This is a genomic window from Leucobacter sp. USCH14 (assembly GCF_037619215.1).
In the GTDB taxonomy this organism is placed as follows: Bacteria; Actinomycetota; Actinomycetes; order Actinomycetales; family Microbacteriaceae; genus Leucobacter.
In genome coordinates, this window is sequence record NZ_JAQPZP010000004.1 from 114833 (window position 1) to 229875 (window position 115043).

Sequence of the window (115043 nt, forward strand, 5' to 3'; positions counted from 1 at the left end):
GCGCCGCGGGCGGGTACCCTGCAAGAGGAGGCACGGCGCCCCGGCAACGTGGGCGTCACACACGAGGGGGTTCCCACATGGCCGATCGAACACTCCGCGGAACGCGCATCGGCGCGACCAGTCTGCAGGGCGAAGAGGGGGTCGAGCTCTCTCCGCGCCGCTCGGTCGAATACCTCACCGATCGCGGCGTCCGCTTCACGATCATGTTCGACGCCGACGCGGAGCCGCCCGCCGAGTGGGTGGATCAGAAGAGCGGTGAAGTCGGGTTTCTGGACGACGCGGCGGGACGAGCCGCACGAGCGGAGTTCGAGGAGAAGGAGTCGTCCCAGCGGACGCCGTGGGACATGCTCATCGAGCGCCGCAGCCGGGAGGAGCTCGAGGAGCTGCTCGAGGAGCGGCTGAAGATGCTGCGTGCACGGCGAGGGTCCGCTCAGTAGCGCGCCCCGAATCACCCGATCGGATCGTCCCGACGTCGTGCGCGCAACAGCCCGACGAATGCCAGCGCGAGACCTGCCACTCCCACTGCCGTTCCCGCCATGGCGATCGCCGCTCCGAAGCGAAGAGCCGGAGTGAGCCCCGTGACGAGCGGCACCTCCGCAACCATCGCGTCGCGCGTGAAGGGCGCCAACGATGCCAGATCTCGCCCATCCGGTGCCACGATCGCACTCGTGCCGACCGTCGAGTCGTTGATGAGGGCGCGGCCCATCTCGACGGCGCGCGTCCGCGCGATCGCGAGCTGCTGCGCGCTCTCATCGGTGCGCCCGAAATCGGCGTTGTTCGTCTGCGCGAAGATCACCTCGGCGCCCTCCGCCGCCATCTGCGCCGCCTGCGGATCGAAGATGATGTCGAAGCAGATCGCGATGCCGGCGCGCACCGCCTGATCGGCCGTATCGATCTCGAGCACCGACGAGCGGGTGCCGGGGGCGTACTCGAGCTGCACGAGATCGACCAGATCGGGCACGATCGCGTGGAAGAACGGTCGATTCGGCATGTACTCGGCGAATGGCACGGGGTAGCGCTTGTCGTAGCGCGCGCCGGTGGGGCCGTCCGCATCCCAGACGAGCGAGCTGTTGCTGTAGGTGCCGTCGTCGTTCGCGAGGATCGTTCCCACGACGATCGGAGCGCCGGCCCGCTCGGCGAGCTTCGCGAGCCGCTGGTTCCGCAGCAGGTTCTCCGCAGCGCTGAACTCGGCGCTGTTCTCCGGCCAGACGATGACAGCGACCGTCTCACCATCCTCCTCCAGGCGGTCGAGCAGCGCGTCCGTCGCCGCGAAGTGATCGCGGATCACGCCTCCGGCTTCGCGGTCGTCGAAGATCCCCGATTTCGAGTTGCCCTGCACCGCGGCGACGCGCAGCGTCCCCGACGATTCGAGCGGCATCGCGGGCAGGATCGAGAGCGCGACGAGTATCGCGAGCGAAGCCGACACTCCGGCGAGCAGCGGTCGCACGACGGCGACGCGGCGGCGCTCGGCCAGTGCGCAGGCGACCGGAAGCACGCTCGCGAACGCGATCACAGCCGAGAGGCCGGCGAACCCGAGCCACGCGACCGATTGCAGGATCGGGCTGTCGGCCTGCGTGGTGGCGAGCCTCCCCCACGCGAAGCCGCCGTAGGGAACCGCGCTCTGCAGTTGCTCGCGCAGCATCCAGAGCGCCGCGACCGTCGAGGCCTGCGCGAGGGCCACCCGCGCGAGACGGCCTCGAAACCACGGCGCCTGCCGCAGTCCTCGGGTCGCGATGGCGGCGGCCAGCCCGAAGAGTCCGAACCACACGACCATGACCGCGCAGAGCGCCGCCCAGGGAATCGGGCCGAGGTACAAGGTGAGCCAGCTGATGTGCGGCATCCAGAACGCCGCCCCCGCCAGGGCCCCGAAGCCGAAACCCCTCCACGCGCGCTGCTGCCACACGGCGGCGCTCACAAGTGCGACGCCCGGGAAGGCGAGCGGCCACCAGCTCAGCGACGGAGTCGCGGCATCGAGCATGAGCCCGCCCGCGATCGCCGAGAAGACCGCTGCGAACCACCGCAACCTCGGAGCACCGCGGGGTTCCGCCCGTACGAGCATCGAGCTTCGGGGCTGCTCGTACGCGGGCGACGCCGCGCTCACGAGGTGCTCGAGGCCTCGACGATGCCCCGCTTCACAGTGCGCTTCGCATCGCGGGCGAGCCTCGCCAGCGCGCCGAGACGCGCGGCTTCGACGCTATCGAGCACCGCGCCCTCGCACGCCTGGGCGACCTGGTCGAGCAGGTCGATCGTCTGCTTCGCCCAACGCACGAAGTCACCCGCGCCGATCCCGGCCACCTCGAGCACCTGCTCGATGGGTCGACCGTTCGCCCACGCATGCATCGTCATCGCGAGACCGGCGTGCGGCATCTCGCTTCGCGGCAGACGCGACCGCTCCGCGAGATCGTCGAGACGGACCCAGGTGTCGAGCACGCGATCATACGCGGCCGCGAACGCGGCACCCCCCGGAAGACGCCCTTCGCCCTCGTCGTCTCGGCGCGGCTCGTAGCTGAGCACGCAGCACATCACGGCCAGCCCGACGGCATCGAGCCCGCGCCACACGTCTTCGCGAATGCACTCGGCGACCAGCAGATCGCGCTCGCCGTAGATGCGGCGGAGCAGATTGCCCCAGGGGGTGACGTTCGGCTCGTTCGAGCCGTCCCTCTCCAGGTATCCGAGTTCGAGAAGCTGATCGACCACCCGATCGAAGGTCCGCGCGATCGTGCCCGTGCGCGATGCGATCTGACGCCTCCCGCGCTCAACGCGACGTCGGAGCTTGCGAGCGCGATCCTCCCACCGTTTGCGATCGGATCCCTGAGCTCGTCGCGCGGCCGCATCGTATCCCGCGAGGGACTCCTGCTCGGCGCGCAGCTCCCGGGCCTGGTCGACGACGGCGCGATCCGCCTGGAACTGCGCGAACGAGAGTTCGAGCATCTCCCGGACGTGACCGCGATCCATCCGCTGCAGCAGGTTGACGGTCATGTTCGCCGTCGGCCGGAAGCTCGAGCGCACCGGGAAGGAGCGCGCACCCGCCAGGTGCGCGAGGGCCTCGAGGTCGACCTCATCGCCCCATACGACGACCGCGTGACCCTCGTCGTCGATGCCCCGCCGCCCTGCGCGCCCGGTGAGCTGCGTGAACTCGCCCGAGGTCAGCGGTACGCGCTGCTCGCCGTTGAACTTGTCCAGACGCTCGATGACGACGGCGCGCGCCGGCATGTTGATGCCGAGCGCGAGCGTCTCCGTCGCGAACACGAGCTTCACGAGACGCCGCTGGAAGAGTCGCTCCACCACGGCTTTGAAGGCGGGGAGCAATCCGGCGTGGTGCGCGGCGACGCCTCGCTCGAGTCCGGCGAGCCACTCCCGCACGCCGAGCACCCGACGCTCCTCCTCGCTCATCCCGGAGACCTCCGCCCGCGCCACGCGACGGATCTCGTCGCGCTCCTCGCGCGTCGTGAGCGTGATGCCCTCCATCAGGCACTGGCGCACTGCCTGATCGCACCCGTTCCGGCTGAAGATGAAGACGATCGCCGGCACGAGGCCGGTCTCGTCGAGCGCGCGGGCGATATCGGAGCGCGAGATGCGCCGCGTGCGCCGAACGGGCGGTCTCCCGCGCGAGCGCTCGCCCCGCCCGCGACCGCGATCCCGGTTCTGGCCCCGTCCTCGATCGTCATCGCGCTCCCGCCAGCCGCCCCGCCGGTCGAGCGCGTACAGTTCGGGGTTCACACGGCCTCCCGTCGCGAGCTCGCCCGCGCGGTCGACGTAGAGCGGAAGCAGCGCTCGCGAGGTGAGCACGTGCTGATACAGCGGAACCGGTCGATGCTCGGAGAGGATGACATCGGTGTCTCCCCGTACCGCGTGCATCCAGTCGCCGAATTCCTCGGCGTTGGAGACGGTCGCGGAGAGCGACACGAGTCGCACCGCGGGCGGAAGGTGGAGAATGATCTCCTCCCACACGGCGCCGCGGAACCGGTCGCCGAGGTAGTGCACCTCATCGAGCACGACGAACTCGAGATCGTCGAGCGCCTCGGAGCCCGCGTAGATCATGTTGCGGAGCACCTCTGTCGTCATGACGACGATCGGAGCATCGGAGCGCAGGTTCACATCGCCGGTGAGCAGCCCGACCTCATCCTCCCCGTACTCGTCGCAGAGCTCCCGGAACTTCTGATTCGAGAGCGCCTTGATCGGAGCCGTGTAGAAGATCCGCGCATCCCGCTCCCGTCTCGCGAGATACACCGCGAACTCGGCGACCGTCGTCTTCCCCGACCCCGTGGGAGCGGCGACCAGCACGCTGCGTCCCTCCTCGAGCCGCTCGCACGCCGTGCGCTGAAACCCGTCGAGCGGATACTCGAGGCGAGCGGAGAATGCCTCCAGCGCGCTCTCGTCGCGCTGCTCGACCACCTCTGACGTGCTCATCGGCGCCCTCCCGCGCGGCCGGAATCGCCGCTCTCCGCTTCGCTGCCGGCCGATCCCTCGAGATCGTACTCCGCGAGCTCGGTCGCGCGCCGTTTGTCGACGCGTCGATCGTGCAGCAGTGCGACGCCGGCGGCGGCGAAGTACAGCACGATGATGGGGGCCGCGAGCAGGAACATGCTCATGAGGTCCGCCGCCGGGGTCGCAATGGCGGCGAACAGGATGATGACGAGGATCGCGACGCGCCAGCTCCGGAGAATCGAGGCGCCGCGGAGCACGCCGATGAAATTGAGCATGACGAGGAGTACCGGGAGAACGAATCCGACACCGACGGCGAGCAGCAGCTTGATCGCGAAGTCGAGATAGTTGCGCGCCGTGAGATAGAAGGCGTCCTCCTCCGGCTGGAAACTCGCCATCAAGCGCACGATGTTCGGCAGCACGAGCCAACCGGCGTAGGCGCCGCCGAGGAACAGCGGAACAGCGGCCCCGATGAACCCGACGCCCGTGAGCTTCTCGCGCCGGGTCAGTCCGGGAGCGAGGAAGGCCCAGACCTGGTACAGCCACACCGGGGATGCGATGAGCACCGCGATGAACAGCGCGATCTGGACCTTCGTGTCGAAGCCGCTCGAGATGTCGCCGTAGGAGATGATCGCGTCGCGACCCTGCATCTCGAGGTCGTTGATCGGCTTGCGGAGCATCTCCCAGACCCACGTCGACAAGAACCAGCCCGCGACGAGCGCGACGACGATCGCGGCGACGGAGATGAGAAGCCGCTTCCGGAACTCGACGAGGTGCGCCCCGAGACTCATGCGCCCTTCGGAATTGCGCCGCTTGCGAGCCCGATCTGCCATTCGTTCAGTGTATCCCAGCGACGTCGGCGGCTTCCTCGAATCAGCTAGGCGCCATACGCCGCGAGAGCGCGCTCCGCCCACTCGCGCACGGCCGCCCGCGCGGTGTCGGGCGACACGATCTCCACTTCCCCGGGGAGCACCTGCACGACCTGCACCGCGGTCCCCCGATGCCAGGCCTCGATCCGCACTCGGAGCCGCCCATCGTCCGCCTGTTCGATCACCTCCGGGGAGAATCCGGCGAGCCGTGCCAGCGCCGCCTCCGACACTCGAGCGACGATCTCCGTCGGGCTCGCTGCCGCTGCCGGCACTGCGTCGATTGCGGTCGGGGCCGACATCCGAGCTGCGCCGTCACTCGCGGATCCGCCCGACCCGTCGTCGTGAACCGCCTCGCCCGAGAGATCTCGCATCTGATCGACGCGGAATGTGCGCTCCGCTGCTCGATCGAAGCAGTACCCGCGCAGGTACCATGTGCCCGACCCCTGCGTGAGCGAGAGCGGGCGCACTGATCGACGCGTGTCCGAGCCGGAGGCATCCCGATAGACGAACGAGACCGGACGATCCGCCTCGATCGCCGCGAGGAGCTGCGGCACATTGGCGTTCTCGGGTGCATCGGTGACGGACATCGGCGCCTGGGACTCCGCACCGAGTGCGGTGCCGAGCTTCGCGGCCGTCGCACGTGCGAGCTGCGCATCCTCCGGTCCGAGCATGCCCGTGAGGGCCTGCAGCCCGGCGATGAGGGCCGCGGTCTCCATCGGGGCGAAGCGCGGCGCGTCATCGACGGCGACCGTCCGCGTGAGACTCACGAGATCCCGCTGCTCGAGCGCGTCCCAATCGATGTCGAAGAGATCTTCGTGCTGATAGTTCAGCGTCTCACCGGGAACACCGGCGGTGCCGAGGAATCGGACGAGACCGCGTACCAGATTCGGCGGCATCGAGAAGCGCTCCGAGAGCTCCGTCACCGTCGCCGCACCGACATCGCGCAAGTACGCGACGAGCGACAGCAGGAACGTCACGCGCTCCGGGGCGAGCACCTGCTTACGCATCGGCGGCGTCTCCCTTCTCACCGGCGTTCGGGTGCGCGCAGTCGGCGCGCGGGGCGCGCACCGATGCGTGCACCTCCGCGATGCGGCGCAACCCCGCGACCACCAGGTCGCGGAGCTGCGTCGGCTCGCAGACCGACACGTCGGCTCCGTAGCCGATCAGTTCGTTCGCGAAGATGTGCAGATCGAGTACGCCGACCTCGATCCCGCGATGATCTTCGGCTCCGCAGCTCGTCGGTTCGGGCGCGCCGTCCGATCGCGTCGACAGCCGCGCCTCCGCGATGCTCCCGCGGCGCACGCAGAGGACAGCCCGACGATGCGCGCGAAGCTGCTCGAGATCGGCGACAGCGGCGTCGGCGCGGGCACGGAGTTCGGGGGCGAACGCCTCGGGCAGCTGCTGCACCCGACCTTCGATGCGGGCGAGGAGGAACGTGCGCGCGGCGTCGCGCTCGAGATCCCACGACACGAGATGCCAGCGCCCTTCGGCACGATGCAGACGCAGGGGAGCCACTCTGCGGGGCAGCGCTGCGGTTCGGTCCGGCAATCGATAGTCGAAGCTCACCGCTCTTCCGGCGTCGATCGCCCGCTGCAGGGGCGCCGCGGCCGGCTCAGCGCTTCCCAGCTTCGGCGCGATGCCCAGGTGCTGCACATCGAGCCCTGCGCCGAGCGCTTCCAACTTCATCGCGGCTCGTCGTGATTCGGCGCTGAGACTTCCCTCGCTCCACGCGAGCGCCGCGAGACGCAGCAGCATAAGCTCGCGCTCGGAGAATCGCAGATCCGCTGGAAACTGCAGCAGCTCTTTCGAGATGCGATAGCGCGTGTGCTGGTTGTTGCCGACGTCTCCCGGATCCTCGAACGCATCGACATGAATTCCGAGGGAGCGCAGCTGCTCCTTATCCCGTTCGAACTGCTTCTCGAGCGCCGGGGTGATCTCGCCGTGCCGGTACCGATCGGCGTAGCCGTAGACCGACGAGAGCAGCTCCCGCTTCGTCGCCCCGAACGGGCTGACGACGAGTGCGAGCACCAGACTGAAGAGCCGCTGCTCGCTCGGCACCGCGGAGCGCGCCTTGGAGCCTGAGCGGTCGGAGGACGCCGAGCTGCTCGGCACCGTCGGCCTCAGCTGACCCCGAGGATGTCGACGACCACGACTCGGGCGTTCGCGCCGTCCTCGTTCTCGACGATGACCACCTGCGAGCCGATCGACTGACCGGTCAGCTCAGCGCGGTACGTGACCCCCGACTGCGCCATGTCGGCCTCGGTGTACAGCAGCTTCAGGCCGGTGTTCCAGGTGTTCTCCTGCTCCGTGCCATCCCAGCCGACGGCCAGGACCTGTGCGATCACGTTGTCCGTCGCCGTCACCTCCGCGCCGTCGCCCTCGATGCGCACCGCCGCGGTCGTACCCGCCGGCGCATCGGTCGGCGGCAGGACGACTCCCGCCCGGCCCTCCTCGTTCGTGACGACCGCCGGGAACCCGTTCGGCAGACCGCGCGCGGGCCCTTCCGCAACGATCGGAGCAGTGGACACCACATCGACCACACCGACGATCGCATCAGCTCCGGGCGCCCCGAGCTGGCCCGCGAGCTGCGTGCTCTCCTCCGGCGAGAGCGCGAGCACCACGCGGTCGCCGGGCACCGTGCACCGCACGGCCTCGCTCAGCGGGTTGGCCGTCTCCTCGGCGACGAGCAGCGGCTGCGGCGGTCGGGAGGAATCGGCGAAGCCCTCGCTCTGGAACAGCGTCTCTCCGCTGGCGGCGTCGAAGAACGCCATGTTGACGCCCACGAGCGACTGTTCCCCGGCGACGTACCCGTCGGAGTCGCCCGACTCGACCACGGTGCGCTGGGTGGAGAGGATCTCGATGTCCTCCGGTGCCGAGATCTCCGGCACCTCGCCGAAGCTGCCGAGCACGGTGGTGCTATCGCTCAGAGCTCCCGGCTGCAGCGTCGCCGTGCAGTCGGAGGCCTGCGCCTGCTGCGCGCTGCATCCGGTTGCTCCGGCGAGGAGCAGCGCAGCAGCAGCGGTGGCGGGAATGATGCGACGGAGCATGAGCACCTTTCGAGGAAGCCGATGTGAACCCGGCTATCCTATCGAACCGGGGAGCTCGCCGCCCCGCTCGCGCGCGAACTGCTGCGTCTCGCGCGCCTTCTTGCGAAGCACCTTGTCGCTCTTGGTGCGCTCGCCCACCGCCTCCGGGGTCCAGACCTCCGCGCTCTCGGGAGCGTTCGACTCCGGGCCGAGATCCGGCAGCCAGCTGCCGAGATCGGCTTCGCTGAAATCGCTCTTCGACGCGCGGCGCTTGAGCTCGGGCATCACGGTTCCCGGCGCGAGCCGGCGGGCGGTGACGAGGAATCCGGTGTGCGCGACCATGCGGTGGTCGGGGCGCACTGCCAGCCCTTCGACGTGCCAGCCGCGCACGAGCGTCTCCGAGGCCTGGGCGTGCGCGAACCCTCCGCTGCGGCGGATCTGCTCCACGGTGCGGGAGAGCTGCGTCACGGTCGCGACGTAGCAGATGAGCACGCCGCCCGGCGCGAGCGCCTCCGCCGCGACCTCGACGCACTCCCACGGCGCGAGCATGTCCAGCACCACTCGGTCGATGCTGCCGGCTTCGCACGTCGCGGGGAGCGTCTCCTGCAGGTCTCCGACGGTGAGCGCCCAGTTCTCGGGGACGCTCCCCGAGAAGGCCACGACGTTGCCGGTGGCGATCTCTGCGAACTCTTCGCGCCGCTCGAACGAGTAGAGGGCGCCCTCCGAGCCGACGCCGCGGAGCAGATGCAGCGAGAGCGCTCCCGATCCGACGCCCGCCTCGACGACGCGAGCACCGGGGAACACGTCCGCGAGCGACAGGATCTGCGCAGCGTCCTTCGGGTACACGATCGCGGCCCCCCGCGGCATCGACATGACGAAGTCGGAGAGCAGCGGTCGCAGCGCGAGATACTCCTCGCCGCTGCTGTTGGCGACGACTGAGGCGTCGGGCCGCCCGACGATCTCGGCGTGCGGGATCACGCCACGGTGGCTGTGGAACTCGCCTCCCTGCACGAGGGTGATCGTGTTGAGACGCCCCTTCGGCCCGGTGAGCTGCACGCGATCGCCGTACTGGAACGGACCGCGCACCGCGGGAGCGCCGGACACGACGACACCTTCGCCCGCCTGCTCGGCCTCCTCGCGAGACCCCGCAGCGACGGCCGCGGACGGGTGCTCGGCTCGCACCGACGCGTAGCGCTCGCTCAGCACGGCTGCATCGACGCCGTCGAGCGACGGCCAGACCTGATGAGCCGGCGCCTGCGACAGATCGAGCAGATTCGGAATGCCGAAGGCGACCGCTCCCGAGGCGTGGGCCGAGCTCAGACCCGTGACCGAGTCCTCCAGCGCGACGCATTCGGAGATATCGACTCCCAGCAGTGCGGCTCCCCTGAGGTACGGATCCGGATGCGGCTTCTCGTGGGCGACCTCATCCCCGCCGATCACGTGACTGAAGAGCTGCTCGGGCAGCAGCGCCACGACCGCGTCCGCGATCTCGCGAACGGCCATCGTGACCAGCGCGCACGGGATGCCCGATTCGCGCAGCGAGTGCAGCAGCTCGACCGCGCCGGGCCGCCACATGGGCTCGGACGCCGAGAGCCCGGCGATGACGCCCGCCGTCCACTCCGCGATGATGTCGTCGACCTCCATCGGCACGCCGAGCTCCTGGAACCGCTGCGCGGCGGCGCGCAGACCCGAGCCGATCAGCGAGTTGCGGATCTCGGGGGTCAGCTCGATGCCGTAGCGTCCGAGCATCGCGAGCTCGGACTCGAGCCAGAGCGGCTCCGAATCGATCAGGGTGCCGTCCATGTCCCAGAGGACGGCGGCGGGGCGAAGGTCGGCTGTCCGCTCAGAGAGGAATGCATTCATCCGGACCAGTGTACTGTTCGGCAGCCGATACCCTGGAGCGTATGTCCACTCCCGCCGCGCCGAATTCGCGCGTCCTCATCGTCGCGTTCCAGGGATGGAGCGACGCCGGGGATGCGACCACGGAGGTGCTGCAGCACCTCGCCGGATTGCTCGACGCGGAGGTGCTGCACGAGATCAGCGCCGAGGGCTACGTCGACTTCCAGGTGCATCGCCCGAAGGTCCTGTTCGACGAGACCGGCAAGCGGATGCTCGAGTGGCCGGATACGCGGCTGTTCGGACCGGTGCAGCGCCCGGGCGCGTCGAGCGATTCCTCGGCGGCGCACCGCGTCGCCGACGGAGAGACGGTGCGGAGGATCGACGGCAGCCCGGTGCGGGATCTCTTCCTCCTCGCCGGGGTGGAACCCGCCCGAGACTGGCAGAACTTCGCCGATGAGATCGTGGAACTCGCGGATGTCTGGGCGATCGACCTCGTCATCATCCTCGGCTCCATGTTCTCCGATGCTCCGCACACCCGGCCCATCGTGACGACCGTCACGTCCGAGTACGAAGCGCGACGCGACGCGTCGGGCGCCGTGCGCAGCACCTACGAGGGTCCTGCGGGGATCTCGACCGTGATCGACCTGGCACTCGCCGAGGCGGGCATCGAGACCATCTCGCTGTGGGCGCAGGTACCGCACTACGTGCACAGCACGCCGTCGCCGAAGGCCTCGCTCGCTCTGCTCGACAAGCTCGAGGAACTGCTCGACATCGTGATACCCCGAGGGGACCTGCTCGTGCAGGCGAACGAGTGGGAGGCGAACATCAACCGCATCGCCGACGCCGACGAGGACATGTCCCGGTACATTCGGCGCCTGGAGGAGTCGCGCGACGAGGAGCTCGCCGCCGAGACCACGGGCGACGCGATCGCACTCGAGTTCGAGAAGTTCCTCAAGGGCGGGCCGCGCTTCGCACGCGACATCGAAGTGCCGCAGTCGGGCTCGGAGCGCGCCGCCGCGCACGAACCGCAGGCGGAGCACGAGCCTCAGGCGGATCCCGACCCGAGAGCCGATGCCGAACCTCGGCTCGACAGCCCCGACTCGGACTCGTCGAAAGACGGCGACGGCAACGGCGCACCGGACGCTCCGCGCTCCTAGCCCGCAGACGGCGCCGCGCGGCCGATCGCGCAACCGGCCGCGGCGGCCGCATGCGACCGGGCTACCGTTCGAGCCGGACTCCGAGCAGCGCGAGCACGGCGTCGGCGACGAGGCCGGGAGCATCGACACCCCGGTCCAGCGCCGAGTCGAGGGTCGCGAGCATGACCGGTGTATCGAGATCATTCGCGATGGCCGACCGCAGCTGACGCACCACCGCTGCGGCGGGCATCGGATCGGGGCTCGTGCGCTCCAACCCGGCGCGCCAGGCGTCGAGCCTGCGGTGCGCCATCTCCAGATCGCTGTCGTGCCACTCCCATTCCGAGCGGTAGTGATGCGCGAGCAGCCCCAGACGAATCGCCGACGGGTCGGCTCCCCCGTCCAGCAGCTTCGACACGAAGACCAGGTTGCCGCGAGACTTCGACATCTTGTGCCCCTGGTACGAGACGAGACCCGCGTGGCAGTAGGCGTGCGCGAGCGGTGTGCCCGAGAGCGCCGTCGCGTGCGCGGCCGTGAACTCGTGGTGCGGGAAGACGAGATCGGATCCGCCGCCCTGCACGGTGAAGGCGCCCCCGAGTGCGCCGCGCGCGATCACCGAGCACTCGATGTGCCAGCCCGGTCGGCCGGCGCCGACGGAGGTCTCCCAACTGGGCTCATCCGAGCGCGCCGCGCGCCAGAGCAGCGGGTCGAGGGGCCCGCGCTTCCCGGGCCGATCCGGGTCTCCCCCGCGCTCCGCGCTCAGGCGGAGCATCAGATCGGTGTCGTACGGCGCCACGTCGCCGAGCCGCCACTGCGAGTCGCGCTCAGCGGCGTTCGTGTCGAAGTAGATGTCGTCGCCATCGGCGTCTTCGGTGGGCACCGGATATGCGAACCCGCGCTCCATCAGTTCGCGCACGGCATCGGCGATCTCGTCGATCTGCTCGGTGACCGCGACGTAGTGCTCGGGCGGCAGCATTCCCATCCGATGCATATCCGAGCGGAAGAGCCCGATCTGCTCGTCGGCGAGCGAGCGCCAGTCGACGCCCGTGTCGTTCGCCCGCTCGAGCAGGGGATCGTCGATGTCGGTGATGTTCTGCGCGTAGACGGTCTCGATGCCGGCGTCGCGCCAGGCGCGCTGCATGATGTCGAACGCGAGATACGTGAATGCGTGCCCGAGGTGGGTCGCGTCGTACGGGGTGATGCCGCAGACGTAGAGATGCGCGCGGCCCTCGGGGATGGCCGGATGCTCGAGCCGCTCGGTGGCGGTGTTGAAGAGCTTCGGAGCGAGGCCCGTTCCCGGCAGCTCCGGCACTTCGGGCGGAGTCCACGTCCTCATCGCGCACCTCCCGCGCTCAGCGCATGCGCCGCGCCCGCGGCTCCCTCGGCGACCGATGCTCCGCCGTCGGCGGACAGCACGCCGGTGGCGAGCAGCACGATGATGACGACGCCGAGCACGACGCGATAGACCACGAACGGCATGAAGCTGCGCTTCGAGATGTACTTCATGAAGAGCCCGATGACGAAGAGCGCGATGATGAAGGCCACGACGGTCGCGACGATCGTCAGACCCATCGGCGTCTCCTGCGACGGCGCGCGCATCGCCTTGAACACCTGGTAGAAGCCCGATCCCAGCACAGCGGGGATCGCGAGCAGGAACGAGTAGCGCGCGGCGGCCTCTCGCGTATACCCCATGAGGAGACCCGCAGTGATGGTGCCGCCCGAGCGGGAGACGCCCGGGATGAGCGCGAGCGCCTGGGCGAAGCCGTAGATCAGTCCGTGCTTCCAGGTGAGCTTCTCGATCGGGCGCACCTTCGACCCGACCCGATCGGCGACGCCGAGCAGCAGACCGAACACGATGAGGCTGATCGCGACGAACCAGAGCGAGCGGAGCGTGGTCTCGATCTGATCCTGGAACAGCAGCCCGAGCACGACGATCGGAAGGGTGCCGATGATGATCCACCACCCCATGAGGGCGTCGGGATCATTGCGCGGAACCCGCTTCCCTCCGAGCGATTGCCACCAGCGACCGATGATGCGCACGATGTCGCGCCAGAAGAACACGATCACCGCGGCTTCCGTGCCGATCTGGGTGATGGCGGTGAACGCGGCGCCCGCGTCGCCGATGCCGAGCATCTCACTCGCGATGCGCAGGTGCGCGCTCGACGAGATGGGCAGGAACTCGGTGAGTCCCTGGATGATTCCCAGGAGGATCGCCTCGAAGATTCCCATGATTCCTTTCCTGGCTTCGCGACGCCTGCACATCGACCGCGCCGCGTTTGGGCCGTCGTCCAGACTAGCCCACGGAGCACCGAAAGCTCGTGAGCGCGGAACGCGTCCCGGAGGGCGACCGGCGCCTCAGTACGTGCGCAGCAGGTCCACGAGCACGCCGTGCCCGAAATCGAGCGCTTCGAGCGGAACCCGCTCGTCGACGCCGTGGAACATTCCGGGGAAGTCGAGGTCGGCGGGGAGCCGGAGCGGTGCGAACCCGTACCCCGTGATCCCGAGACGCGCCAGCGACTTGTTGTCGGTGCCTCCCGAGAGCAGGTACGGCAGTACTCGAGCGTCGGGGTCGGCGCGCTGCAGGCACGCCGTCATCGCGTCGACCAGCTCGCCGGCGAACGGCACTTCGAGGCCGATGTCGGAGTGCACCTGCTCGAGCTCGATGTCGTCGCCGACGATCGCGCGGATCTGGTCGAGGATCGTCGCCTGATCGGCGGGCAGCGCGCGGACGTCGACGAGCGCCTCCGCCGTGTCGGGAATTACGTTGTGCTTGTAGCCCGCCTGCAGCACGGTCGGGTTGCTGGTGCTGCGCAGGCTCGCCTGGATGAAGCCGCCGCCCTTGCCGAGGCGCAGCACGAGGTCCTCCGGCGATACTTCGCGCGGGTCTTCGCCCAGAATGGCCGCGATGGCGTCGACGAGATCGCGCGTCGTGTCGGTGAGCGTCACCGGCCATTCATGGCGCCCCAGGGCCGCGATCGCCTCCGCGAGTCTCGTCACGGCGTTGTCCTGCCACACGCGCGAACCGTGAGCCGCGGTGCCGCGCGCGCGCAGCCGAATCCACTCGAGGGACTTCTCCCCGGTCTGCACGAGATAGGCTCGCGTGCCGTCGATGTCGATCGAGTACCCGCCCACTTCGCTGATCGCCGTCTCCGCGCCCGCGAAGAGGTCGGGGCGGTGCCGCACCAGGTGCTGCGCGCCGTACACCCCGCCGTTCTCCTCGTCCGCGAAGAAGGCGAGCACGACGTCGCGGCGCGGGCGCTCCCCGCCTCGGAGCAGCTCGGCGACCGACGTGAGGATCATCGCGTCCATGTCCTTCATATCGACGGCGCCGCGCCCCCACAGCATGCCGTCTTTCACCACGCCCCCGAAGGGATCGACCGACCAGTTCGCCGGATCCGCAGGCACCACGTCCAGGTGGCCGTGCAGCACGAGCGCCGGGAGCGCCGGCTCCGTTCCGCTCACTCTCGCGACGACGCTCGCTCGGCCCGGGGCGCTCTCGATGATCTCGGGCTCGAGACCCAGCTCGCGCAGATACGCCGCGACGTACTCGGCCGCGGGCCGTTCCGGTTCGGCGTCGCCGCCGCCGCGGTTGGAGGTGTCAATGCGGATCAGGTCACGTGCGACGCGGGCCGTTTCCGACAGCGTCAGCTCGGAGGTCTCGAGGCTCATGCCCCCCAGCGTAGCCGGGCGGTGGCTCAGGTGCGTTCGATCACGAGGCAGAGCAGCAGTCCGAGCACTCCGACCACGGCCGAACCGATCATCGCTGCGGCCATGATCCGCAGTCGACGCGGGCCGCGCGGCGCCGCGAACCGGGCGATGAACACGATGCAGGTGAACGCGATCATGAGCGCCGCGGTGATGATGGCAACAGGGCGCACCGGGCCCGGTCGCAGCGCGATGATCGCGATGAGCGGGACGGAGGTCACGATGAGGAGCAGTGCGCTCATGACCACCCAGACGGTTCCCGACGCGGAAGTGAGGGCGCGCTGATGCCTCACCTTCGTCGGATCCGAGCCCGGCGCGCTGCGAATGTGCTCATCACGCGAATCGTTCATGTCTCACCCCTTCGGGTCCGTCGTCCCATTCGCCTCGGCCGACGAGAGAAGCGCCGGCGTCATCGATGGTGACGAGTGCTTCCGGATCGCGCCAGGGGGTGGACAATCCGTGCGCCAGCAACGCAAAAGAGGCCCTCCTTCGGGAGAGCCTCTTTCGTTCACGTGCGCGGAGGGGGACTTGAACCCCCACGCCCTAATACGGGCACTAGCACCTCAAGCTAGCGCGTCTGCCATTCCGCCACCCGCGCGAACGATTCGCACCTTCATCGGCCGAACAGAAGATAACTTAGCACGGATTTCGGAGTCGGATCGAATCGGCCCGGGATCTCGCGCGCGTCGCGTTGGACTAGGGGCGGAGACGCCGTCGCAGCAGCTCGATCCGCTTCTGCAGCTGCGTGACGGAGGCTTGAGCGACGGCCGGGCCGCCGCAGACTCGGCGCAATTCGGTGTGGATGTCCTTGTGCGCTTCGCCCGAGACCTTCGCATACATGCCGACGAGCGAGCTGAGCAGCTTGCGCTGCTCGCCGAGCGTGCGGTGCAGCGCCTCGGGCGCCTCGGCCTTTTCGGGCGCGTGCTCGAGGATCCCCTGCCGCCCAGCGCTGCGGCGCGCCTGCCTCGCCTGCCGCTGCTGCAGCAGCGCCCGCACCTCCTGCGGTTCGAGCAGGCCGGGGAAGCCGAGGAAGTCGAGCTCCTCCTCGGTCTCGACCTCGGCGTATCCGCCGAACTCCGCGCCGTCGAAGACCGCGCGGTCGAAGTGCGCGTCGGAGGCGAGCGCCTGGTAGGCGAACGTCTCCCCCTCGACCAGCTCCGGCGATGCCTGATCGCCGCGCTCGGCCTCGGCCATGAGCGCCGCCTCGGCGTCCCACATCTCCTCGGCGCTCTTCGGCCCCTCGAGCACGTGATTGCGCTCCTTCTCAAGCTCGGAGGCGAGCTGCATGAGCGCCGGTACGTTCGGGATGAACACCGAGGCGACCTCCCCGCGGCGGCGCGAGCGCACGAAGCGCCCGATCGCCTGCGCGAAGAACAGCGGCGTCGACGAGCTCGTCGCATACACGCCGACCGAGAGCCGCGGCACGTCGACGCCCTCCGACACCATGCGCACGGCGACCATCCACCGCTGCTCGCCGCGCGAGAACTCGTCGATCTTCTCCGACGCCCCCGCGTCGTCCGACAGGATGAGCGAGACCTCCTCGCCGGTGATCTCCGTGAGCTGGGCGGCGTACGACCTGGCCGAGGCGTGATCCGTCGCGATGACGAGCCCTCCAGCGTCGTGCACCTGCTGGCGCACCTCCGTCAGGCGGCGATCAGCAGCGCGGAGCACCTTGCCGATCCAGTCGCCGGCAGGATCGAGCGCGGTGCGCCACGCCTGCGACGTCACGTCCTTCGTGTTGCCCTCGCCGAGCGCCGCCTCCATCTCCTCGCCGGCCGACGTCTGCCACCGCATCTTCCCCGCGTACACCATGAAGATGACCGGGCGCACGATGCCATCGGCGAGGGCCCGCCCGTAGCCGTAGTCGTAGTCGGTGAGCGAGAGGCGCGAGCCGTCGCCCTGCGGCGCGTACTGCACGAAGGGGATGGGAGCCTCATCCGAGCGGAACGGGGTTCCGGTCAGCGAGAGTCGGCGCCGCGCATTGCCGTACGCCTCACGGATCGCATCGCCCCAGCTGAGGGCGTCGCCGCCGTGGTGCACCTCGTCCATGATCACGAGGGTGTCCTCGTGCTCGGTCAGGAGTCGGTGCTGCACCGGCTTCATGGCGACCTGGGCGTACGTCACGGCGACTCCGTGGAAGTGGCGCCCGTATGCGAGCCCGTCGCTGTTCGAGTAGTGCGGGTTCAAGCGGATTCCGGCGCGCGCCGCCGCATCCGCCCACTGCGTCTTGAGGTGCTCGGTCGGCGCGACGACGATGATCTGCCGCACCGTGTGGTTGGAGCGCAGGATCGCGGCGAGCCGGAGCGCGAATGTCGTCTTGCCTGCGCCGGGCGTCGCCGAGGCGAGGAAATCGCGGGGAGCAGTCTCGAGGTAGCGTCTGATGGCCTCCTCCTGCCAGGCGCGCAGTGTGCCGGCGGTGCCGTGCGCGGCGCGTTCGGGGTACGCGGGCGGCAGGTGCTCGGCTGCACTCGTCCCAGGAAGGTGGAGGCCCGGGTCCGAATCTGTCACGACGTTCTAGACTATCGCTGTATGCCGACCGCTGCGTCTTCGATGAGGTCCGCGACCGGCTCCCCGCATCTCGAGACACTCAGAGGTAGGCAATGGCACAGGACGGCAGCGCTCAGCAGGCCCCGGTCGAACTTCCGTGGTCGCGTTTCGTCGCCCTCGGTGATTCCTTCACCGAGGGCGTGGGAGATCCGGATCCGGAGAGCCCGGGCGGGCTCCGAGGGTGGGCCGACCGTTTCGCCGAAGTGCTGAGCCTCTTCGACGAGGATTTCGCGTACGCGAACCTCGCGGTGCGCGGCAAGCTCATCCAGCAGATCGCGGACACCCAGGTGGACGCCGCCCTCGATCTGCGGCCGGATCTGATCAGCGTGTGCGCGGGCGGCAACGACGTCATCCGCCCCGGCACCGACCCGGACGAGGTCGCCGCGAAGCTCGAGCGCGTCGTCGAGCGGCTGAGCGCCGGGGGCGCCACCATCATGCTGTTCACCGGAGTCGATACCGCCTTCCAGCCGGTCTTCCGCTCGATCCGCGGGAAGGTCGCCATCTACAACGAGAACGTCCGCAAGGTCGCGCAGCGGCACGACTGCATCGTCGTGGATCAGTGGGCGCTCGACGAGCTGCACGACAGCCGCTACTGGGCGGGTGATCGACTGCATCTGAACGCGCTCGGGCATCACACCATCGCGCGGGCGGCGCTCGCCGCCCTCGGCGTTCCCCACGACCTCGCCCCGCTCGATGTGCCCGATCTTCCGGAGCGGAGCTGGCGCGAGGCGCGACGGGAAGACGTCGTATGGGCTCGCGAGCACTTCGTGCCATGGGTCATCCGGCGGATCAAGCATGTCTCCTCGGGCGACCACATCGAACCGAAACGACCCGTCGCAGCAGCACTGCGCACGTCTCGACATGGGGCTGCCGAAGAGTAGGGCGAACGAGTAGTCTGGGCGCATGACTCACCTGACGAAGCAGATCGCAGATACCCTGGTCGAGGTCGGCGTGCACTCCGCGTACGGCGATCCCGTCGAGATCGACGGAACGACGCTCATCCCCGTTGCGTACACGGCGTACGGCTTCGGCGCGGGCGAAGGCGCCGGCGGTGGCGAGGGCGTCGCCCAGGGCGAGGGCTCGGGCGGTGGAGGCGGCGGGTTCGCCGTGCCCGTCGGCTCCTACATCACTCGCGAGGGCACCACCCGATTCGAGCCCAACATCATCGCGCTGCTCGCCGTCGGCACGCCGTTCGTCTGGATCGCCGGGCGCGCACTTGCACGGATCATCAAGGCGCTCAAGAAGTAACGAGCTTCTCCGGGCCCGGCCAGGTCCACGGCGTCCTCGGCACCGCATCCGGGTCGAAGCGCTCCACGAGCGCGTCTGCGGTGACCCGCTCCCCCGGGGCTGCGAGGTGCAGCGACTGAGCGAGGGCGGAGCGCACGTCCGCGGCGGTGATGCCGTCCGCACGCAGATCCGAGAGCGTCACCGCTCCGTCGCGCTTCGCGAGTCGTGCGCCGGTCGGGCCGAGGACGAGGGGCGCATGCGCATACTCGACCGCCGGAGGCGAGGGAAGCTCGAGCAGGCGCTGCAGCACGATCTGCCGCGGCGTCGACGACGCGAGGTCGTCACCGCGCACGATCTGATCGACGCCCATCGAGGCGTCGTCGACGACGACGGCGAGGTTGTACGCGACCGTGCCGTCGCCCCGACGCAGCACGAAGTCGTCGATGTCGCCGGCGACCCGGCCCATCATACGGTCCGAGAACTCCGGAGCCCCGGTTTCCCCCGGCACGCGCAACCGGAGCGCCGGCCGACGCGGCGCGATGCGCTCCCGCTCGCGTGCACGGTCGGCATCGCTCCGGTTGCGACAGGTCCCGGGGTACGCTCCGGGAGGCGCGTGCGGTGCGGTCGGAGCCGCGAGGATGTCGGCGCGGGTGCAGGTGCACTCGTAGACGAGCCCGGCGGCCCGCAGGCGCTCGATCGCCGCGTCGTGATCGGCTCCGAGCGTCGATTGCAGCACCGCCTCTCCATCCCAGTCGATGCCAATGCGCGAGAGGTCCTCGAGCTGGCGCGTCGCGGCGCCGGCGTCGCGCGCCCGGTCGAGGTCCTCGATCCGCATGAGGAAGCGCCGGCCGGTCGCTCGGGCGAAGCACCACGCGAGCAGCGCGGTTCGCAGGTTTCCGATGTGCAGGTCCCCCGAGGGGCTCGGAGCGTACCGCCCCGCCCCGCTCGTTCCCATCATGCCGTTCATCCTCTCACGCGGTGCGGCCGCCCGCCGCTACGCTGGATTCCGAACGCAAGGAGGCGCACGTGACCGACACCCGCACCGCACCGCACCCGGATCTCTCCGCGCTGGAGTCCGCCCTCGGGCCGCGACTCGTCCGCGACCCCGAGCTCATCGCGCCCTATGCGCGCGACACATCGCGGGCCGTCGATGAGGGGGCACCGCTCGCGGTGGTGCTCGCAGAGTCGAAGGCCGATGTCTCGGCCGCCCTCGCGTGGGCCGACCGCTCCGGAGTGCGGGTGAGCGTGCGCGGCGCCGGCACCGGACTCGCGGGAGGCGCGATGGCGTACCCGGGCGGCCTCGTCGTGTCGGTGGACCGCATGGCGGCGATACTCGACATCGACGTCGCCAACCGGCTCGCAACGGTGCAGCCCGGCGTGATCACCGCAGACCTCGATGCTGCGGCTCGGCGCCACGGCCTCTTCTTCCCCCCGGATCCGGCGAGCGCGCGCATCAGCACGGTCGGCGGCAACATCGCGACGAACGCCGGCGGGCTGCGCTGCGTCGCGCACGGCGTCACCAGCGATGCCGTGTCGGCCCTCGAGGTGGTGCTCGCCGATGGCCGTGTGATGCGCACCGGCGCGCGCACCCGGAAGAACGTCGTGGGGTACGACCTCACGCGCCTCTTCGTCGGGTCGGAGGGCACGCTCGGTGTGATCACCGAGGCCACCGTGCGGCTCAAGCCCGTGCCGCCCGGCTCGCCGCGCACCTTCCGCGCGAGCTTTCCGCAGCTCGAGGATGCGGGTCGAGCGGTCACCGCGATCGTCAACAGCGCCGTGCGCCCGGAGGTGCTCGAGCTCATGGACTCCCTGAGCGTGGAGATCATCGAGTCGTTCCACCCGAGCGGGCTGACGCCGCCGGCCGGGGCCATGCTCGTCGGGCAGACCGTCGGCTGGGACGCGCAGGTGCAGGCCGAGACCATCACGGCGCTCTGCCGCGAACTCGGCGCCGACGACAGCGAGATCTCTGAGACCGACGCGCTCCTCGAAGCGCGCCGCCTCTCGAATCCCGCGCTCAACGCGCGCGGACTGAAAATCTCGTGCGACGTCGGCGTGCCCGTCGCGGCCCTCGCCGAGGTCTTCCGCGGAATCGCGCAGATCTCGGCGCAGCACGGCAAGCGCGTCTCGACCGTCGCGCACGCCGGCGACGGCAATCTCCACAGCACGGTCGAATCCCCCGATACTCCCGAGGGGATCCGCGAGGCCGACGCCGTGATCGACGACATCACCCGCCTCGCGCTCTCGCTCGGGGGCACCATCTCCGGAGAGCACGGCATCGGGTCCGTGAAGCGGCACGAGCTCGCCTGGCAGCTCGACCCGGTGGCGCTCGACGTGCAGCGCGCCATCAAGGCCGCGCTCGATCCGCGCGGCACCCTCACGCCCGGGCGCGCGATCTGAACGGACCCACTGAGCGACGCGCCATTGCGTCGTGTCAACGGGCTTCCGCACCGCCCCGAGCTGCGCGACACTGCGTACGGGACATGCACCCGTGCCCGAGACCAGCGACTGGAGGACGAACATGAGCGAATCGACCGAGTTGACCCCGGAGACCGTGATCGAGGTGATGCGCGAGGAGCGCTTCGTGATGCTGTCGACCGCGACCCCCGACGGGAAGATCGTGTCGCACCCGATGACGCCGCAGGAGGTCACAGACGACGGCGATGTGTGGTTCTTCATCGGAATTCAGGGCGATCAGGCCGACGCGATTCGCGCGAATCCGCAGGTCAACCTGGCGTTCGCCGAGACGGGCAGCTGGCTCTCGGTCTCGGGCGTCGCCGAGTTCGTCGCGGACCGCGCGAAGGCGGAAGAGCTGTGGGACGGCGAGGTCGAGGCCTACTTCGACGGCGGCCTCGAGGATCCGAACCTCGGCCTCCTCCGCGTGAACGGCGAGTCGGCGCAGTACTGGGGCATTCCGGGAGGCAAGGTGGCGGCAGCCGTGAAGATCGCTGCGGCGAAGATCACCGGCAGCGAGGGCCCCGGGCGTTCGGGAACCACCGAGCTCTGATCGTATCGATGAGAGGTGGTCCCCGCGATGAGACCATAACTGGTCTATCCCGGGGACCACTGGCATGATCGACACCATGCGCATCCTCTCGATTCAGTCATCAGTCTCGTTCGGTCATGTGGGCAACTCTGCGGCGGTCTTCCCGCTGCAGCGCATCGGCGTGGAGGTGATGCCGATCTACACGGTGATGTTCTCGAACCACACGGGCTACGGCTCGTGGCGCGGCCCGATGATGTCGGGCGCAGACGTGCGCGAGATCGTCTCCGGCATCGAGGAGCGGGGCGGCCTGGCCGACGTCGACGCGGTGCTGTCGGGGTACCAGGGCGGCGACAGCATCGGCGACGCGATTCTCGACGCCGTCGCGCGGGTGAAGCTGGCGAACCCCGAAGCGATCTACGCCTGCGATCCGGTGCTCGGCAATGCGCGATCCGGATGCCACGTCTCCCCCGAAGTGCAGAACCTCATCCGCGATCGCGTCGTGCCGCGGGCCGACCTCATCACGCCCAACCAGTTCGAGCTCGGGTTCCTCACGGGCACGTCGCCCGACACGCTCGAGTCGACGCTCGCCTCAGTCGACCTCGTGCGCGCCGACGGCCCGTCCACCGTGCTCGTCACGAGCGTGGATCGACCGGAGCGCCCGGAGGACTCCATCGAGATGCTCGCAGTCACCGATGAGGGGGCTTGGCTCATCGAAACGCCGCGCATCCCGTTCAAGGTGAACGGCTCGGGCGACGTGACCGCTGCGCTCTTCACCGCGCACTACCGGAGCACGGGAAGCGGCGCCGAGGCGCTCGAACGCACGACCGCCAGCGTGTTCTCGCTCCTCGAGCGCACCTTCGCGGCGGGATCCCGGGAGCTCGCTCTCGTCGAGGCGCAGGACGCGTACGCGCACCCGGATCTCCGGTTCACGGCGCAGCGCGTGCGCTGAGCGGCACCGGAGCAACGGTGCCGACGACGCTCCGCGGAGGGGCACGGGTTAGACGAGGGATCGTCCGAGCAGGATCCCACCCACCGCGAGCGCCACGGCCGCCACGAGCATTCCCGCTCCATTGGCGAGCGCCGCGCGGTAGCGTCGCTGCCCAAGAAGCTGCACCGTATCGAGGCTCGCCGTGCTGAACGTGGTGTACCCGCCGAGAAAGCCGGTCGTGCCGATCGTCATGAGCGGGTGATCCGCCGCCAGGCCGGTGAGCACCCCGATCACGAAGGCGCCCGTGAGGTTCACGGTGAGAATCCCCCACGGGAAGCGCGTGGAGCGGCGCGACGAAAGCGCGGTGTCCACCAGATGCCGCGCGCCCGCACCGAGACCGCCGGCGAGTGCGATGCCGAGCGCCGTCCACATGTCGCTCACCGGCCCGTTCCTGCCGAGAATGAGCGCGGCCCTCGCGTTCTCGCGATCCGGCGCCCGGCCACTACGCCGATGCAGCTCGCCGCCGCACCGCCCAGGATCGTCGCGCCCGCATACCCGAGCGCCCAGATGATCCGAGCGTCCAGCACCGCTGCGGCGAGCTCGCCGGCCAGCAGGCTGTAGGTGGTGAACCCCCCGAGCACTCCCGTGCCGAGAAGCAGACGCGCTCGCCGCCACCTTGCGCCGCCCCGCCGGGCGACGACCTCGACCAGCGCGCCCAACGCGAACGCCCCCGTCACGTTGACGACCAGCGTCGCCAAGGTGGCGCCGGGTTCGCCGCCCGGTGGCACGATCGCGGCGGCGACGAAGGCGCGTGCCAGGGAACCCGCAGCTCCCCCGAGCACGACCAGACCCAGGTCGAGCAGGCGTCCGCGTGAGTTCACCCGCATCAGTGTACGCGCCCTGCCGCGCTCCCCCGCCCGCTCGACGGGCGATCCACTGCTCGCGTTTCCACCCGCGTTCCGCTAGCATCGCAGAAAAGTTCGGGTTGTCGAACTTTTCGATTCGACTAGGCGGAGGGCAATTTCCAGTGCAGATAAGTGCGGCGAGGCGCGTCGCGTCGGTTCTCGGATCCCTGCTCGGAGCGGCACTGCTCGCGACGGGATGCGCGAGCCCGAGCGCGACCGAGCATGCCGACGAGATGGGCGGAGAACGTCCCGTCGTGCTCACCACCTTCACCGTGCTCGCCGACATGGCCCGGAACGTCGCCGGCGACCACCTCGAGGTGCGCTCCATCACCAAGGTCGGCGCGGAGATCCATGGATACGAGCCGACACCCTTGGATATCGCGAAGGCGTCGGAAGCCGACCTGATCCTCGACAACGGCCTCGGACTGGAGGCGTGGTTCGCCCGGTTCGTGGAACAGGCCGATGTTCCGCACGTCGTCGTCTCAGACGGCATCGATCCCATCGATATCGCGGGCGATGCGTACGCCGGCAAACCGAACCCCCACGCCTGGATGAGCCCGACGAATGCGCAGGTCTACATCGACCACATGGTGGACGCGTTCAGCGAGCTCGACCCCGACCACGCGGACGACTTCGCCGCACAGGGCGCCGCCTATCAGGCCGAGCTCCAGCAGGTGCAGGATCGCCTGACCGACGCCGTCGCCGCGCTCCCCGAGTCGCACCGCGCCATCGTCACCTGCGAGGGGGCCTTCTCGTACCTCGCGCGGGATGCGGGCCTCACCGAGCGCTACATCTGGCCCGTGAACGCCGAGCAACAGGCGACGCCGCGTCAGATCGCCGACACGATCGAGTTCGTGCGGGACCACGATGTGCCTGCGGTGTTCTGCGAGTCGACCGTCTCCGACCGGCCGATGCAGCAGGTCGCGGAGGCCTCGGGAGCCGCCTTCGGCGGTACCCTCTACGTCGATTCGCTCTCCGAGGCAGACGGCCCGGTGCCGACCTACCTCGACCTGCTCGCCCACGACACCGACGTCATCGTCGAGGCCCTGAGTGCTGCGCCCGAGGATCGATCGTGACCGCCGCCATCGACGTCCGGAACGTCACGGTGCGGTACGGCGACGTGCTGGCGCTCGATGACGCGATACTGCAGGTGGATGCGGGCCGCGTGACCGGCCTGATCGGCATGAACGGCTCGGGCAAATCGACGCTCTTCAAGTCGATCATGGGGGCGGTCAGACCCGAGAGCGGCACGGTCCGCATCGGGGGGTTGCCCCCCGCAGCCGCGCGCGCGAGCGGGGGCGTCGCGTACGTTCCGCAGAGCGAGGACGTCGACTGGGCGTTCCCGGTCTCCGTGGGGGATGTCGTGATGATGGGCCGTTACGGCCGACTGGGCATCACGCGGCGCGCGGGCTCCGCGGACCGACGCGCGGTGGAGGACGCGCTCGAGCGCGTCGAGCTCACGGATCTCAGCGACCGCCAGATCGGTTCGCTCTCAGGCGGCCAGAAGAAGCGCGCCTTCGTTGCGCGATGCATCGCGCAAGACGCGGAGACGCTCCTCCTCGACGAACCGTTCGCCGGCGTCGACCAGCGCAGCGAAGCGACCATCGTGCGCCTGCTCCGCGAACTCGCAGGAGCCGGCCGCACCGTGCTCGTCTCCACCCACGACCTGCATGCGCTTCCCGACCTCGCCGACGAAGCGGCGCTCCTGCTTCGCCGCGTGCTCTTCCACGGCACTGTGCGCGAAGCTCTCGCGACTGAACGTCTGGCTCAGGCGTTCGGGCTCGAGAGCCCGATGTCATCGGAAGCGGGAGACGAGAAATGACCGTCCTGGACTTCATCATCGAACCGCTCCAGTACGAGTTCATGGTGCGCGCCATCCTCACGACGACGATCGCCGCCGTCGTGTGCGCAGTGCTCTCCTGCTGGCTCGTGCTCACCGGCTGGTCGCTGATGGGAGACGCCGTATCGCACGCCGTTCTGCCGGGTGTGGTGCTCGCCTACCTGATCGGAGCCCCCTTCGCGCTCGGCGCGCTCGTCTTCGGCTTTCTCGCGGTCGTCCTGATCGGGGCGATCCGCGACACGAGTCGCGTCAAGGAGGACGCCGCCATCGGCATCGTCTTCACCACGCTCTTCGCGCTCGGGCTCGTGCTGATCTCCGTGGTACCCAGTCAGACGGACCTCACCCACATCGTCTTCGGCAACATTCTCGGCGTTTCCGACGCCGACCTCATGCAGATCGGCATCCTCGCGGCTCTCGCATTCGTCGTACTCATCGTCAAGCGCCGAGACCTGACACTGTACGCCTTCGACCCGACGCACGCGCACGCGATCGGACTCAGCCCGAGAAAGCTCGGGGCGCTCCTGCTCGGCCTCCTGGCTCTGACGTCCGTGGTGGCGCTGCAGGTGGTCGGCGTGATCCTCGTCGTCGCCATGCTCATCATCCCCGGCGCCACCGCGTATCTGCTCACGGATCGCTTCGGCCGCATGCTGATCATCGCGCCCGCGCTCTCCGCGGTCTGCTCAGTCACCGGCATCATGGTGAGCTACTGGATGGACGCGTCTTCCGGAGGGCTGGTCATCCTCGTCCAGGGAATCGCGTTCGCGCTCGCCTACCTGTTCAGCCCGCGCCAGGGCCTGCTCGCGCGATCTCTCGTGCGCCGAAGCCGCTCTCGTCGCGCAGCGCGGCGTTCGCTTCGCAGCGGGGGTGCAGCGCCTGAGCCCCTCCCGTTCACGCGGGATTCATGAGGGCGAAGCCTGGCGGGACTGCGCACAGCAGCGCTGCCGCTGCTCGTACAGCGCTTCGTCTGCAAACGAGAACGGCCCCGCCGAAGCGGGGCCGTTCTCGAACTCTGGTGGATCTAAGGGGACTCGAACCCCTGACCCCCTGCATGCCATGCAGGTGCGCTACCAGCTGCGCCATAGACCCAGGGAAGTCGGACGAATGCTCGCCCGACAACTCTTCTACTTTACATCACCTGGACACGCGAGAGCCAAATCGGCGGATCTCGGGCGCGTCACCGTCAGTCGGCCTTGTGCTCCCGCCCGGCATCGGCGAGGAACTCGCTGACTTCGATCGCCGGGCAGTCCTGCCAGAGACGCTCGAGCTGGTAGAAATCCCGTTCCTCCTGGTGGAACACGTGGACGATGAGATCGCCGAAGTCGAGCAGGATCCAGCGACCGCTCTCCCGCCCCTCGCGGCGCACCGTGCGCACACCCGCACCGTTCAGCGCATCCTCGATGCCGTCGGAAATGGCCTGCACATTCCGCTCGACGGCACCGCTCACGATCAGGAACACGTCGGCAAGACCGAATTGCTCCGTCACCTCGAGCGCGACCGGCGCGGTGGCTCCCTTCGCATCGGCAGCGACCACAGCGCGCTTCAGGTCGGCTCGCACATCTCGTGCGTCAGTTGCAGCGTTCAGTTCGTTTCCTTCGTTCGACATGTCATGTGCTTCGGCCGGTCAGCCGAAGAATCCGTTGCTCGCGCCCCAGGCACCGAGGCCGACGACGACGATCAGCAGACCACCACCGGTCAGCGACAGCACGAGCGGGAGCTTGCTCTTCTCCCGAGTAGGCTTCGCCACCACGGGAATGCCGGAGTCGACCCGAGCGCTGACCGCGTGACGCGCCGAAACCGGGGCCGGGCCCTCACCGGAATCATCTCGGTGCTGCACCTGGTCGCCCGTGATCGGGTCCATCTCGATGGAGTCGTGCAGCGCCGAGTGCCCGCCGGTCTCGCCGATCGACTTCGGCAGCTTCAACGACCCCGTCACGTACAGATCACCGGTGGCTCCCAGCGGCCCCGTCAGACCGCCAGTGTCCTCAGGCATCGAGGGGAGGATCAGCGCGGACGTGCCTGTACTGCTCGTCGAGCCCTCCTGCGCGACCGCGCGGGAGATCAGGTCGTCGAAATCTCCGTCACGAGTCGCGCTCTCCCCCTGGTCGGGAACCTGTCGCCCTGACGGGTCGTCGAACACCGACCGCCATTCCTCCGGCGGCGCGATATCGGGGAAGGAGTAGTTCTCCCGCTGGTGGGGACTCGCCGCAGTCTCGGCGCCGGGCGCGGGCGCCGCGGAAGGATCGGCCGGCAGGCTCGCCTCCTGAGCGTCATCGGCTTCGCTCTGCGTGGGAAGCATCGCCGTTTCCGGCGCTGCTGTCGGAAGATCCTCCGGCGCCTCCGCCGGTGCGACCGGGGGCGCCGCATCCAGCACGGTCGTTTCAGCGTCGCTGCCCGCTTGCGCCCGATCCTCGTCCACCAACTCGGCCTCGATGGCTTCTGTCTCGACCCGCGTTTCGGGCTCGCTCGTCGGCGCTGCGTCGACCGGCTCATCGGCGAGCGTCTCAGCGGGGACCTCCGCGGCTTCCGCACCGGAGGCGTCCGTCTGCTTCGACCGCTGCCACGGGAAGCGCCGCTTGCTCTTGCTCGGCGCGTCCGGCTCCGTCTGCTCGAGTGGCGCAGAAGATTCCACCGACTCGGCCCCGGGCGCGGCGGCGGCGGACACCTGATCGTCACGCGGGTCCGGTTCGACGCTCGGCACCTGCTCCGACGACTCCGCTTCGCGCAGTTCCTCGACGGTGAACGGCTCGGTCGGGGGCGACATGAGCGTGTCGAAGTCAGGCTCGTCACTCGCGGGTTCCGCCGTCACGACCTCAGGATCGTCCGTCTCGTTCGCTGCATCGGACTCCTCGAGCGGCTCGGCGACGATCTCCTCCTCGACCGCAGAGGTCGATGCAGTGTGCTCGAGAGGATCCGCCGCTTCGTGAGGCGCCAGCGCAGCGAGCGCCTCCTCGCGGAGCTGACGCATCTCGCGCCGGCTGCGCGGCGTTCCGTCGGGGTGAAACGGCGAGATCTCGATGTCGGCTTCGGTCGCCGGGCGTGCAGCGGGCGCGGTCGGCTGAGGAGCATCTCCGCTCTCGTCGCCGATCTCCGAGAGATCCATGGCGCCGGTCTCGCCCAAGTCGCGCATTCGCCGCTCGCGCCGGGTCAGCGGTCGTTGTTCTTCCTGCTCGCTCATCACTCTGTCGCTTCCTCGGTGTATAGCCCGTGCTTCGCAATGTACTGCACCACACCATCAGGCACGAGGTACCACACCGGATAACCTCGGGCGACTCGTGCCCGACAATCCGTCGAAGAGATCGCCAGCGCGGGAACTTCCAACAAGCTTACGTGGTCCTCAGACAAACCCGAAAGCGAGAGGTCATGACCTGGCCGCGATACTGCGATGAAGTGAGCGTAGTCCCAGAGGTGCTCGACGTCCTTCCAGCTCAGAATCTGTTCGACGGCGTCGGCACCCGATATGAAGAAGAGTTCGGCGTCGGGGTGCTGCTCGTGGAGATCGCGCAGCGTATCGACGGTGTACGTCGGGCCGGCTCGATCGACATCCACTCGGCTGACGGTGAACCGGGGGTTCGACGCCGTCGCAATCACCGTCATCAGATACCGATGCTCGCTGTCCGAGACGTTCTGCTTCTGCCACGGCTGGCCCGTCGGCACGAAGAGCACCTCGTCGAGCCCGAAACTCTGGGCGACCTCACTCGCGGCCACGAGGTGACCGTGATGAATAGGATCGAATGTGCCGCCCATCACCCCGATCCGACGTGTGTGTGGCACGTTCGGCGCGCCCGTCTAGTGGTGCGCAGCCGAGCCGTGATCTCGGGCGTACGCCTCGGCCTTGGCCGCGTGACGATTCGCGACATCGCGGAAGGAGAATGTGACCGCCGCGAAGACGACGAAGAGGGCGAATACGATGATGCCGAATACGACAGCCGGGAACGGCAGCTCATTGACGATGTGGTGCCCCTCTTCGGCGGCAGCTGCGATCGTGGCAAGAAGTGACATTGGTGGTCCCCTGCATTCGTAACGGTGAGTGGTACCGAATCAGTCTAGCGGGTGGCGTCAGCGTATCTGTCCAGCACCGCGAACGAGCCACTTGGTGCTCGTGAGTTCCGGGAGGCCCATGGGCCCGCGCGCGTGCAGCTTCTGCGTGGAGATGCCGACTTCTGCACCGAACCCGAACTCGCCGCCGTCCGTGAAGCGGGTCGACGCGTTCACCATGACCACGGCGGAGTCGACCTCGGACAGGAATCGCTCCGCATTCGCGTAGTCCCGGGTGACGATCGCCTCGGTATGCCGCGTGGAGTACCGCTCGATGTGGGCGAGCGCCTCGTCGAGGGAGTCGACGACTTTGATCCCCATCTCCAGGGCGAGATGCTCCGTCGCCCAGGTCTCCTCCGTCGCCGGCGCGATCCCGGCGACGCGCTCCACCGTCGCGGCGTCTCCGAACATCGACACGTCCGCAGCGCGGAGGGCGTCCGTCAGCCGCGTCAGCAGGCGGTCGGCCGCTCCGCGGTGCACGAGCAGGGTCTCGGCAGCGTTGCAGACGCTCGGGCGATGCGTCTTCGCGTTCAGCGCGATCTCGACCGCCATATCGTCATCGGCGGTCTCGTCCACGAACACGTGCACCACGCCTGATCCGGTCTCGATGACGGGAACGGTCGACTCCGTGACGACGGTCGAGATCAGCGCTGCGCTGCCACGCGGAATGAGCACGTCGACATAGCCTCGCGCGCGCATCAAGCGGCCCGCGCCCTCGCGCCCGAACTGGTCGATCGTCTGCACCGCCTCGCCCGCGAGACCCGCACTGGAGACGGCGTCCTGAACGATGCGCACGAGTGCTGCATTCGTCTGCTCGGCCGCACTGCCCCCGCGCAGCACCACACCGTTGCCGCTCTTGAGCGCGAGCGCGGCGATGTCGATCGTGACGTTGGGCCGGGCCTCGTAGATCGCGCCGATCACGCCGAAGGGCACGCGCACCTGGCTGATCCCGATGCCGTTCGCGAGGGTGCTCCCGCGAACGACTTGGCCCACGGGGTCCGGCAGCGAGATGATCTCCCGAACCGATGCGGCGAGGGCGCGCACTCGGGAGTCGTCGAGTCGCAGGCGGTCGAGCAGCCCGGCTCCGATACCGTTCTGCTCGCCTCTGGCGAGATCCTGAGCATTCGCTGCGACGATCTCGGGAATCGCATTCTCGAGACCGACAGCGAGCGCTTCGAGCGCGGAGTTCTTCGCGTCGGTGGTGGCGACGGCGAGCGTTCGAGCGGCATCGCGCGCGCGCTCGAGCCGCTCCAGAAAGGCATCAGCAGCAGACATGAGCATCAGCCTAGTGCCTGACCCACGACCGCAGACACCGCGGAGGGCACTAGGGACGCGCCGCGAACCGCGTGCCGTGATCGGCGCCTTCGAGCACCGCTGCGAGCAATCGCGTCTCGGTGAGCAGCACGGTGGCACCGGCATCCGCGGCGAGCCGGGCGGCCTGCACCTTGGTCGCGGCGCCGCCGGTGCCCCAGCCCGACTGGCTCTCACCGATCTCGATGCCCTCCAGAGGGTCGCCGTACTCCACGGCGGCGATTCGCTCGGCACCCGCGATCATCGGCGGCGCCGTGTACAGGGCGTCGACATCGGAGAGCAGCACCAGACGGTCGGCATCGACGAGCCTGGCCACGAGCGCGGCGAGACGATCGTTGTCGCCGAAGCGGATCTCGTGCGTGGCGACCGTGTCGTTCTCGTTGATGATCGGCAGGATCCCGAGTTGCAGCAGGCGTTCGATGGCCCGCCGGGCGTTGTCCCGATGCGTGGGGTTTTCGATGTCGTGCGCGGTGAGGAGCACCTGGCCCGCGATGATCTCGTGCGTCGTCAGCGCGCGCTGGTACCGGTTGACGAGAATGTTCTGGCCGACGGCTGCGGCCGCCTGCTGCGTCGCCAGGTCGTCGGGCCGCTCGGCGAGGTGCAGAAACGGCACCCCCGTCGCGATCGCCCCGCTGGAGACGAGGATCACCTGGGCCCCTGCCCGGTGCAACCGCGCGAGCGAGGCGACGAGCTCCGGAATCTGCGCCGCATTCTCGCCGCTCACCGAGGAGGAGCCCACCTTCACCACGACCCTGCGGGCCGCGAGCAGTTCGTCGCCGTGCGTCACTCCTGCTCCTCCCAGAGCCCCGCCTTCCGCTCGCGTTCGAGCTCGGCGCGAGCCTCCGCCTTCGCGTCCATGAGGCCGTGGTATTCGACCCGGCGCTCCTGGTTGGTGCGCCTCCCGTTGGGGTCGACGCGCAGGTCCGTGCCTCGGGCGCCCATCTGCACCTCTGCAGCGCTGGTCATCGTGGGTTCCCAGTCGAAGACGACGCCGGCGCCGGGGCCGATCACCACCGTCGATCCCGCGACGGCACCCGCCTTCACGAGGGCGTCCTCGATGCCGATCTTCTGCAGACGATCGGCGAGATACCCGACGGCTTCGTCGTTCTTGAAGTCCGTCTGCGCCACCCAGCGCTCCGGTTTCGCGCCGAGGATGCGGTACAGCGTGCCGTAGCTCCCACCCTCCGGAACGACCTTGAACCCGCCGTCGTCGACGGCCTTGGGTTGCAGCACGATGCGCTCCTGCACGGGAGCCTCATCGATGCGCCGCTGTCGTTCCGCCTCGACGAGCTCCGCGAGAGCGAATCCGAGTTCGCGCAGCCCCTCGTGCGACACCGTCGAGATCTCGAAGACGCGGTACCCCTGCGCCTCGAGCTCCGGCCGCACGAACTCGGCGAGCTCGCGCCCCTCGGGCACGTCGATCTTGTTCAGCGCGACGAGCTGAGGGCGATCGAGCAGCGCGGTCTGCCCCTCGGGCACGGGATACGCAGCGAGCTCCTTCTTGATGACCTCGAGATCGGAGAGCGGATCGCGACCGGGCTCCAGCGTCGCGCAATCGAGCACATGGAGCAATGCGCTGCACCGTTCCACATGCCGCAGGAAGTCGAGCCCCAGTCCCTTGCCCTCGCTGGCGCCTTCGATGAGACCCGGGACGTCTGCGACCGTGAACCGGTGATCTGCGACCTGCACCACCCCCAGGTTCGGGTGGAGGGTGGTGAAGGGGTAGTCGGCGATCTTCGGCTTCGCAGCGCTCATCGCAGCGATGAGGCTCGATTTGCCGGCGGACGGGTACCCGACGAGCGCGACATCGGCGATCGTCTTGAGCTCGAGGGTGAGCGTGCCGGCCCACCCCTCCGTGCCCAGCAGCGCGAAGCCGGGCGCCTTCCGCTTGCTGCTCGCGAGTGCGAGGTTGCCGAGGCCGCCGACGCCGCCCTTGGCCGCGACGAATCGCGTTCCCGGCTCGGCGAGGTCGACGAGCGTCTCTCCCGCCTCATCCTTCACGACCGTGCCGACCGGCACGGGGAGCACGAGGTCGGCGCCGTTCGTTCCGGCGCGGTAGTCGCCAGCCCCGTACCCGCCGTTCTCCGCGCTTCGATGCGGCCGGCGGTGATAATCGAGCAGCGTGGTCACCTGAGGATCGGCGACGAGTACGACGTCCCCGCCATGCCCGCCGGCGCCCCCGTCGGGGCCGGCGAGCGGCTTGAACTTCTCACGACGAATCGACACGCAGCCGTTTCCGCCGCGGCCTGATTGGACGTGCACTTGCACCCGATCGACAAACGTGACCATTCCTGATTTCCTGCCCCTAGATACGGCAAAAGGCGAGCCGAAGCCCGCCTCGCCGTTGATTGCCTGCAGTTAGGCTGCGGCTACGATGTTGACGACCTTGCGGCCGCCCTTAGCACCGAACTCCACAGCGCCCGCCGCGAGAGCGAACAGCGTGTCGTCTCCGCCGCGGCCGACGTTCGCGCCCGGGTGGAAGTGGGTTCCGCGCTGACGGACGATGATCTCGCCGGCGTTCACCTGCTGGCCGCCGAAGCGCTTGACGCCGAGGCGCTGAGCGTTCGAGTCGCGACCGTTGCGGGTGGAGCTGGCGCCCTTCTTATGTGCCATGAGTCTCTACTCCTTGAATCGATGTCGAAGCGATTACTTGATGCCGGTGACCTTGAGGCGCGTCAGATCCTGACGGTGCCCCTGGCGGCTCTTGTAACCGGTCTTGTTCTTGTATCGCTGAATCACGATCTTCGGTCCGCGGAGGTCGTTGAGCACCTCTGCGGTGACGGTGACCTTGGCCAGCTCGGCCGCGTCGGTGGTCACCTGGTCGCCGTCGACGAGGAGCACCGCGGGAAGCTGAAGCTTGCCCGTGGAGTCGCCCGAAACACGGTTGACGGTGATGATCGAGCCGACCTCGACCTTTTCCTGACGTCCGCTTGTGCGCACTACTGCGTAAACCACTTCATACCCTTTTCTCGAGGATCGCCTTGCGTGTCGAACCGCAGCGCCGCCGCGATCGAAGCTTGTGTTCGCCACCCGAAGAGTGGCACCAACGGTCAATATTATCTCGAAGCACCAATTCTGGTCAAATAGGTGCCTGCGCGTGTCACGATCGCCCGGCGTCCTTGAGCTTTGCCGTGGCGTCCAGCGCTTCGGCGAGAGCGAGCTGGGCCGCCTGCTTCGGGTCGACCGGCGCACCCGACGTCGACTCGGCCCCGCTCCGGCCGACACCGCCTGAACGACCGGCGTCGGAGCCCCCGCGCACCGGGGCGGTGGTCACGCGCCGGTTTCGCGCACGGCCGTTTCCGGCGGCCGGAGCCTCGGGAAGCGCGTCGAGCACGGAATCGAGCAGGCCGGCTGATGCGGGCTCCGCTCGTTCCTGACGCGGCTCGCGCGGCTCGCGCGGCTCGCGCGGCTCATCCGAACGGGCCGCGCGTTCTGCGCCCGCCTGCGCGCTTCCCGTAAGCGGATCATCACGCTCCGGTTCCTTCGCAGCGTGCAGCGTCGATGCGGCCACCTGAGCCAGCATGTTCTTGGCTCCGTCGGTGATCGCGTGCGTCTGCGCCTTCGCCTCCGCCTGCTGATGATGCTGCGACTGCGACTGCGACTGCTGCTGTCCTTTCCCGCGCTTCGACGACCGTGCGGGCGTTTCAGAGCGGTGGTGCTTGCTCACCGGTTCGTGATGCACGATGACGCCGCGACCGGCGCAGACATCGCACGGCTCGCTGAACGACTCCAGCAGCCCGAGCCCGAGCTTCTTCCGGGTCATCTGCACCAGGCCGAGCGAGGTGACCTCGGCGACCTGATGCTTCGTCCGATCACGGCTGAGGCACTCCACCATGCGACGCAGCACGAGATCCCGATTCGACTCGAGCACCATGTCGATGAAGTCGACCACGATGATGCCGCCGATATCGCGAAGGCGGAGCTGCCGCACGATCTCCTCTGCGGCTTCGAGGTTGTTCTTCGTCACCGTCTCCTCGAGGTTGCCGCCCGATCCGACGAACTTGCCGGTGTTCACGTCGACAACAGTCATCGCCTCCGTGCGGTCGATGACCAGGGACCCGCCGGAGGGCAGCCAGACCTTCCGGTCGAGCGCCTTCGCGATCTGCTCGGTCACGCGGTACTCGTCGAAGATGTCGCGCTCCCCTGCGTACTGCTCGACGCGCTCGAGCAGGTCGGGCGCGACCTGGGAGAGGTAGTTCTCGATGGTCCCGTACGTGTCGGCGCCCGAGATCGTCAAGCGGTGGAAATCCTCGTTGAAAACATCCCGAACGATCTTGATGAGCATGTCGGGCTCCGAGTGCAGCAGCACCGGCCCGCCGCCCTTCTCGACGCGCTTCTGGATCGACTCCCACTGCCGGGTGAGTCGCTGCACGTCGTGGGTGAGCTGATCCTCACTGGCGCCTTCCGCAGCCGTGCGCACGATGACCCCCGCGCCGGTGGGCAGCACCTCTTTGAGGATCTTCTTCAGACGCGCTCGCTCGGTGTCCGGGAGTTTGCGCGAGATGCCGTTCATCGCACCGCCCGGTACGTACACGAGGAAGCGCCCCGGGAGCGAGATCTGGCTCGTCAGCCGAGCACCCTTGTGCCCGACCGGATCCTTCGTCACCTGGACGAGCACGTGATCCCCGGGCTTGAGCGCGTTCTCGATGCGACGAGCCGTGTTGCCGCCCTCGAACTCCGACCAGTCGACTTCGCCGGAGTAGAGCACCGCATTCCGCCCACGACCGATGTCGACGAAGGCCGCCTCCATGCTCGGAAGCACATTCTGCACCCGGCCGAGATACACATTGCCGATGAGCGAGTTCTCGCTGGAGCGCGCCACGTAGTGCTCCACGAGCACCTTGTCCTCCAGCACCCCGATCTGCACCCGATCCGCGGTGGTGCGGACGATCATCTCGCGGTCGACGGATTCCCGTCGCGCGAGGAACTCGGATTCGGTGATGACCACGCGACGCCGCCCCGCGTCGCGACCGTCGCGCCGCCGCTGCTTCTTCGCCTCGAGCCTGGTCGAGCCCTTCACCTTCTGCGGCTCCGTGATGACCGGGGCCTGCCGCGGCTGTCGCCGCGGTGCGTCCTCCTCGGTCGTCGAGGATGTCTCATTCGAGGAGCGGCGCCGATTGCGGCGCTGAGAGGACGCCGTGTCGCGTTCCCCCGACGCATCCTCCCGCGAGAAGCGCTCGTCGAGCAGATCGTCCAGCTGTCGGAGCTCGGTCGGCCTGAAGTCGACGCGCCGAGGCCGGGGCGCAATCGGCGGTACATCGGGGGCGAGGAAGATGAGCCGCGTCGTCGCGCGGAAGCGTTCTTCGGGGCTCATCTCGGCGAGCGGAAGGATGAGCTGCGGAGCGTCCGCTCCAGCAGCACCCGAGGCCTCTTCGGGCTTCTCCGAAGAGCCACTCGCCGGTTCACTCGCCTCCTTCGACTCGGCCGACTCAGCCGACTCGACCGCCTCGCCGAGATCCTCCGAGGGCTCGTCCCCCGACTTGTCGTGTTCTTCGATTACCGTGTTCTTCACCATTCCTGGTGTCTCCTCTGCCCCGGGAGAATGCGCATTCCCCTGGGGTTGCTCATCGTGCGGAGTAACCCGCGAATCCTGTTCTCCGCGAGCGGGTTCGCTCGCGCTCGGTCGTTCATCGACCGGTGAAGGTCATCGACCTTCAAAAGACTGTGCGTGAAATGCGCCAGTGCGGCGCCTCTCACCATCACCATTATGTCACGACGGTGTCCGAGAGGGGGGTGGGAGAAGAACTCGCAGGTGGGCGCAGTAGGATCGCGCCATGAGTTCAGAGCTCCGCGCGGCGTCCCGCCCTGTCGCATTCGCAGTATTCACGATCATCGCCGGAGCCATCGGATGGTTCGCATCGTTCGAACTCCTCACGGAGTACGTCAAGACGCTTCAGAACCCCGACTACATCCCCAACTGCTCGGTGAGCATTCTCGTGACGTGCGGCCCGAACATGGCTTCGTGGCAGGGAGCGCTCCTCGGCTTCAGCAACACGATCATCGGCGTCGCCGCCTTCGTCGCACCGATCGCGGTCGGCGTCGCACTGCTCGCGGGAGCACGGTTCGCACCGTGGTTCTGGGTTGCGTATCAGGTCGGCCTGCTCGGCGCGTTCTCACTCGTCATCTGGCTCTTCGCCCAGAGCGTGTTCGCGCTCGGAACGCTGTGCCCGTGGTGCATGGTCGTGTGGACGGCGACCATCCCGCTGTTCTGGGTCACGCTGCTCCGCGCCTACGCGGTCGGCGACATTCCCGTCCCGCCGCGGGCGCAGCGCGTCCTCGCGCGGTGCTACTCCTGGAGCTGGGTGATCATTCTCGTGTGCTTCGCGGCCATCGCCTTCATCGCGCAGCTGCAGCTCGACTGGGTGGCAGAGTTCAGCCGCAGCTGAACGTCGGCGGCGCATTTCAGCCGCGGTTGATGAGGCGCTCCCAGAGGCGATCCGTCTGGGCGAGCGTTTCAGCCTCACTGCCGGATGTGTCGATCACGATGTCGGCGACCGCGCGCCGCTGGGCGTCGCTCCCCTGCCTGGAGATGCGCTGGCGCGCGTCCTCGGGGGTCATTCCGCGGAGCGACGTCATGCGTGAAACACGCGTCTCGGCGTCGGCCTCTGCGACGACGATGAGGTCCCAGGGTTCATCGCGCGCGTCGGTCTCCACGAGCAGCGGCACCTCGTACACGACGACGGCATCGGGATCGTCGGCGCGGGCGAGCTCCACGCGCTCTCGGAAGAGCCGGCGCACTTCGGGGTGCACGATCGCGTTGAGATCTTCCAGCGCTGCGGCGTCGCCGAACACGATGGCGCCGAGCGCCGCGCGATCCAACGCACCGTCCTCGCGCATCAGCCCCGCACCGAACCGTTCCCTCACGCGTGCGAGCCCGGGCGATCCGGGTGCCACCGCCTCTCGAGCGAGTTCGTCGGCGTCGATGCGAATCGCCCCGTGCCCAGCAAGCCGTCTGCCGATCGTCGATTTTCCTGCGGCGATGCCGCCCGTCAACCCGATCAGTCGCATGCTGTCAGCTTATCCGTCGACACCGTAGGCTGAGTGCGGGGAGGCAGTCATGCTCGAGATCATCACCGGGGTCGTGCTTGCAGCATCGGCGGGCCTCAACGCGTACATCCCGCTGCTCGGCCTCGGACTCCTCTCCAGATTCACGGAGTGGGTCGCGCTGCCGAGCGGATGGAGCTGGATCGAGAACGAGTGGTGCCTCGGCATTCTCGGGGTGCTGCTGGTCTTCGAGATGCTGGTCGACAAGGTTCCGGCGCTCGACTCGGTCAACGACGTGCTCCACACGGTGATCCGCCCGGCTTCCGGCGGAATGGTCTTCTCGGCCGGGGCGGGAAGCGACACCGTCGCGGTGGCGGATCCAGCCGCCTTCATCACTTCCGCCGAGGTCTGGCCGGTCGTGCTCGGCGCGTGCATCGCACTGATTCCGCACGCGCTGAAAGCCATCGCGCGCCCGATCCTCAACATTCTGACGGCGGGCGCGGGAGCGGCCGTGGCCAGCGCCTTCGAGGACCTCGGTGCCGTGGTACTCACCGTGCTGGCGGTCGTCGCGCCGCTGGTCGCGCTCGTCGTACTCGGACTCGTCATCGCTCTGCTCGTCCGGAGACTCCAGCGCGCCCTCCGCGACCGGCGCGAGCGCGCCGCGCTGAACGCGCAGCCCGCTGCCTGAACGGGCCAGTTCGGCGATACGTCGGCCGCGGCGCCGCTCCACGCCCATGATGCACGACTGCGTCGACACAACGCCGGAAGGCCCGGCCCCCGAACGGGGACCGGGCCTTCCTGCGCGCTGAACGGGTTAGTTGCCCTCGAGCTGCGCCTTCAGTGCAGCCAGCGCGGCATCGTCTGCGAGAGCGCCGGCCGAAGCGGCGTCGCTCGAGAACGTCGACGACGGGCTGTCGGCAGCGGGTGCAGCAGCAGCCTCTGCGAGCATCGAAGCGACCTGCTTCTTGTGCGCCTCCCAGCGCTCCTGCGCGGCAGCGTACTCCTGCTCCCACTTCTCGCGCTGCGACTCGAAGCCTTCCTTCCACTCCTGCGTCTCAGGATCGAAGCCCTCGGGGTACTTGTACTCGCCGTTCTCGTCGTACTCCGTGGTCATGCCGTAGAGTGCGGGGTCGAACTCGGTGCCCTCGGGATCCACTCCCTCGTTCGCCTGCTTCAGGCTCAGCGAGATGCGACGACGATCGAGATCGATGTCGATGATCTTGACGAAGACCTCCTGGCCTGCCTGAACGACCTGCTCAGCGAGCTCGACGTGCTGGCCGGACAGCTCGGAGATGTGCACGAGGCCCTCGATGCCGTCCGCCACGCGAACGAACGCACCGAAGGGAACGAGCTTCGTGACGACGCCCGGCGCGATCTGGCCGATGGCGTGGGTGCGTGCGAATACCTGCCACGGATCCTCCTGCGTCGCCTTGAGCGACAGCGAGACGCGCTCGCGGTCGAGCTCGACGGAGAGCACCTCGACGGTGACCTCCTGGCCGACCTCGACGACGTCCGATGCGTGCTCGATGTGCTTCCACGACAGCTCGGAGACGTGGACGAGACCGTCGACGCCGCCGAGATCGACGAACGCGCCGAAGTTGACGATCGAGGAGATGACGCCCTTGCGCACCTGGCCGGGCTTGAGCTCGGCGAGGAACGAGGAGCGCGTCGCCGACTGCGTCTCTTCGAGGAGAGCGCGACGCGAGAGCACCACGTTGTTGCGGTTCTTGTCGAGCTCGAGGATCTTCGCCTCGATCTCCTGGCCCAGGTACGGGGTCAGGTCGCGTACGCGACGCAGCTCGATGAGCGATGCCGGGAGGAAGCCGCGGAGTCCGATGTCCACGATGAGGCCGCCCTTGACGACCTCGATGACGGTGCCGGTGACGACGCCCTCGTTCTCCTTGATCTTCTCCACGTCGCCCCAAGCGCGCTCGTACTGAGCACGCTTCTTCGACAGGATGAGGCGGCCTTCCTTGTCCTCCTTCTGGAGCACGAGAGCCTCGACGGAATCGCCGACCTCGACGACCTCACCGGGGTCGACGTCGTGCTTGATGGACAGCTCGCGCGAGGGGATGACGCCCTCGGTCTTGTACCCGACGTCGAGGAGCACCTCGTCGCGGTCGATCTTCACGACGGTACCTTCGATGAGGTCGCCGTCGTTGAAGAACTTCAGGGTCGATTCGACCGCTGCAAGGAAGTCGTCGGCCGAGCCGATGTCGTTAACTGCGACCTGCTTGCGTTCGGTCGTTGCGTTCGTCATGTAATTGGTCTCCAGAATGGACAGGGTATCGAGGCGGAAGCGCGCCGATTTCGGCCGAATCTCAAGGATTCGCAAGCGCCCCCACGCGTGGACATGGTTGAGTCGCCACAGTTGTGACACTTCATACTACCCAGCGACGCGCCCGGGATCAATCGTGCGAACAGGTCGGCGCGTCGGCGCCCGACCGCGTCGACCTTCAAGCTCAGTGCGCTGCGGCGTTCCAGTTCGGCCCGTGCCCGACCTGCACTTCGAGCGGCACCGATAGCTCGGCGGCGCCCGCCATCTCCTCGCGCACGATCGCCTCGAGCGTGTCCCACTCTCCCCTCGCCACTTCGAACATGAGCTCGTCGTGGATCTGCAGGAGCATCCGCGATGACAGATTCGCCTCGGCGATGCGGTGCTCCACGCGGATCATCGCGCGCTTGATGATATCGGCGGCCGAACCCTGGATCGGGGCGTTGAGCGCCGCACGTTCGGCGTTCTCCCGCAAGACGCGGTTGGGACTCGCGAGGTCCGGGAAGGGGCGCCGGCGACCGTAGATGGTCTCCGTGAACATGTCGCGCTTGGCCTGATCGACCACGGAGCGAAGATAGTCGCGCACCCCTCCGAATCGCTCGAAATAGTCGGTCATGAGCTGCTTCGCCTCCGCGGAGCTGATGTTCAACTGCTTCGACAATCCGAAGGCCGAGAGCCCGTACGCGAGGCCGTACGACATCGCCTTCACCTTCGATCGCATCTCATTGGTGACCTCAGCGGGTTCGACCCTGAAGATGCGGGCGCCCACGAAACGGTGGAGATCCTCGCCCTCGTTGAATGCTTGGATGAGGCCGGCATCCCCCGACAGATGAGCCATGATGCGCATCTCGATCTGCGAGTAGTCCGCCGTCATCAGCGTCTCGAAGTCGCTCGCGTGGATGAAGCCCTCACGAATGCGCCGCCCCTCCTCCGAACGCACCGGGATGTTCTGCAGGTTCGGGTCGGTCGAAGCCAGTCGCCCGGTGCTCGATCCCGTCTGCACGAACGTCGTGTGGATGCGCCCATCGGACTGCACCGACTTGATCAGCGTCTCGATCATCTGCCGCAGCTTGTTCGCGTCGCGGTGCCCGAGCAGGGCATCGAGGAAGGGGTGCGGCTGTTTGGCCTGCAGCTCCGAGAGCGCCGCGGCATCGGTGGTGTAGCCGCGCTGCGTCTTGCGCGTCTTCGGCATGTCGAGTTCGTCGAACAGCACCTCTTGCAGCTGCTTCGGGGAGGACAGATTGACCTCGTGCCCGATGGCGTCGAACGCCGCCTGCTGCAGCGTCGCAACGCGTTCGCTGAGCTCCGCGTGATGCGCTTCGAACAGCGGACGATCGACCTGCACACCTCGAGCCTCCAGCCCGTCCAGCACCGACACGAGCGGAAGCTCGATCTCGCGGTAGATCTCCTCCGATCGCGACTCGAACCGCTCTACCGCCGCTGCGTGCGTGCGCACTGCGTACCAGGCGAGCGTCGCGGTGTCTGCGGTGCTTCCCTCTTCCGGAACGAGTTGATTCGGGTCCCCCTCGGGCACCTGCTCGCCGAGATAGCGGAACACGGCATCGGAGAGGCTCTTCTCCGCGGTCGACGGGCGGAGTACCCATGTCGCGAGCAGCACATCGCCCGCGATGCCGCCGATCGATGCACCCGCACGTCGCGCGAGTGCGAGCTGCTGCTTCGAGTCGTAGAAGACCTTCGGCGCATCCGAGGAGAGCCAATGCTCGAACAGCGAATAGTCCCGTCCGCCGGGCTGCCAGTCGAAGCGCACCGATGCGTCCGCCGTCGCGATCCCGACGTCGTAGCCGCCGTCCAGCTCGCGGATAAGCACCGCCGGAGCCTCGTGCTTCGAGAGCCAGTCCGCCAGCTCCTCGTCGATGAGGTTTTTCGGACTCGGCCGTTCCGGGGCGAGAGAAGCCCCCGGAGTGGGTGCGGAGCCGCCCACGGGCACCTCGGCACCCGCGAGCTTCGCCACGCGCTGCAGGAGGGTGCGGAACTCGAGCTTGGAGAAGATCTCCTGCACCGCTGACATGTCGATCTCGCCGCGCTTCAGGTCGTCGAGTTCCAGATCCAACTCGACATCCCGCACGAGACGGTTCAAACGGCGATTGCGCTCCGCGAGGTGCGCGTGCTCGCGCAGGCTCTCCCCCACTTTGCCGCCGACCTCGTCCTGACGTCGAAGAATCTCCTCCAGCGACCCGAACTGGTTGATCCACTTGACGGCGGTCTTCTCACCGACCCGCGGAATGCCGGGCAGGTTGTCGCTCGTCTCTCCGACGAGGGCCGCGATCTCGGGGTACTGCTCCGGGCGGATTCCGTAGCGCTCCATGACCTTGGTCGCGTCGTAGCGGGTGAGCTCGCTCACGCCCTGCTTCGACGGGTAGAGCAGCGTCACGCGATCATCGACGAGCTGGATCGTGTCGCGATCGCCGCTCACCACGAGTACGCGATACCCGTGCTCCGATGCACGGGTCGCGAGGGTCGCGAGGATGTCGTCCGCCTCGTAGTTCTCCTTCTCGATGGTCCGGATGCCCATCGCGTGCAGCGCGTCCTGCAGCAGCGGGATCTGTCCCTTGAACTCCGGCGGCGTCTCGCCGCGGGTGCCCTTGTACTCGGGGTACTCCTCAGTGCGGAACGAGTGCCGCGAGATGTCGAACGCGACGGCCAGAGCATCCGGCCGCTCATTGCCGAGCAGGTTGATCAGCATGGCGATGAAGCCGTGGATCGCATTGGTGTGCTGCCCCGACTGGGTCTGGAAGCTGTCGACCGGCAGAGCGTAGAACGCGCGGAAGGCGAGCGAGTGACCGTCGATGACCATGAGGGTAGGCTGAGTGTTCGACACGTGCCCAGCCTACAATCCGCCGGCGACATTCCCCAGGACGGACGTGGTCGCTCTTGATCCGCGCGTGTCACCGACACGAGGAAGGGCACCGATGAGCGTTGCTTCAGCCGCACCGACTCCGAATCCCGAAGAGGGGCTCGAGTACATCCGTCGCCGGGGTCTCGGGGCGCTCGCCGACCGGATGGGCATCGAGATGACGGAGTTCACGGCCGAGCGCGCTGTGGCGACGATGCCGGTCGCGGGCAACACGCAGCCCGTCATGCTGCTGCACGGCGGAGCGTATGTGGTGCTCGGCGAGACTCTGGGATCCATGCACGCGAACTTCCACGCGCCGCCAGGATGCGTCGCCGTCGGACTCGACATCAACGCCACGCACACGGGCTCCGCCACCGAGGGCATGGTCACGGGGCTCTGCACGCCGATCAAACTGGGCGGCAGCGTCGCCGTGCACGAGATCGTCGTGACCGACGCACGGGGGCGCCGGTGCTCGACGATCAGGATCACCAACTTCTACAAGCGCATCGCACCGGACGCAACGTCGGGGCAATGACGAACGCCCCGGGCCGCGTCAGCGGATCCGGGGCGTTCGTGTCTGGAGCGGAGACTAGTCCTTCTTCGGCCCCAGCTGGTCGATGATGGTCTTGGCGACGTCCTGCATCGTCAATCGGCGGTCCATCGACGCCTTCTGGATCCAGCGGAACGCCTCGGGCTCGCTGAGGCCCATCTTGTCGTTCAGGATGCCCTTCGCGCGGTCCACGAGCTTCCGCGTCTCGAACCGCTCCGCCAGGTCCGCGACCTCGCTCTCGAGCGCGACGATCTGCTGGAAGCGCGAGAGCGCGATCTCGATCGCCGGAATCAGATCGGCAGGCGTGAAGGGCTTCACGACGTATGCGAGAGCTCCCGCCTCGCTCGCGCGCTCGACCAGCTCGCGCTGGCTGAACGCAGTGAGCAGGACGACGGGGGCGAGATGCGTCTTGTTGATGCGCTCCGCCGCCGAGATGCCGTCCAACTGCGGCATCTTCACGTCCATGACCACGAGGTCGGGACGCAGTTCCTCGACGAGCTTCACCGCGGTCTCGCCGTCCCCCGCCTCGCCGACCACTTCGAAGCCGTTGTCGCGCAGGGTCTCGACGATATCGAGACGGATCAGGGATTCATCCTCCGCGACGACGACGCGTCGCGGAGCGCTCGGTGCAGTGCTCTGGTCATTCACTGTTCCAGCTTACGTCATTCCCGCTGTGCGTTCTCGACGCTATTCGAGATTCGCGACCGGCTCTTCGGTGTCGTCCTCGCCGAACTCGGGCGCTTCGGGATGGCCGTGCTGCACGAGCAGGTCGTCCTCGCCGGCCGACTGCGAGATCGGTGCCCGGCCTTCTTCGCCTTCGGGGTTCGCGCTCGTGTTGTTCATCGACATGGTGTCCTCCTCTGATGAATGGAGTACCAGTCTCCGCGGCCGACGTCGGCGTCGCCAGGGGCTAGCCGAGGAGCGCGCGCGGCCCTATTCTGCGGCGCGAAGAAGCCCCCGGCTCAGAGCGAGGTGCAATGAGCCGGGGGCTTCGCGTTCGTGCCGAATGCGGGACTTGAACCCGCACGCCTTTCGGCAACGCATTTTGAGTGCGCCGTGTCTGCCAATTCCACCAATTCGGCGAACTCCGCAAGTCTATCGCACGGGGAGCCGCACCTCGCGACGCTCCGCGGACGCGTCCCGCGTGCTCGGCGACGCCCGCCGCGTTATGCCTGAGGAGCCTCCGCGCCCTGCGTGAACTTGCGCGGGCCCGCCTCGGGCAGCAGCCCCGTGGCTTCGCCGATGCGATGGATTCGCAGCGTATTCGTCGTGCCCACGACGCCGGGAGGCGATCCGGCGATGATGACCACCTTCTCGCCCACCTCGACGCGCGAGTGCTCGAGCAGCACCTTGTCGACCTGCACGAACATCTCGTCCGTGCTGTCGACGCGCGGCACCTCGTAGCTGCGCGCGCCCCAGGTGAGCTCCATCCGTCGACGGGTCTCCGGATCAGGGGTGAAGCCGATGATCGGCATCGGACGACGCAGACGCGACATCCGGCGGACGGTGTCGCCCGACTCCGTGAAGACGCAGATGTACCGCGCTCCGACGAAGTCGGCGACGTCCGATGCCGCGAGCGTCAGCACACCGCCCTGCGTGCGAGGCGCGGCCCCGAGCGGTTCGATGCGGTCGAGTGCGTGATCCTCGGTCGCCTCGATGATCTTCGCCATCGTCGCAACGGCCTCGATGGGATACGCTCCCACGCTGGTCTCACCGGAGAGCATCACGGCATCGGCGCCGTCGAGCACGGCATTCGCGCAGTCGGACGCCTCGGCGCGGGTGGGGCGCGGGTTCTCGATCATGGATTCGAGCACCTGGGTGGCGACGATGACCGGCTTGGCGTTGCGGCGCGCGATCGAGACCGCCTCCGTCTGCACCAGCGGCACCTGCTCGAGCGGCAGCTCGACGCCGAGGTCGCCCCGGGCGACCATGATGCCGTCGAACGCCGCGACGATCTCCTCGAGACGTTCGGCCGCCTGCGGCTTCTCGATCTTGGCGATCACGGGAAGTCGCACGCCGGCCTCATCCATGATCTCGTGCACACGATCGATGTCGGCGGCATCACGCACGAACGAGAGCGCGATGTAGTCGACACCGAGCGCGAGCGCCCATCGCAGATCCTCTTCGTCCTTCTCGGAGAGCGCCGGCACGTTCACAGCGACACCGGGGAGATTGATGCCCTTGTTGTTGGAGATCGAACCGGGCACCTCGACGACGGTGTGCACGGTATCCTCCGTCACACGGACGGCGCGCAGCGTGACCTTTCCGTCGTCGATGAGCAGCGGATCGCCGGGGCTGACATCCCCGGGAAGACCTTTGTGCGTGGTACCGCCGATCGTGCGATCGCCGACGACGTCGCGAGTCGTGATGGCGAACTCGTCTCCCACCGCGAGGGCGTACGGACCGTTCTCGAACACGCCGAGCCTGATCTTCGGTCCCTGCAGATCCGCGAGCACCGCGATCGGCCGGCCGACCTCCGCCTCTGCACGACGAATATTGCGATAGATGCCCTCATGCACGTTGTACGTGCCATGGGACATGTTGAGCCGAGCAACATTCACTCCGGCCTGGATCAGCGCGAGCGTGTGGTCATAGCTGGAAACAGCGGGTCCCCATGTGGCGACGATCTTGGCGTGGCGCATGCAGCGTGCTCCTTCGGTTAGTGGGTCTTGCTGGGCTCGGCGGTACTCGCGGTCTCCGGATTCGCGTCGAGCGGCTCGCCGTCGTCCTCAGAGGACGACGCATGCGCGTCGCCTCGATCGATCACGTGGTAGTACTCGTTCGCATCGGCGGTGTCGATGAGCACGGAATCGCCCGGGTGGCGACGTCCGGGGAGGTACACGCTGTTCTCGAGACCCGCATGACGACGGCGGAACACGAAGAACAGCACGATCCCCACGACCACCGCGAGCACCGCGGCGAGCACATTGGTGCGCACGCCGAAGAAGAGCAAGCTCGGATCGACGCGCAGCGATTCCGTGAACGTCCGACCGATGCCGTACCAGATGAGGTACAGGGCGAAGAAGGTTCCCCAGCGAGGGCGCCACTTGCGCTCGATGGCGAGCAGCACGACGATGCCGAGAATGTTCCACAGCGCCTCGTACAGGAACGTCGGGTGGAAGAGCGTGCCCTCGGGAAGACCTATGGGGAACGCAGCATTGGTCGACTCGATCTCGAGCCCCCACGGCAGGGTGGTGGGCCCGCCGAAGAGTTCATGGTTGAACCAGTTGCCGAGCCTGCCGACGGCCTGTGCGAGCAGAAGGCCGGGCACGAGTGCGTCGGCGAACGACCAGAAGCGGATGCCGGTGATCCGGGAGGCGATGAGTACACCGACCGCGCCGCCGATGAGCGCGCCGAAGATCGCGATTCCGCCATTCCAGAAGGCGAAGATCTCGAGCGGGTTCTTCCCGGGCCCGAAGTAGTCGCCCCAGTGGGTGACGACGTGATACAGACGCGCGCCGAGAATGCCGAGCACCAGCGACCACACGAGGAAGTCGAAGACCGCGCCCCGCTCCCCACCGCGCTGACCCAGACGTCGCGCCGTCCAGATGCCGGCGATGATGATGCCGACGATGATGCAGAGCGCGTAGAAGTAGATCCGGAACGGGCCGAGCTGCAGGTACTGCAGCTCGGGACTCGGGATGCTCAACGGGAGAATCATTCACTCCTCTTTCGCCTGCGGCTTGGCGCCGCGGGACTCGGGTGGATACCGCGCTGGTGCTCCGCGCGGCGGACGGGACAATCTTAGCGCGCGGTGCCCCGTGCGATGCTCGCCACGGTCTCTGCGAGCCGCTGCACGCCGCCGTCTCGCAGCGCGCGCACGAATGCCGTGCCGACGATGGCGCCGTCGGCGTACTCGAGCGCAGCCGCCACCTGCTCGGCGGTCGAGATGCCGATGCCGACGCAGGCCAGCTCCGCGCCCTGCTCGCGGAGACGGGCGGTGAGACCGCGGGCGGCTGCGTCCAGTTCGGCGCGTTCACCCGTGATGCCCATCGTCGACACCGTGTACACGAAGCCGGTGCTCGTCCGGCTCACGAGCGCGAGCCGCTCGTCGGTCGAGCTCGGCGCCGCGAGGAACACGCGGTCGAGGCCGTGAGCGTCGCTGGCGGCGATCCAGTCGTCTGCGGCATCGGGCGTGATGTCGGGAGTGATCAACCCGGCACCGCCGGCCGCCTTGAGGTGCCGCGCGAAGGCATCGACGCCGTACTGCATCACCGGATTCCAGTAGGTCATCACCAGCACCGGCACATCGACCGCGTCGCGCACGCGGCGCACCGCCTCGAACACGTCCGCGAGGCGGAAGCCGCGGGCGAGCGCCGTCTGCGTGGCCTCCTGAATGACGGCGCCGTCCATCACGGGGTCGGAGTACGGCACTCCGAACTCCAGCACGTCCGCCCCGCTGCGAGCCATGGCGATGGCCGCTTCGACGCTGGTGTCCAGGTCGGGAAAGCCCACCGGGAGATAGCCGACGAGTGCACCCCGGCGCTCGCGGTTCACGGTGCGGATCACCTCCGCGACGCTCGACACCTGCTCGGTCATCCGTCGACCTCCGACCCGTCCTCTGGAAGCAGGCCGAAGTAGCGGCCCGCCGTCGCCATATCCTTGTCGCCGCGTCCCGAGAGGCTGACGAGAACGACGCCCTCCGGGCCGAGCTCCCGTCCGATCCGCTGGGCTCCTGCGAGCGCATGAGCCGACTCGATGGCGGGGATGATGCCCTCGGTGCGGCTCAGCAGTCGCAGCGCCTGCATCGCCTCGTCGTCGGTGGCCGGAATGTAGGTCGCCCGCCCGATGTCGGAGAGCCAGGCGTGCTCCGGCCCGACTCCCGGATAATCGAGTCCCGCGGAGATCGAATGGGATTCGATGGTCTGGCCGTCGTCGTCCTGCAGAACATAGGTCCTCGCGCCGTGCAGCACACCGGGGCGCCCGCGTTCGATCGACGCCGCGTGCTGCTCGGTGTCGACTCCGTCGCCAGCGGCCTCCACGCCGTAGAGGCGCACGTCGGCGTCGTCGAGGAAGGCGTCGAACATGCCGATCGCATTCGAACCGCCCCCGACGCAGGCGACGACCGCGTCGGGAAGCCGCCCGATGCGGTCGAGCAGTTGTGCACGCGCCTCTTCCGAGATGACCTTCTGGAAGTCCCGCACCATCGCGGGGAACGGGTGCGGACCGGCAGCCGTGCCGAAGATGTAATTGGTTCGGTCGACGCTCGCGACCCAATCGCGATACGCCTCGTTGATGGCGTCCTTCAACGTGCGCGACCCCGTGCGCACCGGAACCACATCGGCGCCGAGCAGGCGCATACGGGCGACGTTCAGCGCCTGCCGCTCGGTGTCGACCTCGCCCATGTACACCGTGCACTCGAGTCCGAAGAGCGCCGCAGCGGTCGCCGTCGCCACGCCGTGCTGGCCCGCACCCGTCTCTGCGATGACGCGCGTCTTGCCCAATCGCTTCGTGAGCAGGGCCTGGCCGAGCACATTGTTGATCTTGTGCGAGCCGGTGTGGTTCAGGTCTTCGCGCTTGAGGAAGACCCGGGCACCGCCCGCGTGCTCGGCGAATCGCGGCACCTCGGTGATCGGTGACGGCCGCCCGGCGTATGTGAGCAGCAGCTCCGCGAGCTCCGCTCTGAACGCCGGGTCCGCCTGCGCCTCCGCGTACGCCTCGGTGAGTTCGTCGATCGCCGCGATCAGCGACTCCGGCATGAATCTTCCGCCGAACTCTCCGAAGAAGGGGCCGTGCTGGTCGCGCAGGCTGGTGACGCCGGTCGTCGATTCGGTCACTGGGGTCCTTTTCAGCTTGAAACGCTCAGACGTTCACGTACGTCTGCAGCGTGGCGATGGGATCGTTCGTCACGAGGGCCTCACCGACGAGCACCGCGTCGGCGCCCGCTTCCCGGTAGTGCTCCACGTCGGCGACGCTCAGCACAGCCGACTCCGCGACACGGGTCACGCCGGCCGGGATCTGGTCGGCGACGCGGCCGAACAGATCACGATCGAGCTCGAAGGTGCGCAGGTTCCGCGCATTTACGCCGATGAGCTGCGCACCCAGATCGACAGCGCGCGCCACCTCGTCCGAACTGTGGGCCTCGACGAGCGGGGTCATGCCGAGCCCGCGGATGACGTCGTGCAGACGGACCAGACGATCCTGCGGCAGTGCGGCCACGATGAGCAGCACGAGATCCGCTCCCGCGGCGCGGGCTTCGAGCACCTGGTACTCGTCGCCGATGAAGTCCTTGCGCAGCACGGGGATGCTGATCGCCTTGCGCACCGCTTCGAGGTCGGCGAGCGAACCCTTGAACTTCCGCTCTTCGGTGAGCACGCTCACCGCGCTCGCTCCGCCCGCTTCGTATTGGGTGGCGAGTTCCTGGGGCTGCGCGATCGCCGCGAGATCGCCTCGCGACGGGCTCGCGCGCTTGACCTCGGCGATCACCTTCATGTGCTCCGCAGGCGCGAGTGCCGCCAGAGCGTCCAGCGCCGGTCGAGCCGCGAGGGCCTCCGACTCCACGACGGAGTAGGGGCGCTCCTGTCGACGCGCGGCAGCGTCCTCGAGCGAGCCGGCGAGAAGATCTTCGAGCACGTCAGTCGTGCGCGGGAGGGGTGAACTTCGGGCCGTTCACTCCGTAGCCGGCCTTCGAGAGGATCCACCCGAGCAGCGCGCCGATGACCACCACTCCCACGCATGCCCAAACGAAGACGGGCATATCAAGGAAGAAGAAGACGGTTCCGGCGGCGATGCCGATCAGCATCACCACGACCGCTGTCCATGCGGCCGGCGAATCGCCGTGACCGGGGTCTCCGTGCTGGGTACTCATGAATCTCCTCTGAACAGATTTCGACGCTTCAAGACTAGCGGAAATCTCCGCGGCCTTCGGGCACCGCCCCGCACCGCCCGGCCTCTCGAAGATAGCGAAGCGCGGCGAACGTCATCGCGCCGAGCGCGTGTCGGGATCCCCCGCCTCGCTCGGGTCGTCGCCGTCCGAGAGCGCATCCCAGTCGGAGATGCGATCGGGCGCGCCCGAGGCCGCCGCATTCGCGTCGCTCTTCGGGGTCGCATCGTACTTGCGTCCGCCCGAGCTCCACGAACCGCTGAAGACCGCGACGACGATCCCGAGGATCACCGCGAGCACTCCCGCGACGACACAGAGCCAGATCCAGGGGGCGAGGCTGTTCCAGACCACGAGCGCCGTCGTGGAGTCTCCAGAGATCCCCGTGAGTTCCGTGATCCTGCCCGTGATGGCCGCGAGCGGCGCTGCGATCACGCTGATCGTGAGCGCCGCGAGTCCTGCGCCGAGCAGCGCTACCAGCACGCCGAGCGAGCGCCGGAAGACGGGGCCTGCGATCGTCAGCGCGAGAGCCGCGGCGACGACCGCGATGGAGATCGGGGACACCGCGGCGTTCACCTCGTGGCCGGCGACCGTCTCCACGCTGTGCGTGCCGTCGAGCATGAACGAGATCCACGTCTGCGATCCGGAGAGCAGGCCGAGGGCGCCCGCCAGGGCGATCGCCGAGACGACGAGGAGTTTAGGACGCATGAGGTGCCTTCCCGAGCGTGTGCAGCGTGTTGGCGATGGCGACGGCGCGCAGCGGCGCGGCCGCCTTGCTCCGACACTCGGCGTCCTCGGTCTCCGGGACCGAATCGGCGACGACGCCCGCGCCGGCCTGCACCATCGCCACCCCGTTCTTGATCGTCGCGGTGCGGATCGCGATGGCGAGGTCGGCGGCGCCGCCGAGCCCGAAGTATCCGACGACGCCGCCGTACACGCCCCGCTGCACCGGCTCCAGCTCGTCGATGATCTGCAGGGCGCGGGGCTTCGGGGCCCCGGATAGCGTGCCCGCCGGGAACGTCGCTCGGAACACGTCGATCGGATTGGCGCCATCCCGCTTCCGCCCCTCGACGCTGGAGACGATGTGCATGATGTGGCTGAACCGCTCGATCCGCATGAACTCCGTGACTTCCACGGATCCGGGCTCGCACACCCGCAGCAGGTCGTTGCGCGCGAGATCGACGAGCATGAGGTGCTCGGCGCGCTCCTTCTCATCGGCGAGGAGATCGCGCTCGTGCTGCTGATCCTCCTCGATGCTCGCACCGCGCGGCCTGGATCCCGCGATCGGGTGCGTGAGCACATGCCCGCTCTCCTGCACGGTGACCAGCGCTTCCGGGCTCGACCCGACCACCGAGAACGGCTCGCCCGAGGCGTCCTCGAGCTGCAGCAGGTAGAGATAGGGACTCGGGTTGAGATGGCGCAGCACGCGGTAGACGTCGAGCGGATCGGCCGTGCACTCCTGATCGAAGCGCTGGGACGGAACCACCTGGAAGATGTCGCCGTCGACGATGTAGCGCTTCGCGGCGTCGACCGCCGCCACGTACTCGGGGGTACTGGTCAGTCGTCGGGGATCCGCGACTGCCTCGCGATCCACCGTGTTGAGCGGTGAGCGCTCGGGAGCCGAGAGCGCGGCCTGCAGCGCGTCGAGCCGTGCCTGGGCATCCGCCCACTGGGCGTCCGCCGTCCCTGCCGCGCCCTGCGATGCGGGATCGTCGAGCGCACCGTCGTTGAGCACGTTGGCGAGCAGCACGACGCTGCCCTCCCGATGGTCGATGACGACGAGCTCGGAGACGAAGCTCAGGCCCTGCGTCGGCAGGCCCGACGTGACGGACGGCGCGTTCTCGAGCTTCTCGAACTGACGGACCGTCTCCCACCCCAGATAGCCGACGAAACCGCTCGCGAGCGGCGGAAGACCCGCCACCTGGGGCGACTGCCAGCGCTCGTAGATCGCGCTGAGCGCGGCGACGGGGGCGAGCGTCGCGACCCCTCCAGGCAGCAGCCGGGATGCGCTCACATCGAATGCCGGATCCGGAGTCCAGTGCGCCCTGCCGTCGCGCTCGCCGAGCACGCCGAAGCTGCCCGCGCCGACGAAGCTGAAGCGCGTCCAGACCCCGCCCTGCTCGGCGGACTCCAGCAGAAACGTACCGGGCCTCGACCCGGCGACTTTGCGGTAGATGCCGACGGGGGTGTCGGCATCGGCGAAGATCTCGCGGCAGACGGGAATGACGGCGTGGGAGTCGCGCGCGGCATCGAATGCGGCGCGCGTGGTGGTCAGGCTCACCGGTTCAGCCTACCGCGGACGGGGACGGGCTCAGCCCGTCACGCGTCGTCGTCGGGGTCGCCGATGAGCGCCGTCACCTCGCGGTCCGTAAAGCACGTCCGCGTGCCCGTGTGGCATGCGGCGCCGACCTGCACCACACGAACGAGCAGCGTGTCTCCGTCGCAGTCCATCTTCACCCCGCGCACGTACTGGCGGTGGCCCGAGGTGTCGCCCTTCCTCCAGTACTCTCGCCGCGAGCGCGACCAGAACGTGACGCGGCCCGTGGTGAGCGTGCGGCGCACGGCCTCCCGGTCCATCCACGCGAGCATGAGCACGTCTCCCGAGACGTCGTCCTGAATGATCGCGGGCAGCAGGCCGTCGTGCGCGAAGACGAGCTCGCTCGGAACCGGGTCGACGTCGCTCATCATTCCTCCCCCGAGATCGCGGTGCGCACGGTATGACCGGCCTCGGCGAGCGCTGCCTTCACCTGCCCGATCGTGAAGGTGCCGTCGTGGAAGACCGACGCCGCGAGTACGGCGTCGGCTCCGACATCGACGGCGGGGGCGAAGTGCTCGAGGCGCCCGGCACCGCCCGAGGCGATGATCGGAACCTCCGAGATCTCCCGGACGAGCGCGGTGAGCTCGAGGTCGAAGCCTGCAAGCGTGCCGTCCGCGTCCATCGAGTTCACGAGCAGCTCGCCGGCCCCGCGTTCGACCGCCTCGCGGCACCATTCGAGGGCGTCGAGAGCGGTCTCGCGCTTACCGCCGTGCGTCGTGACGACGAATCCCGACGGCGTCCGCGCGCTCCGCTTCACGTCGAGCGAGAGCACGAGCACCTGCGCACCGAAGCGATCGGCGATCTCCCCGATGACATCGGGTCGGGCGATCGCGCCGCTGTTGATCCCGATCTTGTCGGCGCCGACCCCGAGGAGCCGCGCGACATCCTCGGGCCCGCGCACTCCCCCGCCGACGGTCAAAGGGATGAACACCTGCTCCGCAGTGCGGCGCACCACGTCATAGGTCGTCGAACGATCGTCGACCGTCGCGGTGACGTCGAGGAAGGTGAGTTCGTCCGCTCCCTGAGCCGCATATCGGGCGGCGAGCTCGACCGGGTCGCCGGCGTCGCGCAGGTTGAGGAAGTTGACGCCCTTGACGACGCGCCCGCCGGAGACGTCGAGACAGGGGATGACGCGCGTTGCGATCGACATCTCGTCGCTCCTCAGAGGCGCGCCGCGTGAATCGCGGTCACGAGGATCGCCCGGGCTCCGAGGTCGTAGAGCCGATCCATGATCTGGTTCGCATCGTCGGCGCGCACCATCACTCGGACCGCCACCCAGCGCTCGTCCTGCAGCGGCGATACCGTCGGCGATTCCATTCCGCCGGCGACGCGCGTCGCTTCTTCGAGCTGCTCGACCGGGAGGTCGTAGTCCATGAGCACGTACTTGCGGGCGACGAGCACGCCCTGCAGGCGCCTCAGCAGGCGGTCGATGTCAGGGTGCGCATTGGGCCCGCCGATGAGCACCGCCGTCGATTCGAGGATCACCGGCCCGAAGATCTCGAGCCCGGCAGCGCGCAGGGTGGCTCCGGTCGAGACCACGTCGGCGACGGCATCGGCGACGCCGAGCTGTACAGCGGATTCGACGGCGCCGTCGAGCTTCACGTGCTCCGCCTCGACGCCCCGCGCACGCAGGAAGTCGTCGACGAGCTTCGGGTAGCTCGTGGCCACGCGCTTGCCCGCGAGGTCGGAGAGCTCGGTGAAGCCGCTCGCCGCCGGCGCCGCGAAGCGGAACGTGGAGTCGCCGAAGTCGAGTGCCGCGATCTCGCGAGATTCCGAGCCCGAGTCGAGCATCAGGTCGCGACCGGTGATGCCGACGTCCAGCGCCCCGGAGCCGACGTACGTCGCGATGTCCTTGGGCCGCAGGTAGAAGAACTCCACCTGATTGCGTGCATCGGTGTGCACGAGTTTCCGGCTGTCCCGGCGACCCGAGTAACCGGCCTCGGCCAGCATCTCGGCGGCGGTGTCGGAGAGCGATCCCTTGTTGGGAACGGCGATGCGGAGCATGATGCGGGAAGTCCTTCCGTGCGGCCGGGAAGCCGGCCAGTGAGTGAGATCAGCGGCGAGCATCGACGCGCGGGGAGGCCGGCGCGCCGATGCTACAGATGCGCGTAGACGTCTTCGAGTTTCAGACCCTTGGCGAGCATGAGCACCTGGAGGTGGTAGAGCAGCTGGCTGATCTCCTCTGCGCATGCCTCATCGGACTCGTGCTCGGCAGCCATCCAGACCTCCGCGGCCTCCTCCACGATCTTCTTGCCGATCGTGTGCACACCCGCGTCGAGGCGCGCGACCGTGTCGCTGCCCTCGGGGCGCGTGGCGGCCTTCTCGCTGAGTTCGGCGAAGAGCGCCTCGAACGATTTCACGTGAACAGCCTAGCGGGTTTCGAACGGGCGTCGGATCGCGCGGCCGTCGCCGCGGTCAATGCGCGTGCGCGGCGGCGGCGGTGCGCAGGTCGGCGATGCGCACCTCGGGCACGCCGCCGTACACCGCCGAGCCCGCCACGAACGTGTCGGCTCCGGCCTCCGCGGCGATCCCGACCGTATCGACCGTGATGCCGCCGTCCACCTGGAGCCAGACATCGAGCCCGTGCCGCTTCTTCGCTTCCGCGAAGCGACGCAGTTTCGGCATCATGTCGGGCATGAACGACTGCCCGCCGAATCCGGGTTCGACGGTCATCACGAGCACCTGATCGAATTCGGGCAGGAGGTCGAGGTACGGCTCGGCGTCAGTGCCCGGTTTCAGGGCGATGCCGGCCCGTGCCCCGCGCGCCCGGAGTGCGCGCGCGAGGGTCACGGGATCCTCGGCCGCCTCGGCGTGGAAGGTCACCGAGTACGCGCCGAGTTCCGCGTACCCGGGAGCCCAGCGATCGGCATCGGAGATCATGAGGTGCACGTCGAGCGGAACGGGCGAGACCGCCTGGATGCGCTCGACGATCGGCGGCCCCATCGTGAGGTTGGGCACGAAGTGGTTGTCCATGACGTCGACGTGCACGAGGTCCGCGGTGCGGATCGCCTCGAGTTCGGATTGCAGATTGACGAAGTCGGCGGACAGGATGCTCGGGTTGATGCGCTGCTCGGTCACGGAGGACAGCCTACGGCGTCGGGCTCGACCGGTCCGCCGATTCCGCAGGGGCCGCCGGAGGATCGGGTGCGAGGCCCGCCGGCGCGCTGGAGGCGGGCGCCGCCGCATAACTCTGCGAGAGGAGCCGATACGCGCGCGTGCAAAAGGCGCCCGCGGCAACCAGTACCATGGCCGCGCCCGCCCACACGAAGATGAGCGCGATGCCTCGACTCTCGCCGGATCCGAGGAGCCACCCCCAATGCGCGGCACCCGCCGGCTCCTCCATGTAGGGCACGATCCAGAACTCGGCGATCGGAGCGATCAGCAGCGAGGTGATCGGGGCGGCTGCGGCCTCGAAGGTCATCGCGAGCCCGAACACCCGGCCCTGCTTCTCGTACGGCACGACTTTCTGAATGACGGTCTGCTCGGCGGCCTCGACCGCGGGCATCATCGCCATGAACAGCCAGATCCCTGCGATGAACAGCCAGGGCCAATCGCGCAGCGTGAACACCATGCCGAGCACGCCGAGCAGCCCTGCGAGCACGAGCATCGTGCGAATCGGGTTCTTCCCCAGCCCCCACTTCGCGACGACCGCGCCGCCGACGATGAAGCCGGTCGATGCCACGCCGAACACGATGCCCCACACCTCCACGGGGAACAGTTCGAGCCCGTACGGGTCGAGGAGCGCCATGAAGACGCCGCCGGAGAGGTTGTTCAGGGTCGAGAAGAAGACGAGCGCGATGAGCCCCGGAACGGCGAGCATCGCCGCCATGCCGCCCCGGAAGTCGACGGCGCTGCGCGTGGGGTCGTGCACGATCTCGGGTTCGGGGATCCGCAGGGCGAGCAGATGGATGATCGGGGCGCCCACGAGTACGGTCGCGATGATGATCGTGCCGCCCATGCCGAGGAGCCCGACCGACAACCCGCTGAACACGCTGGTGGCGATGAAGGCGAGCCCCTGCACGGTGCCGACGAGACCGTTCGCGTTCGCGTGCCGCTCGGTGGGGACGAGCAGCGTCACGGTGGTGGAGAGCGCGAGGTTCCGAAGCAGCTCGACCACGCACCCGGCGAGCACGATGAGCGTGAAGAGCCAGAACCACGGGCGGTCGAGCCGCAGGAGTTCGGCCTGCGGCACCCCGAAGAAGATCGCGCACCCCGCCACGAATGCGACGAGCGAGAAGACTGCGGAGACGAGCATGACGCGCTGCTTGCGCATGCGGTCGACGAGCGACCCGAACCACATCGAGCAGAGTGCGACCAGGATCATGTAGACCCCGCCGAGTACTCCGGTCGCGAGAATGCTGCGCGTTTCGAGGTACACCCAGAACACCACGGCGAACCAGAGGAAATTCGTCGTGAGATTCGCGACGGCGGTGTTCACCAGCACGTGCAGAAACGTGCGCATCCCGCCCTCGGGGGGCGTCGGTGCGGTCGGGGGCAGCGCCGACTCCGACTCGGAGTGTGCGTTCATGGAGACAGGGTAAGCCCGGCCTCCGACATGCACCAGACTCAGCTTCGATCGCGTCGTTCGATCAGCGAGATGAACATGGCGTCCGTGCCGTGGCGGTGCGGCCAGAGCTGCACGCTCTTCGCGACGCCGCCCAGGTCGACCCCGCTCCTCGCGACCTCGCCGATGACCGCCCGTGCATCGATCTCGACCAGGTCGGGTCTGCTTCGCAGCAGGCGATCGACCGTGACGCGCGTTTCCGCGAGGTGCGGCGAGCACGTCACGTAGGCGAGCACACCCCCGGGGACGAGATGCGCGAACGCCTGCTGCAGCAGCTCCCCCTGCAGGCGTGTGAGGTCCGGAAGGTCGGACGGGTGCTTGCGCCACCGGGCCTCCGGGCGGCGGCGCAGAGCCCCGAGACCCGAGCACGGAGCGTCGACGAGGATGCGGTCGAACATCTCACCGCCGTAGGCGTCTTCGCTCCGACCGTCGAAGGAGACCACCTCGACGGCGTCGGCGACGCCGAGCACCGATCTCCGCACGAGCTCCGCACGATGCTCCGCGACCTCGTTCGCGCGCACGCTCGCTCCCGCAGCGAGCGCCTCGGCGCCCAGCACGGCGGTCTTCCCTCCGGGCCCGGCGCAGAGGTCGAGCCACCGCTCCCCCCGGCGCACGGGGCGCGCCCGGGTGAGGGCGAGCGCGGCGAGCTGCGAGCCCTGATCCTGCACGCGCGCGTAGCCGCGCCGCGCTCCGCTGGCGTCGATCGCGCGTGCGGGGTCGCCCTCCCCGATCTCCAGGCCCAGCGGTGACGGGCCGCTCGCGGTCGCACCCGACTCCGCAGCGGCGGCCGCGGCTTCGGCGGGGGTGACGCCGGCTCCGGGGAGGATCGCCAGGCTGACCCGGGGAGAGGCGTTGTCGGCGGCGAGCAGCGCATCGAGCTCCGACTCGCGCCCCTCTGCTTCGAGCGCGTCCTGCACCGCGCGAATCACCCAGGCCGGGTGCGACGTGAGAGCCGCGCGGGCATCGGTCGCGCTGCTCGAGGTCTCCGCGATCCGGGAATCCCACTCCTCGTTCGAGGCGCGCCCGATGCTGCGCAGCACCCCGTTCACGAAGCCGGCCGCGGCTCGATTGCCGACGCGCCGCTGCAGCTCGACGCTCTCGTTCACCGCGGCGTGCGCCGCCGTGCGCATGCCGAGCAGCTGGTGAGCCCCCAGGCGCAGCACGTTCCGCGTACGCGGATCGATGCGCTCGATCTCGCGATTCGCAGCGATCTCGATGATCCGGTCGTAGCGCCCCTGCCACCGCAGCGCGCCCGCGGCCAGTTCGGTCGCGAGCCCCGCATCTCGGGCGTCGAGCGAGGCCTCGCGAATCCGGCCCGGCAAGGCCAGGTTGGCGTAGGCATCGCGATCCTCGACGTCTCGCAGCACGTCGTAGGCCACGAGCCGAGCCGGTGAGATCCGGGCGGAGGATCGCTCCGAGTTCCTGCGCCCGGCGCCGCCGTGCTGCCGCTGAGCACCGGCCTGCGTCCGGCGAGCACCGCGCCGCTCGCCGCTCACGCGAGCTCCGCCCGTCCGCCGCGACCCCGAAGCCACGCCGCGCCATCCATCGCCGGCTTGCCCGCGGGTTGCACGCGCGCGAGTTCGAGGGCGCCATCGCCGAGCTCGAGCATCGCACGCCCGTTCCGAAGCGCGACCGTGCCGACCTCCGCGCCATCGCTCAGCTCGTCGGCCGCATCTCCTGGGCGCATCTCCCGCACCTTCAGCGGCGACCCGTCGTGGAGCGCGTACGCCCCGGGCTCAGGCGTCATGCCGGCCCACTGCGCGAGCACCGAGCGCACGCCCGACCCGAGGTCGAGACGGCCGTCCTCACGTGCGAGCTTCTGCGCGTAGCTCGGCTCTCCGAGTTGCGGCGCCCCCGCTCCCGGGTCCGCCGCGAGCACCGCCACGGCCTCGACGAGAGCGTCCGTTCCGTGCGTCGCGAGCCGAGTGAGCGCTTCGCCGGCGGGGGTTCCCTCCGGAAACTCCTGCGCGTCTCGCGTCAGAACGTCGCCGGCGTCGAGCGCCTCGACCAGACGGAAGACCGTGACACCGAGACGCTGCTCGCCGGCCTCCAGCGCGCGCTGCACCGGCGCCGCGCCCCGCCACTTCGGCAGTTCGGAGAAGTGCAGATTGATCCATCCGTGCTCGGGCAGGCCGAGGAGCGGCTCGCGCACCAGGCCGCCGTAGGCGACGATCACACCGAGGTCGGGGTGCAGCCCGCGCACCCACTCCGTGGCGTCGTCGCCCAGCCGATTCGTCTTGAGCACTGGAATGCCGTGCGCCTGGGCGGCGACCGCGACGGGCGACGGCGTGAGCATCCGCTTGCGCCCGAGGGGCGCGTCCGCGCGAGTGATCACGCCGACGATCTCGTGCCCGGCAGCGCGGAGCGCTTCGAGGCTGGGCACGGCGAACTCGGGGGTTCCGGCAAAAACGATCCGCATCCCGCCATTCTTCCACGCGTCACCCGTCGAAGACGCCCCGGTCATCGAAGCGCAGCTTCAACGCCTCCGGTCTCGCGCGGCCGGGGGCGCGGCCTCTCCCGCGCGATGCCGATCCTGCGGCGTCGGCGACGAGGGCGCCTCGCAGCCGGCTCGCGACCTCGGCGCCATGCCCGTAATCGAAGCGGACGATGGCGCGCACGAGACCGGGCGGCGTTTTCGCCGCGCCGCCCGCGGGCAGCGGGGTCGGCCCGAGATGATCGACGCCGGGCAGCGACTCGAGTTGCTGCAGCGCCCGCTCGACCTCGTCCGGCCCTCCGCTCACGCTCGCCACGCGCACAGCGGGCGGGTACCTCAGGGCGTGGCGATCCCGCAGCTCGCCGTGCAGCCACTCCTCGACGCGACCCGTGACGAACGCCCGCACCACCGGCCCGCCGCCCGAGGCCATCAGGCAGATGCCGTCGGGAGCCGTCAGCGCGGCGGCGTTCTCCCACCATCGCAGGCAGTCCTCGCCGGCGCGCAGCGTCTCGATGCTGAGCAGGCGCTCCGCGTCGAGCAGCACCACCGCGCGATATCCTCCTGCAGCGAGCGGCTCCGCGCCACGTGTGGCGACCACGATCGCCGGGCGCGCGTCCACGCGCTCGCGGGGGTGCTCGCCGTCGCTGAGCAGCACCCTGGCACCCTCGAATTGGCGTTCGAATTGCTCGACGGTGCGCCCCGAGCCCATTCCGCGTTCCACGAGGCGCCTGCCGTCGCAGGTGCGGCAGTGCCAGTCGGTCGCGTACTCGCCGCACCACCGGCAGGACGCGCGACCGATCACGCGGAAGCCGATCGGGCCGTTGCAGACTCCGCATCTCGCGAGATCCCCGCAGTCCTCGCAGACCGCGACCGGAGCGTATCCCGGCGTGGCGACCTGCACGAGCACGGGCCCCGTTCGCAGCCCTTCGCGAATCGTCCGCGCCGCGAACTCGGGGACGCGGCCCGCGAACGCGTCGGGAGCGAGCGACGCATCGGCGTGCACGATCCGGGCGCGCTTGGGAGGGTTGCGCTGCGCTCGCACGTATCCGAGATCGACGAGCCGCTGCACCTCCGCGCTGCGCGCATGAGCCGCGAAGAAGAGACCGGCGGCCTCCTGCTCGGCGCGCACGAGGGCGGCGTCCCGGGCATGCACGTACGGCGAGAGCGGCTCTGCGAGCACGGGGTCGCCGTCGTCCCACACGATGATCGCTCCGAGCGCGTGCGCCGGGGCGTAGACGGCCGATCGGTTGCCGAGGATGACCCGCGGTTCGGGGTCGCGGGCCCGCAGGAACCCAGCGTACCGCTCAGCGTTCGACTGCCGGGAATCGACGCGCACAATGTCCTCGTGCCCGAAGGCGACCAGTGCGTCGCGCAGTTGATCGAGGTCGCGGTAGTCCGGGGCGATGAGGATCGCGCTGCGCCCCTCCGCATGCACCGCGAGCGCGATGCGGGCGAGCTGAGCGGCCCAACCGCCGACCCACTCCCCGGTGTGCAGGCGGTCGGGGCCGTGCGACGCCGTGAGCGCGAGCCGTGCGCCCGCGACGAGCTGTTCGGCGATCCCCTGCTCGGCCGTTCCGAGATCGGCCTCGCTCTCCGCTTGCTCCGAAGGAGTCCCCGCCGAGTCACGCCGCGCGGACGCTGCCGCGAGATGCTGCTTCTCGACGCGCACCTGCCGAGCGGGGATCGCGAGCCGGAGGATGTCGCCTGCTGAGCCGCCCGCTCGATCCGCGATGGCCCGCGCGAGTCGCCACACCGGTGCGGAGAGCAGCGGCACGAGCGTGACGATATCCGCGATCGGCGAGAGTTCTCCGCCGAAGTCGCTGCGCTCGGCGAACCCGATCACGTACCCGAAGGATTTCCGCTCCTTCGAGCGGAACGGGACCCGCACGCGCTGCCCAACGCGGATGTCATCGGCGAGTTCGGGCGGTATCGCGTAGTCGAACAGATGGTCGAGCTGCGGGAGCGCTGAATCGAGCAGTATCTGCGCGACCGGGCGCCCGTTCGCCGCCTCGGCCGTCGCGAAGGCCGCGGCGGGCGCTGTCGGGTCGGGCACGCTGCGCGCCTACAGGCCCGCGGCAGCCCGCAGCTCGGCGACGCGAGGAGTGGCCTCCCAGGTGAACTCGGGGAGCTCTCGCCCGAAGTGGCCGTACGCGCTCGTGCGCGCGTACACCGGGCGCAGCAGCTCGAGATCCCGGATGATCGCCAGCGGGCGCAGGTCGAAGACCTCCCGCACGGCGCGCTCGATGCGGTCGAGCGGGACGGTCTCGGTGCCGAAGGTCTCGACATAGAGCCCCACGGGATGCGCGCGGCCGATGGCGTACGCCACCTGCAGCTCCGCGCGCGACGCGAGGCCGGCGCGCACCACGTGCTTGGCGACCCAGCGCATCGCGTACGCCGCGGAACGATCGACCTTCGACGGGTCCTTGCCGCTGAACGCGCCGCCGCCGTGCCGACTCGCGCCGCCGTACGTGTCGATGATGATCTTGCGACCGGTGAGACCGGCGTCTCCCATCGGCCCGCCGACGACGAACGGCCCGGCGGGGTTGATGAAGAGATCGGCGTCGGCACTCGCGAGTTCGACTCGCTCGAGCACCGGGCGGATCACGAGTCGCTCCACGGCATCTCTCAGCGCCGGCTGCGACATCGCTGCATGGTGCTGCGTCGACACCACGATCGCTTCGACGCTCGCCGCACGCTCCCCGTCGTACCCGATGGTGACCTGCGTCTTCCCATCGGGCCTGAGCTCCGGCAGTTCGCCGCTCTTGCGCACCTCCGTGAGCCGCTCGGCGAGCCGATGCGCGATCCAGCTCGGCAGCGGATGCAGCTCGGGAGTCTCGTCGGTGGCGAAGCCGAACATGATGCCCTGGTCGCCGGCACCCTGCCGGTTCAAGGCGTCGTCCGCATCCGAACCGCTGCGCACCTCGAGTGAATTGTCCACGCCGCCTGCGATGTCGGGCGACTGCTGGCCGATCGACACTGAGACGCCGCACGAGGAGGCGTCGAATCCCATGTCCGAGCTGGTGTAGCCGATCTCGCGCACGGCGTCGCGCACGAGCTGAGGGATCTCGACGTACCCGCTCGTCGAGACCTCTCCTGCGACGTGCACGAGACCGGTGGTGACGAGGGTCTCGACCGCGACGCGCGCACCCGGATCCTGCGTCAGCATCGCATCGAGAATCGTGTCCGAGATGCGGTCGCAAATCTTGTCGGGGTGCCCTTCGGTGACGGACTCTGACGTGAACTGGCGAAGCGTCACGGTGCTCCTCAATGTGCTGGCGGATGAACAGTGGATCTTGACCGGAAACGCCAGTGGCGCCGGACCCTGTTCAGGGTATCCGACGCCACCGACACGGCTGCGGAATGCAGCTGAAGATTACGCTTCTTCGAGTTCCTCAGTCGCGGCTGCCTCGTCGTCGCGACGCGTCATCGTGAGCTTGCCCTCGACGATCTCGTGCAGCGCGATCGACAACGGCTTGTCGTCCACCGACGAGTCGACCAGCGGGCCGACGTTGTCGAACAGATTGCCGTCGTGCAGATCCGTGTAGTAGTCGTTGATCTGCCGGGCACGCTGCGAGGCGAAGACCACCAAGGCGTATTTCGAATCGACCTTCTCGAGCAGATCGTCGATGGGCGGGTCGATGATGCCGTTGGGATTGGCCATGTACACACTCCTCTTGTTGACCGTCCCATCCTACCCGAGGATTCTCGGTTTCGCTGGGCGGCCCCGGCCACCGGGCCGACAACGTGCGGCGGGAACCCGCTATCCGAGGAGAGACCGCACGAGCACGTGCCCGCTGGGCGCGCTCAGGCGGATCCAGGTGAGGGAGCGGGCGACCTCGACGGCGGGCGCGTCCTTCAGGAAGCCCATCGCCTCGGCGGCGAAGGCGGCGGCAGCCGGAATCCCCGGCGCCATCTCCAGGCCCCAGACCGATGCGCGCACCCGGTGCACGACCGCTTCGCCGGGGTCGGCGGGAAGCAGGGCGGCGACCCGCTCGATCCCCTCCGCGGCCACGGCCCCCAGCGACGCCCCGTCCAGCGTTCCCGCCCGATCCCACCCCGAGGTCGGGGGCAGTACCCCGGCCCAGGCAGCCATCGGGCTCGAATCCGGTACGTCGAGAGCTCGGCCCGCGATCCCCATACGAGCGATGCGGTCGAGCAGCGCACGGGCGGCGACCGTCGCGTCCACGGGCGCAGGGGGCGCCTCGGCGAGTTCGAACGCCCGCATCACGAGCACGACGGGCACGGTATCCGTGATGCCCCGAGGAGCCTGCACGCACCCGTACACCGCGAGCGCACTCCCTCGCGACGTCATGCGCACGTCGGGCTGCCCCGCCCGCAGCAGGCGCTCCAGAAATATGCGGAGGTCGTCTCGTGTGGCGGCGTCGGAGAGCTCAATCAGCGCGGGCATGAGCCCCGAGTCTACTGCGCGGCGAGCAGGCGGAACGCGGGCGGCAGCGGATCACGGCGCCGACGCGGGGCGCGCATAGACTGGTTTCATCGTGTTCCGCGCGCCGACATCGGAGGATCAATGACCGCGTCGCAGAGTTTGCTGGAAATGCTCACCGTGCTCGATTCCGGCGCGCGCACCCGCGAGGACATTCTCACCGGCCCCCCGCTCCCCACGCCGCACGGGCGATCGTTCGGCGGACAGGTGCTCGGTCAGGCGATCGCCGCAGCCGGTCGGACGGTTCCCGACGACCGCGAGATCCATTCGATGCACGGGTACTTCCTGCGCCCGGGAGACGCCGATGCGCGCATGACCTTCGAGGTGGATCGACTGCACGACGGCCGGTCCTTCTCGACGCGGCGCGTCCAGGCGTACCAGCACGGCGAGGCCAGGATGTCGATGATCGCCTCGTTCCAGACGGAGGACCCGGGCCTGGAGCATCAGGAGCCGGTCGATCTCAGCGATCTTCCCGACCCCGAGTCGCTGCCGACGGTCTGGGAGAAGTACGGTCACCTCTCGGGCAACGGCCGCGCCTCCTGGGTGCTCGACCGCCCGTTCGACTTTCGCTACGTCGAATCCGACATCATCCTGCAGGTCGAGGAGCGCACCTCGAAGCAGCGCGTCTGGATGCGGAGCCGGGAGGCGTTCGACGCATCCCCGCTGCTCAACGCAGCGGCACTCGCATTCGGCAGCGATTACCTGCTGCTCGAGCCCGTGGCGCGGCAGCACGGTCTCCCCTGGGCGACACCCGGCATGCGGGCGGCGAGCCTCGATCACGCGATGTGGTTCCACCGCCCCTTCCGAGTCGACGAGTGGCTGCTCTACGAGCTGGACTCCCCCACCGCACAGGGAGGCAGGGGCCTCGCCCACGGCCGCTTCTACGATCGCGACGGCGCGCACGTCGCGTCGGTGGCGCAGGAGAGCATGATGCGGCTGCCCAGCCAGCGCTGACGGGCGGGCGATCGATCAGCCGCGGCGCAGTACCAGGGGCTCGTCGGTCCATCCCGCAACGGACGCCCGTCCGGATTCGGAGAGCCGGATCGGGCGCATCGACGATCCGTCGACGATCACGATGTGCGAGACGGCGCGGGCCACGACCGTGCGATCCGCTGCGGCGCCGTCGACGACCTCGTAGTGCACCTCGAGGCTCGACCCGCCGAGCCGTCCGATCCACAGTTCCACCGTGATCGGCCGATCCGAGTACTCGAGCACGCGCAGGTACTCGATCTGCTGACTGGCGACGAGCATCTTCGGCCCGCTGGGATCGTCGCTGCGGAAGTGCCGCTCCATGCCGGTGCGTTCGCGGCCCGATCCGAGCCAGAAGGTGCGCACCCGCGCCTCCTCGAGGAAGCGGGCGAACGCGACGTTGTTCACGTGACCGTATGCGTCCTGGTCGCCCCAGCGCAGCTCCATGTCGATGTGGGCGCGTGCCATCGCCAGTCCTCTCGTGCGTAACCCTGTCTCGATCGCCGATGCCGGGGTACGGCCCTCCTGAAGGCGGGCCGCGCCCCGACGAACTCAGTCGCGAGTGAGCTTGCGGTACGTGACGCGAGAGGGCTTCGCCGCCTCCGCGCCGAGGCGATCGATCTTATTGGCCTCGTAGGCCTCGAAGTTCCCCTCGTACCAGTACCAGTTCGCGGGCTCCTCCTCCGTGCCCTCGTACGCCAGGATGTGGGTCGCGATGCGGTCCAGGAACCAGCGGTCGTGCGTGATCACGACGGCGCATCCGGGGAACTCGAGCAGCGCGTTCTCGAGGCTGGTGAGCGTCTCGACATCGAGGTCGTTGGTCGGCTCGTCGAGCAGCAGCAGGTTGCCGCCCTGCTTCAGCGTCAGCGCGAGGTTCAGACGGTTGCGCTCGCCGCCCGAGAGTACACCGGCCGGCTTCTGCTGATCCGGCCCCTTGAACCCGAAGGTCGACACATACGCTCGCGACGGGATCTCGACGTTGCCGACCTTCATGTAGTCGAGACCGTCGGAGACGACCTCCCACACGGTCTTCTTCGGGTCGATGCCCCCGCGCGACTGGTCCACGTAGCTCAGCTGAACCGTTTCGCCGATCTTGAGCTCGCCGCCGTCGAGCGGTTCGATGCCGACGATCGTCTTGAACAGCGTGGTCTTGCCCACGCCGTTCGGCCCGATGATGCCGACGATGCCGTTGCGCGGCAGCGAGAAGGAGAGCCCGTCGATCAGGGTGCGCCCGTCGAAGCCCTTGTTGAGATCCTTCGCTTCGAGCACCACATTGCCGAGGCGCGGACCCGCGGGGATCTGGATCTCCTCGAAATCCAGCTTGCGCGTGCGCTCGGCTTCCGTCGCCATCTCTTCGTACCGCGCGAGACGCGCCTTCGACTTCGCCTGACGCCCCTTCGCGTTGGTGCGCACCCACTCGAGCTCCTCTTTGAGGCGCTTCTGCAGTTTCTGATCCTTCTTGCCCTGCACCTCGAGACGGGCGGCCTTCTGCTCGAGATACGTCGAGTAATTGCCCTCGTAGGGGTAGAGGCGGCCCCGGTCGACCTCGCAGATCCAGGTCGCGACATGATCGAGGAAGTACCGGTCGTGAGTCACGGCCATCACCGCGCCCGGGTACTTCGCGAGGTGCTGCTCCAGCCAGAGCACGCTCTCGGCATCGAGGTGGTTCGTGGGCTCGTCGAGCAGCAACAGGTCCGGCTTCTCGAGCAGCAGTTTGCAGAGCGCCACGCGACGCTTCTCGCCGCCGGAGAGATGCGAGACGATCGCGTCGGCAGGCGGGCAGCGCAGGGCGTCCATCGCCTGCTCGAGCTGGTTGTCGAGGTCCCAGCCGTCGACGGCGTCGATGGCCTCCTGCAGCTCGCCCATCTCGGGCAGGAGCTTGTCGTAATCGGCGTCGGGGTCTGCCATCTCGAGCGAGATCTCGTTGAAGCGATCGAGCTTGCCCTTGATCTCGGAGACGCCCTGCTGCACGTTGGCGAGCACCGTCGCATCCTCGTCGAGCTCGGGCTCCTGCATGAGAATGCCCACGGAGTACCCGGGGGTCAGGTGCGCTTCGCCGTTCGACGGCGTGTCGAGGCCGGCCATGATCTTCAGAATCGTCGACTTGCCAGCACCGTTCGGACCGACCACGCCGATCTTCGCGCCCGGAAGGAACGCCATGGTCACATCGTCGAGGATCACCTTGTCGCCGTGCGCCTTGCGCGCGCGAACCATTTGGTAAATGTACTCAGCCATATACACACTCGGGCGCACAGGCGCCCCGAACTCCCTTATTGGAATGATGGGTTGCGGATCGCCACCACTCTACCGCCCAGGCGGCGTCTCAGCCGATCGGCGCCGTTTCACCGATCAGGCAGATGTCTCCTGCGGGGCCGACCGCGGGCATGTTCTTCGCGACGAAGCTGCGATCCTCCGCCACCACCTGGCCGATCAGGCAGTCGGATCCGATGCGCACCGATACGAAGATGTTGTCGGCGGGAAGACTCGTCTTGCTCTGATCGAAGCTCACCTGCATCGCCGTCTTGTCGAACCCGGCTTCCGCGACGGCCTGCACGATCGGCGCACCCTGCACGGGCTCCGATCCCGCACTGAACGAGCGCAGCACCTCGGTGAAGTACGGCAGGTTGTCTTCCGCGCTCCCATCCGGAATGAACTCCGGAGCGGTTTCGGGCGCCGCCGTCTCGGTGCGCTCGGGAACCTCGGGGCTCGGACCTTCGAGCAGCGCACAGCCGGTGAGCAGCGCAGCGCTGAGGCCGAGGGCGATGGATGCGAGAGCGGCGGAACGACGACGAGGGGTCAGGGCAGCAGGCACTCGCCCAGTGTACGCAATGTCGGCGGGAAGAACCCTGGCGGTCCCCGAGGCACCGCAGACGGCGAGCTCGGGGCGCATGTGACGGCGAAGGATCCCCGCTCACACCACGGGCTGAGGCGTCTGCTGCCGCCTCGTTCCACAGATCACCCGCGGCCGCGGCGCCCGAGCCGTCGGGCGACGCATGCTGGAGACGAACGGGCGGATCGGACTCCGCACGGCACGATCCGCCCGGTCACCCAGTACAGCGCCCGCAGGGGCACGACGAAGGAGCGCACCATGTCCATCATTCTCACCGTTGTCGGCACGATCGCGACCGACCCGCGCACGATCACGTCCCCGGGCAAGGCGACATTCTGCACCTTCCGTCTCGCGAGCACGGAGCGGAAGTTCAACCCCGAGCAAAAGCAGTGGATCGACGGCGAGACCAACTGGGTCACGATCAACGCCTTCCGCAGCCTGGCTGCGCATGCCGGCGCCTCGTTCGCGAAAGGTGAACGCGTGATCGTGCACGGCCGGCTGCGCGTGCGCAAGTGGGAGACCGAAGAGAAGTCGGGCACGGCGGTGGAGATCGAAGCCGATGCCCTCGGGCACGACCTGCGCTGGGGCGTGAGCTCGTTCACCAAGCGGACAGCCTCCGCGCCTGAAGCCGTGGGGAGCCAGGAGACTTTCGGGGAACCGGCGGATGATGCGCTGCCCCACGGGTGGGCCGGCGCTGCTGCCGCCGCGGAGACGCAGCAGAGCCCCGACACCGAATCCGATGCCGGGGCTCCCGAGATCGACCGCGATCTCCAGTGAACGCCTGCTTCACCGGCTTCGCTGCGCAGGCGGTCGCCCTCGATAGCGGACTTATCGCAAGTACTGCGAGAACGAGGCGCGCACCTTGTTCACCTTCGGCACCGCCACTGCGAGGCAGTAGCCCTGCGTCGGGTTCTTCGCGAAGAAATCCTGATGATACTCCTCAGCGGGGAACACCTCGCCCAGCGGTTCGATCGTCGTCACGATCTCCCCGGGCCAGAGTTCGGCAGCGCGCCTCCGAGCAGCCTCGAACGCCTCGCGTTGGGCGTCATCGGCCGGGAACATCGCCGAGCGGTACTGCGTTCCCACGTCATTGCCCTGACGATTCAGCTGAGTGGGGTCGTGCATCGTGAAGAACGCGTCGAGGATCACGTCGCTCGGAATCGTCTCCGGATCGAACGTCACGGCGACGGCCTCGGCGTGGCCGGTACGTCCCGTGCAGACCTGCTCGTAGCTCGGCTGCGCCGTGTCGCCCCCCGTGTAGCAGGAGACGACCTCCGTCACCCCGTTCAGCGCGCGGTACGCCGCGTCGAGGCACCAGAAGCATCCGCCTGCGAGTACATATGTCGTAGTCATCACTCCCCCTCTGCCGATACCCACCACTCGTCGCCGGGAGCGACGGGAGGACGGCGCTTGTGCTCCGTCGCGCGGTATCGGCGCTCGAGGTTCTCAACGGATTCGGGTGCCACCGTGTTCCCGGTGAGATAGTCATCGATCTCGCGGTACGTCACGCCGAGGCTGGATTCGTCCGACTGACCCGGCTCGTCATCGAGCAGGTCGGCCGTGGGAACCTTCTGCCACAGCCGATCGGGCGCACCGAGCTCGCGCAGCAGAGCGGCGCCCTGACTCTTCGTGAGACCACCGAGCGGAACCACATCTGCGGCCCCGTCTCCGTGCTTCGTGAAGAAGCCGGTGACGGCCTCCGCCGCATGATCGGTTCCGATGACGAGGAGGCCGCGGTCGCCCGCGATCGCGTACTGCGCGATCATGCGCATGCGCGCCTTAACGTTGCCGCGGTTGAAATCCGTGATCGGAGACCCGGATGCGGCTACGGCATCCGCCATTGCCGTGGTCGCCGGCTCGATGTCGACGGTGACCGATTCGTCGGGCTCGATGAAGGACAGCGCGAGCTGAGCGTCGTCCTCATCGTGCTGCACGCCGTGCGGGAGGCGAACCGCGACGAACGTCGCCTCCCGCCCCTCCGCACGCAGCCGCTCGACGGCGATCTGAGCCAGTCGGCCGGCGAGCGACGAGTCCTGCCCGCCTGAGATGCCGAGAACATAGCCGCGCGCACCCGGGACCGAACGCGCGTAGTCGACGAGGAAGGCGATGCGGCGCTCGAGTTCGTGTTCGGGGACGATATCGGCACTGACATCAAGGGCACGGATGATCTGCTGCTGCGTCTCACTCATACGCCCACCCTACTCCGCCGTCGTTGCAGCGACGTTACACGAGATCCTCGACCGGGAGCAGGCACCGCGGCCCGAGCAGTCCTTTCAACTCGCCGAAGAGGTCCGCGGTGATGCGGACCTGCTGCGCGAGCTCGAACACCCGGATCGAGGTGGAGGTGAGGAGGTTGATCCTCACCTCGCTGTCGCCGCGGTGGCGCGACAGCGTGTCCTTCAGCTCCTCCATCAGCTTCTCCGTGGCCCGCGCGTCGGCGAACGAGATGGTGAGCGTCGATGCGTCCTCCTGGGCGGAGACGTCGATGGGCTTTACGCCGTACGCGTGCATCGACATGCCGTCATCGCGCGCGTTGAGCTTGCCGCGCAGAGCGACCACGCTGTCCGGCTGCAGCATGCTGCCGAACTCCTGATAGGACTTCCCCATGAACAGCGCCTGCACCTCGCCGGTGAAATCCTCGATCGTGACCATCCCGTAGAGATTGCCCGACTTGGCGGTGCGGTGCTGCACGCTCGTCAGCAGGCCTGCGACCGTGACGATCTCGCCGTCGAAGCTCGCGCTCGCATCCGGGTTCGTGATCTGCTGCACTGTGGCGCTGGCCTCTTTGGCCAGAGCGGCGTCGAGTCCGCGGAGGGGGTGGTCGGAGACGTAGAGACCGAGCATCTCGCGCTCGAACGAGAGCTTGTCCTTCTTCGTCCACTCCGGCCGATCGGGGACCTGGGACACCGTCTCCGATGATTCGCCCTGCGCCTCGGCCGCCTCGGCGAAGAGACTGTCGAAGTCGAACCCCACGTTGCCGTTCTCGGCATCGCGCTTCTCCTTCACGGCGCTCTCGATCGCGGGTTCGTGGATCTCGACGAGCGCGCGCCGGGTTCCGCCCAGGCCGTCGAACGCGCCCGCCTTGATGAGGGACTCCGTCGTGCGCTTGTTCAGTGCCGAGAGCGAGACCTTCTTCAAGTAGTCGTGGAACGACTCGAATCGTCCCTTCGCGTCGCGCGCCTCGCGCACCGCGTCGACGACGTGCGTGCCGACATTGCGGATCGCCCCGAGGCCGAACCTGATGTCGGACCCCACTGCGGAGAAGTTCGCGAACGACTCGTTCACGGCGGGCGGGAGCACCTTGATGCCCATGCGTCGGCACTCGTTCAGGTAGATCGCGAGCTTGTCCTTCGAGTCGCCGACGCTCGTGAGCAGCGCGGCCATGTACTCGGCCGGATAGTGGGCCTTCAGGTACGCCGTCCAATAGCTCACCACGCCGTACGCGGCCGAGTGCGCCTTGTTGAACGCGTAATCCGAGAACGGAAGCAGTATGTCCCAGAGCGCCTTGATCGCAGCGTCGGAGAATCCGCGCTCCTTCATGCCGCCGGAGAAACCCGCGTACTGCTTGTCGAGCTCCGACTTCTTCTTCTTGCCCATCGCGCGGCGCAGGATGTCGGCTTGGCCGAGCGAGAACCCTGCGACGCGCTGGGCGATCGACATCACCTGCTCCTGGTAGATGATGAGACCGTACGTCGTCGAGAGGATGTCCTGCAGCGGTTCCTCGAGCTCGGGGTGAATGGGAGTGATCGCCTGCAGCCCGTTCTTGCGCAGCGCGTAATTCGTGTGCGAGTCGGCGCCCATCGGCCCGGGTCGGTACAGCGCCAGCACCGCCGAGATGTCCTCGAAGTTGTCGGGTTTCATGAGTCGCAGCAACCCGCGCATCGGGCCGCCGTCCAACTGGAAGACCCCGAGCGTGTCTCCGCGCGCCAGGAGCTCGTAGGAGGCCGCGTCGTCGAGCTCGAGACGCTCCAGGTCGAGCTCCTCGCCACGGTTCAAGCGCACGTTCTCCAGCGCGTCCGAGATGATCGTGAGGTTGCGAAGCCCCAGGAAGTCCATCTTGATGAGGCCGAGGCCCTCGCAGGTCGGGTAGTCGAACTGCGTGACGATCTGGCCGTCCTGCTCGCGCTTCTGCAGGGGGATGATGTCGATGAGCGGATCGCTCGACATGATGACCCCCGCAGCATGCACGCCCCACTGGCGTTTCAAGCCCTCGAGGCCGAGCGCCGTCTCGTAGACCGTCTTCGCCTCGGGGTCCTCCTGGAGCACCGTGCGGAACTCGGCGGCCTCCTTGTACCGAGGATGCTTCTCATCCGTGATGCCCGAGAGCGGGATGTCCTTCGCCATGACCGCCGGCGGCATGGCCTTCGTGAGCTTCTCGCCCATGCCGAAGGGGAACCCCAGCACGCGCGACGCGTCTTTCAGCGCCTGCTTCGACTTGATGGTGCCGTACGTGACGATCTGGGCGACGCGCTCGTCGCCGTACTTCTCCGTCACGTACTTGATGACCTCGCCGCGGCGGCGATCATCGAAATCGACGTCGAAGTCGGGCATCGACACGCGATCGGGGTTGAGGAACCGTTCGAAGATCAGGCCGTGCTGCAGCGGGTCGAGGTCCGTGATGCGCATCGCGTAGGCGACCATCGATCCGGCGCCCGAGCCTCGACCCGGGCCCACACGGATTCCGTTGTTCTTCGACCAGTTGATGAAGTCGGCGACGACGAGGAAGTACCCGGGAAACCCCATCTGCGTGATGACGCCGATCTCGTACTCGGCCTGCTTGCGCACGGCATCAGGAATCCCCGAGGGGTACCGGTAGTGGAGCCCCGCCTCGACCTCTTTCACGAACCAGCTGTCCTCGGTCTCCCCCTGCGGAACCGGGAATCGCGGCATGTAGTTCGCCGAGGTGTTGAACTCGACGTCGCACCGCTCCGCGATGAGCAGCGTGTTGTCGCACGCCTCGGGGAAGTCGCGGAAGATGTGGCGCATCTCCGCAGCCGTCTTCAGGTAGTACCCGGAACCGCTGAACTGGAAGCGGTTGGGGTCGTCGAGACGCGATCCCGATTGCACGCAGAGCAGCGCCGAGTGCGCCTCCGCATCGCTCTCGTGCACGTAGTGCAGATCGTTCGTGGCGACGAGCGGGATCGACAGATCACGCGCGATCTTGATGAGGTCGGTCTGCACGCGTCGCTCGATCTCGAGCCCGTGGTCCATCAGCTCGCAGAAGAAGTTCTCCTTGCCGAAGATGTCCTGGAACTCGGCCGCGGCCTGCCGCGCCTCCTGGTACTGCCCGAGGCGCAGGCGCGTCTGGATCTCGCTGGACGGGCAGCCGGTCGTCGCGATGATGCCCGCACCATAGGTCTGCAGCAGCTCGCGATCCATGCGCGGCTTGAAGTAGTACCCCTCGAGCGATGAGTAGCTCGAGAGACGGAACAGATTGTGCATGCCCTGCGTCGTCTCCGACAGCATCGTCATGTGCGTGTATGCGCCGGCCCCCGACACGTCGTCGCCGCCGCCGTCGCCCCACCGCACGCGCGACTTGTCCGAGCGGTGCGTCCCGGGAGTGAGGTAGGCCTCGATCCCGATGATGGGATTGAGGCCGTGATCCTTCGCCTGCCTCCAGAAGTCGAACGCGCCGAACGTGTTGCCGTGGTCGGTCACCGCGATCGCCGGCATGTTCTGAGCGGCCGCAGCCTCCATGAGCGGACCGACGCGCGCCGCGCCGTCGAGCATCGAGTACTCGCTGTGCACGTGCAGATGAACGAAACCGTCGGATTCAGACACGGATGAAGCCCCTTTCGCCGCTCATCAAGCGTACTCCCCGAGCGGCGCGATCGCGTTCAGGCGAGTACCCCGCGGAGGCGCGGAATCGCGCGCAGCAGGAGCGACGCGCCGAGGCTGAGCACGAACGCGAGCGCCGTGACCAGCGCGACCCCGGCGAGCGGTGGAGCGGTCTCCGTCGTCACCCCGAACTGTCGCAGCACCAACAGGAAGAAGGGGTGCACGAGGTAGATGCCGAACGAAGCTCCGGCGACGATCCCGATGATGCGGGCCCACCCTGCGGAGAGGCGATGCGCGTCGCCCCAGGCCTTCGCTGCGATGAACACGGCGACGGCGACCACCGCGACGTTCAACGCGGTGAAATCGAAGAAGCGTTCATCCGTCTCGCCGGCCCCGCCCGACTCCATGGTCGTCCCGAGGAAGGTGACCGCGATGCCGAGCAGCGCCGCGGCGCCCCACCCGATCAGAGCCCCGCGGCGCACTGCGGCCGTGTGCAGCAGATGCCCGAGGACGAAGTACCCGGCGTATCCGAGTACGAGATCGAACCGCATCGCGCCGAGGACGTCGCTCAACAGCTCGCCCGCCACCGGGAGCCCCGTGAGGAGCGGAAGCACACCCGTGAAGGGCACGGCGAGCGCGATGAAGTACCAGGCGACGCGCCGGTCCTCGACGATCCTCCGAAGAATCGGGGTCCCGAGATTCAGGCCGATGAGCGCGAGCAGGAACCACAGATGGAAGTGCCCGGTCACGGCGGCCGTGACGAACTCCTCGAGGTCTCCCCCGCCGGCCGGGCCGTAGACGGCGAGTGAGGCGTATGCGAGCGACCACACCGCGTACGCGATCAGGAGACGTGGTATCCGTCGCGTGAACAGGGCGCGCCAGGAGATCGGCTTCGCCGGATCGAGGAACAGCGCGCCCGAGATCATGAAGAAGATCGGCACTGAGAATCGCAGCGCGCTGTTCACCCACGTCAGCGCATCCCAGCGCGGAGAATCGACGGTGATCGCGTGCCACTCCGTGATGCCCGCGTGGATCATCACCACGGCGACGATCGCGACGCACCGCAGCACATCGAAGTACTCGATCCTGCCGGAGATCGAGTGCGCCGAACTCGCTTGACTCTCCGTTTCCTGCCTCATGCCCGTCCACCTTATCCAAGTCGACTGAGCCATGACCCCGGGAGGCGGCAGCGCGACGACGCGTCTCCCCGGGCTTCGGCGGCAGTATGCTCAGCGTGGGCGGGGGTAGTGTGAGCGAGAGATGCTGCTCGACCGATGGCCGGCCCCGTCGTGACGAGCGCGCCCGACTTCGAGGAGAGACCGTGACCGAGACCGCGCCCATCGTGAGCGTCGTGATTCCCGTATACAACTCGATGCCGTACCTGACCGGCACGCTCGATTCGATCCTGGCGCAGGATCTGCAGTCGTTCGAGGTCATCGCGATCGATGACGGATCGACGGACGGCTCCGGAGCCGAGCTCGACCGGTTCGCGGCCGCCGACCCCCGCGTCACCGTCGTGCACCAGCCCAACAGCGGCTGGCCGGGGATGCCCCGCAATCGCGGACTCGAACGCGCGCAGGGCACGTACGTCCTGTTCATGGATGCCGACGACACGATTGCGCCGGAGGCGCTGCGTCTCATGGTCGCGCAGGCCGAGGAGCACGACGCCGACATCGTCATTCCGCGCTTCGAGGGCACCGGCGGGCGGCAGGTGCAGGCTCTCTTCGAGCGGCATCCGGAAGGACCGATCGAACTCGCCCGGGCGATGGAGACCCTCTCGCCCCAGAAGCTCTTCCGGCGCGCCATGCTCGAGCGAATCGGTCTGCGATTCCCCGAGGGCCGAGTGCGTCTCGAAGACGGTATCTTCGTCACCCGCGCCTACATCGAGGCCCGGCGCATCATGTTCTGCGGCGCAGGTCCGCTCTACTTCATCGCACTGCGCGACGACGGACGCAACATCTCCGGGCAGCGCATCGACCCGGACAACTACGTCTCGTCGTGCCGGCGCATCGCGGAGACGCTGCTCGAGGGAGTCGCCGATCCTGATGACCGCCTCGCCCTCGTGCGCCAGTTCTTCGGCCGCAAGGGCCTGCGCTTCTACGCGCCGAAGCGCTGGCTCTCCATGGACGATGCACAGCGCGCCCGATGGGTCGCGCTGCATCGCGACTTCCTCCACGACCTCCTCCCCTCCGGGACCGACGCCCGCATCGCGCATCCCACAGATCGACGCAAGGTCGAACTGATCCGGGCGGGCGACGTCGCAGGGCTCGACGCGCTGATCCGCGCGGCGGAACTGCTCGAGCACACCGGAGTGGTCACCGGAACGCGCGCCGTTCCGGGCGGCATCGAATTGACGGTCACCGTACACGCCGCGCACGAAGACGCGCCGTCTCGGAAGGCCGGGGCCGGGCTGCGGGTGCGTCTCGCCGACCGCGTCTACCGCCTGCTGCGGCCCGTCATCACGCGGCGCGCCGTGCGCGGGGCCAGCCGCCTGGCCGCCGATCTCCTCCTCCGCGATCGTCCGCGGGCGACCCTGCTCCTCTCCGGGCGCAAGCGGGGACGGGCGGCGGCCGTTCCCGGGCGGCTCGCTCCCCCGGCCCCTGCCACTGGCGACGCTCCGCGCGACGCGCCGGCACCCAGGTACCGGTTCGTACTGCCGCACGAGTTGCTGCGACGCTATCGCGGCGAGCGGGTCGACGCCTGGACCGTGCTGTTCGCCGATCGGAGGACGAGCGGGGACCGTTCACGGCTCACGGCTCAGTCGGCACGCGACCGGCGCGTCAGCGGCGTTCGCGTCTACGCCACGAACCGCGGCAACTTCAGCATGCAGGTGCGCGCGAAGCAGTGACCCTGTGCGGGTCAGGCGTCGAGCACGTCGAGGGCGTGCTGCAGATCAGCCGGGTATCCGCTCTCGAACTGCACCGGTTCACCGGTGCCCGGGTGCCTGAAGCCGAGACGCTTCGCGTGCAGCCACTGCCGGGAGAGCTGCAGTCGTTCGGAGAGCGTCGGGTCCGCGCCGTACATGCTGTCGCCGACGCACGGGTGGCGCTGCGCCGACATGTGCACACGGATCTGATGCGTGCGACCGGTTTCGAGTCGTATCTCGAGCAGTGATGCGTACGGGAAGGCCTCGAGCGTCTCGTAATGCGTCACCGACGGCTTTCCGTCACGCGTCACCGCGAACTTCCATTCGTGCCCGGGATGCCGGCCGATCGCTCCCTCGATCGTCCCGGCGAACGGATCGGGATGCCCCTGCACCACGGCGTGATAGATCTTGTCGACCTCGCGATCCTTGAACGCGCGCTTGAGCTCGCTGTAGGCGTGTTCGCTCTTCGCGACGACCATGAGCCCGCTCGTGCCCGCGTCGAGGCGATGCACGATCCCCTGCCGTTCGGCCGGTCCGGAGGTCGCGATGCGGTACCCCGCACCCGCGAGCGCGCCGAGCACCGTGGGCCCCTGCCACCCGAGCGACGGGTGCGCCGCAACGCCGGCGGGCTTGTCGATGACGAGAATGTCGTCATCATCATGAATGATGCCGAGCTCGGGAAGCACGACCGGAACGACTTCGGGACCGCGCTTCTCCTGCCAGGCCACTTCCAACCAACCGCCCGCCGTCAGACGATCGGACTTGCCGAGTTCACGCCCATCGAGATGCACGCCGCCGTCGGCAGCGATCTCAGCCGCGAAACTCCTCGAGAACCCGAGCAGCTTGGCGAGTGCAGCATCGACGCGATCCCCGACGAGGCCGTCGGGGACGGGCAGGCTACGCCGTTCCATCGTGCTCTCCGGCCGGTTCTGCGCGGGAGCGTTCCCGGGGGCGACCATCGATGTGCAGACCCAGGAGCGAGATCACCACGAACAGGATCATGCCGGACACGATGGCGATGTCGGCGATGTTGTAAATCGCCTCGGAGAACCCCAGCCACATCCAGGGCGTCGAGATGAAGTCGATGACGTGCCCCTGGGGAAAACCCGGCTCCCGCGTCAGCCGATCCGTGAGATTGCCCAGCACGCCTCCGAGCAGCAGGCCCAGGAAGAGCCCCCACGGAACCGACCCCAGCCGCCTGATCTGCCACAGGATGACGATGACGACCGCGGCCGCGAGAATCGTGAAGATCCAGGTCGAACCCGTCGCGAACGAGAATGCTGCGCCCGGGTTGCGTACGAAGTGCCAGCGGAGGAACTCCCCCCAGACGGGCACGGTGTGTCCTTCGACCAGGTGATCGACCACCCAATTCTTGACGAGCTGATCGGACGCGAACACTGCCGCCGCCACTCCGATTAGGAGCAGCGGCACCAGTGCTCGGCGTCGCGATCTCGGTGGGGCTTCCGCGCTCGACTGAGAAGCGTCGCTCACGCTCCCGGTTACTGCAGACCGTCGGGCGCGCCGGCGGGCTCGGGCGAACCGTCGAGACCGCGCAGCTGAGACTGAATGTACGACCGCAGCGTCGAGCGGTACTCGCTCTCGAACTGACGCAGGTCCTTGATCTTGAACTGGAGGTCGCTGCGCTCTTCGCCGAGCTGGCGGAGCTCCTCGGACCGCTGCTTCTGCGCCTCATCGACGAGCTGCTTCGCAGTGCGCTCCGCGTCCTGGATCATCTGGTCGCGCTTGGCCTCCGCCTCGGAGATCAGCTTGTCGCGTGTCGCCTCGCCCTCGTGGACGTGCTTGTCGTGCAGCTCGAGGGCGAGCTGCAGCATCGCGCTCGACTTCACAGCGTCGGGCTGCGGCACTGCGCCGCTCTCGGCGACCGCCTGGCTCTGCGCGGGCGCCGTCTGCTGCGGTGCCGGTGCCGGTGCCTCGACCACGATCGTCTGCTCCGATGCAGCACCCTCGGACTCGGCGTTCTCCTGCGCGCTGGGGTCGGCGGAACCGGAACCCGACTCGGCTGCAGCGAGCTTCTCGGTCAGCTCGTCGATCTGGGCGCGCAGCTCGGCCTTCTCCTGCTCGTGCTGACGGAGCTCCTCGACGATCGTGTCCAGGAAATCATCGACTTGATCGAGATCGTATCCGTCGCGGAACTTGGTGATCGTGAACTTCTGGTTCACGACATCTTCGGGAGTCAAGGCCATCGTTACGTCTCTTTCGCTTCGGGACCACTGCCGTGGTCTAGAACAACGCTAGCAAATAAAGTCGGGTTCGCGCAGATGCGCCGGTCACGGTTACCAGGCGGAGAGGATCGCGATCAGTATCAAGCACGAGATCATCGTCAGCAGCCACCCGAGATCGAGAGCCACGCGACCGATCCGAATCGGCGGGAAGATCTTCCGGAACATGCGGATCGGCGGATCCGTGATCGTGTACACGAGTTCTACGAGAACAGCCCAGACCCCCCTCGGCCGAAACTGCCGATTGAGCACGGTGACCCAGTCGAGCACGAATCTCGCCCACAGCACGAACGTTAAGATCCGGAGAGCCAGCCGAAGAATGAAAGCGATCGCTGCGACGATCTCCACGCTCAGGCCGACGGAGCTACGAAGAACGATCCGCTGTCGTTCTTCTGCGAGAGGTCGCTGCCGGTCTCGATGTGCTCGGGCGACAGGAGGAACACCTTGCTCGTCACGCGTTCGATGCGACCGCTGAGTCCCATCGTCAGGCCGCTCGCGAAATCGATCAGTCGCTTCGCATCGCCGTCGGTCATCCGAGAGACGTTGACGATCACGGGGATGCCGTCGCGGAAGCTCTCGGCGATCGTCTGCGCGTCCGCGTACGCGGTCGGGTGCACGGTGAGGATCTCGTTCATCGGCTGCGACGACGGCTGCTGCGTGGGGGTGACACGGCGGAGCGGCGTGACGGCAGCGCGCTGGGCGGGCGGTCGTGCTGCTTCCGGCTTCGGTGCCGGCGCGGTCTGCGCAGCGCGCGGGGCCGCCGGCTTCGCCGACTCGGCATTCTGGGCGTCGAGGTCTTCCTCGGCGAGGCCCAGGAACACCATGGTCTTCTTCAGCGGGTTGCTCATGTTTTCTCCCAACGGTGCGGTGGTTCGAGACTACCGGGGCTCCGGGCGTTTCCCCGTGATTGCGCTGCCGATCCGGAGGTGTGTCGCGCCCGCTGCGATGGCTTCCGGGAAATCGTGCGTCATGCCCGCTGAGATAGCGTCGGCGTGCGGCGCGATGGCTCGAACGCGTTCCGAGTATCCGGCGAGGCGTTCGAAGGCGGAGGCGGCCGGCTCCTCCAGCGGCGCTACGGCCATGACTCCCCTCAGGCGGAGCGCGGCGGCGCCGAGGGTGTGCTCGGCGAGCCGCTCGAGCTCCGTGGGAGCGACTCCCCCGCGCGCCGGATCGTCCGTGAGGTTGACCTGCAGGAAGACGTCGATCGTCCGGTCGTCGTCGGCGATCGCGTCGACCAGGCGCTCGCGGTCGACCGAATGGATCGCGTGCGCGTAGCGCGCGGCCTGCCGGGCCTTCTTCGTCTGGAGCTGTCCGACGAAGTGCCACCGCAGATCGAGGTCCGCGAGCGCTTCGGCCTTCGCCTGCGCCTCCTGATGCCGGTTCTCGCCCACGTCCCGCACCCCGAGGGCCGCGAGCGCCGAGATCAGCTCCGGGGGATGGAACTTGGTGACGACGATCAGCTCGACCTCCTCGGGGCTGCGCCCCGCGCCACGGCACGCCTCCTCGATTCCGGAACGCACGCGCAGCAGTCGATTGCTCAGTCCGGGGAACGCCGCGTCGCTGACTTCGCTCATGCGAGTTACCTCAGGAACTCGGGAATGTCGAGATCGTCGTCGTCATCGCCGTCGAAGGCCGGGTCGGAGATCTGCGCCTCGACGGGCGGGTTCGAGAGCACCTCGCCGAACTGCCCGGTCGGCGGATTCTTCGACCCCGAGTCGCCCGCCGACGCGAGGCCGGTGTACGCGGCGCCGGCTGCCGAGCCGCCGACCGCCGCGGGAGCTGCGACCTCGTCGAGACTCTCCACGTGGCTGCCGCGCCGACCGCGCTCCGGGTTCGGCGCCGGGGCGGGTGTCTCATCGTCGAAGCCGGCGGCGATCACCGTGACGCGCACCTCGTCGCCGAGTGTGTCGTCGATCACCGTGCCGAAGATGATGTTCGCCTCGGGGTGCACGACGTCCTGCACCAGCGTCGAGGCCTCGTAGATCTCGCTCAAGGCGAGGTTCGAGGAGCCCTGGATCGACAGCAGCACGCCATGCGCCCCCTCGACGGACGCCTCGAGCAGCGGAGAGGCGACGGCGAGCTCGGCGGCTTTGATGGCGCGATCCGCGCCCCGAGCCGATCCGATGCCCATGAGCGCGGCCCCCGCCCCCTGCATGACCGACTTCACGTCTGCGAAATCGAGGTTGATCAGGCCCGGGGTGGTGATGAGATCGGTGATGCCGGATACGCCGGCGAGCAGCACCTGATCGGCCGCCGCGAACGCCTCGATCATGCTGATGCCGGGCTCGCTGATGTCGAGCAGGCGGTCGTTGGGAACCACGATCAGCGTGTCGACCGCCTCGCGGAGCGTGTGCACACCCGAATCGGCCTGCGCTGCGCGTCGCTTGCCCTCGAAGCTGAAGGGGCGCGTGACCACGCCGATCGTCAGCGCGCCGATGGACTTGGCGATGCGCGCCACGACAGGCGCGGCTCCGGTGCCGGTGCCGCCGCCCTCGCCCGCCGTGACGAACACCATGTCCGCACCCGCGAGCGCCTCCTCGATCTCCTCCGCGTGGTCTTCTGCGGCGCGTCGCCCGACCTCGGGGTCGGCTCCGGCGCCGAGGCCCCTGGTGAGCTCACGACCGACGTCGAGCTTCACGTCGGCGTCGCTGAGGAGCAGGGCCTGCGCATCGGTGTTGACGGCGATGAACTCGACGCCGCGCAGCCCGAGCTCGATCATTCGATTGACCGCGTTCACTCCGCCGCCGCCGACGCCGACGACCTTGATCACCGCAAGGTAGTTCTGGTTCGCTGACACGTGCTTCCTCCGCCCCTAACCTTCAACCTCTACTTAAGGTTAAGAGTTAGTATCGCCGTATACATTTCCTGCGCACCACCGTATGGGCCGAAGGCACCGGGCCACGCCTGACACGCCGCGCGCTCGGCGAAAGAAGGCCGCTCGCCTACTCGAATACGGGCGCTTCGGTCGCCGAGACGTCGATGCGCTCCACGGACTGGTCGGCGAGAGAGGAGAGCATTGCCTGCAGCACCACCGCCTTCCGGCGGCTGTCGTCGGCGTCGCCCCAGACCACGGTGATGCCGCTCGCGAGTGTGAACTGGACGTCCTGCGCACTCGTCGCACTCGCGGCGATGATCTGCCCGCGCAGATCGGAGGGCATGTCGCGGAGCGCACGCGACGCCGAGCGGAACGCGGCGGAGCTGAGGTCCGTCAGCGCCCCCGACCCGAGGGGGACGCCCGCCGGAGCGGTGTCCGCTGCGCCGAGCAGCACGCCGGCGGCGTCGTACAGTTCGACGCCTTCTGCACCGGCGACCGAGATCACCGGCACACGTTCCTCGATCCGCACCACGAGCGTGTGCGGGGGAACGCGCTCCACGGCGTAGCGCTGAATCACCGGAAACGGCTCCAGGGCGCGGTGCACCTCGGCGTCGTCGATCAACGCGAGCGGGCGGCCCTCGAACCGCTCGAGCGCCCGCTTCACGTCGCCCGCGTTCACGCTCTCGACACCCGACACCTCGACTTCTCGAACCGCCATGAGGGGGGTGAACACGACCGCCGCGACGAACAGCACGAGCGCGCCGACCGCGGCGAGCACGATGATCCACCGCCGCCGTCGCCCGCGCGCCTCCGCCGAGAACCGACGCCGCTCGCGCCGGGCCTGCCGCTTGCGCTCGCGGGCGGCGGCCGCCAATCGCCGCTCCGCCTCGCGCACGGGGTCCTGCGCTCTCCCCCGGAATCGCTCGATTCCCGGCCGAGGCCGTTCATCGATCGACCCGAGGTCGACGGTCGGGTGCTCATCGGAGAAGCGAGCGGCATCGGGCGTCGGGTCGGCGACCGGCGCGGCCGGCTCCGCGTCCGGCGCGGGTTCGCGCACCGGCACCCGGCTCATCCGCGAGATCTGCGTCGGTGCGGCTTCGGAGACGTCCCGCTGCGCGCTGGAGCGCGGCGGCTCGGTCTCCGGGCTCGGCCGGTCCGGAGTCCGATCGAAACCGCCGGGGCGCTTCACTGCGCCTCGAGCTCGAACCGCTCGCGCAGCGCCCCGACCACCTGCGGGATGATGCGGTACACCGTGCCGCAGCTCATCGTCACCATGACGTCCCCCGGGCGGGCGATGCTCGCGAGATACTCCGCGGCATCCTGCCACTCGGGCACGTACGCCACGCGATCCGGGTCTGCGAAGTCGTCCGAGACGAGCGCTCCCGTCACATCCGGTACCGGGTCCTCCCGCGCACCATCGACGGCGAGCACGACGGTGTGATCAGCACCGCGCTCGAGCACCTCGGCGAACTCCTGATGGAAGAGCCGCGTACGACTGTAGAGATGGGGCTGGTGGATCGCGATGAGCCGCCCCTCCCCGACCACGGCGCGCGCGGAGTCGAGCAGCGCGGCCACCTCGGTCGGATGGTGCGCGTAATCGTCGTACACCCGCACGCCGTTCACCTCGGCGTGGAACTCGAAGCGGCGCTTCGTGCCCCCGAACGCGGCGATCGCTTCGAGCGCTGCCTCGGGCTCGAAGCCGAGACCGGTGAGCACCGCGAGGGCGCCCACCGCATTGACGGCGTTGTGCTTGCCGTACACGGCCAGCTGCGCGGAGTACCGCCGTCCGTCGATCTCCACCGCGAAGCGCACCGGGCCCGAATCATCGATCTCGACGATGCGGACATCGGCCCCGGACGTCTCTCCGAACGTGCGCACGGGAGCGTGTTCGCCCTGCTGTCGCAGGGCGGCGAGCACCTCGAGCGCTCCCGCGTCGTCCACGGAGATCACGATCTGCTCGCGCGCGCCCCGCATGAAATCGACGAAGGCCTGCATGAAGGCCTCTCGCGAACCGTAGAAGTCGAGGTGCTCGGGGTCCACGTTCGTGACGAGCGCTACGGCCGTGTCGTAGAGCAGGAACGACTTGTCGGATTCATCCGCCTCGATCACGAAGAGGTCGTCGGCACCGGTGCCCGAGCTCACCCCGAGCGACTCGATGACGCCCCCGTTCACGAAGGAGGGGTCGGCCCCGAGCCCCAGGAGCCCGGTCACCACCATGCCCGTCGACGTCGTCTTGCCGTGCGCCCCCGCGACGGAGACGACCCGCGAACCGCGCGAGAGCCAGGCCAGCGCCTGCGATCGGTGGAGCACCGGGAGGCCCCGGGCGAGCGCTCGCTGGTACTCCGGGTTATCCGTCCAGAGCGCCCCCGTCACGACCAGCGTGTCGGCGTCGCCGACGTTCGCAGCGTCGTGCCCGATGAAGACGGGGATGCCGAGTTCGACGAGCGCGTCGGTCGAATAGTTCGCGCTCCGGTCGGATCCGGTGACGCGAACGCCGGCCTGATGCATCATGCGGGCGATACCGCTCATTCCCGAGCCGCCGATACCGACGAAGTGGACCTGCCCGAGTTCTTGGGGGATCTCCAGTTCGAGATCGGGATAGATCATGGCGCCTCCTCAGCACGAATCGACAGTCAAGCGTACCGCGAGGCGAGCCGCCCGCCTGCGAGGACGCGCTGCGCGGCGGGCGAGGCTCAGCTCGCGGCCGCGCCGATCGCCTCGCGGACGAGCCCGTACAGGCGTTCGGTGCCATCCAGCGTTCCCGCGGAGCGCGCACGATGCGACATCGCCTCGAGCTGCGCGCCGTCGGCGAGGAGCGGAATGAGCGCATCGCGCACCCAGCCGGGAGTGAGATCGCCATCTGCGACGAGCAGCGCTCCGCCCGCGTCGACGACTCCGGCGGCGTTGAAGCGCTGCTCTCCGTTGCCGACGGCGTACGGCACGAGCACGGACGGAATGCCGAGACCGGAGAGTTCGCTCACCGTCGTGGAGCCCGCGCGGGACACGGCGAGATCGCAGGCGGCGAACGCGAGGTCCATGCGGTCGCAGTACGGGATCACGACATATCCGGGAACGCCGGGATCCTCGAGCTCGGTCAGCCCGCCCCAGACGTGCAGCACCTGTACGCCGGCGTCCACCAGTTCCCGGGCCGACCCCGAGATGCCGCGGTTGAGTGCCCGTGCACCCAGCGAACCGCCGGTCACCAGCAGCGTGCGCCGGTCGGGCTCGAGCCCGAAGTGCGCGCGGGCCTCTGCGTGCAGGGCAGCGCGATCCAGCCCCGTGATCTCCGGCCGCAGCGGCATGCCGGTGACGCGCGCACCCGCGATGGGCGTGCCCGGGAAGGTGACGGCCACGTGCGGCGTGCTCCTGGCACCCCAGCGATTCGCCATTCCCGGCTTGGCGTTCGCCTCGTGGATCACGACGGGAACGCTTTCACGCGCGCCGGCACGGTACGCGGGCGCTGCAGCGTAGCCGCCGAACCCAACCACCACGTCGATATCGCGCTCGCGAATCAGCGCCCGCACCTGCGATACCGCGCGGGCGAAGCGGGCCGGGAAGCGGAGCGCCGCGACGTTCGGGCGACGAGGGAAGGGCAGACGTTCGATATGCGCCAGTTCGTAGCCGCGCTCCGGCACGAGCCTCGCTTCGAGTCCCTCGCGCGTGCCGAGCACGATGATGCCCGCCTCCGGTTCCTCCCGTCGGATCAGGTCCGCGAGTGCGAGCAGCGGGTTGACGTGGCCGGCGGTTCCGCCGCCCGCGAGCAGGTAGTTGGTCATTCGAGTCCCATCTCTTCCTGATGCTGTGCGGCGTCACGCGCGATCGAGATCACGACTCCGATCGCGATCAAGCACGCGATGAGCGCGGTGCCGCCGGAGCTGATGAGCGGCAGCGGGACGCCGAGCACCGGCAGCACCCCCACGACGACGGCGATGTTCACGAACGCCTGACCGACGATCCAGACCAGCACGCCCCCCACGACCGCACGGCCGAAGCGATCCCTCGCTCGCACGATGAGCCGCAGCATCACCACGGTGAGCGCGATGAACAGCACGACCACGAGCAGGGCGCCGATCAGGCCGAGCTCCTCGCCGATGATCGCGAAGATGTAGTCGTTGTCGGCTGCCGGAAGCCACGACCACTTCGCCTTCGAGTTGCCGAGACCGACGCCGAACAGGCCGCCGCCCGCCAGCGCCCACAGGCCGTGGGTGGCCTGCCAGTCGATGCCGCTGTAATCGTCCGTTCCACCGGCATGGCTCAGGAGTCGCGCCATGCGGTTCGGGCTCGACAGCACGAAGAACGCGACGGCCAGCGCTCCGCCGAGAGCGGTCACGCCGAGCGTCTTCCAGCTCATGCCCCCGAAGAACATGGCCCCGAACACCAGCGCCGCCATGATCATCACGGTTCCCAGATCCTTGCCGAGCAGCACGACGCCGAGCGCGATCAGGGCCCCGGGAATGACGACGGGGATCAGTTCGTGACGCATCTGGCCGTACAGCGGCTCCTTGCGCTGCATCACCGCGCCGACCCACACCACGAGCGCGAGCTTCAGCGCCTCCGAGGGCTGAGCCGTGATGCCGCCGAGCTGAATCCAGTTGCGGTTGCCCGCGACCTCGAAACCGAGCGGGGTGAAGACGAGCAGTTGGAGTGCGATACCGAGCCCGAAGAGCGCCCACGCGTACCGCTTCCAGAACGTCACCGGCATGGCGGCTGCGACGAGCATCAGGGGAATGCCGATCACGGCGAAGATGACCTGGCGCCAGAAGCCGCCGAAGAATCCCTGATCGGCGAGGTACGACGTGATGGAGGACGACGAGAGCACCATGATGAGGCCGAACCCCACCAGCAGGAACGTGATGGTGTAGAGCGCGATCACCGTGCGGTCCGAGCCGATGCGCAGCATGCCGCCCAGCCGTATCAGGGCCTGTGCGGGTGCGCGACCCGACTCGCTCTCGCTCGTGCGCGCCGACATCATTCCAACTCTCGCACCGCGGCCTGGAAGCGTCTCCCGCGGTCTCCGTATCCCTCGAACTGGTCCATCGACGCCGCCGCGGGCGAGAGCAGCACCGTATCGCCCGGGTGGCCGATCTCGAGGGCCCGTGCCACGGCCGCCGCCATGATGCCGTCGGCGTCGATGTCGGCATCGGCGATCTCGACGACCGGTCGCTCCCCCAGGTGACGGCGGAGAGCGGCGAGAACCGGGGCCCGGTCGACCCCGATCACCACGGCGCCGCGCAACCGGATCGCATGGGTGCGCACGAGCTCCTCGATGTCGACGCCCTTCAGCAGGCCGCCGAGCACCCAGACGACGTCCTGCAGCGCGCGCAGTGATGCGTCCGCCGCGTGCGCATTCGTCGCCTTCGAATCGTCGATCCAGCGCAGCCCGCGGATCTCGCCGAGCTGCTGCGCCCGGTGCGGATCGGGCACGAAGGAGAGCACGGCGCGGGCGATCTCACTCGGCTCGACCCCGCGCGCACGCGCGAGCGCGCTCGCTGCCAGGATGTTCTGCACCATGTGGGGCGCGGCGATCCCGCGTTCGGCGAGCTCATCGACCGTCACGAGCTCGAACGCCTCGCTGCGCCGCTCGGCGTGATACCCGCGGTCGACGAGGATCCCCTCGACCACGCCGAACCCGCTGCTCGGCGGCGTGTCGAGCCCGAAGCTGATCGCACGAGCGCCCTCCACCACGTCGGCGGCCTCCACCATCCGCTCGGTCTCGGCGTCGGCACGGTTGTAGACGCAGGCGACCTGCGTGTTGCGGTACACCTTCGCCTTCGCCGCCCAGTACGCCCCCGGGGTGCCGTGCCAGTCGAGATGATCATCCGCGAAGTTCAAGCACGCGCTCGCGTACGGCGAGATCTCGCCCATCCGATCGAGCTGGAAGCTGGAGAGTTCGACGACGATGGCGTCGTACCCCTGCGGGTCGCGGAGCGCGTCGAGGATGGGCGTTCCGATGTTGCCCGCGGGTGTGACGCGCAGGCCCCCGGCGGCGAGCATGTGAGCCGTGAGCTGGGTCGTCGTCGTCTTGCCGTTGGTGCCGGTGATGCAGATCCAGTCGGCGATCCGCCCGGTCTTGTCGCGCAGTCGCCACCCGAGTTCGATGTCTCCCCAGACCGTCACGTCTCGGGCGCTCGCCCATGCGGTCAGCGGGTGGTCGGGGCGGTACCCGGGAGAGACGACGACCAGCTCGGGATCGAACGCCTCGAGGTCGGCGAGTTGAGCGGAGTCGTCGCCGTCGACGAAGCGCTCCGCTCCGATGACGTCGAGCAGGCGCTCGCGCTCCGGATCGGGAGAGCCGTAGATCACCCGCACGCGGGAGCCCAGTTCCGCGAGCGTGTCGGCCACCGAGAATCCGGTGACGCCGAGCCCGAGCACGGCGACCCTGAGCCCCGTCCAGTCGTGGTGCCAGCTCGTCAGCGCCTCGACGCGGTCCGCGACGAGCTTCGCGTAGATCGATGCGTCTCCGCTGCTGCTGTTCACGTCTGCTCCCATCACGGCTGCTGCAGCAGCCATTCGCCGTAGAACGCTCCGACTCCCGCGATCACGAAGAGGGCAGCGATGATCCAGAACCTGACGACCACCGTCACCTCGGCCCAGCCCTCGAGCTCGAAGTGATGATGGATCGGGCTCATCAGGAAGATGCGCCTTCCGTGCGTCACCTTGAAGTACAGCCGCTGCAGGATCACGGATCCCGTTTCGATGATGAAGAGGCCGCCGATGAGGATCAGCAGCACCTCGGTGCGGCTGACGATCGCGAGGGCTGCGATCGCGCCGCCGATGCCCATCGATCCCGTGTCGCCCATGAAGACGTGCGCGGGATTCGTGTTCCACCAGAGGAAGCCGCCCACGCCGCCGAGGAACGCGGCGGCGATGACCGCGAGGTCCATCGGGTCGCGGACTTCGTAGCAGCCCGGTTCCGATGCGGTGCTCACGCAGCTCTGCGCGGCCTGCCAGAACCCGATGACGAGGTATGCCCCGAAGGCGAAGATCGCCGCACCCGCGGCGAGTCCGTCGAGCCCGTCCGTGACGTTCACCGCGTTCGTGGTCGCGGTCACGATCACCATGACCCAGATGATGACGAGGCCGATGCCGATGATCGGCCCGAACGTCATGAAGTCGAAGGGAAGATCCCGGAAGACCGAGATGTGCGTCGACACCGGCGTGATTCCCGCGTCGTTCGCGAACTGAATGCCGAGAATCGCGAAGGAGACGGCGATGACGATCTGCCCGGCGATCTTCGCCCAGCCGCCGAGACCTGCCGATGCCTGCTGCCGCGTCTTCATGAAATCGTCGATGAAGCCGACGAGCCCGGCTCCCACCGCCATGAGGATGACGAGGAGCGCAGACGGCGAGGGCTGCTCCCCCATCACGAGTTTGCCGACGAAGTACGCGATCACCGACCCCGAGAGGAAGATGAGCCCGCCCATCGTCGGGGTGCCGCGCTTGACCTCGTGCTCCTTGGGGCCGTCGACGCGGATCGGCTGCCCCCAGCGCAGTCGGTTGAAGCCACGTACGAACAGCGGCGTGAGGAGCAGCGAGTAGAGCAGGGAGAACCCGCCGGCGATGAGGAGGGCGATCATGCGAACGCCTCCCCGAGGCGATCGCCGAGGCGCTGCAGCCCGGCAGCGTTCGACGACTTCACGAGTACCGTGTCGTCGGCGCGAAGCGACTCGATCAGATAGTCGAACGCCTCGTCCTGCGACGGGAAGAAGGTGCTCTCCCCGTCCCAGGAGCCCTCGTTGATCGCGCTGATGTGCAGCTGGCGCGCCTCGGGCCCGACGACCACGATTTCCGAGATCCCCAGACGCACGGCCTGCAGGCCGACCCGGCGGTGCTCCTCGATGGAGTACTCGCCGAGCTCGCTCATCGCACCCAGCACGGCGACCGAGCGACCGTCGGGCTTCCTGATCTGAGCAAGGGTGCGCAGCGCCGCGCTCATCGAATCCGGGCTCGCGTTGTAGGCGTCGTTGATGACGGTGACTCCGTCGCGGCCCCCGAGCACCTCCATGCGCCCCGGCGCTGCAAGCGTTGCCGATTCGAGCGTCGCGACGACCTCGGCGAGCGGGATGCCGAGCGCCCGGCCCACGGCCGCAGCCGCGAGCGCGTTCATGACGTGATGCTCGCCCAGCACTCGGAAGCGGACGGGCAGCGACTCCCCGCCGGAGTGGATCGTGAAGCGTGTGCCCGAAGCCGACGCCTCGACATCGGTGGCGCGTACATCGGCGCTCTCGCCGAGACCGAACCAGAGCACCTGGGCCCGCGTGAGCTCCGCCATCTGCGCGACGCGCGGATCGTCGCGATTCAGCACCGCGATCGCATCCTCGCTCAGATCTCGCACCATCTCGCTCTTGGTGCGGAACGTGGTCTCGATGCCTCCGAACTCGCCCGCGTGGGCGAGACCGACCGTGAGCACGACGCCGATGTGGGGCGGCGCCATGGCGGTGAGCCGGGCGATCTCGCCCTCCCCGCTCGCTCCCATCTCGGCGACGAGCGTCTGCGTGTCGGGCGTGACCCGCAGCATCGTCACAGGGCCGCCGACCTCGTTGTTGAAGGACTTCGCCGATGCGACCGTCGGGCCCGTGCGCTCCGCCATCGCCGCGACGAGGTTCTTCGTGGTCGTCTTGCCGTTCGAGCCGGTGATGCCGACGATCGTGAGGCCGCCCGCCGCGCGCACGCGTCGCACGACCTCCGTCGCGAGGGAGCCGAGCGCGTCCGTGCTGTCGGCGACGACGATCTGCGCGACGCGTCCGTCGACCTCGCGCTCCACGACGAGCAGCGAGGCGCCGGCGTCGACCGCGCGCGCCGCGAAGCGGTGGCCGTCGGTCTCCTCCCCGCGGCGCGCGAAGAAGACGTGCCCCGGGCTCACCTCGCGCGAGTCGGTCTGCGACTCGCCCGAGATCACGGTCTCGGGCCCCGACCCGTCCTCTCCGGGGATCAGGCGGCCGTTCACAGCGGTCGCGATCTCGGCCAGTGTCAGTGCAATCACGGGAGCAATCCTGCCTCGCGGAGCGCACCGCGAACTTCGTCACGCGCCGAATACGGGATGAACCGGCCGGCGATTTCTTGATGATCCTCATGTCCGGGACCGGCATACAGAATAACGTCACCGGGATCGGCGAGCGAAATGGCGAGTCGAACCGCAGCGCGCGGGTCGCCCTCCTCGATGACCTCGGCGTGCTGGGCCGAACGAGCCCCGGCGAGCAGCTGCGCCCGGATGGCCTCCGGCGGCTCGGAGCGCGGGTGGTAGTCGCACACGATGACCGTGTCGGCACCGGCTGCCGCGATCCTGCCCATCTCCTCGCGCTTCGTGGTGTCGCGATCGCCATCGGCTCCGAACAGGAAGATGATCCTCCCCGGTGCGACCTCGCCGAGTGCGTCGAGCATCGCCGCGAACGCACCCGGGGTGTGCCCGTAGTCGACGTAGAACCGCGGGCCGCTGCTGCCGCTCTCGGTGATCTGCTCGAGCCGGCCCGGGATGTACACCGGGATGCGGCCCTGCTCGAGCCCCGCCGCCACCTGCGCGATCGGAATTCCCGCTTCGTGCAGCATGATCAGTGCGAGCGCGGCGTTCTCCGCCATGAAGCGGCCGAACACGGGCACGCTTCCGCGGAAGTGCGCGCCCTCCGGGCCCTGCAGCACGAAGGAGACGCCGTCGAGCGTCTGACGAGTGATCGCCAAGTGCCAGTCCGCATCCTGCCCGTACTCCGTCGCGAGGCGCGTCACGGGGATGCGCGACTCGCGCGCGATGCGCTGCCCCCATGCAGAGTCGACCACCACCACGCCCCGCTCCGCGTGCTCGGGCGAGAAGAGCGCGAGCTTCGCGGCGAAGTAGGTCTCCAGGTCGCCGAACTCGTCGAGGTGGTCCTGGGAGAAGTTGTTGAACGCGACGACGTCGAAGCGCAGACCGTCGAGTCGGTGCCGCACGACGGCTTGCGCGGAGACCTCGATCGCGACACCCTCGACGCCGACCTCGACCATGCGCGCGAGCAGCCCGTGCAGTTCGGACGCCTCGGGGCTCGTGAGGTTGCTGACGATGACCTCGTCGCCGATCCTGCGCTCTGCCGTGGAGCTGAGCCCCGCGGTCACTCCCGCCGCGCGGAGCAGTTCGGCGATCAGGTACACGACGCTCGTCTTCCCGTTCGTGCCGGTGACCCCGAAGGTGCGCGCCGAGAAGCCCTCGGTACCGTAGACCACCGCAGCGATGTCGCCCAGGATGATGCGCGGGTGCGCTTCGGCGACGAGCACCGGCAGCCGGGCCCCCGCCGCCGACGCGAGATCGGCGCCCGCCGCGTCCGTGAGCATGGCGGCCGCCCCGGATGAGGCCGCCTGCGCCGCGAACTCCGCCCCGTGCCGCTGCGCGCCGGGCATGCCCACGTACAGGTCGCCCGGCCTCACATCGCGCGAATCCAGCGAAACGCCGGTGACCGCGAGGCCGTCGGGCAGACCCGATGCCCGCAGCTCGAACCGCTCGGCGATCGCGTCGAGCCGAACGGGAACGGGCTGGTGCGGGCGAATGCTCAAGGCATCTCCGGTACTCACGGGTGCGGGCCTCCTGGGCGTGATCAATACTCGGTGGGGAGCGGTGTGAACTCCCCCGTGGATGGCGGGATGTGGAACGTGCGGATCGTCGCCTCTGCAGCCGCCCGGAACGCGGTGAGCGCGGCGACGCCGCCGTCTCCCGCCGTCGGGAACGCAATCGATGCTACCGCGACGTACTGCGGATCATCTGCCGGGAAGATGCCCGCGAACGAGTGGACGAAGTCCGTCCGGTAGAGCCCGGTGGCGGGATCGACCTGCTCGGCGGTGCCCGTCTTCCCCGCGATGCGGTAGCCGGGGATCGCGATGAGGTCCTTGAACCAGCCCTCCGTGGTCACGGTTTCGAGCATGGCCATGACGTCGGCGGCAGCCGCCTCGGAGACCGCCTCGACCTCGTCGCCGTGGTCGGGTTCGGTCGTCGTCCCGTCTGCATCCGTGCACTGCTTCACGACGCTGGGCGGCACGCGGACGCCATGGTTCGCAATGGCCTGGTACACTCCGGCGGTCTGCACGATCGTCGACGAGAGGCCCTGACCGAACATCGTGTTGTACGAGGTCTGGCGATCCCAGTCCTTCGGCTCGTAGAGCAGTCCCGAATCCTCGACGGGCATGCCCGCCTGCGTCGCATCGCCGACGCCAAACCTCTTCAGGTAGTCGTAGCGCGTCTCCGCGCTGAGCTGCGACCCGAGCATCGACGTGCCGACGTTCGACGACTGCGTCAGAATCCCCGTGAGCGTCCACGGCATCTCGGGGTGATTGAACGAATCGCCGAAGCGCACGCCGGGCTCCGGCTCCAGGTAGTCGGGAGTGAGATTCTGCGACGCGGGCGTCGCGACGCCCTGGTCGATGAGCGCGGCCGCCGTGATCGTCTTGAACGTCGACCCGGGCTCGTACGGCGCGGTGAAGGATCGCGCTTCGCGCTTCTCCGGGTCCGACGCGTCGACGTCGTTGGGGTCCACCGACCCGTCCTCCGCGATCGCGACGAGCTCGCCGGTCTGCACGTCCATCACGGTCAGCAGACCGTATTCGGCCCCGACGGACTGCACCTGCTGGTTGATCGCCTGCTGCGTCTCCCACTGCAGGTCGCGGTCGATGGTGAGCTGCACCGTGCCGCCGTCCTGCACCTTCCGGGTGACCACGACGCTTCCGGGCAGCGCCACCCCGTCTTCGCTTCGCTCGTACGTCTCGGTGCCGTCGACGCCCGTCAGGCAGGCGTCCTGCGACAGCTCGACGCCCGCCTGAGGCACGTCGTCGGCCCCGGAGAACCCGACAATGTTGCCTCCGACAGCGCCGTTCGGGTACGTGCGGGTGTGCTGGCTCTCGAACGTCAGCCAGGGAATCTCGAGCGCCTTGAGCGCGTTGAGCTGCGTCAGATCGATCGATCGCTTCACGTAGGCGAAATCGGACTTCGGGTTGTCGCGGAGCGCGTCATCGACGATCTTCTGAATCTCATCCCCGCTCTGGCCCGTCACCTCGCCGATCTCCGCGAACGCCTGCGCAGCCGTGACCTCGACCGTGCCGACGCCGCGCTCGGCGTCGAGGCGGTAGAACACTCCATCGTTGAGCCGCGTGTTCTTCGGGGAGAGCTGCACGTCGTAGCGCTCATCCGTCGTCGCGAGCACCTCGCCATCGCGATCGACGATGTCGCCCCGGACGCTCGGAATGGCGACGGGCACCGCGCGCTTGTCTTTCGCGTCCTCGTTGAGCGCCGCCGCTGAGACGACCTGCACGTCGACGAGGCGCACGAGGAACACGAGCGCGGCGACGACGATGATGCCCAGCGCAATGGCCCGACGAAGCGACGATCCGCGCAGTCTCAGCATCCGATTCCTCCCGGAGTTCTGCTGCCGCCTAATGCGTGTCTGGCGCCGGCAGCTTGCCCGTCCACCGTACCGGCGGATCGATGTTTTCGGCCTGTGCGCCGGCGGCCTGTCCGGAGTTGCGCGGAACGAGCAATCCCGCGGCATCGACCACCGGCATGCTCTCGAGTGTCGCGTTCGGAATGAGGTTGCCCGACGCCTCGGTCGTCTCCGAGTCGAGCGCGCCAAGCACCGCGCCGTCGCTCAACCGGAGTGTTGCGGGGCGCGAGTTCTGCACCATGCCGAGCGCTGCGGCGTTCTCGGCGAGATTCTGCGGCGAAGCCAGCTTGTCGACGTTCTGCGACAGCACGCGTTCGACGCGCGCGAGATCCCGCTGCTCCACCTCGAGCGCACGCGTCTCGTACGCGCCCTGCGAGATCGCGATGCTCAGGCCGAGCTGCGTCGCGAAGATCATGAGCACGACGCCCACCGCGATGAGCGCTCCGGCGAGCGGGCTCCGCTTCGCACGCCGGTTCGGGCGAGCGGCAGGCGCCGGCACCGGACGCAGATGGCGTGCCGGCCGCTCAGTGCTCGGAGCCCCTGAAGGCGCCCCGAGACGGAGCGCGGCTGCATCGAAATCCATCGGTAGCGTCGAGCTCATCGTGCGTCCCTCATTCGTTCGGCTGCGCGGAGGCGGACTGGGATTGCGCGCGGATTGCGCGCGCGTTCGGCATCGCTCGCGAGTTCTGCCCCTCGCGTGAGCAGGCGGAACTCCGGGCGGTGCTCGGGAAGCTCGATCGGAAGCCCCGCGGGTGCGGTCGACGCGGTGCGGCGCGCGAACTCCCGCTTCACGAATCGGTCCTCGAGCGACTGGTACGACATGACGACTGCGCGTCCGTCGACTCTCAGCAGATCCAGCGCCGCCGGAATCGCGCGTTCGAGAACGGAGAGTTCGGAGTTGACCTCGATCCGCAGCGCCTGGAACACCCGCTTCGCCGGATGCCGCTGATCCCGCACGGCCGCAGGCGTCGCCGCCTGCAGCACGTCCACCAGCTGACCGCTTCGCAGAATCGGCTCCTCGGCGCGGGCGGCGATGATGGCTCGTGCGTACCGACCGGCGAGCGGCTCCTCGCCGTAGCGCTCGAAGATCGCGCGCAGACGCCCCTCGGGCGCCGTCGCCAGCACGTCGGCCGCGGTCTCTCCCGCGCCCTGGTCCATGCGCATGTCGAGCGGAGCGTCGTGCGCGTACGCGAACCCCCGGTCCGCCTCGTCCAGTTGCAACGACGACACACCCAGATCGAAGAGCACGCCGTCGATGCGCGAGAAACCGCTGTCGGAGACCGCGCGTGCGATCTCGTCGTACACGGCGTGCACGCGAATCGCGCGTTCCCCGAATCGCGCGAGGCGGGAGCCCGCGAGCTCGAGTGCCTCGGTGTCGCGGTCGAGCCCGATGACGGTGAGCCGCGGGAACCGCTCGAGCAGCGCCTCGCTGTGCCCGCCCATGCCGAGGGTCGCGTCGACGATCACCGGAGCTTCGTCGGGCGCGACGCCCTCGGCCACCGGGGCGAGCAGTTCGAGGCAGCGCTCGAGCAGCACCGGGGTGTGCAGCGCGCTCGGGTCGCGTGTGATGTCGTGTGCCATAGCGATTCCGGGCTAGAACATGCCCGGGATCACCTCCTCCTCGATGTCGGAGAACGCTGCTTCCTGCGCCGCCAGATAGGTCTGCCAAGCCTCCGCGTCCCAGATCTCCGCGCGCGAGCCCGCGCCGATGACGGCGAGGTCCCGGTCGAGCCCGGCGTATTCCCGGAGGTTCTGCGGAATGGTGACACGGCTCTGCTTGTCGGGTGCCTCGGGGTGAGCCCCCGAGAGGAATACGCGGAGATAGTCGCGCGCCTGCTTCGACGCGAGAGGTGCGCTCCGCAGCCGCTGGTGCATCTCGGCGAACTCGGTCTCGCTGAACACGTAGAGACAGCGCTCCTGGCCGCGGGTGATCACGAGTCCGTCGGCGAGTTCGTCGCGAAACTTCGCGGGGAGGATCAGGCGACCCTTTTCATCCAGACGCGGCGTGAAGGTTCCCAGGAACAAGGGATCTCCTTTCGCCGACTCGTGCTCAGCACCAGTTTACTCCACTTTCCTCCACTTCTCTCTTCCCGGCGCGAAATCTTCCGGTTCTCGCGCGAAGATTCGCGGGGCCATCCGCCATTGCTGCCCTGCGACTTACCGCACGCATTTGCACCTCGCGCCCGGAGATCCGCGGAAATTCAATGCGTGTTCCGCCGCCGAACCCTCGAGATGCACAGAAGGGGAGCGAAGTGGAGCGCCGCGGATGAGGAGGGCGGAACACGGGCTCGCGCAGGCACGAAAAAAGCGCCAGGTCAGTGACCTGGCGCTTGACGCCCTGCGTCGATGAGCGGCTAGCGCTCACCCTCCATACGTTGATCCCAACGACGTTCCATGCGCTCGCTCAACGATTCTCGAGCGGACTTCGACGACTTCGGGCCGGAGCTCGCCGAGGTGATGTCCTCCACCGTGAGCGGACCGGCGGAGCGCTTGGACAGCATCAGCACCACCCCTCCCAGCATGACGGCGAAACCGACGAGCCCCAGCCAGAGCAGCTGCACCGCGACACCCGCCACCAGCACGCCGATACCTGCGACGACCACGATGACGCCGAGCACGAGCGACCGGTAATTCACCCGACGGGGTTCTGCAGACCCCGCCTGCAGAACATCGGCTTCGCTCTGATAGAAGCCGCGCTCCATCTCGTCAAGCAATCGCTGCTCGTGCTCTGACAGCGCCATGACGACCCTCCTGCGTTTCGTGAAAACTTGGTACAGACCAGTCTACGACCCGCGCCCGTGAGTAGGCTAGGCGCGTGCAAGAAACGACCCGACTCGCAGGCCTCGTACAGGAGCGCATCGGCGATATCCTCGACCAGCACCGAGACGAGCTTGCGGCGCTCGGCGACGACGCATCTCCGCTCCTCGACGAGGCGACCCACTTCCTGACCGGGGGCAAGCGCTTCCGCGCCCAATTCGCGGTGCTCGGGTACCGATCGGTGCGCGAGCTCGATCTCTCCGACGATGTCGACGGCGCTGCCGGCGCCGTGCTCGATGCCGCGTGCGCGCTCGAGCTCTTCCACGCGGCCGCGCTCATCCACGACGACATCATCGATCGTTCGGACACCCGCCGAGGCCGACCGGCGACGCATCGAATCTTCGCGAACCTCCACGACGACCAGCGCTGGGCCGGCGAATCGGCGCACTTCGGCATCGCGGCGGCGATCCTGCTCGGCGACCTCTTGCAGTCGTGGGCCGACGAACTCATGGAGGGCTCCTGCACCGCCGCGATCACCCCGGGCGCGGGCCGAGCTGCTCGGGCGCATTTCAACCGGATGCGCAGCGAAGTCGCGGTCGGGCAGTACCTCGACGTGCTCGAAGAGCAGCAGCCCGGTTTCGCGGCCCACGAGGAGCAGCTCGAACGATCGACGCGGGTGCTCGTCTACAAGTCTGCGAAGTACAGCGTCGAGGCGCCGTTGCTCATCGGCGCCGCTCTCGCGGGAGCTGATGACGAGCAGGAGCAGGCGCTGCGGGACTACGGCCTGCCGATCGGCGTCGCGTTCCAGTTGCGCGACGACCTCCTGGGCGTCTTCGGTGACGCCGCGGTCACCGGCAAGCCCACCGGAGACGATCTGATCGAGGGCAAGCGCACCGTGCTCGTCACCCTCGCTCGCGAGAATCTGCCGGGCACCCAGCGGCGCATTTTCGACGACCTGCTGGGCAACGACCTCGACCCCGAACAGGTCGCGATTCTGCAGCGCACGATCCGGGAGAGCGGCGCGGTCGACCGCGTCGAGCAGATGATCGCCCGGAATGTGGAGCGGGCGCTCACGTCACTCGAGAGCTCTCCGGCTCGTCGGGATGCGCGGGAGGCCCTCGCGCAGCTGGCGGACCGAGCCGCTCGCCGCGAGTTCTGACTCGCGCGAGTCGAAGAAGAACGAGGTCAGAACGCGAGCGACTGCGTTGCGCGACGCACCGCACTCTTGCGTCCGGACTGCAGCGAGTCGATCGGCCGCTCCCCGAGCTCGTCATTGACCGAGAGCATCCAGGTGACCGCCTCCTCCTCCGAGAAGCCGGCGTCGTTCAGCACGAGCAGCGTGCCGCGGAGCGCGGGCAATGGCTCGTCGCCCTGCAGGAACTCGGCGGGGACCCGCACCGCGCCGTCGATGCGCACCGCGGCGAGAACGTGGTCCTCGATGAGACGGTGCAAGCGGCCGGGCGTGACCCCGAGCCGTTCCACCAGCTCTGGGACGCTGAGCATGGGGGCCGTCGTCAACGGGCTACGATCTGAAGCGGTGTTCTCTGCCACGGCTCCACTCTGCCAGCGGCCTTCGGCGAACGCAATCCGCCGACGCCCGGCGCGCATCATGAAACGGTCACCCGAAGTTCCGTAGACTCTCCGGGTGACCACCGTGCCTTCCGACCCCCTGATCGGGCAGACGCTCGACGGCCGCTACGCGATCAGGTCGCGCATCGCTCGCGGCGGCATGGCGATGGTCTACCTCGCCACGGATCTTCGACTGGAGCGCCGCGTCGCGGTGAAGGTGATGCACGAGCACCTCGCTGAAGACGCGAATTTCACGCGTCGTTTCGAGCAGGAGGCGCGCAGCGCCGCTCGACTCTCGCACCCGAACCTGGTGAACGTCTTCGATCAGGGCCACGATCTCGGCCGCACCTACCTCGTCATGGAGTACCTGCCGAGCATCACGCTGCGGGAGCTGCTGAAGCAGCAGCGGCATCTGACCGCGGAGCAGTCGCTCGAGATCGGCGAGGCGGTGCTCTCAGGCCTTGCTGCGGCGCACGGAGCGGGGATCGTGCATCGCGATCTCAAGCCCGAGAACGTCATGCTCGCCGACGACGGGCGCATCAAGCTGGGCGACTTCGGCCTCGCCCGGGCGGTGAGCGCCAACACCACGACGGGCCAGGCCCTGCTCGGCACGATCGCGTACCTCTCCCCCGAACTCGTCACCCGCGGCGTCGCGGATGCGCGCAGCGATCTGTACGCATTCGGCATCATGCTGTACGAGATGCTGACTGGAGCGCAGCCCTTCGTTGGCGAGCAGCCGATGCAGATCGCGTACCAGCACGCGCATTCCGATGTGCCCGCCCCATCGCTGCAGAGCTCCGAGTCGAGCCCGGCGCTCGACGATCTCGTGCTCTGGATGACGCGCCGCGAGCCCGACGAGCGCCCGCGGGATGCGGGTGAGGCGCTCGAGTCCCTGCGCGCCATCTCGCGCGGCGAGACCGCCGCAGGTTCGACACGTGTACTTCCCCGACTCGCCGATGAGAGCGACGGCACTCCTGCGACGACTGTCCTCGAGCCGGCCCCGGGCTGGGGAGCTCCGGACGCCTCCGCCACCACGGTGGCGCCCGAGATCGCCTCCGTCGGCGCCGCGCCGTCGGCGCCCCCTCCGATCGAGCGAGCCGCCGACGCCGGTCGAGCGCGGCAGCGGCGCGGCCGATTCGTCGCACTGATCGCCATCATCCTGATCGCGGCGGCCGCGGCAATGGGCTGGTGGTTCGGTCAGGGGCCCGGCTCGCAAGTCACGGTGCCCGACGTCGCCGGCCAGGAGATCGCGGCCGCGCAGGCGGCCCTCGAAGATCAGACCCTCGTCGTGACGCTCGTCGAATGCTCGAGTCTCGACTATCCGGCGGGTCAGGCCTCGGGAACCGAACCGGCCTCGGGCACACGGGTGGATCGCGGCACCCCCGTGCAGCTCTGCCAGTCGACAGGCCCGCAGCCGCTGCCCGTACCCACACTCGTCGGGCTGTCGCTCGACGAAGCCGAATCCGTCATCGAGGCGCAGCAGTTCACGGTCGGGCAGGTGCTCGAGCAGCGGTTCTCCGATGACGAGCCCGACACCGTGCTGGCAGCCCTCGGCGAGAACGGCGACGCGCTCGGCGACACGTATCCCGAACGCGGCACGATCGATCTCATCACGTCCGCGGGGCCCGTGCCCGACGTGACCGGCATGACCGCGGAGGACGCGGCGGCTCGGCTCGCCGAGAGCTCCCTCACCGTCGACCCCGCTGTCGGCCGCGAGTCCTACAGCAGCGACGTCGAGCAGGGCGCCGTGATCTCGCTGATGCCGCAGACCGACCCGATGCGACCCGGCGACACCGTGGGGCTCGAGGTCTCCCTCGGGCCCGAGCTCTTCCCCGTGCCCGACGTTTCCGGCCTCGAACTGCAGGAGGCGATGGATACGCTCAGCGCGGCAGGCTTCTCGCCCACCACCCTCGTGCCCGACGCGCTGCGCAGCTTCGCGAAGGCCACCGGGACCGACCCCGCGGCGGGCGAAGAGGTACCGGCGGGAACCGAGATCCGCATCCGCAGCACGATCTCCCTCTGAACCGAGTGCCCGCCGTCCGGAACCATCCGGAGGGCGGGCACTCGTCGAAGCGTACCGCGGGCCCTAGGAGATCTTCTTGAGCTCCTCGGCGACCTGGAAGGCCAGCTCCAGCGACTGCATGTGGTTGAGACGCGGATCGCAGACCGACTCGTAGCGGGTGGCCAGGGTCGCCTCGTCGATGTTCTCCGATCCGCCCAAGCACTCCGTGACGTCGTCGCCCGTCAGCTCGATGTGGATGCCGCCCGGGTAGGTGCCGACCTCGCGATGCGCTTCGAAGAAGCCGCGAAGCTCATCCATGACATCGTCGAAGCGACGCGTCTTGTAGCCTGTCGCCGTGGTCATCCCGTTGCCGTGCATCGGGTCCGTCACCCAGAGCGGAGTCGCACCCGCGTCGCGCACACCCTCGAGCAGGCCCGGGAGCACGTCGCGGATCTTGCCGGCCCCCATGCGCGTGATGAAGGTGAGACGGCCGGGTTCGCGCTCGGGGTCGAGCTTGTCGATCAGTCGCAGTGCATCGTCGACGGTCGCCGTCGGCCCGAGCTTCACGCCGATCGGATTGCGCACGTGCGAGAGGAATTCGACGTGCGCACCGTCGAGATCGCGCGTGCGCTCGCCGATCCAGAGCATGTGCCCCGACGTGTCGTACAGGTCGCCCGTGCGCGAATCGACGCGCGTCAACGGCCGCTCGTAGTCGAGCAGCAGCGCTTCGTGGCTGACGTAGAACTCGGTCTGCGTCAGCGCGGTGTTATCGACTCCGCACGCGGCCATGAACCGGAGCGCGCGATCGATCTCGCTCGCGAGTGATTCGTATCGCTGGTTCGCCGGATTCGAGATGAAGCCCTGGTTCCACGCGTGAACCTGTCGGAGATCCGCGAAGCCGCCCTGCGTGAAGGCGCGGATCAGGTTCAGCGTCGAGGCGGAGACGTGGTAGCCCTGCACCAGACGGGCGGGGTCGGCGGTACGCGACTCGGAGGTGAAGTCGTAGCCGTTCACGAGGTCGCCGCGGTACGCGGGCAGCGTGACGCCCTCCCGCGTCTCCTCGTTGCTGGAGCGCGGCTTCGCGAACTGCCCCGCCATGCGACCGACCTTGATCACGGGCATCGATGCCCCGTACGTGAGCACGACCGCCATTTGCAGCAGCGTCTTGACACGATCCCGAATCCGATCGGCAGTGGCGGCGGCGAAGGTCTCCGCGCAATCGCCACCCTGCAGCAGGAAGGCCTCGCCACGTGCAGCGGAAGCGAGCCGGTCGCGCAGCTGATCGGCCTCCCCGGCGAAGACGAGGGGCGGCTGCGATGAGAGCTCTCGAGCCGAATACGCCACGGCTTCGGGATCGGGCCAGACCGGCTGCTGCTTGGCCTCGAGCGCCTGATAGGCGTCGAGCTCCGCGAACGCTCGTTCGGCAGCAGTCTCGTGAATCTGGCTCGTCATGTCGATCCCTTACGTGAGGTAGGTAGAGAAATATCGCGGCGAACCGCCGCGACCGTATCAGCCTACTGCCTGAGAGGGCCGGGGAACGAAGCGGGCGGGATGCCCGCAGCGAACGCGAGCGGTCACCGGTTGCGGACGCTCGACGCGTACACGTCGACGTAGGTCTGACCGCTGAGCTTCTGAATCTCGAGCATGATCTCGTCGGTGACGCTGCGCAGAACGAACCGGTCCGCGCTCATTCCCGCGAAGCGGCTGAAGTCGAGAGGTTTGCCGACGACCGTGCCGATCCTGCGGATCTTCGGGAATTTGGCGCCGATCGGCATCGCCTTCTCCGTGTCGATCATCACCGCGGGAACGACCACCGCGCCCGATTCGAGCACGAGTCGGGCGACACCGGTGCGTCCCCGGTAGAGTCGCGCATCGGGGCTGCGAGTGCCCTCGGGGTAGATGCCGAGAACGTCGCCGCGATCCAGCACTCCGAGGCCCGTGTTCAACGAGGCCTCGGAGGCTTTACCCCCTGAACGATCGATCGGCAGCTGGCCCACAGCGGTCATGAACAACTTGACGAGCCACCCCTTCACGCCCTTGCCGGTGAAGTAGTCGCTCTTGGCGAGGAAGTACACGCGGCGGTCAATCATGGCCGGCATGAAGAAGGAATCGATCACCGAGAGGTGGTTTCCTACAATGATCACGGGCCCCGTCGCCGGAATGTTCTCGGCACCCTCCAGCCACGGGCGGAAGACCGTTTTCAGGATCGGCCCGATGATCAGGTGTTTGAAAATCCAGTAGAGCACAGCTCACGATTCCTCTCGACTGAGAACACCCTACCCGAGCCGGGGACCCGTCGGAGGTATGCATATAAGGTGGCAGAACAAGGTGCGACGCGAAGGGCCGCGTCGCGTACGACGGATACATGAGTACCGAAGGAGCTGCCGTGAATCAGTCCGAGACCCCGATCCTCGTCCCGCCGGTTCCGGAGGACAACATTACGGATCTCCTGGAAGAGCGGGTGCGGGCCACCCCGGATCGCGCGCTCTTCGCGGTTCCCGCCGGCGACGGGTGGCGGGACATCAGTGCGACCGCGTTCCGGGCCGACGTCATCGCGCTTGCGAAAGGACTGGTCGCGTCGGGCATCGAGCCCGGCGATCGCGTGGCGTTCATGTGCAAGACGAGTTACGAATGGACGCTCGTCGACTTCGCCATCCACTACGCGGGCGCCGTCATGGTTCCGATCTATGAGACGTCCTCTCCGCTCCAGGTGCACTGGGTGCTCGAGGATTCCGGCGCTCGCGCGGTGCTCACCGAGACCGAGGATCACGCTGCGCGGTTCGAGGAGGTCAGGGACGACCTTCCTGCGGTGGCGCTCGCCTGGCGCCTCGACCAGAATGCTCTCGCACAGCTGCGCGAGGCCGGAGCGGCCATCGACGATGCGGAGATCGATCGTCGTCGCGCGCTCGCTCAGGGAACCGACATCGCCACGGTGATCTACACATCGGGCTCGACGGGCCGGCCGAAGGGGTGCGTGCTGACCCACGCGAACTTCGTCGACCTGTCGCGCAACGCTGCTGCTGCGCTGTCGGACGTCGTGCAGCAGCCGGGCTCCGCGACCCTGCTGTTCGTGACGCTCGCGCACGTGTTCGCCCGCTTCATCTCGGTCATGTCGGTGCACGCGGGCGTGCGAGTCGGGCACCAGGCCGATACCAGTCAGCTGCTGCCGGCGCTCAGCACCTTTCAACCGACATTCCTGCTCGCGGTACCGCGCGTCTTCGAGAAGGTCTACAACTCCGCCGAGCAGAAGACGGAGGCCGAGGGCAAGGGCAAGATCTTCCGCGCTGCCGCCAAGGTTGCCGTAGCGCACTCCGAAGCGCTGGATGCCGGCAGGGTTCCGTTCGTACTCGGCCTCAAGTTCCGCCTCTTCGACAAGCTGGTGTACGGCAAGCTCCGCGAGAAGCTCGGCGGCAAGGTGCGCTTCGCAGTGTCGGGGTCCGCTCCCCTGAGCCACTACCTCGGGCACTTCTACCGCAGTCTCGGAGTGAAGATCCTCGAGGGGTACGGTCTGACCGAGACCACTGCGCCCGCGACCGTCAATCTGCCGAACCATTTCAAGATCGGCACCGTCGGGCCGCCCCTGCCCGGCCACTCGGTCCGCATCGCCGAGGACGGCGAGATCGAGATCAAGGGCATCGACGTCTTCAAGGAGTACTGGAACAACCCGGAGGCGACGCGCGACGCGTTCACGCCCGACGGGTTCTTCCGCACGGGCGACATCGGGTCGCTCGATGAAGACGGCTATCTCACGATCACGGGGCGCAAGAAGGAGATCATCGTCACTGCCGGCGGCAAGAACGTCGCTCCGGCCGCGCTCGAGGATCCGATCCGCTCGAATACGATCATCGGGCAGGTCGTCGTCGTCGGCGATCAGCGGCCGTTCATCTCGGCCCTCGTGACCCTCGACCCCGAGATGCTCGCCCCGTGGCTGGGGAACAACGGAGAGGATCCCTCGCTTTCGCTCGAAGAGGCGTCGGTGCACCCGAAGGTCCTCGCCGAGGTGCAGAGCGCAGTGGATCAGGGCAATGCGTTCGTCTCACGAGCCGAGTCGATCCGCAAATTCGTGATCCTGCCGACCGAGTTCATCGAGGCCAATGGCCATTTGACACCGAAGATGAGTATCCGTCGCGACAACATCCTGCGCGACTTCGCCGGAGAGATCTCCGCGATGTACGGCGAGCACCCGCAGACGGAGAACGTCGGCGTGGTGAAGTAGCGGCGGGCGCACCTCGAGCAGGGCTGGGACCGCGGCGCGCGCTCCGCACGCGGTCAGAACCAGCTCGAGGTGCGGATCTGCCGCATCGCTTCACCGCGGGACTCGCGATCGAGTCGCGACAGGTAGAGCTTGCCGTCGAGGTGATCGCACTCGTGCTGCAGCGCCTGCGCCATCAACCCCTCGCCCGTGATCTCCACCGCGTTGCCGTCGAGGTCGATTCCGCGCACCGTGGCGCGAGGGTGCCGGGGCACCTCGAACCAGAGATCGGGAACGGAGAGGCACCCCTCGCCGGTCAGCACCGGCTCCCCCTGCAGCTCCACGATCTCGGGATTGATCACGTAGCTGATCTCGCCATCGATGTGCAGGCTGAACACGCGCAGGGTGTGCCCGATCTGCGTGGATGCGAGCCCGGCGCGGCCGTCCATGTCGACCGTGTCCAGCAGGTCCTGGACGAGGGCGTGAACGCCCTCGTCGATCTCGACGACGGGATCGCACACGGTGCGGAGTACAGGGTCACCGAAGACCCGGATCGCGCGGATTGCCATGACACCCGAGCCTAGCGCCTCGGTGCTCGAGCGGACGGCACCGAGGCGCTCGTCAGGTCAGATCGAGGCGGTGATCTCGGCGATGAGGTCGCCGGATTCCAGGCTGCGAGTCCCGGAGAACACGACCCGCTCGATACGGCCCGCGACCGGCGCCGTGATGGCGGCCTCCATCTTCATCGCCTCGATCGACGCGATCGGCTGGCCTGCCTCCACCGCATCCCCCACGGCGACCTTCACCGTGACCGTGCCCGAGAAGGGCGCCGCGACGTGCCCTGGAACGGTGCGATCGGCCTTCTCGGAGAGCACGGCGTCCACGGTCACCGCCGCGTCTTTCACGAACACCTGCCGCAGCTGGCCGTTCACCCGCACCATCACGGTTCGCACGCCCTTGTCGTCGGCCTCGCCGATCGCTTCGAGCCCCACGTACAGGCGCACTCCCTTGGCGAGATCGATCGCGTGCTCCTCGCCCGCCTGCAACCCGTACAGATAGTCGGCCGTGTCGAGCACCGAGACGTCGCCGTACTGCTCGCGAACCTCCGAGAACTGCTTCGTGGGCTGCGGGAACAGCAATCGGTTCAACGTCGCACGCCGTTCCGCGCTCGAGCCGTGCAGCAGCGCCTGATCATCGGGTGAGACCGGCGCCACGTCGATGTTCACCGACCGGCCCGCGAGCACTTTCGAGCGGAACGGCTCCGGCCATCCGCCCGGGATCTCGCCGAGTTCACCGGCGAGGAACCCCACCACTGAATCCGGGATGTCGTACTTCTCCGGGTGCGCCTCGAAGTCCGCCGGGTCGGTGTCCACGGCCGACAGGTGGAGCGCGAGATCGCCCACGACCTTCGATGAGGGCGTCACCTTCGGAATGCGGCCGAGGATGCGGTCTGCCGCGGCGTAGAGATCCTCGATCCTCTCGAAGTTCTCAGCCAGCCCCAGAGCGATCGCCTGCTGCCTCAGGTTCGAGAGCTGACCCCCTGGAATCTCGTGCGTGTACACGCGGCCGGTGGGGCTGGGAAGCCCGGACTCGAACGGCTTGTACACCGTGCGCACCGCATCCCAGTACGGCTCGAGCGCGAACACCGCATCCTGCGACAGGCCCGTGTCGCGCTCCGTATCCGCCAGCGATGCGACGAGCGCCGACAGCGACGGCTGCGAGGTGGTCCCCGACATCGGCGCGGAGGCCGCATCCACCGCGTCCACTCCCGCCGCGCTCGCTGCGAGCAGCGTCGCGAGCTGCCCACCCGGCGTGTCATGGGTGTGCAGATGCACGGGCAGATCGAATCGTTCACGAAGTGCGGTGACGAGCCTGGCCGCGGCCGCCGGGCGCAGCAGCCCCGCCATGTCCTTGATCGCGAGCACGTGCGCGCCGGCCTCGACGATCTCCTCGGCCAGACGCAGGTAGTAGTCGAGGGTGTACTTGTCCTCGGCCGGGCTGAGGAGGTTGCCGGTGAACGACATCGCCACCTCGGCGACCGCCGTGCCGGTCTCGCGCACGGCATCGATCGCAACGCGCATCTGGTTCACATCGTTGAGCGCGTCGAAGATGCGGAATACATCGACTCCCGTCGATGCCGCCTCCCGCACGAACGCCTGGGCGACCTGCTCCGGGTACGGCGTGTACCCCACCGTGTTCTGCCCTCGCAAGAGCATCTGGATCGGCACATTCGGCAGCGCCTCCCGCAGACTCGCGAGCCGCTCCCATGGGTCCTCTCCGAGGAAACGCAGCGCGACGTCGTAGGTGGCTCCGCCCCAGGCCTCGACCGACCAGAGCTCGGGCGTCGTGCGCGCCACGTACGGCGCCACGCGAGCAAGATCCTTCGTGCGCACGCGCGTTGCGAGCAGGGACTGGTGCGCGTCCCGGAACGTGGTCTCGGTCACCGCAAGAGCGGTCTGCTCGCGGAGGCTGCGCGCGTACGCGTCCGGGCCGATCTCGAGCAGCAGCTGCCGCTTCCCCGCAGGGGCGGGACGCGACAGGTCGATGTCGGGAAGCTTCGCTCCCGGGTCGATCAGTCTCGGCCGCACGCCGTTGGGCTGGTTCACCGTCACATTCGCGATGTGCTGCAGCAGACGCGTCGCCCGATCCTTCGACGGGTTCATCTTCAGCAGCTCGGGCCGCTCGCCGATGAACTGCGTGGAGACGTCACCCGCCTGGAAGTCCGCATCGGCGAGCACCGCCTGCAGGAACGGGATGTTCGTCGCAACACCGCGGATGCGGAACTCCGCCAGCGCCCGCTGCGCCCGCCGCACCGCGTCCTCGAACGAGCGGCCCCGGCACGTGAGCTTCGCGAGCATCGAATCGAAGTGCGGGCTGATCTGCGCACCGACCTCGATCGTCCCACCGTCGAGACGCACACCGCCGCCGCCCGGGGACCGGTACGCGGTGATGCGGCCCAGGTCCGGGCGGAACCCATTCGCGGGATCCTCGGTCGTGATGCGGCACTGGAGCGCCGCGCCGCGCAGGCGGATGCGATCCTGCGTCAATTCGAGCTCCTCCAGCGTCGCTCCGGCCGCGATGCGCATCTGCGCGCGCACGAGGTCGACATCGGTGACCTCCTCCGTGACCGTGTGCTCGACCTGGATCCGCGGGTTCATCTCGATGAAGACGTGCTCGCCGGCGCGCTCCCCCGCCGTGTCGAGCAGGAACTCCACCGTTCCCGCGTTCTCGTACCCGATCGACTCGGCGAACGCGATCGCGTCGCGCGTGAGCTCCGCACGCTTCTCCTCGCTCAGGTTCGGAGCGGGCGCGATCTCCACGACCTTCTGATGCCGTCGCTGCACCGAGCAGTCGCGCTCGAACAGGTGCACCGTCGCACCGGTCGCGTCCGCGAGCACCTGCACCTCGATGTGCCGCGGGCGCAGCACCGCCTGCTCGATGAACATCGTCGCGTCCCCGAACGCGGACTCCGCCTCCCGCATCGCCGCCTCGAGCGCATCGCGCAGATCCTCGACGCGCTCGACACGACGCATACCCCGACCGCCTCCCCCTGCGACCGCCTTCGCGAACACCGGGAACCCGATCTCCTCAGCACCCGCCACCAGTGCTTCGATATCCGTCGACGGAGGGGTGGACCCCAGCACCGGCACACCCGCCGCGATCGCGTGCTCCTTCGCCGCGACTTTGTTGCCCGCCATCTCGAGCGCCGTCTTACCGGGCCCGATGAAACGAATGCCCGCGGCCTCCGCCGCGGCGGCGAGATCCGGATTCTCCGACAGGAACCCGTACCCCGGATAGATCGCATCGGCGCCCGACTCGACCGCGACGCGCACGATCTCGGCCACATCCAGATACGCGCGCACCGGATGCCCGACCGTGCCGATCAGGTACGCTTCGTCGGCCTTCAGGCGATGCAGCGAGTTTCGATCCTCGTACGGGAATACCGCCACCGTCTGCGCACCCAACTCGTGCGCCGCCCGAAACGCCCGGATCGCGATCTCCCCGCGATTCGCCACCAAGATCTTCTGGAACACTCCGCCTCCTTGCCACTGTTCTCGCCGCCGGGTGCTCGCACCGTCGAACTGGTTCGATATCAAGATACATGGTGGGTCGGTCGGGAGTCGCGATATGCGTCCGTGCGTTCGGCGTTCGACGACCGCGCACGCCCGAGCCCGTTCGCCCGTGACGAAGTCAGGCACCGTACGGGCCGAATCCACTAAACTTGCCACGTGCATGTATTGAGTGTGAGTTCCCTCAAGGGCGGCGTCGGCAAGACGACCGTGACGCTCGGCCTCGCCTCGGCTGCGTTCTCCCGCGGCCTGCGAACACTGGTCGTCGACTTCGACCCGCAGTCCGACGTATCGACCGGCCTGGCGGTGAATCCCGAAGGCTTCGCCAACGTGGCGAACGTGCTCGAGAGCCCGAAAGAGAAGACTGTGCGCAGCGCCATCGCGCACAGCGGGTGGAACGACTACCACGAGGGCGGCAAGATTGACCTGCTCGTCGGCAGCCCGTCTGCGATCAACTTCGACGGGCCGCACCCGTCGACGCGCGACATCTGGAAGCTCGAGGAGGCGCTGGCGATCGTCGAGTCGGAGTACGACCTCGTGCTCGTCGACTGCGCGCCGTCGCTGAACGCGCTGACTCGCACCGCTTGGGCCGCGAGCGACCGGGTGCTGGTGGTCGCCGAACCGAGCCTCTTCGCCGTTGCTGCCACGGACCGCGCGCTGCGCGCGATCGAGGAGATCCGCCGCGGCGTGAGCCCGCGACTGCAGCCTCTCGGCATTCTGATCAATCGGACCCAGCCGCAGTCGCTGGAGCACCAGTTCCGCATCCGCGAACTGCGCGAGATGTTCGGCCCTCTGGTGCTCAACCCGCAGCTTCCCGAGCGCACCTCACTGCAGCAGGCGCAGGGCGCTGCCAAGCCGGTGCACATGTGGCCGGGCGAGGCGTCCCAGGAGATGGCGTCGAACTTCGACCTCGTGCTGGATCGCATTCTGCGCTCCGCAGGCATGGACGCCGCGCGGGCGGGCGCGTCCAATGCTCCCACCGCGACCGTCGTCGAGAACTGACGCGTCGAGAACTGGTGCTGTCGAGAACTGACGCGTCGAGAACTGGCGCCGTCGGCAACTGAAGCCGTCGAGAACTCGCGCCGTCGAGCGAGACCCCTTGAAGCGGGGCCGGGTGCGTCCGGTCAGGAGATCTTGCGGGTCTTCCGACGCGCCGCCAGTTCGTCGACCGCGTTCTCCGGAGACGCCTCTTCCCGGTGCTCATCCATATCGACGAGCGATGTCTCCACCTCGCGCAGCACCTTTCCGACCGCGATGCCGAATACGCCCTGTCCGCGGCTCACGAGGTCGATGACTTCGTCGCTCGACGTGCAGAGGTAGACGCTCGCCCCGTCGCTCATCAGTGTCGTCTGGGAGAGGTCATGCACGCCGGCCTCGTGTAGCTGCGCCACTGCCGTTCGGATCTGCTGCAGGGAGATGCCGGTGTCGAGGAGCCGCTTGACGAGCTTGAGCACGAGGATGTCGCGGAAGCCGTACAGCCGCTGAGATCCTGAGCCCTTCGCGCTGCGCACCGTCGGCTCGACGAGCCCCGTGCGGGCCCAGTAGTCGAGCTGACGATAGGTGATGCCTGCCGCGCGCGCCGCCGTCGCGCCTTTGAACCCGCCATCCTGATTCGGTCGAGGCAGCCCGTCGTCGAAGAGCACATCGGCATCGACGGAGACCGGAGTGAAGGCTGCGGGATCGGCCACGATACCGGCCTCGGAGAGCGCCTGCGCCGACGGGATCGCCGCGTCGCCGCTCGGGCGCTGAGTGTGCTCCATCGTGTTCCTTTCACCGCGGCGGGCGCAGAAATCGGCCGCCGAACTTCACCAACGTTATCGAGCACGGAATCCCGATGCAACGACCGCTGCGTCTCAATTCTGGCGTGTCGACCTCAGGTAGAAGTTGAAGGTTGAATTCACGCCGAAATCGGCTGGTCTACGAGCTCCCGATCCGCCGCCGCAACACGCCGGAGCGCACGATGTCGAGGTGATCCGCGATCTCGAGCGCACGTTCTGAAGCAGCCGGCGAGGCTGCCTTCACACCCCGCGTCGACACCGCGTGCGCGATCATCTCCGCGTCACGCTCAGCCGACACGCGCAGCGCCCGCAGGTGCCGCGGCGTGATCCCCTGCTCCGAGAGCTTCAGCAGCGCCGTGACCTGCCCGACGGCGTCGTGGGGGAACACCTCGGCAGCCGGCAGCAGACCCGCCGCGATGGCTTCACCGATGAAGCGCGCGCTCGCCCCCGTGACGCGGCGGAGCTCATCGCTGCTCAGCACGCGCTTCGGAACCAGAATGCTCGATGCGCTGCGTGAGGCGGCACCGGGGATGATCGGGTCACGCCCGGCATCGAGTTCGTCGAGCACTTCGGCGATGACCTTCAGCGGGAGATAGTGGTCGCGCTGCAGAGTGAGAATCAGTCGCAGACGCTCGATATGGGCCTGCGAGAACTTCCGGTACCCCGATTTCGTGCGTTCCGGCGCCACAAGGCCCTGCTCTTCGAGGAAGCGGAGCTTCGACGGGGTCAGATCGGCGAAATCGTCTTGCAGCCGGGCCAGCACCTGACCGATGCTGAGGAGACCTGAGGAGTTCTGACGGGCCTGCGAGGCCGCCACGCTAGTTCTCCTCGGCGAGATCGAAACGCGACGCGAAGAAGGTGAAACGGAATTTGCCGACCTGGACCTCTGCGCCGTCCTCGAGCGCGACCGAGCCGTCGATACGGGTACCGTCGCAGAACGTCCCGTTCAGCGACCCGAGGTCCGCGACCGAGAACGTCGTGCCGCTGCGTCGGAACTCGGCGTGCCTACGGGAGACCGTGACGTCGTCCAGGAAGATGTCGACCGCGGGGTGACGGCCCGCGACCGTCACGTCCTGATCCAACAGGAAGCGTGCACCCTGATCGGGGCCGCGACGCACCACCAGCAGGGCCGCCCCCGACGGAAGCGCCTCGACTGCCTCGCGCTCATCGATGGTCAAATCGGTCGCCCGCGTGCGAATGATCGCGCCCAGATCTTCTCGGAACTGCTGGGTCGATCGCACTTCGGTGCTCTCAGCGCGACGGGCATGACTGTCGCTGCTCATGTCCTCACCCACTTCTTCACTCGGGGCCTCCGCAAGCCGTTCGACTCGGTGCATCTACGCTATCGCAGGCGAGGGTTCCGGCGCACCTCGACGAAACACTTTTGTGGCGCTGCTCGGCGCGGCGTCCAGCAACTTCCCCGCTATTCGTGAGATTCGAGAAACGCGTAGACCTCGTGCGCGTCGACGCCGGGGAATGTGCCGGTCGGCAGCGCCGCGAGCAGGCTCGTCGGCGTCGCCGCCTCGGGCCAGGCCGCGGCCTCCCACTTGCGGGTCAGATCGGCCGACGCCTGACGGCAGCACTGGTCGTCCGGGCAGAACGACTGAGAGCGATGCCCCGTCTCACGGCCCCGGAACCACTTGACGTCGGCGAACCGCACGCCGACGCTCACCGAGTACAGGCCCTCCTTTGCCTTCTCGACGCGCGACGTGCACCAGTAGGTTCCCCCCGCGGCCATGTCCGTGTACTGGTACCACGGGTTGAAGCGATCCGGTTGCCCGAACACCGTGCGAGCCGTCCAATTCCGGCACACCATAGCCCCCTCGAAATTGCCGAGCGCGTCGGACGGGAAGCGAACGCCGTCGTTCTCGTACGCCTTGATGAGAGTTCCCGACTCGTGCGCCTTCATGAAGTGCACCTCGAGCCCCAGCCGTTCGCTCGCGAGGTTCGTGAAGCGGTGAGCCGCCATCTCGTAGGAGACGCCGAACGCGTCGCGCAGATCCTCCATCGAGATCTGCCGCTGCTGCTTCGCTTCGGACAGGAGCGGCACCGCCGCCGCCTCGGGCAGCAGTACCGCGCCGGCGAGGTAGTTCGCCTCGACCCGCTGGCGCAGGAACTCGCCGTAACTGCTCGGCTCCTCGTGCCCGCAGACCAGGCTCGCGAGCGCGCGCAGAATCGGAGCGCGGGCGTCCCTCGACGGCACCGCTCCGCTCAGGTACACCCTCCCATTGCGTCGATCGATGACCGAGCGCGTGGAATGCGGCATGTCCGAGACGTAGTGGAGACTGAATCCGAGCCGCTCCGCGATGTTGGCGATGGTCTGCTGGGAGACCGGGCCTCCGGAGTACCCGACGCTGTCGAGCAGCCCGGTCGCCGCCGTCTCGAGGTCTGCGAAGTAGTTTCCGGCGCTGCGCATCTGCGCACGGAGCTCGGTGTTCGCCCGGCGCGCTTCCTCGGGCGTCGCGGCCCGCTCGCGGTGCAACCGCTCGACCTCCTGATGCAGACCGAGAATCGCTTGCAGCGTTTCATCGCTCGTCGCCTTCGATACGCGGATCGGCTGCAACCCGAGCGACTGGAACACGGTTCCTCGCTGCGCGCGTTCCACCGCTATCTCGAGCGCGGCCCGCTCCGAGGGCGCTTCCGCGGCGAGCAGTGCATCGGTGGTGACGCCGAGCGCCGAGGCGAGAGCCCGAAGCATCGGCAACCGCGGCTCCCGCTTTCCGTTCTCGATGGCCGAGAGCTGCGACGGCGCCCGGTCGACCGCGCGAGCCAGCTGCTCGAGCGTGAGGCCGCGAGAGGTGCGCAGCGCACGGATCCGTCGGCCCAGCGTGAGCGCGTCTCCGCTGTCGGCCCACTCGCCGTCCCTCAGCTGCGGCGCGTCGCTCTCGAGAAGTGTCATGCGGCTCATCCTTTCAGAACGAGATTCTTCCAGCAAGTGAAAATACTGCATTTCTTCACCCCTCAATTCGCCTGCAGGGTCACTCCACCGCCCCTCAAGATGGAACTACACCGCAATTCACGCCTTCGGGCCGAACACAGGAGTCATCGTGACCAACGACGCATCGCAGACCCCCTCCTCCGCCGAGCAGCTCGCCTGGGACTGGGAGAACGACCCCCGCTGGGAGGGCATCACCCGCGACTACACCGCGGAAGACGTCGTCAGGCTTCGCGGAACGGTTCAGGAGGAGCACACCCTCGCCCGTCGCGGTTCGGAGAAGCTGTGGGAGCAGCTCACCAGCGAGACCCCGTCCGGCGGGTACACCAACGCACTCGGAGCACTCACCGGCAACCAGGCCGTGCAGCAGGTCAAGGCCGGCCTGCGCGCAATCTACCTGTCGGGGTGGCAGGTGGCCGCCGACGCGAACATCGCGGGCCACACGTACCCCGACCAGTCGCTCTACCCGGCGAACTCCGTGCCGCAGGTCGTGCGGCGCATCAACAACGCCCTGCTGCGCGCCGATCAGATCGAGCACGCCGAGGGCATCAGCACGGTCGAGGACTGGCTCGTCCCGATCGTCGCGGACGCCGAGGCGGGGTTCGGCGGTCCGCTGAACGCGTACGAGCTGATGAAGTCGATGATCGCCTCCGGTGCCGCGGGAGTGCACTGGGAGGATCAGCTCGCGAGCGAGAAGAAGTGCGGCCACCTCGGGGGCAAGGTGCTGATCCCGACCCAGCAGCACGTGCGCACCTTGAACTCGGCTCGCCTCGCCGCCGATGTGGCCGGCGTGCCGAGTGTGATCATCGCTCGCACCGACGCGGAAGCCGCAACACTCATCACCTCCGATGTCGATGAGCGCGATCGCCCTTTCATCACCGGCGAGCGCACCGCGGAGGGCTTCTACAAGGTCACGAACGGACTCGCCCCGTGCATTGCGAGGGCCCGCGCGTACGCGCCGTACTCCGACCTGATCTGGATGGAGACCGGCACGCCCGACCTCGAGCTCGCACGCAAGTTCGCGGAAGGGGTCAAGTCGGAATTCCCCGACCAGATGCTCGCCTACAACTGCTCCCCCTCCTTCAACTGGAAGAAGCACCTCGACGACGCGACGATCGCGAAGTTCCAGCGCGAGCTCGGCGCTATGGGCTTCTCGTTCCAGTTCATCACCCTCGCCGGATTCCACGCTCTGAACTCCTCGATGTTCGACCTCGCGCATGGCTATGCACGCGACGGAATGTCGGCGTACGTCGAGCTGCAGGAGCGCGAGTTCGCCGATGAGGCTCGCGGCTACACGGCGACGAAGCATCAGCGCGAGGTCGGCACCGGGTACTTCGATGCGATCTCGACCGCGCTGAATCCCGAGGCCTCGACACTCGCTCTCGTCGGCTCGACCGAAGAGGGCCAGTTTCACTGAGCCGCGTGCCGCACGCACCGACGACGACCCGCTGACGCAGCATCATCCACAACATCGCACACCGAGGAGCAGATCATGACGACCACCCAGGCGGGGCTGCAGATGCAGACCGCCGCCACCACTGCACGCACCAGCACGTCCGAGAACGCGCCGACGGCGCCGTCGCGCTTCGAAGTGCTCGGCCGCCCCTTCGATCGCAGTGAGGAGATCCTCACGCCGGAAGCGCTCGAGTTCCTGACCGCGCTGCACGATCGCTTCGCCAGCACGCGGCATGAACGGCTCGCGGATCGGCAGCGCCGCCGGTACGAGATCGGCAACGGCCGCGATCCGCGGTTCCGCGAGGAGACCCGGGCGATCAGAGAGGATGCGAGCTGGCGGGTCGCCGGCGCCGGACCGGGGCTCGAGGACCGACGCGTCG

108 protein-coding genes, 3 tRNA genes and 1 pseudogene (1 of these 112 cut by a window edge) are annotated in these 115043 nt (G+C 68.3%); 22 read left to right on the forward strand and 90 right to left on the reverse strand.

Annotated elements, in window-relative coordinates; genetic code table 11:
- The first annotated feature begins 77 nt into the window (after positions 1-77).
- A complete protein-coding gene (locus tag PQI23_RS06015; RefSeq protein ID WP_339972533.1) occupies positions 78-437 on the forward strand; it encodes an RNA polymerase-binding protein RbpA in 360 nt (119 codons plus the stop codon).
- An 11-nt stretch (positions 438-448) separates the two neighbouring features.
- Here PQI23_RS06015 and lnt read toward each other — a convergent pair whose 3' ends face one another.
- The 8 genes and pseudogenes from lnt to PQI23_RS06055 all read right to left on the reverse strand — a co-directional run.
- Positions 449-2101, reverse strand: coding sequence for an apolipoprotein N-acyltransferase (gene lnt, locus PQI23_RS06020; protein ID WP_339972535.1), 1653 nt, complete (start codon positions 2099-2101; stop codon positions 449-451).
- A complete protein-coding gene (locus PQI23_RS06025; protein ID WP_339972537.1) occupies positions 2098-4410 on the reverse strand; it encodes a DEAD/DEAH box helicase in 2313 nt (770 codons plus the stop codon). Before PQI23_RS06025 ends, lnt begins: the two co-directional genes overlap by 4 nt.
- Positions 4407-5258 carry a twin-arginine translocase subunit TatC gene (gene tatC, locus PQI23_RS06030; protein WP_339972539.1) on the reverse strand — a complete coding sequence of 284 codons (852 nt, stop codon included), beginning with the start codon at positions 5256-5258 and terminating at the stop codon, positions 4407-4409. Before tatC ends, PQI23_RS06025 begins: the two co-directional genes overlap by 4 nt.
- A gap of 44 nt (positions 5259-5302) precedes the next feature.
- Complete coding sequence (locus PQI23_RS06035; RefSeq protein ID WP_339972541.1) at positions 5303-6301, reverse strand: helix-turn-helix transcriptional regulator; 999 nt, start codon at positions 6299-6301, stop codon at positions 5303-5305.
- Positions 6294-7406, reverse strand: coding sequence for a helix-turn-helix transcriptional regulator (locus tag PQI23_RS06040; RefSeq protein ID WP_339972543.1), 1113 nt, complete (start codon positions 7404-7406; stop codon positions 6294-6296). Before PQI23_RS06040 ends, PQI23_RS06035 begins: the two co-directional genes overlap by 8 nt.
- An 8-nt stretch (positions 7407-7414) precedes the next feature.
- A complete protein-coding gene (locus PQI23_RS06045) occupies positions 7415-8341 on the reverse strand; it encodes a peptidylprolyl isomerase (protein ID WP_339972545.1) in 927 nt (308 codons plus the stop codon).
- 33 nt (positions 8342-8374) lie between these two features.
- Complete coding sequence (locus PQI23_RS06050) at positions 8375-9424, reverse strand: tRNA (adenine-N1)-methyltransferase (RefSeq protein WP_339972753.1); 1050 nt, start codon at positions 9422-9424, stop codon at positions 8375-8377.
- A 189-nt stretch (positions 9425-9613) separates the two neighbouring features.
- A pseudogene (locus PQI23_RS06055) lies at positions 9614-10183 on the reverse strand (HAD family hydrolase); the annotation flags it as partial.
- Positions 10184-10224: 41 nt separating this feature from the next.
- Here PQI23_RS06055 and PQI23_RS06060 point away from each other — a divergent pair.
- Entirely contained in the window at positions 10225-11316 is a 1092-nt protein-coding gene (locus PQI23_RS06060; RefSeq protein WP_339972547.1) for a proteasome assembly chaperone family protein, read from the forward strand.
- Between the two features lie 61 nt (positions 11317-11377).
- Here the strand turns inward: PQI23_RS06060 and mshC are convergent, their stop codons facing one another.
- The 6 genes from mshC to PQI23_RS06090 form a co-directional block, all read right to left on the reverse strand.
- Entirely contained in the window at positions 11378-12628 is a 1251-nt protein-coding gene (gene mshC, locus PQI23_RS06065) for a cysteine--1-D-myo-inosityl 2-amino-2-deoxy-alpha-D-glucopyranoside ligase (RefSeq protein WP_339972549.1), read from the reverse strand.
- Positions 12625-13521: an undecaprenyl-diphosphate phosphatase gene (locus PQI23_RS06070; protein WP_339972551.1), complete on the reverse strand. Its 897-nt coding sequence runs from the start codon at positions 13519-13521 to the stop codon at positions 12625-12627. Before PQI23_RS06070 ends, mshC begins: the two co-directional genes overlap by 4 nt.
- A 126-nt stretch (positions 13522-13647) precedes the next feature.
- Positions 13648-14961 carry a M20/M25/M40 family metallo-hydrolase gene (locus PQI23_RS06075; protein ID WP_339972553.1) on the reverse strand — a complete coding sequence of 438 codons (1314 nt, stop codon included), beginning with the start codon at positions 14959-14961 and terminating at the stop codon, positions 13648-13650.
- Between the two features lie 26 nt (positions 14962-14987).
- The gene (locus PQI23_RS06080; protein WP_339972555.1) at positions 14988-15347 is read right to left on the reverse strand and encodes a hypothetical protein; all 360 of its coding nucleotides are present in this window, start codon (positions 15345-15347) and stop codon (positions 14988-14990) included.
- A 163-nt stretch (positions 15348-15510) separates the two neighbouring features.
- Positions 15511-15595, reverse strand: a tRNA-Leu gene (locus PQI23_RS06085).
- A gap of 98 nt (positions 15596-15693) precedes the next feature.
- Positions 15694-17505 carry a DEAD/DEAH box helicase gene (locus tag PQI23_RS06090; protein ID WP_339972557.1) on the reverse strand — a complete coding sequence of 604 codons (1812 nt, stop codon included), beginning with the start codon at positions 17503-17505 and terminating at the stop codon, positions 15694-15696.
- 92 nt (positions 17506-17597) lie between these two features.
- Between PQI23_RS06090 and PQI23_RS06095 the strand changes: the two genes are divergently transcribed.
- Complete coding sequence (locus tag PQI23_RS06095; RefSeq protein WP_339972559.1) at positions 17598-18425, forward strand: SGNH/GDSL hydrolase family protein; 828 nt, start codon at positions 17598-17600, stop codon at positions 18423-18425.
- A gap of 22 nt (positions 18426-18447) precedes the next feature.
- A complete protein-coding gene (locus PQI23_RS06100; protein WP_339972561.1) occupies positions 18448-18792 on the forward strand; it encodes a spore germination protein GerW family protein in 345 nt (114 codons plus the stop codon).
- Here the strand turns inward: PQI23_RS06100 and gluQRS are convergent.
- Positions 18782-19729, reverse strand: a complete 948-nt coding sequence (gluQRS, locus tag PQI23_RS06105; RefSeq protein WP_339972563.1) for a tRNA glutamyl-Q(34) synthetase GluQRS — start codon at positions 19727-19729, stop codon at positions 18782-18784. The two genes, PQI23_RS06100 and gluQRS, sit on opposite strands and share 11 nt — an antisense overlap.
- Before the next feature lie 68 nt (positions 19730-19797).
- On the opposite strand from gluQRS, the gene PQI23_RS06110 reads away from it, so the two are divergent.
- From PQI23_RS06110 to pdxY, 3 genes are all read left to right on the forward strand, one after another.
- The gene (locus tag PQI23_RS06110; protein ID WP_339972565.1) at positions 19798-21168 is read left to right on the forward strand and encodes an FAD-binding oxidoreductase; all 1371 of its coding nucleotides are present in this window, start codon (positions 19798-19800) and stop codon (positions 21166-21168) included.
- A 121-nt stretch (positions 21169-21289) separates the two neighbouring features.
- Positions 21290-21775, forward strand: a complete 486-nt coding sequence (locus PQI23_RS06115) for a pyridoxamine 5'-phosphate oxidase family protein (RefSeq protein ID WP_339972566.1) — start codon at positions 21290-21292, stop codon at positions 21773-21775.
- 76 nt (positions 21776-21851) lie between these two features.
- Positions 21852-22703 carry a pyridoxal kinase PdxY gene (gene pdxY / locus PQI23_RS06120; protein WP_339972755.1) on the forward strand — a complete coding sequence of 284 codons (852 nt, stop codon included), beginning with the start codon at positions 21852-21854 and terminating at the stop codon, positions 22701-22703.
- A 48-nt stretch (positions 22704-22751) separates the two neighbouring features.
- On the opposite strand, the gene PQI23_RS06125 is transcribed toward pdxY, so the two are convergent.
- Together PQI23_RS06125 and PQI23_RS06130 are read right to left on the reverse strand one after the other, a co-directional pair.
- Positions 22752-23114: a fluoride efflux transporter FluC gene (locus tag PQI23_RS06125; protein ID WP_339972757.1), complete on the reverse strand. Its 363-nt coding sequence runs from the start codon at positions 23112-23114 to the stop codon at positions 22752-22754.
- 5 nt (positions 23115-23119) lie between these two features.
- Complete coding sequence (locus PQI23_RS06130; RefSeq protein WP_445238408.1) at positions 23120-23563, reverse strand: fluoride efflux transporter FluC; 444 nt, start codon at positions 23561-23563, stop codon at positions 23120-23122.
- 146 nt (positions 23564-23709) lie between these two features.
- Between PQI23_RS06130 and PQI23_RS06135 the strand changes: the two genes are divergently transcribed.
- From PQI23_RS06135 to PQI23_RS06145, 3 genes are read left to right on the forward strand one after another with little or no spacing between them, the layout of a single operon-like run.
- Positions 23710-24663, forward strand: a complete 954-nt coding sequence (locus tag PQI23_RS06135) for a metal ABC transporter substrate-binding protein (RefSeq protein ID WP_339972570.1) — start codon at positions 23710-23712, stop codon at positions 24661-24663.
- Entirely contained in the window at positions 24657-25409 is a 753-nt protein-coding gene (locus PQI23_RS06140; RefSeq protein WP_339972759.1) for a metal ABC transporter ATP-binding protein, read from the forward strand. The genes PQI23_RS06135 and PQI23_RS06140 overlap by 7 nt, the downstream gene beginning before the upstream one ends.
- Positions 25406-26332, forward strand: a complete 927-nt coding sequence (locus PQI23_RS06145; RefSeq protein WP_339972572.1) for a metal ABC transporter permease — start codon at positions 25406-25408, stop codon at positions 26330-26332. The genes PQI23_RS06140 and PQI23_RS06145 overlap by 4 nt, the downstream gene beginning before the upstream one ends.
- Before the next feature lie 105 nt (positions 26333-26437).
- Here PQI23_RS06145 and PQI23_RS06150 read toward each other — a convergent pair.
- From PQI23_RS06150 to PQI23_RS06200, 11 genes are all read right to left on the reverse strand, one after another.
- Positions 26438-26513, reverse strand: a tRNA-Ala gene (locus PQI23_RS06150).
- Positions 26514-26607: 94 nt separating this feature from the next.
- Positions 26608-27030 (reverse strand): ribosome silencing factor, encoded by a 423-nt coding sequence (gene rsfS / locus PQI23_RS06155; RefSeq protein WP_339972574.1) that lies wholly within the window; start codon positions 27028-27030, stop codon positions 26608-26610.
- 18 nt (positions 27031-27048) lie between these two features.
- The gene (locus PQI23_RS06160; protein ID WP_339972576.1) at positions 27049-28602 is read right to left on the reverse strand and encodes a hypothetical protein; all 1554 of its coding nucleotides are present in this window, start codon (positions 28600-28602) and stop codon (positions 27049-27051) included.
- On the reverse strand, positions 28602-29198 hold the full coding sequence (gene nadD / locus PQI23_RS06165) for a nicotinate-nucleotide adenylyltransferase (protein ID WP_339972578.1): 597 nt from the start codon (positions 29196-29198) through the stop codon (positions 28602-28604). The genes PQI23_RS06160 and nadD overlap by 1 nt, the downstream gene beginning before the upstream one ends.
- Positions 29199-29213: 15 nt before the next feature.
- The gene (locus tag PQI23_RS06170) at positions 29214-29426 is read right to left on the reverse strand and encodes a hypothetical protein (RefSeq protein ID WP_339972580.1); all 213 of its coding nucleotides are present in this window, start codon (positions 29424-29426) and stop codon (positions 29214-29216) included.
- 57 nt (positions 29427-29483) lie between these two features.
- Positions 29484-30737 carry a glutamate-5-semialdehyde dehydrogenase gene (locus tag PQI23_RS06175; protein ID WP_339972582.1) on the reverse strand — a complete coding sequence of 418 codons (1254 nt, stop codon included), beginning with the start codon at positions 30735-30737 and terminating at the stop codon, positions 29484-29486.
- 49 nt (positions 30738-30786) lie between these two features.
- Complete coding sequence (proB, locus tag PQI23_RS06180; protein ID WP_339972584.1) at positions 30787-31560, reverse strand: glutamate 5-kinase; 774 nt, start codon at positions 31558-31560, stop codon at positions 30787-30789.
- Entirely contained in the window at positions 31557-33062 is a 1506-nt protein-coding gene (gene obgE / locus PQI23_RS06185; RefSeq protein ID WP_339972586.1) for a GTPase ObgE, read from the reverse strand. The genes proB and obgE overlap by 4 nt, the downstream gene beginning before the upstream one ends.
- 69 nt (positions 33063-33131) lie before the next feature.
- Complete coding sequence (gene rpmA / locus PQI23_RS06190) at positions 33132-33386, reverse strand: 50S ribosomal protein L27 (RefSeq protein ID WP_010157307.1); 255 nt, start codon at positions 33384-33386, stop codon at positions 33132-33134.
- Positions 33387-33419: 33 nt separating this feature from the next.
- The gene (rplU, locus tag PQI23_RS06195) at positions 33420-33728 is read right to left on the reverse strand and encodes a 50S ribosomal protein L21 (RefSeq protein ID WP_090149206.1); all 309 of its coding nucleotides are present in this window, start codon (positions 33726-33728) and stop codon (positions 33420-33422) included.
- A gap of 145 nt (positions 33729-33873) precedes the next feature.
- Positions 33874-36288 (reverse strand): Rne/Rng family ribonuclease, encoded by a 2415-nt coding sequence (locus tag PQI23_RS06200; RefSeq protein WP_339972591.1) that lies wholly within the window; start codon positions 36286-36288, stop codon positions 33874-33876.
- 259 nt (positions 36289-36547) lie between these two features.
- Here PQI23_RS06200 and PQI23_RS06205 point away from each other — a divergent pair, with 259 nt between their 5' ends.
- Positions 36548-37159 (forward strand): vitamin K epoxide reductase family protein, encoded by a 612-nt coding sequence (locus tag PQI23_RS06205; RefSeq protein WP_339972593.1) that lies wholly within the window; start codon positions 36548-36550, stop codon positions 37157-37159.
- A 16-nt stretch (positions 37160-37175) separates the two neighbouring features.
- Here PQI23_RS06205 and coaE read toward each other — a convergent pair whose 3' ends face one another.
- Positions 37176-37781 (reverse strand): dephospho-CoA kinase, encoded by a 606-nt coding sequence (gene coaE, locus PQI23_RS06210; protein ID WP_339972597.1) that lies wholly within the window; start codon positions 37779-37781, stop codon positions 37176-37178.
- Positions 37782-37830: 49 nt separating this feature from the next.
- On the opposite strand from coaE, the gene PQI23_RS06215 reads away from it, so the two are divergent.
- Entirely contained in the window at positions 37831-38445 is a 615-nt protein-coding gene (locus PQI23_RS06215) for a DUF4126 domain-containing protein (RefSeq protein WP_339972599.1), read from the forward strand.
- A gap of 126 nt (positions 38446-38571) precedes the next feature.
- On the opposite strand, the gene rpsA is transcribed toward PQI23_RS06215, so the two are convergent.
- Positions 38572-40017, reverse strand: a complete 1446-nt coding sequence (rpsA, locus tag PQI23_RS06220; RefSeq protein ID WP_058593326.1) for a 30S ribosomal protein S1 — start codon at positions 40015-40017, stop codon at positions 38572-38574.
- A gap of 202 nt (positions 40018-40219) precedes the next feature.
- Positions 40220-42847, reverse strand: a complete 2628-nt coding sequence (polA, locus tag PQI23_RS06225; protein ID WP_339972761.1) for a DNA polymerase I — start codon at positions 42845-42847, stop codon at positions 40220-40222.
- Between the two features lie 115 nt (positions 42848-42962).
- Between polA and PQI23_RS06230 the strand changes: the two genes are divergently transcribed.
- Positions 42963-43421, forward strand: coding sequence for a hotdog fold thioesterase (locus tag PQI23_RS06230; protein ID WP_339972602.1), 459 nt, complete (start codon positions 42963-42965; stop codon positions 43419-43421).
- Positions 43422-43475: 54 nt separating this feature from the next.
- Here the strand turns inward: PQI23_RS06230 and PQI23_RS06235 are convergent, their stop codons facing one another.
- From PQI23_RS06235 to PQI23_RS06345, 23 genes are all read right to left on the reverse strand, one after another.
- Positions 43476-44084 carry an ANTAR domain-containing response regulator gene (locus tag PQI23_RS06235; RefSeq protein ID WP_029608346.1) on the reverse strand — a complete coding sequence of 203 codons (609 nt, stop codon included), beginning with the start codon at positions 44082-44084 and terminating at the stop codon, positions 43476-43478.
- A 39-nt stretch (positions 44085-44123) separates the two neighbouring features.
- Complete coding sequence (locus PQI23_RS06240; protein WP_339972605.1) at positions 44124-44285, reverse strand: hypothetical protein; 162 nt, start codon at positions 44283-44285, stop codon at positions 44124-44126.
- Between the two features lie 151 nt (positions 44286-44436).
- Positions 44437-44518: transfer RNA gene (locus PQI23_RS06245), tRNA-Leu, on the reverse strand.
- 84 nt (positions 44519-44602) lie between these two features.
- A complete protein-coding gene (gene pyk / locus PQI23_RS06250) occupies positions 44603-46078 on the reverse strand; it encodes a pyruvate kinase (protein ID WP_339972607.1) in 1476 nt (491 codons plus the stop codon).
- A gap of 17 nt (positions 46079-46095) precedes the next feature.
- A complete protein-coding gene (lgt, locus tag PQI23_RS06255; RefSeq protein ID WP_339972609.1) occupies positions 46096-47097 on the reverse strand; it encodes a prolipoprotein diacylglyceryl transferase in 1002 nt (333 codons plus the stop codon).
- Positions 47098-47180: 83 nt separating this feature from the next.
- Complete coding sequence (gene trpA / locus PQI23_RS06260; protein ID WP_339972611.1) at positions 47181-47975, reverse strand: tryptophan synthase subunit alpha; 795 nt, start codon at positions 47973-47975, stop codon at positions 47181-47183.
- The gene (trpB, locus tag PQI23_RS06265; RefSeq protein WP_339972613.1) at positions 47972-49213 is read right to left on the reverse strand and encodes a tryptophan synthase subunit beta; all 1242 of its coding nucleotides are present in this window, start codon (positions 49211-49213) and stop codon (positions 47972-47974) included. Before trpB ends, trpA begins: the two co-directional genes overlap by 4 nt.
- 25 nt (positions 49214-49238) lie before the next feature.
- Positions 49239-50009: an indole-3-glycerol phosphate synthase TrpC gene (trpC, locus tag PQI23_RS06270; protein ID WP_339972615.1), complete on the reverse strand. Its 771-nt coding sequence runs from the start codon at positions 50007-50009 to the stop codon at positions 49239-49241.
- A 1-nt stretch (position 50010) separates the two neighbouring features.
- A complete protein-coding gene (locus PQI23_RS06275) occupies positions 50011-50244 on the reverse strand; it encodes a DUF6704 family protein (RefSeq protein WP_339972617.1) in 234 nt (77 codons plus the stop codon).
- A gap of 111 nt (positions 50245-50355) precedes the next feature.
- Entirely contained in the window at positions 50356-50964 is a 609-nt protein-coding gene (locus PQI23_RS06280) for a Trp biosynthesis-associated membrane protein (RefSeq protein ID WP_339972619.1), read from the reverse strand.
- Positions 50954-52537 carry an anthranilate synthase component I gene (locus PQI23_RS06285; RefSeq protein WP_339972621.1) on the reverse strand — a complete coding sequence of 528 codons (1584 nt, stop codon included), beginning with the start codon at positions 52535-52537 and terminating at the stop codon, positions 50954-50956. Before PQI23_RS06285 ends, PQI23_RS06280 begins: the two co-directional genes overlap by 11 nt.
- A gap of 38 nt (positions 52538-52575) precedes the next feature.
- Positions 52576-52944 carry a phosphoribosyl-AMP cyclohydrolase gene (gene hisI, locus PQI23_RS06290; protein WP_445238409.1) on the reverse strand — a complete coding sequence of 123 codons (369 nt, stop codon included), beginning with the start codon at positions 52942-52944 and terminating at the stop codon, positions 52576-52578.
- A complete protein-coding gene (hisF, locus tag PQI23_RS06295; protein ID WP_339972625.1) occupies positions 52941-53723 on the reverse strand; it encodes an imidazole glycerol phosphate synthase subunit HisF in 783 nt (260 codons plus the stop codon). The genes hisI and hisF overlap by 4 nt, the downstream gene beginning before the upstream one ends.
- An 11-nt stretch (positions 53724-53734) precedes the next feature.
- Entirely contained in the window at positions 53735-54577 is an 843-nt protein-coding gene (gene hisG, locus PQI23_RS06300) for an ATP phosphoribosyltransferase (RefSeq protein WP_339972627.1), read from the reverse strand.
- 92 nt (positions 54578-54669) lie between these two features.
- Positions 54670-54933, reverse strand: a complete 264-nt coding sequence (locus PQI23_RS06305) for a phosphoribosyl-ATP diphosphatase (RefSeq protein ID WP_339972629.1) — start codon at positions 54931-54933, stop codon at positions 54670-54672.
- A 55-nt stretch (positions 54934-54988) separates the two neighbouring features.
- Positions 54989-55651, reverse strand: coding sequence for a ribulose-phosphate 3-epimerase (gene rpe, locus PQI23_RS06310; protein ID WP_339972631.1), 663 nt, complete (start codon positions 55649-55651; stop codon positions 54989-54991).
- 10 nt (positions 55652-55661) lie between these two features.
- Positions 55662-57035, reverse strand: a complete 1374-nt coding sequence (locus PQI23_RS06315) for an MFS transporter (protein ID WP_339972763.1) — start codon at positions 57033-57035, stop codon at positions 55662-55664.
- A gap of 104 nt (positions 57036-57139) precedes the next feature.
- Positions 57140-58633, reverse strand: a complete 1494-nt coding sequence (locus tag PQI23_RS06320) for an RsmB/NOP family class I SAM-dependent RNA methyltransferase (protein ID WP_339972632.1) — start codon at positions 58631-58633, stop codon at positions 57140-57142.
- Positions 58630-59556 carry a methionyl-tRNA formyltransferase gene (locus PQI23_RS06325; protein WP_339972634.1) on the reverse strand — a complete coding sequence of 309 codons (927 nt, stop codon included), beginning with the start codon at positions 59554-59556 and terminating at the stop codon, positions 58630-58632. The genes PQI23_RS06320 and PQI23_RS06325 overlap by 4 nt, the downstream gene beginning before the upstream one ends.
- A gap of 19 nt (positions 59557-59575) precedes the next feature.
- Positions 59576-61624 carry a hypothetical protein gene (locus PQI23_RS06330; RefSeq protein WP_339972636.1) on the reverse strand — a complete coding sequence of 683 codons (2049 nt, stop codon included), beginning with the start codon at positions 61622-61624 and terminating at the stop codon, positions 59576-59578.
- 9 nt (positions 61625-61633) lie between these two features.
- Positions 61634-62827: a methionine adenosyltransferase gene (metK, locus tag PQI23_RS06335; protein ID WP_339972638.1), complete on the reverse strand. Its 1194-nt coding sequence runs from the start codon at positions 62825-62827 to the stop codon at positions 61634-61636.
- Between the two features lie 117 nt (positions 62828-62944).
- Positions 62945-63232, reverse strand: coding sequence for a DNA-directed RNA polymerase subunit omega (gene rpoZ, locus PQI23_RS06340; RefSeq protein WP_339972639.1), 288 nt, complete (start codon positions 63230-63232; stop codon positions 62945-62947).
- Positions 63233-63331: 99 nt separating this feature from the next.
- Positions 63332-63979, reverse strand: coding sequence for a hypothetical protein (locus tag PQI23_RS06345; protein ID WP_339972641.1), 648 nt, complete (start codon positions 63977-63979; stop codon positions 63332-63334).
- Positions 63980-64099: 120 nt separating this feature from the next.
- Between PQI23_RS06345 and PQI23_RS06350 the strand changes: the two genes are divergently transcribed.
- Positions 64100-64969, forward strand: coding sequence for an acyl-CoA thioesterase (locus tag PQI23_RS06350; RefSeq protein WP_339972643.1), 870 nt, complete (start codon positions 64100-64102; stop codon positions 64967-64969).
- Positions 64970-64984: 15 nt separating this feature from the next.
- On the opposite strand, the gene PQI23_RS06355 is transcribed toward PQI23_RS06350, so the two are convergent.
- From PQI23_RS06355 to PQI23_RS06365, 3 genes are all read right to left on the reverse strand, one after another.
- Positions 64985-65452 (reverse strand): acyl-CoA thioesterase, encoded by a 468-nt coding sequence (locus tag PQI23_RS06355; protein WP_339972645.1) that lies wholly within the window; start codon positions 65450-65452, stop codon positions 64985-64987.
- A gap of 84 nt (positions 65453-65536) precedes the next feature.
- Complete coding sequence (gene ettA, locus PQI23_RS06360; protein ID WP_339972647.1) at positions 65537-67219, reverse strand: energy-dependent translational throttle protein EttA; 1683 nt, start codon at positions 67217-67219, stop codon at positions 65537-65539.
- Between the two features lie 88 nt (positions 67220-67307).
- Positions 67308-67796 carry a DUF6993 domain-containing protein gene (locus PQI23_RS06365; protein WP_339972649.1) on the reverse strand — a complete coding sequence of 163 codons (489 nt, stop codon included), beginning with the start codon at positions 67794-67796 and terminating at the stop codon, positions 67308-67310.
- Positions 67797-68072: 276 nt separating this feature from the next.
- On the opposite strand from PQI23_RS06365, the gene ssb reads away from it, so the two are divergent.
- A complete protein-coding gene (gene ssb, locus PQI23_RS06370; RefSeq protein ID WP_339972651.1) occupies positions 68073-68591 on the forward strand; it encodes a single-stranded DNA-binding protein in 519 nt (172 codons plus the stop codon).
- A gap of 51 nt (positions 68592-68642) precedes the next feature.
- On the opposite strand, the gene msrA is transcribed toward ssb, so the two are convergent.
- The 4 genes from msrA to PQI23_RS06390 form a co-directional block, all read right to left on the reverse strand.
- Positions 68643-69167 carry a peptide-methionine (S)-S-oxide reductase MsrA gene (gene msrA, locus PQI23_RS06375; RefSeq protein ID WP_339972653.1) on the reverse strand — a complete coding sequence of 175 codons (525 nt, stop codon included), beginning with the start codon at positions 69165-69167 and terminating at the stop codon, positions 68643-68645.
- Entirely contained in the window at positions 69167-70003 is an 837-nt protein-coding gene (nadE, locus tag PQI23_RS06380) for an ammonia-dependent NAD(+) synthetase (protein WP_339972655.1), read from the reverse strand. The genes msrA and nadE overlap by 1 nt, the downstream gene beginning before the upstream one ends.
- A gap of 34 nt (positions 70004-70037) precedes the next feature.
- A complete protein-coding gene (dnaE, locus tag PQI23_RS06385; RefSeq protein ID WP_445238411.1) occupies positions 70038-73544 on the reverse strand; it encodes a DNA polymerase III subunit alpha in 3507 nt (1168 codons plus the stop codon).
- A 107-nt stretch (positions 73545-73651) separates the two neighbouring features.
- A complete protein-coding gene (locus tag PQI23_RS06390) occupies positions 73652-74731 on the reverse strand; it encodes an acyltransferase (protein ID WP_339972659.1) in 1080 nt (359 codons plus the stop codon).
- A 182-nt stretch (positions 74732-74913) separates the two neighbouring features.
- On the opposite strand from PQI23_RS06390, the gene PQI23_RS06395 reads away from it, so the two are divergent.
- Positions 74914-76440, forward strand: coding sequence for a glycosyltransferase family 2 protein (locus PQI23_RS06395; protein ID WP_339972661.1), 1527 nt, complete (start codon positions 74914-74916; stop codon positions 76438-76440).
- An 11-nt stretch (positions 76441-76451) separates the two neighbouring features.
- Here the strand turns inward: PQI23_RS06395 and PQI23_RS06400 are convergent, their stop codons facing one another.
- The 20 genes from PQI23_RS06400 to PQI23_RS06495 all read right to left on the reverse strand — a co-directional run bounded on the left by PQI23_RS06400 (position 76452) and on the right by PQI23_RS06495 (position 96646).
- Positions 76452-77369, reverse strand: a complete 918-nt coding sequence (locus PQI23_RS06400; protein ID WP_339972663.1) for an RluA family pseudouridine synthase — start codon at positions 77367-77369, stop codon at positions 76452-76454.
- Positions 77356-77949, reverse strand: a complete 594-nt coding sequence (gene lspA, locus PQI23_RS06405; protein WP_339972665.1) for a signal peptidase II — start codon at positions 77947-77949, stop codon at positions 77356-77358. The genes PQI23_RS06400 and lspA overlap by 14 nt, the downstream gene beginning before the upstream one ends.
- An 8-nt stretch (positions 77950-77957) precedes the next feature.
- Positions 77958-78662: a DivIVA domain-containing protein gene (locus PQI23_RS06410; RefSeq protein ID WP_339972667.1), complete on the reverse strand. Its 705-nt coding sequence runs from the start codon at positions 78660-78662 to the stop codon at positions 77958-77960.
- A 90-nt stretch (positions 78663-78752) separates the two neighbouring features.
- Positions 78753-79046: a YggT family protein gene (locus PQI23_RS06415; protein ID WP_339972669.1), complete on the reverse strand. Its 294-nt coding sequence runs from the start codon at positions 79044-79046 to the stop codon at positions 78753-78755.
- 2 nt (positions 79047-79048) lie between these two features.
- Entirely contained in the window at positions 79049-79546 is a 498-nt protein-coding gene (locus PQI23_RS06420; protein WP_339972671.1) for a cell division protein SepF, read from the reverse strand.
- Positions 79547-79576: 30 nt separating this feature from the next.
- Positions 79577-80272: a YggS family pyridoxal phosphate-dependent enzyme gene (locus PQI23_RS06425; protein ID WP_339972673.1), complete on the reverse strand. Its 696-nt coding sequence runs from the start codon at positions 80270-80272 to the stop codon at positions 79577-79579.
- A gap of 5 nt (positions 80273-80277) precedes the next feature.
- Positions 80278-81495 (reverse strand): cell division protein FtsZ, encoded by a 1218-nt coding sequence (ftsZ, locus tag PQI23_RS06430; RefSeq protein ID WP_339972675.1) that lies wholly within the window; start codon positions 81493-81495, stop codon positions 80278-80280.
- Between the two features lie 145 nt (positions 81496-81640).
- On the reverse strand, positions 81641-82702 hold the full coding sequence (locus PQI23_RS06435; RefSeq protein WP_339972677.1) for an FtsQ-type POTRA domain-containing protein: 1062 nt from the start codon (positions 82700-82702) through the stop codon (positions 81641-81643).
- Positions 82699-84120 (reverse strand): UDP-N-acetylmuramate--L-alanine ligase, encoded by a 1422-nt coding sequence (gene murC, locus PQI23_RS06440; protein ID WP_339972679.1) that lies wholly within the window; start codon positions 84118-84120, stop codon positions 82699-82701. The genes PQI23_RS06435 and murC overlap by 4 nt, the downstream gene beginning before the upstream one ends.
- Positions 84121-84206: 86 nt before the next feature.
- On the reverse strand, positions 84207-85289 hold the full coding sequence (locus tag PQI23_RS06445; protein WP_339972681.1) for a UDP-N-acetylglucosamine--N-acetylmuramyl-(pentapeptide) pyrophosphoryl-undecaprenol N-acetylglucosamine transferase: 1083 nt from the start codon (positions 85287-85289) through the stop codon (positions 84207-84209).
- Positions 85286-86482, reverse strand: coding sequence for a putative lipid II flippase FtsW (gene ftsW, locus PQI23_RS06450; protein ID WP_339972683.1), 1197 nt, complete (start codon positions 86480-86482; stop codon positions 85286-85288). The genes PQI23_RS06445 and ftsW overlap by 4 nt, the downstream gene beginning before the upstream one ends.
- Entirely contained in the window at positions 86482-88002 is a 1521-nt protein-coding gene (gene murD / locus PQI23_RS06455; protein WP_339972765.1) for a UDP-N-acetylmuramoyl-L-alanine--D-glutamate ligase, read from the reverse strand. The genes ftsW and murD overlap by 1 nt, the downstream gene beginning before the upstream one ends.
- Complete coding sequence (gene mraY / locus PQI23_RS06460) at positions 88002-89090, reverse strand: phospho-N-acetylmuramoyl-pentapeptide-transferase (RefSeq protein ID WP_339972685.1); 1089 nt, start codon at positions 89088-89090, stop codon at positions 88002-88004. The genes murD and mraY overlap by 1 nt, the downstream gene beginning before the upstream one ends.
- Complete coding sequence (locus PQI23_RS06465; RefSeq protein ID WP_339972687.1) at positions 89087-90496, reverse strand: UDP-N-acetylmuramoyl-tripeptide--D-alanyl-D-alanine ligase; 1410 nt, start codon at positions 90494-90496, stop codon at positions 89087-89089. Before PQI23_RS06465 ends, mraY begins: the two co-directional genes overlap by 4 nt.
- On the reverse strand, positions 90493-92049 hold the full coding sequence (locus PQI23_RS06470; RefSeq protein ID WP_339972689.1) for a Mur ligase family protein: 1557 nt from the start codon (positions 92047-92049) through the stop codon (positions 90493-90495). The genes PQI23_RS06465 and PQI23_RS06470 overlap by 4 nt, the downstream gene beginning before the upstream one ends.
- Before the next feature lie 23 nt (positions 92050-92072).
- On the reverse strand, positions 92073-93869 hold the full coding sequence (locus PQI23_RS06475; protein WP_339972691.1) for a peptidoglycan D,D-transpeptidase FtsI family protein: 1797 nt from the start codon (positions 93867-93869) through the stop codon (positions 92073-92075).
- Between the two features lie 28 nt (positions 93870-93897).
- Entirely contained in the window at positions 93898-94506 is a 609-nt protein-coding gene (locus PQI23_RS06480) for a hypothetical protein (protein WP_339972694.1), read from the reverse strand.
- Positions 94503-95486: a 16S rRNA (cytosine(1402)-N(4))-methyltransferase RsmH gene (gene rsmH / locus PQI23_RS06485; protein WP_339972696.1), complete on the reverse strand. Its 984-nt coding sequence runs from the start codon at positions 95484-95486 to the stop codon at positions 94503-94505. The genes PQI23_RS06480 and rsmH overlap by 4 nt, the downstream gene beginning before the upstream one ends.
- Before the next feature lie 12 nt (positions 95487-95498).
- A complete protein-coding gene (gene mraZ / locus PQI23_RS06490; protein WP_339972698.1) occupies positions 95499-95930 on the reverse strand; it encodes a division/cell wall cluster transcriptional repressor MraZ in 432 nt (143 codons plus the stop codon).
- Positions 95931-96259: 329 nt separating this feature from the next.
- Positions 96260-96646, reverse strand: a complete 387-nt coding sequence (locus PQI23_RS06495; RefSeq protein ID WP_339972700.1) for a DUF3040 domain-containing protein — start codon at positions 96644-96646, stop codon at positions 96260-96262.
- 74 nt (positions 96647-96720) lie between these two features.
- Here PQI23_RS06495 and PQI23_RS06500 point away from each other — a divergent pair, with 74 nt between their 5' ends.
- Positions 96721-97821 carry a polyprenyl synthetase family protein gene (locus PQI23_RS06500; RefSeq protein WP_339972702.1) on the forward strand — a complete coding sequence of 367 codons (1101 nt, stop codon included), beginning with the start codon at positions 96721-96723 and terminating at the stop codon, positions 97819-97821.
- 26 nt (positions 97822-97847) lie between these two features.
- Here the strand turns inward: PQI23_RS06500 and PQI23_RS06505 are convergent, their stop codons facing one another.
- Complete coding sequence (locus PQI23_RS06505) at positions 97848-98213, reverse strand: Rv2175c family DNA-binding protein (protein ID WP_339972704.1); 366 nt, start codon at positions 98211-98213, stop codon at positions 97848-97850.
- A gap of 94 nt (positions 98214-98307) precedes the next feature.
- On the opposite strand from PQI23_RS06505, the gene pknB reads away from it, so the two are divergent.
- On the forward strand, positions 98308-100254 hold the full coding sequence (gene pknB / locus PQI23_RS06510; RefSeq protein ID WP_339972706.1) for a Stk1 family PASTA domain-containing Ser/Thr kinase: 1947 nt from the start codon (positions 98308-98310) through the stop codon (positions 100252-100254).
- A 63-nt stretch (positions 100255-100317) separates the two neighbouring features.
- Here pknB and PQI23_RS06515 read toward each other — a convergent pair whose 3' ends face one another.
- The gene (locus tag PQI23_RS06515) at positions 100318-101685 is read right to left on the reverse strand and encodes a class II 3-deoxy-7-phosphoheptulonate synthase (protein ID WP_339972708.1); all 1368 of its coding nucleotides are present in this window, start codon (positions 101683-101685) and stop codon (positions 100318-100320) included.
- Between the two features lie 122 nt (positions 101686-101807).
- Entirely contained in the window at positions 101808-102479 is a 672-nt protein-coding gene (locus tag PQI23_RS06520) for a lysophospholipid acyltransferase family protein (RefSeq protein ID WP_339972710.1), read from the reverse strand.
- A gap of 140 nt (positions 102480-102619) precedes the next feature.
- Between PQI23_RS06520 and PQI23_RS06525 the strand changes: the two genes are divergently transcribed.
- The gene (locus PQI23_RS06525) at positions 102620-104449 is read left to right on the forward strand and encodes an AMP-dependent synthetase/ligase (protein ID WP_445238410.1); all 1830 of its coding nucleotides are present in this window, start codon (positions 102620-102622) and stop codon (positions 104447-104449) included.
- 53 nt (positions 104450-104502) lie between these two features.
- On the opposite strand, the gene def is transcribed toward PQI23_RS06525, so the two are convergent.
- Complete coding sequence (def, locus tag PQI23_RS06530; protein ID WP_339972714.1) at positions 104503-104994, reverse strand: peptide deformylase; 492 nt, start codon at positions 104992-104994, stop codon at positions 104503-104505.
- A gap of 57 nt (positions 104995-105051) precedes the next feature.
- On the reverse strand, positions 105052-108459 hold the full coding sequence (locus tag PQI23_RS06535; RefSeq protein ID WP_339972716.1) for a pyruvate carboxylase: 3408 nt from the start codon (positions 108457-108459) through the stop codon (positions 105052-105054).
- A 195-nt stretch (positions 108460-108654) separates the two neighbouring features.
- Here PQI23_RS06535 and PQI23_RS06540 point away from each other — a divergent pair, with 195 nt between their 5' ends.
- On the forward strand, positions 108655-109497 hold the full coding sequence (locus PQI23_RS06540; RefSeq protein ID WP_339972718.1) for a ParA family protein: 843 nt from the start codon (positions 108655-108657) through the stop codon (positions 109495-109497).
- 122 nt (positions 109498-109619) lie between these two features.
- Here PQI23_RS06540 and PQI23_RS06545 read toward each other — a convergent pair whose 3' ends face one another.
- From PQI23_RS06545 to PQI23_RS06560, 4 genes are all read right to left on the reverse strand, one after another.
- Positions 109620-110255, reverse strand: a complete 636-nt coding sequence (locus PQI23_RS06545) for a MerR family transcriptional regulator (protein WP_339972720.1) — start codon at positions 110253-110255, stop codon at positions 109620-109622.
- A gap of 157 nt (positions 110256-110412) precedes the next feature.
- Positions 110413-111090, reverse strand: coding sequence for a transcriptional regulator FtsR (gene ftsR, locus PQI23_RS06550; RefSeq protein ID WP_339972722.1), 678 nt, complete (start codon positions 111088-111090; stop codon positions 110413-110415).
- A gap of 1 nt (position 111091) precedes the next feature.
- Positions 111092-111556: an FHA domain-containing protein gene (locus PQI23_RS06555; protein ID WP_339972724.1), complete on the reverse strand. Its 465-nt coding sequence runs from the start codon at positions 111554-111556 to the stop codon at positions 111092-111094.
- Positions 111557-111696: 140 nt separating this feature from the next.
- Complete coding sequence (locus PQI23_RS06560; RefSeq protein WP_339972726.1) at positions 111697-113172, reverse strand: helix-turn-helix domain-containing protein; 1476 nt, start codon at positions 113170-113172, stop codon at positions 111697-111699.
- Between the two features lie 148 nt (positions 113173-113320).
- Between PQI23_RS06560 and aceA the strand changes: the two genes are divergently transcribed.
- Both aceA and aceB read left to right on the forward strand, forming a co-directional pair.
- Complete coding sequence (aceA, locus tag PQI23_RS06565; RefSeq protein WP_339972728.1) at positions 113321-114625, forward strand: isocitrate lyase; 1305 nt, start codon at positions 113321-113323, stop codon at positions 114623-114625.
- Positions 114626-114700: 75 nt separating this feature from the next.
- Positions 114701-115043, forward strand: partial view of a malate synthase A gene (aceB, locus tag PQI23_RS06570; RefSeq protein ID WP_339972730.1) — the beginning only. The gene runs 1340 nt beyond the window's last position; only the first 343 of its 1683 coding nucleotides appear in the window; it begins with the start codon at positions 114701-114703; the stop codon falls past the right edge of the window.

Coding starts and splice junctions, on each gene's coding strand:
- PQI23_RS06015 (WP_339972533.1), top strand. CDS start 78: ATGGCCGATCGAACACTCCGCGGAACGCGCATCGGCGCGACCAGTCTG.
- PQI23_RS06025 (WP_339972537.1), bottom strand. CDS start 4,410: ATGAGCACGTCAGAGGTGGTCGAGCAGCGCGACGAGAGCGCGCTGGAG.
- tatC (WP_339972539.1), bottom strand. CDS start 5,258: ATGGCAGATCGGGCTCGCAAGCGGCGCAATTCCGAAGGGCGCATGAGT.
- PQI23_RS06035 (WP_339972541.1), bottom strand. CDS start 6,301: ATGCGTAAGCAGGTGCTCGCCCCGGAGCGCGTGACGTTCCTGCTGTCG.
- PQI23_RS06045 (WP_339972545.1), bottom strand. CDS start 8,341: ATGCTCCGTCGCATCATTCCCGCCACCGCTGCTGCTGCGCTGCTCCTC.
- PQI23_RS06060 (WP_339972547.1), top strand. CDS start 10,225: ATGTCCACTCCCGCCGCGCCGAATTCGCGCGTCCTCATCGTCGCGTTC.
- mshC (WP_339972549.1), bottom strand. CDS start 12,628: ATGAGGACGTGGACTCCGCCCGAAGTGCCGGAGCTGCCGGGAACGGGC.
- PQI23_RS06070 (WP_339972551.1), bottom strand. CDS start 13,521: ATGGGAATCTTCGAGGCGATCCTCCTGGGAATCATCCAGGGACTCACC.
- PQI23_RS06075 (WP_339972553.1), bottom strand. CDS start 14,961: ATGAGCCTCGAGACCTCCGAGCTGACGCTGTCGGAAACGGCCCGCGTC.
- PQI23_RS06080 (WP_339972555.1), bottom strand. CDS start 15,347: ATGAACGATTCGCGTGATGAGCACATTCGCAGCGCGCCGGGCTCGGAT.
- PQI23_RS06095 (WP_339972559.1), top strand. CDS start 17,598: ATGGCACAGGACGGCAGCGCTCAGCAGGCCCCGGTCGAACTTCCGTGG.
- PQI23_RS06100 (WP_339972561.1), top strand. CDS start 18,448: ATGACTCACCTGACGAAGCAGATCGCAGATACCCTGGTCGAGGTCGGC.
- gluQRS (WP_339972563.1), bottom strand. CDS start 19,729: ATGATGGGAACGAGCGGGGCGGGGCGGTACGCTCCGAGCCCCTCGGGG.
- PQI23_RS06115 (WP_339972566.1), top strand. CDS start 21,290: ATGAGCGAATCGACCGAGTTGACCCCGGAGACCGTGATCGAGGTGATG.
- pdxY (WP_339972755.1), top strand. CDS start 21,852: ATGCGCATCCTCTCGATTCAGTCATCAGTCTCGTTCGGTCATGTGGGC.
- PQI23_RS06125 (WP_339972757.1), bottom strand. CDS start 23,114: ATGTGGACGGCGCTCGGCATCGCACTCGCCGGCGGTCTCGGTGCGGGC.
- PQI23_RS06145 (WP_339972572.1), top strand. CDS start 25,406: ATGACCGTCCTGGACTTCATCATCGAACCGCTCCAGTACGAGTTCATG.
- rsfS (WP_339972574.1), bottom strand. CDS start 27,030: ATGTCGAACGAAGGAAACGAACTGAACGCTGCAACTGACGCACGAGAT.
- PQI23_RS06160 (WP_339972576.1), bottom strand. CDS start 28,602: ATGAGCGAGCAGGAAGAACAACGACCGCTGACCCGGCGCGAGCGGCGA.
- PQI23_RS06170 (WP_339972580.1), bottom strand. CDS start 29,426: ATGTCACTTCTTGCCACGATCGCAGCTGCCGCCGAAGAGGGGCACCAC.
- PQI23_RS06175 (WP_339972582.1), bottom strand. CDS start 30,737: ATGTCTGCTGCTGATGCCTTTCTGGAGCGGCTCGAGCGCGCGCGCGAT.
- obgE (WP_339972586.1), bottom strand. CDS start 33,062: ATGGTCACGTTTGTCGATCGGGTGCAAGTGCACGTCCAATCAGGCCGC.
- rpmA (WP_010157307.1), bottom strand. CDS start 33,386: ATGGCACATAAGAAGGGCGCCAGCTCCACCCGCAACGGTCGCGACTCG.
- PQI23_RS06200 (WP_339972591.1), bottom strand. CDS start 36,288: ATGGTGAAGAACACGGTAATCGAAGAACACGACAAGTCGGGGGACGAG.
- PQI23_RS06205 (WP_339972593.1), top strand. CDS start 36,548: ATGAGTTCAGAGCTCCGCGCGGCGTCCCGCCCTGTCGCATTCGCAGTA.
- coaE (WP_339972597.1), bottom strand. CDS start 37,781: ATGCGACTGATCGGGTTGACGGGCGGCATCGCCGCAGGAAAATCGACG.
- PQI23_RS06215 (WP_339972599.1), top strand. CDS start 37,831: ATGCTCGAGATCATCACCGGGGTCGTGCTTGCAGCATCGGCGGGCCTC.
- rpsA (WP_058593326.1), bottom strand. CDS start 40,017: ATGACGAACGCAACGACCGAACGCAAGCAGGTCGCAGTTAACGACATC.
- polA (WP_339972761.1), bottom strand. CDS start 42,847: ATGGTCATCGACGGTCACTCGCTCGCCTTCCGCGCGTTCTACGCTCTG.
- PQI23_RS06230 (WP_339972602.1), top strand. CDS start 42,963: ATGAGCGTTGCTTCAGCCGCACCGACTCCGAATCCCGAAGAGGGGCTC.
- PQI23_RS06240 (WP_339972605.1), bottom strand. CDS start 44,285: ATGTCGATGAACAACACGAGCGCGAACCCCGAAGGCGAAGAAGGCCGG.
- pyk (WP_339972607.1), bottom strand. CDS start 46,078: ATGCGCCACGCCAAGATCGTCGCCACATGGGGACCCGCTGTTTCCAGC.
- lgt (WP_339972609.1), bottom strand. CDS start 47,097: ATGATTCTCCCGTTGAGCATCCCGAGTCCCGAGCTGCAGTACCTGCAG.
- trpA (WP_339972611.1), bottom strand. CDS start 47,975: ATGACCGAGCAGGTGTCGAGCGTCGCGGAGGTGATCCGCACCGTGAAC.
- PQI23_RS06275 (WP_339972617.1), bottom strand. CDS start 50,244: ATGAGTACCCAGCACGGAGACCCCGGTCACGGCGATTCGCCGGCCGCA.
- PQI23_RS06280 (WP_339972619.1), bottom strand. CDS start 50,964: ATGCGTCCTAAACTCCTCGTCGTCTCGGCGATCGCCCTGGCGGGCGCC.
- hisI (WP_445238409.1), bottom strand. CDS start 52,944: ATGATGAGCGACGTCGACCCGGTTCCGAGCGAGCTCGTCTTCGCGCAC.
- hisF (WP_339972625.1), bottom strand. CDS start 53,723: ATGTCGATCGCAACGCGCGTCATCCCCTGTCTCGACGTCTCCGGCGGG.
- hisG (WP_339972627.1), bottom strand. CDS start 54,577: ATGCTCCGCATCGCCGTTCCCAACAAGGGATCGCTCTCCGACACCGCC.
- PQI23_RS06315 (WP_339972763.1), bottom strand. CDS start 57,035: ATGCGCACGTTTCTGCACGTGCTGGTGAACACCGCCGTCGCGAATCTC.
- PQI23_RS06325 (WP_339972634.1), bottom strand. CDS start 59,556: ATGCGGATCGTTTTTGCCGGAACCCCCGAGTTCGCCGTGCCCAGCCTC.
- rpoZ (WP_339972639.1), bottom strand. CDS start 63,232: ATGGCCAATCCCAACGGCATCATCGACCCGCCCATCGACGATCTGCTC.
- PQI23_RS06345 (WP_339972641.1), bottom strand. CDS start 63,979: ATGCCCGCGCTGATTGAGCTCTCCGACGCCGCCACACGAGACGACCTC.
- PQI23_RS06350 (WP_339972643.1), top strand. CDS start 64,100: ATGACCGCGTCGCAGAGTTTGCTGGAAATGCTCACCGTGCTCGATTCC.
- PQI23_RS06355 (WP_339972645.1), bottom strand. CDS start 65,452: ATGGCACGCGCCCACATCGACATGGAGCTGCGCTGGGGCGACCAGGAC.
- ettA (WP_339972647.1), bottom strand. CDS start 67,219: ATGGCTGAGTACATTTACCAAATGGTTCGCGCGCGCAAGGCGCACGGC.
- ssb (WP_339972651.1), top strand. CDS start 68,073: ATGTCCATCATTCTCACCGTTGTCGGCACGATCGCGACCGACCCGCGC.
- msrA (WP_339972653.1), bottom strand. CDS start 69,167: ATGACTACGACATATGTACTCGCAGGCGGATGCTTCTGGTGCCTCGAC.
- nadE (WP_339972655.1), bottom strand. CDS start 70,003: ATGAGTGAGACGCAGCAGCAGATCATCCGTGCCCTTGATGTCAGTGCC.
- dnaE (WP_445238411.1), bottom strand. CDS start 73,544: ATGCTCGACGGCGCGGCGCGCGTCGGTCCGCTCATGGAGGCTGCGGCC.
- PQI23_RS06390 (WP_339972659.1), bottom strand. CDS start 74,731: ATGAGGCAGGAAACGGAGAGTCAAGCGAGTTCGGCGCACTCGATCTCC.
- PQI23_RS06400 (WP_339972663.1), bottom strand. CDS start 77,369: ATGGAACGGCGTAGCCTGCCCGTCCCCGACGGCCTCGTCGGGGATCGC.
- PQI23_RS06410 (WP_339972667.1), bottom strand. CDS start 78,662: ATGGCCTTGACTCCCGAAGATGTCGTGAACCAGAAGTTCACGATCACC.
- PQI23_RS06420 (WP_339972671.1), bottom strand. CDS start 79,546: ATGAGCAACCCGCTGAAGAAGACCATGGTGTTCCTGGGCCTCGCCGAG.
- PQI23_RS06425 (WP_339972673.1), bottom strand. CDS start 80,272: ATGAGCGAAGTCAGCGACGCGGCGTTCCCCGGACTGAGCAATCGACTG.
- murC (WP_339972679.1), bottom strand. CDS start 84,120: ATGATCTATCCCGATCTCGAACTGGAGATCCCCCAAGAACTCGGGCAG.
- PQI23_RS06445 (WP_339972681.1), bottom strand. CDS start 85,289: ATGACCAACTACCTGCTCGCGGGCGGCGGAACCGCCGGCCACGTCAAC.
- ftsW (WP_339972683.1), bottom strand. CDS start 86,482: ATGTCGGCGCGCACGAGCGAGAGCGAGTCGGGTCGCGCACCCGCACAG.
- murD (WP_339972765.1), bottom strand. CDS start 88,002: ATGGGAGCAGACGTGAACAGCAGCAGCGGAGACGCATCGATCTACGCG.
- mraY (WP_339972685.1), bottom strand. CDS start 89,090: ATGATCGCCCTCCTCATCGCCGGCGGGTTCTCCCTGCTCTACTCGCTG.
- PQI23_RS06475 (WP_339972691.1), bottom strand. CDS start 93,869: ATGCTGAGACTGCGCGGATCGTCGCTTCGTCGGGCCATTGCGCTGGGC.
- PQI23_RS06480 (WP_339972694.1), bottom strand. CDS start 94,506: ATGAGCTCGACGCTACCGATGGATTTCGATGCAGCCGCGCTCCGTCTC.
- rsmH (WP_339972696.1), bottom strand. CDS start 95,486: ATGGCACACGACATCACACGCGACCCGAGCGCGCTGCACACCCCGGTG.
- PQI23_RS06495 (WP_339972700.1), bottom strand. CDS start 96,646: ATGGCGCTGTCAGAGCACGAGCAGCGATTGCTTGACGAGATGGAGCGC.
- PQI23_RS06515 (WP_339972708.1), bottom strand. CDS start 101,685: ATGACGAGCCAGATTCACGAGACTGCTGCCGAACGAGCGTTCGCGGAG.
- def (WP_339972714.1), bottom strand. CDS start 104,994: ATGGCAATCCGCGCGATCCGGGTCTTCGGTGACCCTGTACTCCGCACC.
- PQI23_RS06545 (WP_339972720.1), bottom strand. CDS start 110,255: ATGGAGCACACTCAGCGCCCGAGCGGCGACGCGGCGATCCCGTCGGCG.
- PQI23_RS06555 (WP_339972724.1), bottom strand. CDS start 111,556: ATGAGCAGCGACAGTCATGCCCGTCGCGCTGAGAGCACCGAAGTGCGA.
- PQI23_RS06560 (WP_339972726.1), bottom strand. CDS start 113,172: ATGACACTTCTCGAGAGCGACGCGCCGCAGCTGAGGGACGGCGAGTGG.